Raw genomic sequence first — 115,343 nt, forward strand, 5'->3', positions numbered from 1 at the left:
CGGGCAATCCGGCAGCCACTGAATAGCCAATGCCAATGGGGATCAGAACCGTGGTCAGTACGAGACCGGCCGCCAGGTCATGCCTGAGCCATTGCCTGCGATAGTTAAGCAGTGTGTACAGTCCGGGCATCCACGATAGCAGGCCAGTAGCGTCATCCTTGCGGGAAGGCAGGACGCCTGAGGATGGGGGTGACGGAATGGGGGCTTGATTGTGTTTTGCCATGTTCAATGTGAAAAATCAGTAGGTATATGCCTTAATCATTGGTATTGTAATGAAAATGTTTCATAATTAACTAAATTGTGTTTTGAAGTGTGATGTTGATGCCCGGCATGGTTAGTGTGCCAGGAAGCGTAAAGGAAATCTTGTATGAGTCAAAATGATCGTTTTCAGGCATTGGTCAATACGGCCATCGGCCTTGAAGAAAAGCATGTCTGTGTGGTTGTTCATCCCTGTGATGAAGTTTCATTGTCCAGTGCCGTACAGGCAGGCAAGTTAAATCTGTTTACGCCCGTTCTGGTGGGCCCCGAAGAGCGGATCCGTCAGGTTGCCCGGGAACATGATTTGGATATTGGCGGTTTGCAAATTATTAATACCGAACACAGCCATGCCTCGGCCGATGCCGCGGTTGCCGAGGTGCAGGCAGGCAGGGCAACACTGATGATGAAAGGCAGCCTGCATAGTGATGAGCTACTGCATTCGGTGCTGTGTTATAACGGTGGCTTGCGTACCGAACGCCGTATCAGCCATGTGTTTGTCATGGATGTCCCCCGTTACGACAAACTGCTTTTCATTACTGATGGCGCAATTAATATTTTTCCCACCCTGTGTGAAAAGGCCGATATTATCCGCAATGCCATTGACCTGCATCTGGCACTGGGTCTGGATACCCCACGGGTGGCGATTTTATCGGCTGTCGAACAAATCAATGAAAAAATGCAAAGCACGATTGATGCCGCCGCCCTGTGCAAAATGGCCGATCGCGGGCAAATCAAGGGCGGTATCCTGGATGGTCCGTTGGCCATGGATAATGCCATCAGCCCTGAAGCGGCCGCCATCAAGGGCATCCAGTCTCCGGTGGCCGGACATGCCCAGATTCTGGTGGTGCCCGATCTGGAAGCCGGCAATATGCTGGTCAAGAACTTAACGTTTTTGTCAGGTGCCGATGCGGCCGGTATCGTGCTGGGTGCGCGGGTACCTATTATCCTGACCAGCCGGGCTGACAGCGAGCGAACCCGTTTGGCTTCTTGTGCGGTTGCGGCGGTGTATGCTGACAGCCTGGTTAAAAACAGGGCCATTGGCAAATAAAAAGGCGGGTTGAATATATGCAAGATACAATTTTAGTCATGAATGCGGGAAGTTCAAGTTTGAAGTTCCATGTTTATGAAACCGATGGCATGAATACGCTTGAGTTTTCTTTTGGCGGGCAGGTGTCGGGCATTGGGGGCAGGCAGCCGTCTTTCAAGGTTAAGGACAGGCATCAAAAAGTGCTGGTAGAGCAGACCTTGCTGCCGGAACAGGCACAAAACCTGCAGCTTTCCCAGCGGGTGGTTGGCGATTGGCTGGGTACGGTCATAACCAAAGAACCCTTGGCCGTGGGGCACCGTATCGTGCATGGCGGGCCTGATTACGATCACAGTGTCATGGTTGATGATGAGGTGCTGAAAAAGCTGGATGCCCTGGTCTCGCTGGCTCCCCTGCACCAGCGCAACAACCTTGAGCCGGTTCATGTCATTTTCGAAAACTGGCCGCATATCAGGCAGGTGGCATGCTTTGATACCGCTTTTCACCGCTCCAAGCCCGAGGTGGCAGACCGTTTTGCCTTGCCGCAGTTTTATTATAAAGAAGGCATTCGCCGCTACGGCTTTCATGGTTTGTCTTACGATTACATTGCCGGGAAAATGCGGCAGGACTACCCGGATGTGGTGGCGGGCAGGGTGGTGGTGGCCCATCTGGGCTCGGGTGCATCGGCCTGCGCCATGGTAGATGGCCGCAGTCAGGAGTCAACCATGGGCTTTACCGCATTGGATGGTTTGCCCATGAGTACCCGCTGCGGGCAGATGGATGCAGGGGTGGTATTGTGGATGCTGGAGCAGGGTATGACCCATGATGAAATCCAGCACCTGCTGTATAAAGAGTCAGGCCTGAAGGGGCTTTCAGGCATCAGCTCAGATATACGGGATTTGCAGGACAACCCTGATCCGCGTGCCAGGCTGGCCCTGTCCTATTTTACTTACCATATTGCCAAAGGCATTACCGGATTGCTGACTGCCATCCAAGGGCTGGACGCGCTGGTGTTTACTGCCGGCATTGGGGAAAACAGCGCGCTGGTTCGTCGTGATGTATGCCAGCATTTGGCCTGGCTGGGGGTCAGCATTGACCCGGTTCTTAATGAAAGCAACCAGGCCTGCATCAGTACCCCTGAAAGCAAAATTGGCGTTTATATTATTCCCACCAATGAAGAGCGGGTGATTGCGCAGCAAACCCTGGCCCTGATTCGCGACCCATACTGTGTAACGTGAGATTGGACAGTTTCCTTATAATACGCTAGACTGCCAAGCATCTTGTCGGGGTGCCTTGTTAATGATGGCAAGGCTGAGAAAACACCCGTGAACCTGATCCAGTTCGTACTGGCGGAGGAAATAAGATGCCGGCTACAGACCTGTTCGGGCCGGTGTGGCCTTTATCTTCTTCTTTTGTCCCGTGCGCATTGATCAGAACAATTATTAATTGCCATACAAAAGGAGTCCCTTCCATTCATGTCACCCGGAATCAGCCTGCACGATATTGGCCTGGGCTATGCAGGCAAACCGCTGTTCAGCCAATTGAATGCGCATTTCAAGGGGGCTTGCTGGCATAGTATTCTGGGTCGTTCGGGCGTGGGCAAAAGCAGCCTGCTGCAAAGCATTGCCGGCCTATTAAGCGGCACGGCACTGAGCGGTCATATTAATGCCAGTGATGGACAACCCTTGCAGGGCAGGGTGGCCTGGATGGGTCAGCGCGATGCCTTGTTGCCCTGGCTCACGGTACAGCAAAATGTGTTGCTGGGTGCACGCTTGCGCAAGCAGGTGTCAGTGCCAGATCAGGTGCGTGCCAAGGCCATGCTTGAACGGGTTGGCCTGGGTGCCATGGCACAAAGCATGCCCGAGCATTTATCGGGAGGCCAGCGCCAGCGTGTGGCACTGGCCCGGACCTTGATGGAAGACAAGCCCGTGGTGTTAATGGATGAACCTTTCTCGGCGCTGGATGCCATTACCCGGCTTCAATTGCAAGACCTTGCGGCTACCCTGTTGCAGGGTAAAACCGTGCTGTTGATTACCCATGATCCGCTTGAGGCTTTACGTTTAAGCGGGCAGGTCTGGGTCATGACAGAACGGCCGGTGGTATTGAAAATGATGTTTGCCATTGATACACCGGCACCGCGTGGCCTGGATGATGCGCAAATTTTATCCTGGCAGGGGCAATTACTGGCTTATCTGCAAAAAGACCAGGAGACACCGGTACCATGAATATTCACAAAACTTCACCCGGCTTGCGCCTGTTGCTGATTATCGCCGGCTTGCTGGCTTTGTGGCAGGCCCTTGTATGGCTGACCAATACGCCGCATTTTATTTTGCCGGGCCCGCTTCGGGTCTTGAATGCCCTGTGGGAACAGCGCTCCCTGATTGGCGAGCATGCTTTGGTAACCATGGCGGAAATCATCATGGGCATGGGGCTGGGCTGCCTGCTGGGCTTTGCCAGTGCCATGCTGTTGCAATGGTCCCGTTCATTCAGGACATGGTTATTGCCGGTGCTTATTGTCAGCCAGGCCATTCCCGTTTTTGCCCTTGCACCCATTTTAATGATCTGGTTGGGCTATGGCATGGCCTCCAAAGTGGTGATGGCTGCCCTGGTGATTTTTTTTCCGGTGACATCGGCCTGTTACGACGGCCTGCAGCGCACGTCCCGTGACTGGCTGCAATTGGCGCAAACCATGGGGGCCAGTCCCGCGCAGGTATTGTGGCAAATCCGTTTGCCAGCCGCCCTGCCGTCATTGGCATCGGGCCTGCGGGTGGCCGCAACAGTTGCGCCCATCGGAGCGGTCATTGGCGAATGGGTGGGCTCCAGCAGTGGCCTGGGTTATCTCATGCTGCATGCCAATGCCCGCATGCAGGTCGATACCGTGTTTGCTTCGCTGATTGTGCTGGCCTGTTTGGCATTATTGCTGTATTTCAGTGTGGATTACCTATTACGGAAATTGATTTACTGGACGACATAATTTATTTTGGTTTTCATCAATGGTTGGAAAGATTAATGAGCAAGATCAGGGAGATCAGGAAAATATGAAAAATTCAATTGCAGGAAAAAAATGGCTGGCCGCATGTGCCTTAAGCCTGCTGGTCAGTGCGCAGGCATTGGCTGAAGATAAGGTCACGTTATTGCTGGACTGGTTTGTGAACCCCGACCATGCACCCATCGTGATTGCTGAAAAGAAGGGTTATTTTGCCGAACAGGGTCTGGAAGTTGATATCCAGGAACCGGCAGACCCATCCATGCCCCCCAAGCTGGTGGCGGCTGGCAAGGCGGATATGGCGGTTACTTACCAGCCCCAGTTGCATATGCAAATTGATGAAGGTCTGCCCCTGACACGAGTGGCCACACTGATTGCCACGCCCCTGAATACCCTGGTGACCCTTAAAAGCAGCAATATCAACTCGATTGCCGACCTGAAAGGCAAGAAAGTGGGGTTTTCAGTAGGGGGCTTTGAGGACATTCTGTTAAAAGTCATGCTCAAGGAAAAAGGCCTGACTTTTGATGATGTGGAACTGGTCAATGTGAACTGGTCACTGTCTCCCTCTTTGATTACCGGCAAGGTGGATGCCGTGGTGGGCGCGTTCCGGAATTTCGAGCTGAACCAGCTTGATATTGAAAATCATCCCGGTCATGCGTTTTATGTCGAAGAAGAGGGTGTTCCTGCTTACGATGAGTTGATTATGGTGGTTAACAACAAAGATCGTGACCATGAAAAATACCGCCGTTTTAATGTGGCTTTGGAAAAAGCGGTGCAGTATATCGTGAACCATCCTGATGAGGCCTGGACGGTTTTCAAAGACTATAAGTCAAAGGAATTGGATAATGAACTTAACCGCCGGGCCTGGAAAGATACCTTGCCCCGTTTTGCCTTGCAGCCTGGCGCACTTGGCCAGCGGCGTTATGAGACCTTTGCCCGCTTCATGCAAGAGCAGGGCCTGATTAAAAACCAGGTGCCTACGCTGGCTGATTATGCGATTGAGCCCTGACGGTTTTGATTTTTTATAGTCTTGCTTGGTAATAAACTTTATTTTGTTAGATAACGGGAGTTTTTGGAAATGTCTTTTTTTGAGCAGTTAAAGCAATCTTGTGCCCAAGACTGGCAAGCCTATACCCGGCATGAGTTTGTGCGCCAGCTGGGGGCGGGAACCTTGCCGGCTGAAAGTTTCAGGCATTACCTTAAACAGGACTACCTGTTCCTGATCCAGTTTACCCGTGCCTGGGCGCTGGCCGTATACAAAAGCGACAACTTTGCAGACATGCGTTACGGGCAGGCGGGCATTAACGCCCTGCTTGACCTGGAAATAGGGCTGCATATTGATTATTGCCGGCAGTGGGGCATTAGTGAAGAACAGTTGCTGCAGGAAAAAGAATCCTCGGCCTGTGTGGCGTATACGCGCTTTGTGCTGGATCGTGGCTTAAGTGGCGACCTGGCTGAATTGCATGCGGCATTGGCCCCTTGCATGATGGGCTACGCCGAAATTGGCACCTGGCTGATGCAGCAGCCGTTTACCAAACTGGAAGGCAACCCTTACCGTAACTGGATAGAGATGTATGCAGGACAGGCGTTTCAGGATGCCATTAAAACGGAAAAAGAAGTGTTGGAGCGTTTATGTGCCGACTTGCCTGATGTCTGGTTGGATCGGGTTAAAAAAACCTTTGGCACGGCAACCCGCATGGAGGTCGCTTTTTGGGACATGGGCTTAAAGTGTTTGATGTAAGTGTGCCTGAACGTACGGATAGGTGAGTCAAACCCACAAAAGCAAAGAGGCATGCCAATGCATGCCTCTTTTATTTGACAGTCACAGGTGGCCTTGGGTGGCACACCTGATGTTAAGTTCAGGTTAATTCAGGGTTTTTGATTTGGCCAGGCGATTGGATGACAGGAATGGCATGCCGTTATTGACGCGCTGGTAACTGTGCTGGGTATTTTTTTCAGCATTGTTTTTGCTTTCGTTTGCGTTGTGAGTAGAAAATTCCTCACGAAGTCTGGTTAATAGTTTCATATTTTTTCTCTTTATAAAAATAATTGTTGATAATGCTTTGGTGTGAGCAAACGTCTCGGATTTGCTCTCGATTTTTTACTGCAACACAGGGCAGCACTTATAGAGTAACCTGTTTTTATTGCAGTTTTATGATTGCTGGTTTTTTTTGCAAGCTCGAATGGAGAGATTGCCGGTTTTTAATATAGTTATATAACAAATCGCCATAAGTGCTTGGTTTTATTGACTTATTATTTGGCGATTTAGCCAAGTATATCTCATTTTTGAAAATCAAGCAAGTTATTTTGAATAATGGCTTAGGTTATTGATTTTTAATGATTTTGTTGTTTTTGTTAAAATGTTCAGCTTGAATCTGTCTTGGCCCGCCCCATTCAAGTCTGGGCTTTATTATTTGGCCCAAAAGTTCAAGATGGTGAGCTGTTCTGCAAGATAAAAAAACCGGACAGGACGTCCGGCTAAAGAGGTTGTTGGTATGGGGCGTTGGCTGTTTTTACTTAGTAGCGTGCGTCCTTGGGTTTCTTGCCGTTCGCCCAGTCATTGACCTTGCCCGCAAAGTCGGGGCGGGGCATATGGGTAAAATATTCGGCGATATCAACAGCTTCCTGGTCGCTGAGTACGCCGCCCTGACCCCACGCGCCATGTTGCTGCACCCCCATGGGCATATTGTATTTAATAAAGGCGGCCGCTTTGTAGGTGCGTGCCATACCGGCACCGATATTGAAGGATTCATCTCCCCATAGTGGCGGGAAGACAATATCGCCACGGCTGTCTTTCAGGCCTTCGCCATTGTCTCCATGGCAGCTGGCACATTGCGCGGCATAAAGCACCTTGCCATTCACCGGGTCGGGTACAAGCGCTTCATTGATCTTGCCGGCATTCTGTATTTGCACTTTCTGGTCTTTAGGTACTTTTTGGCCGACCCAATCAATATATGCAATCATGGCTTTCATTTCAGGCGAATCCGGATTCAGTGGCTTGCCATTCATGGAGCGTTGGAAGCAGCCATTAATGCGGCCGGTCAGGTCCACTTCCTTGCCGGCCCGTGGCATGACTTTTGGATAGCTGTTGGTGGTGGTGAAATACGGTGCACCCATGTTGATTTTGCCTTGTGCCACGTGACAGCTGCTGCAGTTCATGGATGCACCGACATGTTCGGGCAACAGGCGTTTGGTTTCATTCATCAGGCGCTTGCCATAAATGATCTCTTGCGCGTTGGGTTCCTGGGCAATGGTGGCGTCGTCAGGAATAAGATACTGCCCGATTACATTTTTGTCTTTGTCCAGAATATCAAAGCTGATGGGGGAGGCTTCAGTCAGTGAAGGTGACTGGGCCATATAAACACCCGCACCGACAGCAATAACGGCGGCTGCAATGACAGACCATTTGACAGCTTTATTCATGTTGATCTCCTGTAGCAGTGATATGGGGGGCTTTGCCAGAAACGAAATGGCGGATTTTTGCAATGTCACCAGCTTCTACTGTGGGTGCCTGGTTGGTCCAGCTGTTGCGGATAAAGTTGATGACTTCAGCCAGGTCCTGGTCACTTAAATGATTGAAAGCGGGCATAGTGAAGGCCATTCTGTCTGCGGGAGTGCCAGGCATTTTTCCGCCCTCAAGGGTAACCTGGATAACCGACTGGGCATTATTGGCGAAGATGGCACTGTTCGCATCCAATGCCGGGAAAATCCGCTCAACCCCTTTGCCATCAGCCCGGTGACAGCTTGTGCAGTGCTCTGTGTATAAAACGGCACCCCGGCTGGTATAGATGCCATTTAGCAGATCGTTGGTCGTGGTATCTTCTTTGGCAGCCAGTGTTATTTCCTTGCCTTTGACTGGTGGCAACTGTTTCAGGTATTTGGCCATGCTGGCAATATCTTCAGGGGTGAAGTATTGGGTACTGTGCTGCACGACATCAGCCATGGCACCGAAAGCGGCAACCTTGTCCGTGCGGCCTGTCGACAGGAACTGTTCCAGTTCTTCCTGGCTCCAGGAGGCAAGTCCGCGGGCTTCACCTCGCAGGCTCTTGGCCCGCCAGCCGTCAATAACCGCACCGGAAAGAAACTCATCGCCATCGCTTAGTTTCAGGGCCAGCTCCTGATAGGCGATGCCGCGCGGGGTATGACAGGCACTGCAGTGGCCCGGGCCTTCGACCAGGTAGGCGCCACGATTGATAAGTTCATCGGCATTGGGGTCGGGTACAAAATCCCGTTGGGGCGCAAACACCAGCTGCCACCAGGCCATGGGCCAGCGCCAGTTTAAAACCGGTGGGATAGTGGAATCGGCATTTTGTTGTTTGACCGGTTTGACATCGGCCATGAAATAGGCGTAAAGAGCTTCCAGGTCCTCGTCGGGCATAATCACATAAGATGGATAAGGCATGGCAGGGTATAAGGCCTGTCCGTCACCACGCACACCGTGCTTGACGGCACCCATGAATTGGGCTAGAGAGTAATTGCCAATGCCGGTTTCTTTGTCGGGGGTAATATTGGTTGAGTAAATGGCGCCTACCGGGGTTTCCATGGCCAGTCCACCGGCATATTCTGCACCGCCTGGGCTGGTATGGCAGGCAACGCAGTCTGCCGTCCGGGCAATATAAGCACCGCGTTTAATCAATTCATCATTGTTTATATCCACTTTGGCCGCTGTATCCGGGACTCTGGTTTGGGGAAGGATAGCTGCCCCACCATAAGCCACGGCAAATAGAACTGCAGCGGCAATCAGGCTTTTATGCAGTGTTCTCATGTTACATTCCTATAAAAATTAGACTGTTCTACAGTAAGACCGGCAAGGCAATGGCCTGATACCAGTGCAAACTGTATGTTGGTTAAGTCATTCTCGGATGTATTCGTAACGGAAGATATTGTGGAACTCCACATAAGCCGGATAGTTTTGATTTAGGACAAATAAATAATGAAATTTTCCTGCAGGCATTTTTACCGGGTTTTGCTGTTCTTATGGCTGGGGGCTTATTCAGGCATGCTTTGCGCCAAAACCTGGTATGTGGGTATTCTGGCGCCACGTGGAGTGCAGGCGGCCCAGCAGGAGTGGCAGCCATGGCTTAATTGGCTGTCCACTCAATGGGAAAATGAAACGTTTATTCTGGTGCCGATGAAACTGGCCGATGCCGAACAGATGATTGCCGATAACCGGGTTAATTTTGTACTTGCGCCACAGGCCCAGTTTTTGTCCATGAAAACGGGGATGGAAATGCGTTGGCTGGCCACGTTGAATCGAGTGGATGATGCGCAGCCAAAGGCTGCCGAATTGGTGGGAAGTGCACTATGGGTACGCAAAGACGGTGGTTTGCATGACATAACGCAGTTGCGCGGCAAAATGATTGCCGCCGTGCAGGAAAATGCGTTTGGCGGTTTTTTGCTGGCCTATAAATTGCTCTATGATGCACAATTGCGTGAAAACCGGGATTACGAACTGGTGTTTACCGGATATCCGATTGACCAGACCCTGTTGCTGCTTGATCGCAAGCAGGTGGATGCCGCGATTGCCCCGTTGTGCCTGATGGAGGAAATGCAGGCCCAGGGTATTTTGGATCGCTCGCAATTTCAACTGTTGCACCCGGTCAATAATCAGAGCGCTTGCGCTGGCAGCACCGAACTGTTCCCGAACTGGTCCCTGGCCGCCTTACCCAATGTTCCTGACGCCTTGGCTACCCGTCTGGGTTCCCTGTTGTTACAGAATCAGCCCGACTCCTTGTTGCCAGGATGGGCTCCTGTGGTGGCTTCAACACGGGTAGAGGAAATCTTGCACAGCATTCGCCGTCATCCTTTTCAGCATTCGGTTTGGGCGGGTATTAAAGATTGGGTGTCCGAGTATAAAACCTGGGTGGGGGTTGCCTTGCTGTTTGTGTTCCTGTCTTTGCTGAATTATGCTTGGGTAAGTTGGCTTGCCTGGCGCCGGCAAAAACAGATAACGCAGGCCTATGAGCAAATGCGTGCCTATGAGCGAATGATGATGCAGGCGGACAGGTTGAATATTCTTGGTGAAATGGCTTCGGGCATCGCCCATGAGATCAATCAGCCGGTTTCAGTGATCAGGCATTATGCCGAAGGAACCCGGTATCGTCTGGATAGGCAGAAAACGAATGCGGAATTGATACCTGTGCTGGACAAAGTGATTGAACAGGTGGAGCGCATTACACAAATTATTGAGAATCTGCGTAAGTGGGTCAAGTCTGATCGCCATTACCAGAGTGTGGCGGTCAATATTTGCCAGGCGGTGGACAAAAGCGTGCAGTTTGTCCGCATGCAAAATAACAGGCACTCCATGAACATCCAGATTAATATTCCGGATGATCTGGTTCTATTTACCGTACCTAGTGTGATTGAGCAGGTATTGGTGAACAGCCTGCTTAATTGCTGGCAACAGCAAGCAACACAGGTTGATATTACGATCCGGTATTTTGATGCCTCGTTTCTTGGCATTACGATCACGGATAATGCAGGCGGCTTCGCCCAGGAACAGCTTGATTTCCCATTCGTTCCCTTTAGAACCAACAAGGATCAGGGACTTGGATTGGGGTTGGTGATTTGTGAACGTTTAATGCGCGTGATAGGGGGCAGTTTGTTATTGGATAACCGCAGTGATGGCGTTGCGGGCGCCATCGTAACGTTAAAATTGCCACTTAAAGAAAATACGATAAGCCAGAAGGAATCAACGCTTCATGATGAAAATTGAGACGCTGCCTATTCATATTGTGGATGATGATGCTTCGGTCAGGGAGGCCTTGCGGTTTTTGCTGCAAAGCCTTGGTTATGATGCCCATACCTGGCCTGATGGGCGGTCATTTCTGGATGAGGCGGAAATTGGCAAAGGAGGCGTTGTTATCCTGGATATTCGTATGCCCCATTTAAGCGGGCAGGAGCTTTACCAGCATTTAATTGAAGCTAAAAGTACCCTGGCCGTTATCATTCTTACCGGTCATGCCGATGTGCCCATGGCCGTTGAAATGTTGAAGAAAGGGGTGGTGGATTTTTTGCAGAAACCGGTTGCCTTGGCCCAGATGGCGACAGCCCTTGAGAATGCGCTGGCACAGGCAGAGCGGAATTTGCTTTGCTGTCGCTTGCGGGGGCTTTATGCGTCTTTGTCGCCACGGGAAAAACAGGTGACCGAACTGGTCTTGCAGGGTAAAACGAACAAGATGATTGCTGATGAACTGTACATTGCCGTGCGTACGGTAGAAGTCCAGCGGGCCAGTGCCATGCAGAAAATGCAGGTGGATAACCTGCCCGAATTTGTGCGGGCAGTTAATCAGGCGTGCATGAATAAATAAAACGTAGGCAAGAAGGGGCATGCCACCTCTTCTTGCCATGATGGGCAGACTTAATACTTGATGCTCAACCTTGCCCAGGCAGTTCGGCCAGGTTCGTTGATACGGGTGTTGGCGGCATAGCCAAATGCGCCGACACCCGCCAGGTTAAGGTGTTCGCTGTAGGTTTTGTCAAACAGGTTGTCGATGCCTACGGTAAGTTTGACCCGGTCATTGAACGCATAGCCGGCATTCAGGGCTAACGTGCCAAAACCGGCACTGGGTCCAAAATCTTTGCTGGCAACGTTACCGTGGTTGGTGGCATATCGTTTTTGCGGTGCCACCAGGCGCCATAAGGCACCGGCCGACCAGATTCCGTCATCATATTGAACACTAAGGCGTGTTTCAAGCGGCGGGATTTGCGCCATGGGGCGGCCGTCATCACTGTTTTTGCCCCAGGCATAGGCTAAAGTGCCGTTTAGCTTGAGATGGTCGGATACCTCATACGAGGCACCCATTTCTGCGCCCATAATGCGGGCATTAACATTACGTACTTGTTTAACGCCGCCACCTAATGAAGCATAGTCAAACAGGATGAAATCCTTCACATAGCCAACATAGCCGGAAAGCCAGGCTTCCAGGTGTTCGCCTTTGTATTGGGCACCAAAATCAAGCTGGCTTGTTTTTTCGGGCTTGATGCCTCTGAAGGCATTGACTGAACCCTCGGGCCCGGCACCGGGAGAGACCAGTTCCCAGAAATCAGGGAAACGCTCGACATGGCCAAGTCCCGCATAAATAGTGGTGGAAATATCGTGAAGGTCATGTTCGTAGCGGATAAAGCCGCTGGTGAGCGTGTCGTCACGTTTATAGTCTTTGCTTGGCGAGTTTGCCCGGTAATCTTTGGCGGTTGCCTGGTCAAGGCGCAGGCCGCCAATCAGCCTGCCTGATTCGGACGTTTGCCAGGTAAGTTCGCCAAATATGCCGGTATTGCTGAATTTGGCATTGTCTTGCCAGGGCATTTCGGTGGCGGAAATCCATGTCATTCCCTGACGGGCAAACTTGCGTAGTTCATGTTTGCTTTTCTGGAAATCAAGACCGGTTACCAGGCTTAAATTGTCATTGAAGCGGAAAGTGCCTGCTAGCCTGCCTCCCCATGTCGTGCGCCTTGGGTTGGATTCCATTTTCATGGTGTAGGGTCTCATGCGGAAATTGTCCATGACATGATCGGCCTGGTTGTAATAAAGCTGTGCTTCAAATTCATCAAGAAAGGTACCTATATTCTGCTTTTTAAAACGCAGCCCATAGCTTGTACGCTTGAATGTTGTACCGTCCATGCTGCGGGTCGCGTAGGCTGCCTTGGCATCACCGGTACCTGCGGTTAATTCAAGAAGGGTGTTTGAATCGGGGGTGATGCCCAGTGAAAGATCGGTATTCCATTTGTCCCAGCGGGAGTGAACCTTGTTGCCATCGCCATCTTTGTAATCTTGGGCGTGTGAGTGGTTGGCGGTCACACGGGCGTAGAATTTGTCATTGCCCGCTTCAAGGTCGGCAGCCTGGTCATTCCTGCCCCATGACCCCCCCACTAAAGATCCTTCAAAATTAATGTTTTTACCTTCTTCAAAAACGGGAGGATTCCGGTCAAAGCGTACGGTTCCTGCCGAAGCGCCTGGCCCCCATATAACGGTTTGAGGGCCTTTTACAACGGTAAGTTCATCAAAGTTCTCGGGCGCAATGTATGAGCCGGGGTTGTCCATGCGGCCACCGCAGGCGCCAGGCATATTGGAGTCATTGGCCAGCATATTGATGCGTGACCCGAACATGCCGCGTAAAACGGGGTCGCCATTGGAGCCGCCATTGCGCAGGGCCGAAAAACCGGGAATGGTTTTGAGGTAGTCGGTGGCGTCACTGGCGGGAATGGGCTGGCGGGGCAGTTTGGGATTGGTGGTATAGGTTAGCGGGAAGTCTGGAGCGACCTGTGTAACCAGGATGGTTTCAAGCTGGGTAACCTTGGCTGTGTTTTGTGCCAAGACCGGTTCAGTTATGGCCAGAAGCAAGGCGGATGAAAGCAGGGTATAGGTAAAAGCGGGGTAATTGTTAAAGGACTTCATGTTTCTGTACTTTTTAATAATTAAACAAACATCGCTTCACGTTGCCAAATAAAGTACACAGCACAAGATACTTGCGCAAAAAAATGGGCAAGATCAGGGCGGATATATATTAAGCAAGGTTATGCAGAATAACGATGGGAAGAATCAGGAAAGTACAGAAGGCGGGGCACGCGGGCCCAAAGGGGAACCGCGGATATTGAAAACTGGATAGTGGATGCTTTTGAATGAAAACGGTCTGGCAGTGGCCGGTTTGGTGATAACCGGATCAGGCACCGTAGGCGGATCAATGAAAAACTGCTGCGCCAGGATGCCATAAGGACATTCGTTGGCAATCGTGGTTTCAGTGTCGGGTGGGCTGGGCTCGCCAATGGGAACCTGAATGGTATAAAAGCCATGTTCAGGATTGCAGATGGTCAGGGTCATGAACCCCGATGCCGCAGCATTGGATGCCGGCATATAACCAATGGGAATGAGACTGCGCAATACCAAGGCAAACAACAGAAAACAGGCGGCCATGCGTGCTTGCTGGTGCGATGTCTTGTTATGTGATTTTAAGGTATTGGGCATCGTTGGATTCTAATAATGCCCATACTTGGCGTCAATTAATGAGCCGGTTTTGAATGATTGCCATGATCTAAATCAAACATGATGTTGTCATTTGTCATCATAGTTGAATTATCAATCATTGAAAACGCTAAATGGCCAGGCAATGCAGTGTGTTCCCTGGCCTTATAATAAAAAATTACATAACCGTGGCTTCGGGTTCTGCCCCGATAATTTCCTTGATGGAATTGTTTTCACCCATGATGGCCACTTTGGGCTGGTGGTTTACGGCTTCATTGGCATCAACATAAACATAAGACATGATAATGACAATATCGCCTTTCTGAACCAGGCGGGCTGCCGCACCATTAAGGCAAATCACGCCACTGCCCCGCTTGCCGGGGATAATATAGGTTTCAAGACGGGCACCGTTATTGTTATTGACAATATGCACCTTTTCATTGGCCAGCATGCCAACGGCGTCCAGGATGTCCTGGTCGATGGTTACAGAGCCGACATAGTCCAAATTCGCCTCGGTCACTTGAGCGCGGTGAATTTTGCTATTCATCATCATTCGAAACATTTGTTTGTTACCTTTATACAAAACACAATACTGCGGTATTTGTTGAAAAATATAGATGCATGGTGCCCCCTGTGGAGGGAAAATCTTAATGATAATGAGGGGAGGGGGAGTGCAAATATAAATTGGACAGGGCTAATTATATGATTTGCTGAGCAATTTTTTGGGTCTGTCAGGCATAATGGCAGAAAATTTTCAGTTAAATTGCGTCAGCTTAAAAAAAACGGGCAAATGAAATTTTCACTTGCCCGGTTTTTATGTTTGACTGTTTGCCTAAAGGCCGGGGGCTGGCTGACTGCCGCCAGACCGGCCTGTTAACTTAAGCTTCGGCGTTGGCACTTGATTTGAGTTTGCGGCTGGCAAAAAATTTGCCCAGCGCAACGATAGTGACTGCACCAATCACTTCAGCAGTCAGTTTCAGCATGCCTGAAGGCTCGCCAATTCTTTCCACGATGAAAATATCGGTCAACAGCATGCCACCGGCAATCCAGCCCAGTAACGCAGCGCCAAAGGTAACGACCCATGGGAATTTGTCGATCAGTTTCAAGACGATCGTGCTGCCCCAGATAATGATAGGTACACTGACGACCAGACCGAAGATGACCAGGCCAATCTGATGGTCGGGGTTGGCGGTTTGGGCGGCACCGGCAATGGCGATAACGTTATCCAGACTCATCACGAAGTCAGCCACGATAATGGTTTTGACGGCAGACATAATCGACGTGCTGCCTTCGATATTGCCATGGGCATCGTCTTCGGGAATCAGCAACTTAACGCCAACCCATACCAGTAACAGGGCACCGACAATTTTCAGGAAAGGAATGCTGAGCAAGGTCAGGGCGAAGGCAATCAGGACAACCCGCAGGCCGATTGCGCCAGCGGTACCCCATAAAATACCTTGCATGCGCTGTTTTTTAGGAAGGTTGCGACAGGCCAGGGCGATAACCACGGCATTGTCGCCACCAAGCAGAATATCAATCAGAATAATCTGAAAGACGGCTGCCCAGCTGAGTGTTTGTAAAAATTCAAGCATCAGTTACCCTTTGAAATAACAGAAATTGGAAAGAGAAACGGATCTGGCTTGAGTCTTTTTGAGCGGTTTCCTTATGAATAAAAGGGGAATGTACCGGACAAAAAAACAAAAAGGCCTGATCCATCAGGACACAGGCCATCTTAAATAGAGAAGACGTACCTTGCCCGTAATGGCAAGGTCTTGCTTGCAACATTTGGTATGTTGCCCGGGCACCGGACGCTTGCGTTATAGACAAACAATCGAAATGACGATGCGGCGGAAGAAAGCTACTCCCCTTGATTTGCGTAATTATATGGGAAGCTTGAGCGAAGTCAAGAAGTAATTGCATAAATCATGGTAAACCCCGTGTCGCTATTAATGAATGTTGCTGAATGGTGAACGCGAAATACATGTTACGATAATTGGCAGTTTAATTGGATCGGGAGTTTGCATGTGGAATGAGCGTTTTTCAGGTGACGAGTACGTATACGGTACTGAACCCAATGATTTCCTGAAAGAGAACCGGGGTTTGTTCAATACGCCGGCAATGCCTCAAAAGATTTTATGTCTTGGCGAGGGGGAAGGGCGCAATGCGGTTTTTCTGGCTCAACAGGGCAATCAGGTCTGGGCACTGGATTATGCGCAGGCCGGCCTTGATAAAACCCGTAAGCTGGCTGAGCTGAAGCAGACCCGGGTGCACACGATTCATGCCGATCTCACGACCCATGAGTTACCCGAGGCCGAATATGATGCGGTTATTATGGTTTTTTGTCATTTGCCTTCGGCAAACCGGCCTTTTTTGTATGAGCAGATCCGTAAAACACTCAAGCCTGAAGGCGTTCTGCTGGCTGAACTGTATACGCCTGAGCAGCTTGAGTACCGAACCGGTGGCCCTGGTAATGTAGACATGCTGGTAAGTAAAGAAGAGCTGGAACAGGCGTTTGCGTCATATTCACTTCTTGTCAGCAAGGAGTGTGTACGGGACATTCATGAAGGTAAGCTTCATACCGGCAAGGGAGCCGTGGTTCAGTTTATTGCCCGCAAGACGTAAACCGGGTTGTATGGATATTGACGGATATTTTTTGTACAGTAGTAAAATAAGGCTTGTATTAAACAGGCCTTATTTTGTGCGTATCCGGAGAAAAAATGCGGCATCAGCTGAAAACCGACATTGGAACTTTACTGGACAAGGTCCGTGCCAGTACCCCACTGGTTCATCATATTACCAATTATGTGACGGTGAATGACTGCGCCAACATGACCCTGGCCATCGGGGCTTCGCCGGTCATGGCGGACAGCATTCATGAAGTCAGGGATATGGTGTCAATTGCCGCTGCCCTGGTCATTAATACGGGCACCTTGAATGAGGCAACGGTGGCTGCCATGCACGCCGCCGCCAAACAGGCCAATGCAAAAGGAATCCCGCTGGTCCTGGATCCGGTGGGGGCGGGGGCCACGCCCTACCGGACAGAAACGGTACGTCAATTGTTGCAGCAGGCCCGCTTTTCTGTCATTCGCGGCAATCTGTCAGAAATACGGGTATTGGCCGGACTGGATGAAAAAACCCGGGGGGTTGATGCTACGGCGGTGTTTGACGGTAATGCGCTTCAACAGGAAACACGGATATTTATTGAAAATACCGCCCGTAAACTGAACACAACGCTTGCGGTGACGGGGGCGGTTGATATTGTTTCTGATGGCAAGCGTACCTGTTTTATAGAAAATGGCCGGCCTGAAATGGCGCGGGTAACCGGGACGGGCTGCATGTGCAGTTCCCTTGTGGGGGCTTTTCTGTCAGTGACCGACGATGCCTTTTTTGCTGCGCTGGCAGGGGTGTTGTGTATGGGTATCGCAGGTGAAATTGCCTACGGGAATTTGCAACCGCAGGAAGGCAATGCCAGCTATCGCAACCGGATCATTGATGCCGCCTATCATTTGACGGCCGCCCGGCTGGCCGGGCGGGCAAGACTGACAGGTTGATGGTTGTGGATAAACAGTCCGTGAATAACTTTAACCTGTTTAAACTATTAATTTCCCATAGCCATTAGTTTTCTATATTCTCGGCCAGCAAGCGTCCCAGCGTGGCTCCTAAAACCAGGTCATCAATCTGGCCGAAATGGTTTAGCCGGACATGCCCCTGTTTATCCAGGATAAGTAGGCTTGGGGTGCCTTGCAAGCCCCATTGCGCCATGGTTTGTGGAATCGGGTTGTGGGTAGAGGGGGCATCTACACCAATGGGAAAGCGCAGGCGGAATTCGTGAATGAAGGCTTCAAGGGCATGTGGCTGCATGGCCTCGTGATGTTCAAAAACCGTGTGCAGGCCAATCACTTTCAAGCCTTCGGCAGCCAGGGCCTGGTGTACTTTTGCCGCTTGTGGAATGGCATGCAGCACGCAACCCGGGCATAGCATCTGGAAGGTGTGAATCATCACGACATGACCGCGCAGGTCGGCCAGTTGCAGTGGTTGCGGTGTATTGAACCACTGCGATACATGCCATTCCTGGATTGGAAAATAACTTTTGTTCATACCGTTGCCCTGTTCAGAAAGCGCCTTCCCTGATGTAGGGCTGGCTCCAGAGGATGACCTGCAATAAAACCGCCTTGACCCAGGCCGCATGCATTTTTTCAACTTCTTCGGCAGAGGCGCCCTTATTACCCAGGAATGGTTTAAGGGTGGTGGTAATGGGGATGGTTAACCCAACCAAATATCTAAAGTGTACCTGTGGAACGCTGCTGGCACCATCGGTTTTGTTTTTCTTGTGGTGGGTATGGCGCAGGCCGATTTCATATTGCCAGTTCAGCCAGTCCTGGTCAAACCGGGCGTCTGCCGTATCCAGAATCCATTGGGCAAAACGCTTGCGCACGGCGGCCAGATAGGCAGGGTCTGCCTGTCCGGTTTTGGCATCACTGAAATAAACCAGCAGCTCCGGGGTGGAGGCCACAAAACCGTACCAGACATCCAGAATGGCATCGGTCTGGTCAGCCAGGATCGCTTTGCTTTGCCGCAATGCCTGAATGTCTTCATCGCTAAAAAGCATGGTTTTTTGCAGTGCTGCCAGATCGCTCGCCGTGTAGGGGGCCTGGGCAAGTGTTGGCTGTCCATAGGCATAACCGGGAATTGCTTCTTGGGCGGCAGCTGTTGATGACTGAATGATGCCGGCGGTGGCACTAAGCAGAATGAATTGAAAGGGTTTCATGACGGTCTCCTGGCGTGTAATTTATACGGCGTTTGAATCACGGTTGCTTGTATGATGCGCCTTTGTTCTGGATAATAGGTGGCATGAAATCCAGAAAAGTTAACTTATCGTCCAGTTTGCAGCATCAGAGCCCAGCGCCTTCTGTTGATCGCCTGTCGGGATTGCTGGCGCACTTCAGGGTGCAGGCCAGCTTGTTCCATTCGGGTCTCTTGTGTGGCACCAATACGTTTGATGCGATACCCGGGAGAGCGTTTCTGCATGTCCTGCGCAGGGGAAGCATGCAGGTAAGGCATCCTGCCATGCAGGGGGTGGAGCCCGTATTGGCGCTGAATGAGCCGTCCTTGCTGCTGTATACGCGGCCCCTGGCTCATGTGTTTGTCAATCCGCCCGAAGAAGGGTCTGATTTCACTTGCGCCACTTTGGATTTTGATGGCGGAGAGCGAAATCCGTTTGTGGCTGCCTTACCGCCTGTAGTCTGGGTGCCCTTGCGGGAAGTGGCCGGTTTACAGCCTGCCCTTGATTTGCTGTTCGCTGAAACTGAAAAAATGCATTGTGGTTCCCGCTTGATTGCCAATCGTCTTTTTGAGGTGGTTTTGATCCAGTTATTGCGCTGGATCCTCGACCACCCCCATAAAGTAGGGGTTTCCCATGGATTGATTCTGGGGCTGGCTGATGCCCGGCTGGCAAAAACATTGGTCGCCTTGCATCAGTCACCCGGCAAGCCTTGGTCACTGGCGTCTATGGCGCAAACGGCCGCCATGTCACGCAGCGCATTCGCCGCTGCTTTCAGGCAGGTAACTGGTATGACGCCCGCTGCTTATCTGGCCGATTGGCGGCTGACGCTGGCGAGCGCCATGATTCGGGACAAGCGTCCGCTTAAGCTGATAGCGATGGAACTGGGATTTTCCAGCGCTTCAGCGCTATCAAGGGCTTTTAGCCAGCGTTTTGGCATGTCGCCGCGCCAATGGGCCCAAATGCAGTCTGCACCTGCTGTGTTTATGCCCGGGTATTAAGGGCTGTTTATCGGATTTGCATAACCGTGTCCAGCGGTATCATGTTGACGGGCGGGTTTTGCAGCAATGTTTCCAGTGCATTCAAAAGCGCATCGGGTGAAGCACTGGCATCAAGTACCGGTATTTTTCCCTGTTCAACCGCTGGCGGTTTTTTTAATGACTGAATATAGGCTTCCCAATTTTGCAGCTTCCAATGGTCACGCGGGTCTGCCCGCTGAATGATGCGTGCTTGACGAACCGGGTGGGGCAGGTCAAGCCAGACATGACGCAGGCTTGTATTGGCCGGCAGGCCCAAGGCTTGCGCGGAAAACAGGGCACCTGAAGCCAGTTCCCGGCTCCAGGGCCCGGGAAATACCACATTTAGGCCCAGTTCCAGTTGTTCTTTGCCAATCAGCAGGGTGCTTTTATATTGCAGGTCACGTATTTTTTCCTTGAAAAAAGGGCTGTCCCGGTCATTCGGGTCCTGGCCGAAAGCCTCCAGGAAAGGGCCAGTCCAGTATTCGCCGACGGTATCTTTGTCAAGAACGCACCATGTGCGTTGTTGTTGCAGCTGTCGCTGGATAAAACGAGTGGTCAGTACCGATTTTCCGGTACCGGCATGACCCAGAATGAAAAGCGCGCAAGGGGCAGACATGAGTCTCCTTTAAACAAGAGAGTGTAAAGATTCAATAATCCGGCAATTTGTACCGGACAATTGCAATTATAAGTCTTGCGGTTTGATATGCGGATGAATTTACCAATATGGCCAAGGCTAGCCGGCCTGCGTCATGATTGCCGTGCCACAATCGGGCAAAAGCTGCAAGGGCAGTTGCTGTCTGTTCAGCCAGGTTTGCAGGTTTGCCGCAGCAGGCGTTGGCTGCTGTTCTGCGCGGACGGGGTGGGCATAATCTGCCCACATTAACATGGCAAGAGCCTGCAGCAACACGCCTGGCTCTTCTTTGAAGGGGGCAAGCTGGCGTAAGGCATGGAAAGATTGCGGGCCTTTTTTTAATAAAGTCAGCAGGGGTGAAAATAAATCCGCAGGCCCGGGAATGATGCCAATCGGGGTTTTGAATTCAAGTGAACCCGGTGCAGGCATGTTGGGCAGTGCCTTGAAAACGGTTTTGTCCATCAGGTCGAGGTGTTTTTCAACATCCAGTGTCTGGGGGCTTGATTGAAAAACATCCTGCCGCTGGTGCTGGTTGCGAGCCATATCCTTGACGGTTTCCCGCAGTGCCTGGCCGGGCAGGTTTTTCAGGATTGGTTGGAGATTGCCAGGGATAGACAGGGTATCCATATTCTCAAAGCCATTGGCGCTGCCGATGAAGCTGACTCCTGTCTGGCTGATAATACGGTGCAGGTCGGCAGAATGTTGGGGGTGCCAGTAATCAGTCAGGAACTCGTGTGCCAGATAGGCAGGCAATTCTTTTTCAAGTGCTTGCAATTCTTTTTGGATTTCGGGGTTGTCCACGAACAGGCCTGCCCCTTTGTTGGCCAATGTGCGCAGCAGTGTCATGCCGTTCTGGATGCCTTGTACCGAATCGCCCTTGGTTATTTTGGCGGCCTCATAAAGCACTTTTTGCAGGGCAGTCAGGCGGGCGGCACCGGGGTAACACATGTAGTGCAGGTACACCAGGCCTTGCGGCTCAAGTGATTGGTAAATCAGTTGAAGAATGCCGGCCTGGGCCTTGGGTGGCAGCCATGACCATGTGCCGTGGCTGACGATAAAATCAAATTTTCCGCTATTGTTTGCGGCAAAATCATCGAAACTGGCTTCAATAAAACGGATGTTTTCAATGTTCAGCGTTTTTGCCAATGCCTGGGCGCTGGCAATATGCTTTTTGTTGAAATCAATGCCGGTGAATTGTCCGGCAGGGTTGCAGGCCGCGGCAACCAGCAGGTTGAGGCCAGGCCCACAGCCCAACTCGCAATAGCGGTAAGGTTTACTGATATCCGGAACGGCACAGCCTAATGTCTGTATGGTGTGGCATAGCCATATCGGCTGCATTTCCTTGTGAAAATGAAGAGGATAGGAAACATCAATGATATAACCGTCACGGTGTTGCATTATTGGCTTCTTGATGGGTTGTGAAGTAGGAAAACATATCGCTAAAAACAAGGGGAACCTCGGGGGCATATCCGAAGTTCCCGGTTGTAAAAGCGGTTTTAAGGTTAGAAGCGGGCAGTCACACCCATGTAGTAGGTACGACCATTTCCGTCACCGTAATCGTCATCGGTTCTGGCGATATTATTGGTCAGGTTTTGAATGCCGGCACGCAAAGTCAGGTTTTTGTTAACGGCATAGTTAACGCCGATATCAAGTGTGGTGTTTGCATAGGCAAAATGGTTGCTCCCTGTATAGTCTACGGGTGGGGTATAAAGTTGTTTGCCAATATACTGTACCGATGCATAGGTGGACAGTTTTTCTGTGGCTTGCCAGTCAAGCAGGGCATTGGCGGTCCATTTGGGTGTCATGTTCAGCCAGCTACCGGTGGTTTTGTTTTTGGACTTGATCATGTAAGTGGCATTGCCGCTCAGTCTTAAGCCGTCTGTAATGGGAAGGCCAAATGAGGCTTCCAGGCCGGCGGTTTCTCCTTCTTCAATATTGAATTGCTGGGTGTACCAGGTGCCGTTGATATTACCCAGAAAGCCATTTTGGATCATATCTTTGATTTTGCTGTGGAAGTAGGTCAGGTCAAACGAGTAACCGGCTTGGTCAAAAGCAATACCCAGCTCATAGTTGGTGCTGACTTCAGGTTTCAGGTCTGGATTGCCAATCATGTAGCACTGGCCGCCGGTATAGCCCAAAGGACGCAGTGAAGTACAACCCATGCCCATGGAAGAGGTGCCAGAGGTGAGAGAACGCTCTTTCAGGTTGGGGGCACGAAAGCCTTTTGAAACGCCACCTTTGATGGTCCATGACTCGGTAGGATGATAAACCAGGTATCCGCGCGGGCTGACATGCAAATCAAATTCGTCTGACTTGTCACCACGTACCCCCAAGGTCAGGATCAGGTCGTCCCGCAGGAAAATCTGGTCTTCAACAAACAGTGACCATGCCCAGCCTTTGGGGTGTTTATCGGCGGTGATGGTATCACCACCCGGCAGCAGGACGCTAAGGATATTGCCAATATTGCTGGGGTTTTCAACTTCTTCCCGTTTGTATTGGGCACCTACGGTTAGCCAGTGTTCCACGCCAGCCGTGCTAAAGGGCATGTCAACCTTGAAATCGGCAACATGTTCTTTGGATTTTGCGCCCAATTGATCGCCTTCGCCCTTGTTCTCATAGCTGTTGGCGTACAGATCCAGTTTAGTGCGGATTTCACCGAAACGGCCTTCGTGCCCAATGCCAAAATAGGTGTGGCGCATGTCAGAGCCAAAAATTTCACTGGTAACGCCGTCTTGGGCTTCACGTTGCGTCAGGTCGGGGAATGCTTCAGCCTTGTTGCGTCCAACGGAGCCATCCAGATAGAAGCTGTGATTTTCGTTCAGTTGCCAGTTGAGTTTGGCATTCATATTCTGGTTGGCAGAGCCACTGGAACCGCGCGAGCCTGTATCGGGTTCGCGGTTGGTATAGCTGCCACCCAACCGTATGCCCAGGCTTTCTGTAATCGGGCCGCCAATATTAAAGCTGTGAGAGTTGGTGTCGCCGGATTTGCCAGAGTCGGGCACGCTCAGGCTGTTCGTGAGTGAACCGCTCCAGACGTTATCGATTTTGCGGGTAATAATGTTAATGACCCCGCCCATGGCTTCAGAACCGTACAGGGTGGACATGGCGCCGCGCACGACTTCGATTCTGTCAATGGCATCGGGCGACAGCCAGTCAAGGTCCTGGGGAATGGTGTCAGGGCGATGTCCAAGCAGGTTGGAGCCGCCGATACGTTTGCCGTCAACCAGAATCAGGGTGTATTTGTCGGGCATGCCGCGAAAAGCGATTTTTGAACCTGCACCGGCAGGGGCAAAACCACCGGTTACACCGGGAATCGTGCCAAGCACTTCGGCAATACTGGCAGTGGGTTTACGGTCCAGTTCCTTACGGGTAATCACACTGACGCTGGCAGGCGCATCACGAATTTCGCTTTCAACACTGCTGGCAGAGGCGAAGATGGTCTCAAGCTCAACAGCAGCCATGTCATCAATGGTGCTGTTGTCCTGTGCGTAAGAAGAGGTGGCGGCCGTTGCCAACAAAATGGCACTGGCCAAACGGTTCAGTTTGAAAGAGGCGGACAGCCTGGAGTTTTGTGTATGACTCATGTTATGAATGCGGAAGCTCAATGTATTTAAGATTAATATTGATAATGATTATCATTAATTATATAACATAGTAATTAAAAAAGTGTAAAGATTTATCTGGAAAATGGTTTGCAGGATGTTGTTATTAGCCAAGGATGATGAGTGGCCCGGCCTGTTAAAATTTGTTTTGGCTGAACAGAAAGATCGTATTGTGCAAGCAGTTTTGCTACACTTGATGGCAGTCTAACCAGTTGAAAGGCATTTCATGAAACTAGCGTTGTTGCTAACGGTTCCCGTTCTGTTTGTGGCGGCAGGTTGCGCCAATCCGGTTAAAATTGTTCCTGCACTTACTGAAGATGAAAAACAAACCCTGACGTGCAAGGAAATAGGCAGGGAGTCCGACCGCCTGAATATTTTGCTGAATCAATTGCGTCATGGCAATGAGCCGCTGTTTGGTAATGATCCAGCCCAAATTCAACAGGCAGAACAGGCTGCGCAATGGCGCCTGAACCAGATTCGTGAGTTAAGTGTCCAAAAACTGTGTGTTTTTGGTTAAAGTTAAACCCGTTCGGATTAATTAATCCATTTGCCTTTTAAGGTTAAGTTAATGAAAAAAATGATTCTTCTTCCATGCCTGTTGTTGGCAGCCTGTGCCAATGGTCCGGTTGATGACAGTAAGGCTGCAGAATGTGCGCAGGTCCAGTCCCGGATTATCCAGCAGCCTGGTATTCCTGGGACCAGCAATTTCCTGTCACGAGCCCATGACAATGTCCGTGCGGATGCCGAGCGTGAACGTGCCCGACGCATGGGATGCCTTAAATAGGCCGGTGTCTGTTCAAAATCACTCTGCGGAGTGATTTTTTTTGGCCATCAGGACGCCCTCATTGGCCAGTTGGTCTGCGCGTTCATTGCCCGGGTCACCGGCATGGCCTTTGACCCATTTCCAGGTAATGTCATGCCGGGCCACCAGTTCGTTCAGTTCAAGCCATAAATCCATGTTTTTTACTGGTTTTTTATCGGCAGTTTTCCAGTCACGCCTGATCCAGCCGTCCATCCATTCGGTAATGCCTTTTTGCACATATTGTGAATCAATGTGAAGCAGGACCTTGCAGGGGCGCTTCAGTGCTTTAAGTGCCTGGATGACTGCGGTCATTTCCATTCGGTTATTGGTGGTTTCGGATTCTCCTCCGCAAAGTGTTTTTTCATGGTGTCCCTGTTTTAGCAATACGCCCCACCCACCAATGCCGGGATTGCCCTTGCAGGCACCGTCAGTCCATATTTCAACTATTTTTTTATCCATTTTCCGTATTGAACAATTGAGTGATATCTCTTTGGGTAATAATGGCAGGACGTCTGCTGGCCAGACTTTTTCTGCGTTGCTTTTTCTTGAGCAAGGGCCCGACAAGGTGCATGCCGCGAGCCCGTTTTTCGGCTGAAAGCACGTAGACGCCTCCGGTCACGGGCCACCAGCGGTCACCGGCCCTGTTCATGAAATCCCAGCGCTTAAGCCACTTCTCGGTTTGACAGGCAGGAGTATAGCAGCCGAAATGACCCCGATCGATGTCGAGGGATAATAATTTGAACCAGTCTTTCAGGCGACGGACCGAGACCATGTTGCGGTTGGGAATGGGGATCCATGGATTCATGAATGGCATGCCATTGCGAAGGCCCCACAGGCTGTTGGGATTGAAGCCGGAAATAACCACCCGGCCCTCGTAAACCAGTACCCGCTCCACTTCCCGTAGAATTTGATGCGGGTCTTGCGAGCACTCTAGAATATGTGGAAGAATAACCAGATCCAGGCTGCAGTTGGGGAAAGGCAGTTGGTCCAGGCGGCCGTGAATGATTTTTGGCTGATCGGTCGATGTTACATTTTTTTTGGATTCATCCGTTAAAATCGCTTTTGACCTGATCCGGTTGTTTCGCAGAAAATCCCATGCCGGCAAGCCAATTTGCAATGCATGGAAGCCAAATGCGTTGGCAACGATCTGATCAAATTTATCTGTTTCCCAGCGGATAACAGTTTGACCGGGATCAGTATTGAGCCATTGCGTAAGGTTTAAAATCTGCGGGTTGGTTTGTGTCACGCCTGCCTCGGGGTAAGTGTAGATATTTCTTGGAGCATTTAAGTATTGGATATGACCTGTAAAATTCAGCCCATCAGTGCCTTTAACGATAATTATATCTGGATAATTGTACAGGGGAACAATGCCGTGGTGATTGATCCCGGTCAGGCCGAACCGGTGCTGGAAGTGCTGCGGGCTCAAAACCTGGACTTGCGGGCCATTCTGGTCACCCATCACCATGCCGATCATGTGGGAGGAATTGCCGGTTTGCGTGAACACACGGGAGCCAAAGTGTTTGGTCCTGCCACAGAGTCCATTCCTTTTTGCGATGTGCCCTTGCAGGAAGGCGACAGGGTCGGCATAGACGGTTTTTCCTGGTCGCTCTCTGTCCTTGAGGTGCCCGGTCATACATTGGGTCATATTGCCTATTATGGCGATATCAATCCCAACGAACCCGTGCTTTTTTGTGGTGATACCCTGTTTGCGACCGGTTGCGGAAGAATTTTTGAAGGGAATCCCACGCAAATGTACCAGAGCATTGATAAATTCAGAAAACTGCCGCAAAATACGCGGGTATTTTGCGCTCATGAGTATACATTGAGCAATATTGAATGGGCGCTTGCAGTAGAGGGGAGTAATCCTGATTTGCAGCAGTGGTCACAAGAAGCACGCTTGATCAGGAACCAGCAAAAACCAACCGTTCCCACTACGGTCGGTCACGAACTTAAGACCAATCCGTTTATGCGGGTTGAGTGCGAGTCTGTTATTAATGCCGCACAGGACAAAGCCGGGCGCAGTTTGAATGCCCCCGATGAGGTATTTGCCGTGTTGCGCGATTGGAAGAATTCATTCTAGGGATACTCATGAAATTAGTTAAGCTTGCCGTTATAGCTTCAGTTGTTGTTTTAACCGGGTGTGCATCCTCCGGCAATTCTTCCAAAAATTATTCTTCCTCAAATGGGCAGCAAAAAGATGTTTGGGAAAGAATCCGCAAAGGGCTCAAGATGCCCGATCTGCAAGATGACAGGGTTGAATACTGGACCAATTATTATGCGGCCCGTCCTGCGTCCGTGCAAATAATGGCGCAGCGCTCAAGCAAGTATATTCACTATATTACCCAGGAACTGGAAAGACGCAATATGCCCACTGAACTGGCTTTGTTGCCGTTTGTTGAAAGTGCCTATAATGCGAAAGCGGTTTCCAGTGCCAAAGCGGCCGGTCTGTGGCAATTCATTCCAAGTACGGGCACGCATTACAACTTGACGCAAGACTGGTGGAAAGATGAAAGACGGGATCCTGTCCAGTCTACCCATGCCGCGCTTAATTATCTGTCATATCTGCACGGTTTTCAGGATAATGACTGGCATTTGGCTCTCGCCTCTTACAACTGGGGAGAGGGTGCGGTTAAGCGTGCCCGTGAGCGTAATGCCAGTACGGGGCTCGGTACCGATTACCTGTCCCTTAATATGCCCAAGGAAACACGTGATTATGTTCCCAAGTTACAGGCTTTCGAAAACATCATAAGGAATCCCGCCCGTTATGGCATTAAACTGCCTCATGTGCCAGACCAGCCTTATTTCGAGAAAGTCAGCAACACGCATGACATTGATCTGGACGTTGCGGCCCGATTGGCCGAGATTTCCGTTGAGGAATTTCGTGAACTGAATCCATCGTTCCAGAGAAGTGTATTGCTGGGTGAGCACGCTTCGCAAATTCTGCTGCCCAAGCATAAAGTGACTGCCTTCAAGCGTAACCTTAAAAATTACCAGGGAGAACTCTCGGCGTGGGAAGGCTATACCCCTGCTCCGGGCGAGTCCCTGGCAAGTATTGCAGACAAACACGGCATTTCCCTGGACAAGTTGAAGTCGCTGAATGGTTATGGATCAAAGCAGTCGGTTGCCCTGTCTTCCAGAACCCTGATGGTGCCACGCAATTCGGGTGCATCGGCGGGTATTGCACCTAATGACATCATGGCGCCTGCCATTAACACGGCGGCACCGGCCATGCTGGCCAGCAACGATAATGTGGCAAGGCCCTCAGCCATGTCCCCAACGGTACCCGCCCGGGCTTCGGCACCCGTTCCTTCAGCCGTTTATACCAAAAAACCCGGTGTGGCAGCGGCTTTGGCAGCAAGAAATATAGATCCTTTGGTTGATATTATCAATTCAGGTAATCATGCCAGCTTAACGGCGGGTGTACGTGCCGTACCCGTAGCCGCTTCAAAGGCCGCCATTCCTGCCACCGTTTCACGGCCGGCCGTGTATACACGACCTGCGGTGGCCGCTGTCGCCCAAACCCCTGCCAAGCCTGCCGTGCGTACGGCTTCTTTAACCAAGCCGGCTCCAAAAGCCGAGGCGAAGAAAAAGGTATCGGCTCATAAAGTGGTCAAGGGAGACACACTTTACTCTTTGGCAAAACGTTATAATACGTCGGTTCAAGATTTGAAAGCGTTGAATAACATGAGTAACACAGACCTGAAACCAGGGGCATCGTTACGTATTCCCGGAGCCGGAAGCCGCGGTTAGGTCCGGCCGAACCGCTAAATTTTCAAGATGAAAATTGCGTAATACTTTCAGGTTACGCAATTTTTTTATAATGATTCCATTTTGCAAAATAGGATAAGAAACAATGGGTTTTCTTGCAAATAAAAGAGTCCTGGTCACAGGCGTCATTTCCAATCGTTCCATTGCTTATGGCATTGCACGTGCCTGTCATCAGCAAGGTGCCGAGTTGGCATTCACCTACGTCGGCGACCGCTTCAAAGACCGTGTCACGGAATTTGCCGCTGATTTTGGCAGCAATATCGTGATTCCCTGCGATGTTTCCTCTGATGAAAACATTGATGCCGCGTTTGCCGAGCTGGCAAAGCACTGGGACGGCCTGGATGGCCTTGTGCACTCCATTGGTTTTGCACCCCGGGAAGCCATTGCCGGCAATTTCCTGGATGGCGTTACCCGTGAGAATTTCCGTATTGCCCATGATATTTCGGCTTACAGTTTTCCAGCCATGGCAAAGGCGGCATTGCCGTTGCTGCAGGCACGCAAAGGCTCTGTCCTTACCATGACTTACCTGGGTGCAGAAAAATCCATCCCCAATTACAATACCATGGGCCTGGCTAAAGCTTCTCTTGAAGCCAGTGTCCGTTATCTGGCCAGCGCACTGGGCGAGCAGGGTATCCGTTCTAATGCGATTTCCGCAGGCCCCATCAAGACATTGGCAGCCAGTGGCATCAAGGATTTTTCGGTTATTCTGAATTTTGTTGAAAAACATGCTCCCTTGCGTCGTAATGTGACTATTGATGACGTGGGCAATACTGCAGCCTTCCTGTTGTCAGAGTTGGCGGCAGGAATTACCGGCCAGGTGGTGCATGTCGATGCCGGCTTCTCGGCTGTTGTGCCAGGTATGGCTTAATTGTTTTTTCCGGGGTTGTATAAATAATGCGTCAGATTATTCTTGATACCGAAACTACAGGCCTTGATCCGGATCAGGGCGACCGGGTTATTGAGCTGGGGTGTGTCGAGGTCATTAATCGGGAGTTAACCGGGAATAACCTGCATCTTTATTTCAACCCCGACCGGGACAGCTCCCCCGAGGCTTTGGCGGTTCATGGCCTGACCACCGAGTTTCTGTCCCAACACAATCGATTCAGCGATGAGGCGCAACGCATTGCCGCTTATCTGGAAGGCGCTGAAATTATCATTCATAATGCCGCGTTCGATACTAAATTCCTGAATGCCGAGTTTGCCCGGGTAGGCATGCCTACGCTTAACAGCATTGCCGGTCTTATTACCGATACCCTGGCCATGGCGCGGGAACGATTCCCTGGCAAGCGCAATAACCTTGACGTGCTTTGCGAGCGTTTTGATATTTCCAACAAGCATCGTGTCTTGCATGGCGCCTTGCTGGACGCCGAGCTGCTGGCTGAAGTCTGGTTGGCCATGACACGAGGTCAGTTTGGTCTGCTGATAGATGAAACGGGTGAGCAGGGTACACAAAAAAAAATGACAGACATATTGGCACTGGATACCTTGATATTGCCGGTTATCAGGCCGTCAGATCCAGAGCTGCAGGCGCACCAGGAGTACCTGGATGCCCTGGATAAAGTAGCCGGAAAAACCTGTTTATGGCGTGAGCTCGCCTAATTCTCCTGTTGGGGCAGTGTGTGGCTGCCCTCGCCAATTTCACGTTGCATCAAGACTGTATCAATCCATCTGTTATGTTTGAAACCCGTGTTGGGCTGTATGCCTGTCAGGGTGAAGCCGTGACGCTTGTGCAGATTGATGGATGCCAGGTTTTCGGTGCCACCAATCACCGCGATCATCTGGCGCCAGGGGCCTAGTTCACAATGTCTGATGAGCGCCGCTAACAGTTGGCTGCCAATCCCTTTTTGTCCCATGTCATGGCGCAGATAAATGCTGTTTTCTACCGTAAAGCGATAGGCAATGCGCGGGCGGTATGCGGAGGCATAACAATAGCCAACCACTTCATTGTTGTAAAGGGCAACCAGATAGGGGTATCCGGCCGTAATGACTTTGTCATAACGCTGGCGCATTTCATTCACATCGGGAACTGTTTCTTCGAAGGTGGCCATGCCGTAAAGGACGTGATGTGCATAAATGGATTGAATGGCGGTTATGTCACTGGGCTGTGCGGGACGGATATGGCAGGTATCGGCTTGCATGATGAATCTGGCGGGAAAAGTGAAAAATAATTGTTTACAATCAAATAAACTAGCATAAAATCAGATAACCGGAAAGGATAAAGAGTACGATACTTCTATATCCTTCAAATAGTTGATTGAAGAGGAATTCATGTCTACACCATTTACACCGTTAAGTGATACCGTTGCCGTTGCACCCCAATTAAGCGCGAGTGATATGGCTGCCGTCAAGGCGGCCGGTTTCAATAGTGTTATTATCAATCGTCCCGATCTGGAAGGTGGCGACACCCAGCCGCTTTCAGCCGAGATCATCAAGGCCGGGCAAGAGGTCGGTCTTACCGTGGTGTACCAGCCTGTGGTGAGTGGTGCAATGACACAGGAAAACGTCAATCAGTTTCAAGAGTATCTGAAAACCTTGCCAACACCTATTTTGGCTTTTTGTCGTACCGGAACCCGTTGTACGCATCTGTACAATGCCGCCAAACAAACATCCTAGTTCAAAGGAGCTCACTTTATGTATAAAAAAATATTGCTGCCTATCGATGGTTCAGAAATTTCTGCTCAAGCTGCCAATTCCGGTATTTGTTTTGCCCGCCAAATTGGCGCTGAGATCGTTACCATTAATGTCACCCAGCCTTTTTCAACATTGATTGGTTTTGATGGTATGGCGGCTTCATATGCCATTTCCGATGGCGATTACGAAGAGGCTGCCAAAAAAGAAGCACAGGAGTATCTGAAGCCGGTCCTGGAGCGGGCTGAAACGGCAGGGGTTAAGGCAACATCAGTCATTACCTCCAATTACAGTGTGGCCGATGGCATTGTAGAGGCTGCCAAAGAGCATAATTGTGACCTCATATATATAGCCAGTCATGGCCGCAGCGGTTTGTCCCGGCTGTTGCTGGGTAGCGTAACGATCAAGGTGCTGTCTTTGGCGCATACCTCGGTTCTGGTCTATCGTGTCAAGGAAAGCAGCTAGTCCTTAAGTGGTCTTTTTGCAAATAAAACCGCCTTAAACCCTTAACCGGGATAAGGCGGTTTTTGTTTTCAGGGGCATTTGTTTTTTTTCAAGGCAGGTAGTGATACACTTTCCTTTCATATAGACTTTATTTCAAGGAGAAGTCATGATGATTAAAATTGGCGATAAAGTGCCAGACGGTACATTAACAGAGTTTATTGAAACCGCTTCCGAAGGTTGTTCTTTGGGGCCCAATGCATTTCAAGTATCGGACCTGGTCAAAGGCAAAAAAATTGCCCTGTTTGCAGTACCCGGTGCCTTTACGCCAACCTGCTCTGCCCAGCATCTGCCAGGATATATTGAACTGGAAAGCCAGCTCAAAGCCAAGGGGGTTGATGAAATCTGGTGTGTTGCCGTCAATGATGCTTTTGTGATGGGTGCCTGGGGTCGGGAACAGAATGCACAGGGTAAAGTACGCATGCTTGCTGATGGATCGGCAACATGGACCAAAGCCATGGGTCTTGAGCTTGATTTGACTGCCCGGGGTATGGGCGTGCGTTCACGCCGCTATTCCGCTGTATTGGAGGATGGTGTGGTTACGCTTCTGAACCTTGAGGAAGGCGGTGCTTATGAAGTGAGTGATGCAAAGACATTATTGTCCCAGTTAGGCTAGTTTATTGGTAATTTTTTAAGGTCCCTGCGTTGGCAGGGACCTTTTACTGTTCTGGATTGCGGATTGCAGGTGTCTGGGTATGATTTCACTGTTTTTGTCCTTTTTGTCGCTTTACACTGCAATTCTTTTCTTGTCTCTTGGTACGGGTTTATTCAACACGTACATTGCGCTCTTTCTTACGCAGAACAATGTCAGTGAGGTTTGGGTAGGCCTGCTGATGGCGGCCTATTATACGGGACTTGTTCTGGGGGCCCGCACCGGGCACCGGCTGATTGTTTATGTGGGACATATCCGGGCTTATGCCATTGCCGCTGCCATTGTGACAGTGATGGTTTTATTGCAGACCATTGTGTCAAATATTACGTTGTGGCTGCTTTTTCGGGTCATCGTGGGTATGGCCATGGTCACACAGTACATGATTCTTGAGAGCTGGCTGAGCGATCAGTCTGACTCGACAACGCGTGGCAGTATTTTTGCTTTTTACATGATTATGTCCAGTTCCGGGCTGGTATTGGGTCAGGCTTCAATTTCCATTTTTCCGTCATTGGATCATACGCCACTTATTGTGGTTGCCATTGCAATGGCTCTTTGCCTGATTCCTGTGGCCATGACACGCCGGGTTCATCCGGTTATTCAGTCGCAGGCACCTATCAAGTTGCCGGTGTTTATCAGATTGGTGCCCATATCCTTGTTTATTCTATTCATGGCGGGTTGTATTACCGGTACGTTTTACAGTCTGGCACCGGTATATGGTATTAAATTGGGCCTGGATACCGACCAGATTGCCTTGTACCTGTCTGTCTGTGTAATGGCGGGCGTGTTGTTCCAGTGGCCAATGGGATGGCTGTCTGACCGGATTGATCGGGTCAAACTGATTGGCATTAATGTTTTCCTGCTAACCCTGGTGACGATTCCCCTGTATGGATATTGGTCGATACCCTTTCCGTTGCTACTGCTGTTGGCGGCTATTGTGGGGGTTTTGCAATTTACCATTTATCCACTGGCTACCGCTTTTGCCAATGATCATGTGGAGCCTGGTCTGCGGGTGGGCTTAAGTGGCGTCCTGTTGATGGTCTACGGGGTTGGTGCGGGTCTGGGGCCTGTTGTGGCCGGTAAGCTGATGGATGAAATGGGCTCGGGGATGTTCTACATTTTCACCTCCATTTGTGCATTTATCCTGACATTATTTATCAGTCGTCAAAAAGTATCCGGGAAATACCGGGTGCAGCCAGAGCCTTTTGTGCCCATGCCGGTTGATATTCAGCCTGCCCCGGCCGTCTTGGAACTTGATCCACGCGTCGATCTCAGTATTGATATTTCCGCTGATAAAGAGAAAATGGAAGAAGTTATCGAGCAGCTAAAAGCCGATGAGGAGCAGGAAAAGCTTGAGCAGGAACGACTTGAACAGGAACGACTTGAACAGGAACGACTTGAACAGGAACGACTTGAACAGGAACGACTTGAGCAGGAACGACTTGAGGCGCTTGATTAAAAAAGTAAATCCCGCGGGTTGGCGGGGTTTGCCGGATTGTGTGAGAAGCCTTGCCGTTCAGGGCGGGAGATGCACGGTTAGCCTGTGCAGATCCCTGGCCTGTTGGTGGGGCGTCGGGCCAAGAACCTACTGAAGCGACTCAGGCAATAATCCAGTAATAAAGGCAGAATACGGCCAGGATGGCCAGCACAATGCCGATGGCATTGACCAGGCTGATCTTTTCCCTGAAAACCAGGGCGCCAACCAGCGTACCCAGGCTGATGACACCAATGTTCATGGTGGTAAAAACCAGGGTGGGGTTTTCGCTGAAGTGTTGGTGGGCCTTGATATAAAAAAGGATATTCCCAAAATTCAGGCAACCCAGCACCAGACCGCCAACAGCATGGCGCAGGTGCCATTGTGCCTTGCTGGCGAATAAGTAAAAAAACATAAGTAAGCCCGCCATGGCAAAGGCAATAAACAGTCCGGTAGGGAACGCAGTACCGGTTTTAGCCATTTGCTTGAACAGGATATCAATTACGCCGTAACCGAGCCACACCATTAACAGATACAGGACACTGCTGCGGGTTTGCCGCGCGGAGGCACCTGAGGCAGGTTTCCAGAGCAGACAAAACAGGGCAATGAAGGCGATGACCAGGCTGACGCCCCGTGGCAGCGACAGCGTTTCTCCAAAAATCGTGAATGAAGCGATAATCGGCAGGAACAGGGAAAGCCTTTGTGCGGCATCGGCACGTACAATGCCGGCAAATTCAACAGCCTTGAACATGGCCAGGAAAATCAGTGGCAACAATACGCCCAAGATGGCAAACAGCCCCCAGGGTAATGCTTGTATGCTGTCGCCCGAGAGCTTGGGTTGTAAAAGCAGCCAGCATAACGTAATGGCGGTTACATAGTTGAAGGCAATGGCCTGTTTGATGTCAACCGCGTGTTGGCGGGCTATTTTCAACAGGACGGATACCGTCACGCTGCATAAAATGCTTAGAAGTAGATAAATCATAATGTTTTCTGCTTGGGTGTGGCTTAATCTTAATGATGGTTTTGGGCGCCTGTCGCTTTCAGATTAAGCCGTTCCAGTAACTGTTGATCGTCCAGTGCCTGGGGGTTGCCACTGGTCAGCAGTTTTTCGCCGTAGAAAATAGAATTTGCACCAGCCAGAAAACAAAGTGCCTGAATGCCGTCACTCATTTGCTCGCGCCCGGCAGACAGGCGAACATAGGCTTTAGGCATGGTAATGCGGGCCACGGCAATCGTGCGGATGAATTCAAACGGGTCCAGGTCTTCATTATCAAATAATGGCGTGCCCTTGATTTTGACCAGGTTGTTCACGGGCACCGATTCCGGGTAAGGATCCAGGTTGGCCAGTTGGGCAATCAGGCCTGCGCGTTCCCGGCGGGATTCTCCCAGCCCCACAATACCACCGCAGCACACATTGAGTCCGGCATTACGTACTCTTTCCAGGGTTTCCAGGCGGTCTTCATAAGTGCGGGTGGTAATGATTTCACCATAGAACTCGGGGGAAGTGTCAAGGTTATGGTTGTAATAGTCCAGACCTGCGTCACGTAATTGTTCTGCCTGACCTTCCTGCAGCATGCCCAGAGTGACACAGGTTTCCATACCCAGTTCCTTGACGGCCGTGATCATTTTGGCGATTTCGTCCAGTTGGTGGGGTTTGGGATTGCGCCATGCCGCACCCATGCAAAAGCGCTGGGCACCATTATCACGGGCCGATTTTGCTGCATTGACGACCTCTTCAAGTGGCATCAGTTTTTCAGCCTTCACTTCCGTGTTGTAACGCGCCGACTGGGGGCAGTAGGAGCAGTCTTCGGCACAGCCACCGGTTTTGATGGACAGCAGACTGGATAACTGGATCTCATTGGGCTTGTGGTGAGCGCGATGAATTTGCTGGGCCTGAAATAACAGGTCCATGAAAGGCAGTTCAAATAAACCGACAATTGATGTGACATTCCATACGGTATTTTGATGGGATGTGCCTGGTTGTGTTAATGTATCCATTTGCAGTTTTTCGCTTAAGTAATGATTCAAATTTACTTATCGTAAAGTCGCAAAGATAAATAAGCAATAATGTTAAATGGGTGTTGTTTTTGATTTTTAACGTAAATTAGCTGCTTTATTATGTGTTTTGTCGTGTTTTAGTGTAATTTTGCGGTCTGGGCAAGACACGGTCAATATTTTTCAGTTTGTTTTTAAAAATTGTGTTTGTGGAACATGTCGTTCAAAGACTATTCGCGTCGTTTAAGTGGAAAAATAAGAACTAAAGATGCAAATTCATCACTTGCTTATTATTTGACATTTATTGCCGGGGCAATCAATGCTGGGGGTTTTTTGGCGATCGGGCAGTATACGTCGCATATGTCGGGTATTGTCTCGGGCATGGCAGACTCCCTGGCTTTGTGGAACTGGACGATCGTGCTCTCTGGCCTGGGGGCGTTCATGGCTTTTACGGCCGGAGCGGGTACGACGGCAATCATTATTAACTGGGCTCGGCATTCTTATTTGCGAAGCGAATATGCGCTGCCGATTTTGCTGGAAGCCATGATGCTGATCCTGTTTGGTGCCCTTGATGGCATGCAGTGGTATTACGATTGGCTCTGGACCTCGGTAACCGTTGCCGTGTTGTGTTATATCATGGGGCTTCAAAATGCCATCATTACCAAAATGTCCCACTCTGAATTCAGAACCACGCATGTGACCGGCATGGTGACCGATATTGGCATTGAATTGGGCAAGCTGTTTTATTGGAATCCCAATAAGAATGATCCCAAAAAACCCATTGTCAGGGGAGACCGGGCCAAGCTCAAATTGTTAAGCAAGCTGGTGTTTCTGTTTTTTCTGGGAGGGGTAACCGGTGCTTTCGGTTTCAAGCATTTGGGATTTACATTTACAGTGGTGTTGGCGTCCATCCTGGTTCTGATTGCCAGTGCGCCCATACTGGATGATCTTCATGCGGCAAGGGTTTTGCTGATGCGCAGGCGGCGTACAGAGCATGAATCGGATAAAGGTGAAAGGCGTTCTGAATGAACCGCATGTGGCTTAATGGGTATGGACCAGAGGGCTTGATTGGATTATTCTGACCTTTGCGCATGCGGGCGCAGTCGTCATTGACTGTTAAACAAAGGAAAGCGGGAGGCAGTATCGGGTGGCCATCATAAAGGTGTCTAAGTGTCTTTGATTCCTCAGGAATTTCATGCTTTGATATACACGGTCTGGACCTTGTATATTGTCGCCATGGGCGGCTGGATTCTATTGCAGAAAAGGTCTCCGATCTCCACGCTGACCTGGATTCTTACCCTTAGCCTTATTCCCGTGTTGGGGTTCTTTATTTATTATCTGTTTGGCCCTAAAAAAATAATCCGGCACCGGCTCAGCCGCCGCCGAAGCAAGCAGATTGTCGAGCGTAACTATGCCATCTGGTCTTCTTTTATCCAGACCGAAGACTTTCCTGATGCCTATAAATCAATGGCTCGGCTTATTTTCAATACCACGAATATCCCCTTGTGCCATTCCATGGATTACCGCCTGTTATCCGGGGGGGAAAAAACCTATGATGCGATTTTTGAGGCCATTCGCAAGGCTGAAAAATATATTCTGCTTGAGTACTATATTTTTGAAAACGACCAAACGGGTCAGGCCTTGCGGGATTTGCTGACGGAAAAAGTCAAAAAAGGTGTAAAGGTGTATTTGCTGGTGGATGCCCTGGGTTCTTCCCGCCTTACCCGTCGTTTCATGCGTGATTTTACCCAGGCAGGCGGTGAGCTGGGGTTTTTTCATAACATCACCTGGCGTCGCCTGTTTTCTCTGATCAATTTTCGCAATCACCGGAAAATCGTGATTTGTGATGGCCTGACCGGTTTTACCGGTGGAGTCAATATTACCGATGCGCAGGACTTAAGAAAAAAACCCGATGCCTATCATGATGTGCATATCCAGGTGGAGGGGCCGGTTATTGCCTGGCTTGAAAGCGTTTTTATTGAAGACTGGCATTACTCAACCGGGGATCTTTCTTTGGTCAGGATCTTAAGAAAAACCGGGGAGAACGAGCCTGATGTAGAACGTGTGGTGACAGAACCATCCCAGGCTTATCGCATGCAGGTCATACCTTCGGGGCCCGACTCTGATTTTGCCCCCATTTTGCGGGTGATGCTGTCAGCCATGTACCGGGCCCGCAAACGGATTTATTTAACCACTCCTTATTTTGTGCCCGATGAAGCCTCGCTGTTTGCCCTGACATCCGCGGCCCTTAAAGGGGTGGATGTGCGTTTGCTGGTGCCTCGCAAAAGTGATAATCTGGTGGTCACACTGGCAACCCGATCCTGGTATGATGATCTTGTCAGGGCGGGGGTCCGGATATACGAATACACGCCGCGCATGCTGCATACCAAAACCCTGGTCATTGATGATGACCTGTCTTTTATTGGCAGCGCCAATTTTGATTATCGCAGTTTTTACCTTAACTTTGAGGTTTCGGTATTGTGTTATGAACCCAAGGCCAATGAGTTGCTGGCCCGTGAGTTTCATGAGTCCCTGCAGTCTTCAGAGGAAGTGGTGCTCAGGAAACAAAGTGTTGCCTATCGCCTTTTGATCTCTACCGCCCGTTTATTTTCTCCCTTGCTTTAATTTGAATTGAAAGAGTATTTTTTATGTCTGATATTGGTCTTGTGGAAACCCTGAAAGAAAGTCGTCCGGTATTTTCCGGGGCGGTGGTCAAGCTGTCGGTTGACACCGTTGAGTTGCCCAATGGCAAGCAGGCCACCCGTGAGGTGGTGCGTCATTGCGGTGCCGTGTGCGTACTGGCGGTGACTGCGCAAGATCAAGTGGTATTGGTCAGGCAATTCCGGCATCCTGTTGGTGATGTGCTGCTGGAAATTCCGGCCGGCAAGCTGGACATGGACGGTGAAAGCCCCGAACAATGCGCCTATCGGGAACTGGCCGAAGAAACGCCTTATACGGCACAATCCATGACCCTGATCCATAAGTTCTATACCGCACCCGGGTTTTGTGATGAGTTGATGTACCTGTACGAAGCCAGGAGTCTTACTGAAAACAGTGAATTGAAAGCGGATGAGGATGAGTTTGTGCAAACCGTTTTGTTAGGCCGGGAACAAATCAAGCAGGCTATTAAAGACAGGAGCATTCAGGATGCCAAAACCCTGATTGCCCTGCAAAGCTGGTTGCTGGGGGGCGAATAGTGAATACACAGGAACTCCGTTCATTTATCCGGGATCTGCCCAAGGCGGAATTGCATTTGCATATAGAAGGCACGCTTGAGGCCGACATGATTTTTGCCCTCGCCGAGCGTAACAAGGTTCGTTTGCCTTATGCGGATATCGACTCATTAAAAAAGGCCTACCAGTTTACCGATCTGCAGTCTTTTCTGGATCTGTATTATGCCGGTGCCGCTGTTCTTCAAACCGAACAGGATTTTCATGACATGACCTGGGCTTATTTGCAGCGTGCCGCGGCCGATGGGGTGGTGCATGCGGAAATCATGTTTGACCCGCAAACCCATACAAGCAGGGGGGTGGCCATTGAAACGGTGTTTGCCGGCTTGGCCAGCGCCTTGCGGCAGGGGCAAAAAGAACTGGGTATCAACAGCAGCCTGATCTTCAGCTTCCTGCGTCATTTAAGCCAGGCTGATGCTTTTGCCGCACTGGAGCAGGCTTTGCCCTTGCGTGAGCAATACGCTGATCTGTGGGTATCGGTGGGGCTTGATTCTTCTGAAGTTGGCAATCCGCCAGAAAAATTCCAGGAGGTTTTTGCCCACTGTAAAGCGCTGGGTTTCAGGTCGGTGGCGCATGCCGGTGAAGAGGGGCCGGCCTCTTATGTGCGCGACGCCCTTGACCTGTTGCAGGCCGAGCGTATTGATCATGGCGTGCGCAGTGAAGAAGACCCGATTCTGATGCAGCGCTTGCGGCAAGAACAGGTTCCCTTGACCGTATGCCCACTGTCCAATCTAAAGCTCTGTGTGGTGGATGACTTGAAAGAGCATAACCTGAAACGCCTGCTTGAACAGGGCCTTTGTGTCACTATCAATTCAGATGATCCGGCCTATTTTGGCGGTTATATACTGGATAACTACGTTGCCACGGCCCAAGCTCTTGATTTGTCTAAAGAGCAGCTGGTACAGCTTGCCGCCAATAGCATGGCAGCGCGTTTTTGAGTGGTGGATATGTGCTTCTAATATGCATTCCCACGTTAAATGGACTGAGTCCGGTACAATACCGGACTCAGGTTTTAGCTGCCTGGTTTTTAATTGTCCAACATTTGGGGGGCACTTCACTTGTGCTTTATTGTTATGTGAACCGAGCGTGCTACTGAGATAGTGAAGAATTATTGCCGGACATGAAAAAAGCCCTTAACTTTGATTAAGCTAAGGGCTTTTTGAAATTTTGTGGCGGAGCGGACGGGACTCGAACCCGCGACCCCCGGCGTGACAGGCCGGTATTCTAACCAACTGAACTACCGCTCCGCAGCGGTATGTGTAAAGTCAACATCAAACTAAAAAGTTTGGCGTCCCCTAGGGGATTCGAACCCCTGTACCCACCGTGAAAGGGTGGTGTCCTAGGCCTCTAGACGAAGGGGACAGGACTTTAACTTAAAACTTACTACATTTTGATTGTGAGCGATAAAAACTGTTTCACAACCTGCTTCGCTAAACCTTTCCAAAGAAAGTTGGTGGAGATAAGCGGGATCGAACCGCTGACCTCTTGCATGCCATGCAAGCGCTCTCCCAGCTGAGCTATACCCCCAATTGAGTGACTAGCGAAGAATTAGAATTATGCCTATGTTTCTATCTTTGTGCAAGACCTTTTTGTTGCTTATGTACAAAAAAGCCACATTTTAATGATTGGCCTCTGAAAATGATGTTTTTTTGCCAAAAAATATTGTTTTTGTGCTTGCCAGAAAAATTTTTTGAGAAAAAATCAGGCTTTTTTTCTGATAAGCACACCCAAGGCAATGCAAAGCAGTGACAGAATAATAACCAGGCTATTGCCGGTACGAGCATAAAGCGTATAGCCTTGCGTTCCCTGTACCTGTACATCCAACACACCTGGAATGGCGGTAGGCAGCGCGGCAATCAAGTTGCCGTTGGCATCTATGGCTGCGGTGGTACCCGTATTGGTCGCGCGTACCATGGGACGCGCGGTTTCCATGCTGCGCATGCGTGCTATTTGCAAATGTTGTCCCAGGGCAAAGGTATTGCCAAACCAGGCCAGGTTACTGACGTTAAACATAATGCTGGCACCCGGGGAGCCGTCGGGCCGTGCAAACAGGGCGGGCAACAGCTCTTCGCCAAAAACGTCTTCATAGCAGATATTGGGTGCAAAAACCTGCTCTTCTACCACGAAGTTGTGTTGAAAAGCGGTGCCTCGGTCAAAATCGCCAAGCGGTATGCCAAGGGCGTGAACAAACCAGCGAAATCCGTAGGGGATGAATTCACCAAAAGGAACCAGGTGTTGTTTATCATAAACCGGCAGCTCCAGGCCGGACATCAAGGCCTCGGTGCTGGTGTTGCCATCAAGGGCGATGACACTATTGGTGAAGCGTTCACCGCGATGATCCAGGGTGCGCAAAGGAACGCCCATGAAAAAAACGCTTTGGGTGTGTTCGGCTATTTGGGTGACTGATTGCCAGAATTCCGGGCTCATCCGGTTTTGGAAGCCGGGGATGATGGTTTCCGGGAAAATGATGACTTTGGCGGGCGCTTCAGGGTCGGCGGGTTCCAGCAAGGCCAGGTCAAAATTTTCATACATGCTTTCCATCATCGTGTCGGGATGGAATTTGCGGTCTTGGGAAATATTCCCCTGGACCAGCCTGATTGAAATGGGGTTGCCATGAGGCTGGTGCCAGGATAGTTGTTTCAGTCCAACGCTGAGCATGAACAACCCGACGATAAATGCCAGGCAAAGAATTGATTTTTTTTGTTGCTGTTTGTGCAGGTAAACAAGGCCGGCAGCCAAGAGTGCGGATACCAGTGCTGCCATGAAACCGACACCGTAAACACCCAGGACGGGGGCCCAGCCGGACAGGGCACCGTCGGTGTGAGCATAACCCGTGCTGTTCCAGGGAAAGCCGGTAAAAATAAAACTGCGCAGCCATTCGGATAAGGCCTGGCAACCGGCCCAGACAAGTATGAAACTGGACAGATTACGGTTTGACAGGTAGCGGGTGACGCTGGCGGCCAGTATGGGATACAGGCTTAAATAGGCGGACAGCAGGAAGACGGCGGCAGCGGCCAGTGGCGCTGCCAGCGCGCCGTAGGTGTTCATGCTGATGAACAGCCAGTAAATACCCACGCAGAAATTGCTGATGCTGAACCAGGCGGCGGAGCCGGCCGCCTGACGTACGTTAGCCGCCCTGAAGACATGCCAGGCCAGCAGGGCCAGGGTGATGATTTGTATTGATGACAGGCTCCATGCAGGAAGCGGGGAGGCGGAAAAGCTCAGGGCATGCAAGGCGCCCGCGGCAAGCAATAAAAGCCGGTGCATCATGGTTTAGTTGTCTTTGTTGGTAACAGCGGAGGAGGTGGAGCGCCTGACATGCAGCCACAAGGCGCGTCGCGCATCGGCCCGCAAGACCCGGAACCTCAGGTTTTCGTAGTCGTGCGTGTCGCCACGTTGGGGAATGTGATCCAGTTCTGCTGCCAGCCAGCCACCAATGGTGTCATAGTCATCTTCGGGGATATGGCTGTGGATGGTTTGGTTGAAGTCGCTGATATCGGTGATGGCCATGACCCGCCAGGCATTTTCCGATTCAGGGAAAATGGTTTGCTCGGCTTCTTCATCGTATTCATCTTCAATATCACCCACAATTTGTTCAAGGACATCTTCCATGGTGATAAGGCCGGTAATGCTGCCATATTCATCGATGGCGATGGCAAGATGATTGCGGTTTTCCTTGAAGTCGCGCAACAGTTGATTGAGTTTTTTGGTTTCGGGCACAAAATAGGCAGGCCTGATCAGGTTGCGGATTTTAAGCTCGGGGTCATTGAAAAAGCGCAGTAAATCTTTGGCCAGCAAAATGCCAATGATATTGTCACGCTCATTTTCGTAGACGGGAAAGCGAGAGTGAGCCGTGTCGATAATGATGGGCAGCAGTTCCTGCACGGATAGCGAGGCATCAAGCATATCCATGCGTGAGCGGGGAACCATGATGTCGCTGACATTTTTTTCGGTGACCGAAATGGAGCCCAGAATCATCGTGTAAGAGTCATCGTCCAGGATTTCCCTGTCATGTGCGGCGCACAGGATTTCCTGGATATCTTCACGGTCTTCAGGCTCGTTTTGGCCAATGAAAGTTTTAAAACGCTGCAATAAAGAGCGTGCGGTTGATTTTTTGGCTGACTTCGATTCCGAGTCAGCCTCGCTGGAAGGATATGGATCTGTTGACATCTCTGGACGTCTAGTTAATGGGAATTTAAGCATAACTCAAAATGAAGATTTTTTGATGAAATTTCATCTTGTTCATTGAAAATGCCGGGATTCTCTTTTAAACGTCTTGTTTTTTGCCCCTTATCAACGTTCCAGATAAGGGTTTTCGATATGTAAACGCGTCAGGATGGCAACTTCCATGGCCTCCATGTGTTCGGCCTCATCGTGGTTGAGATGGTCGTAACCCAGCGCGTGAAGGGTGCCGTGAATCACCAGGTGGGCGGCATGGTGTTTGAATGGTTTGCCCTGTTCTTCAGCTTCTTTTTTCAATACATCAAGGCACAGGATAATGTCTCCGCGTGCCGTGCCTTCCGGGTCAACGCCGTATTCAAAAGTCAGGACGTTGGTGGCATAATCTTTGTCGCGGTAGCTGGCATTCAGGGATCGGCCTTCAGCGGTGTTTACCAGGCGCAGGGTCAGTTCGGCACGCTGGAATGCATCAGGGCAATCCTGGTTGGCGGCCTGGACGGCCTTCAGGGCCCAGGCACGCAGTTGCTGGCGTGACAGTTCCGGCGCATCCACGGCGTATTGGACGGTAAAGCTGAGAACGGGTTCTGGCATGATGGCTTTTAACGGTAAGAGGATTAACGGAGAGTGTGGCCGGAGAGCGCCTCTGATTCATCATAGGCATCAATAATGCGAGCCACCAGCGGATGACGGACCACGTCTTTACTGGAAAAGCGTGAAAAAGCAATACCTTCGACCGATTGCAAAACCTGCAGGGCATGGGACAGGCCGCTTTTTTGCCCTTTGGGCAGGTCAACCTGTGTCGGGTCACCGGTAATAATGGCCTTGCTGCCAAAACCAATGCGGGTCAGAAACATTTTCATCTGTTCCGGTGTGGTGTTCTGGGCTTCGTCAAGGATGACAAAGGCATGGTTCAGGGTGCGACCGCGCATATAGGCCAGCGGTGCGATTTCAATCGTTTGTTTTTCGAACAGGCGCTGTACTTTTTCAAAGCCCATCAGGTCGTAAAGCGCGTCATACAAGGGGCGCAGGTATGGATCCACTTTCTGGGCCAGATCGCCGGGCAGAAAACCCAAACGCTCGCCAGCCTCTACCGCGGGACGCGTCAGGATGATGCGTTGGACGTTTTCACGTTCCAGGGCATCAATCGCGCAGGCCACGGCCAGCCAGGTCTTGCCCGTGCCGGCAGGGCCGGTGCCAAAGGTAATGTCATTGCGCAGGACATTATTCAGGTACTGGCGCTGGCTGGGCGTTCTGGGACGCAGGTCACTGCGTCGCGTGCGCAGGATAATGGTGTCGCTTTCATCATCCAGTGGTGGCAGATCGTCTTCTTCTTTGGCTCGGGTTGATGAAGCGGGGGCCGCTTTGTGTGGAGAGGCTTTCTGTTCTACCAGGCCCAGCTGGATATCATCAATGGAGAGGTCTTTATGGCGGGCCCGCCGATGAAAAATCTCGATGCTATTGCCCGCCTTCAGGGCCTGCTCGCCTTCCAGGGTAATACGGTTGCCGTTACGGCCCAGTTTGACCCCCCATGCCTGGGCGATTTGCCGCAGGTTTTCATCCAGGGGGCCACATAGGTTGGCCAGTTGCATATTGTCACCATCAAGGGTGATGATGACCGGTTGGTTGCGTTTGACAGCCATTAGCTAACCTGCTCGCTGGTTACCACCTCGCCACGCAGTGAGTTGGTGTAGACATCGGTGATGCGTACATTGACGATTTGGCCAATGAGGCGTTTGGGTGCGGAAAAATTGACGATCCGGTTGTTTTCGGTACGTCCGGTCAGTTCATTTTTATCGCGGCGCGATTCGCCTTCGACCAGGACGGGCTGAATCGTGTTGAGCATGGCATGGCTGATGGCCTTGGCCTGTTTGTTGATTTGGGCCTGCAGGCGTTGCAGGCGCTTGAGTTTGACATCGTAAGGGGTGTCATCATGCAGGTCGGCGGCTGGCGTGCCGGGACGACGCGAATAGATGAAAGAAAATGAAGTGTCAAAATTGACATCTTCAATCAGTTTCATGGTGGTTTCGAAGTCGGCATCGGTTTCACCGGGAAAACCCACGATGAAATCGGAAGACAGGGTCAGGCCGGGACGTGCCGCATACAGTTTGCGGGCAATGGCCTTGAACTCAAGCCCGGTATAGCCGCGCTTCATGGCGGCCAGGATGCGGTCGCTGCCAGTCTGGATGGGCAGGTGCAGGAAAGGCACCAGCTTGGGCAGGGCGCCGTGCGCTTCAATTAAGCGGTTGGTCATTTCCTTGGGGTGGGAAGTGGTATAGCGAATGCGTTCAATGCCCGGGATTTCATGAACATACTCAAGCAGCATGGCAAAGTCGGCAATTTCACCACTGTCACCCATGGTACCGCGATAGGCATTGACGTTCTGGCCCAGCAGGTTGACTTCTTTTACCCCTTGGTCTGCCAGGTCGGCCACTTCCTGCAGGACGTCTTCAAACGGACGGGAAATTTCTTCGCCACGGGTATAGGGAACCACGCAAAAACTGCAGTATTTGCTACAGCCTTCCATAATGGAGACGAATGCCGATGGGCCTTCGACGCGGGCGGGTGGCAAGGCATCGAATTTTTCAATTTCGGGGAAGCTGATATCGACTTGCGAGCGGCCGGTTTCGTGGCGTTTATTGATCAGGTCTGGCAGACGGTGCAGGGTCTGGGGACCAAAAACGACGTCAACGTAAGGGGCGCGGCGAATGATGGTGGCGCCTTCCTGGCTGGCCACGCAACCGCCTACGCCAATGACCAGATTGGGTTTTTTCTGTTTAAGCTGATTGGCGCGTCCCAGGTCGGAAAAAACTTTTTCCTGGGCTTTTTCACGGATTGAACAGGTGTTGAACAGGATGACGTCGGCATCTTCCGGATCGTTAGTCAATTCCAGACCCTGGTTTTCACGCAGGACATCGGCCATTTTGTCTGAGTCATATTCATTCATCTGGCAGCCGAACGTCTTGATGTAAAGCTTGCGGGTGCTGCCATCGGGGGCGGCCAGGGAAGACAGGGGGGATTCAACAGGCTTAACCGTTTCGGAGTTAAGGCCGGAGCGTTTGATATTGGTTTCTTGCATAGTTGGATACCGGTGCGGGTTTGAGCCCGGGGGCAAAAAAAGGAAAAGCAGATTGTACTCTTATTGTCGCCCTTTTTTCTATCTGTTTGTTTTTGCATTGAAAAATGAGCGCTAATTAAATTGCCCCCAAGAAACCGGTGATATGCGGTTGTTGGGGGCAATTTAACGGCTAAGTCTTTAGCTAACCCTTTTATTGAAGGGCAACTTAATGAAGCCTGGGCTTAGCCTTCCATGATTTCGGCAGCCGGGTCTTCTTTTTTGGGTACTTTCAGCATGTCTTCACGTTTGACGCCCAACCACATGGCAATGGAAGCGGCCACAAAGACTGAGGAATAAATGCCAAACCAGATGCCAATGGTTAAGGCCAGTGAGAAGTAATGCAGGGTGGGGCCGCCAAAAAAGAACATGGACAGCACCATCATTTGGGTAGAGCCGTGGGTAATAATGGTCCGGGAGATGGTTTGGGTAATGGAACTGTCAATGACTTCGCGAACGCTGGTTTTGCGCTGTTTGCGGAAGTTTTCACGGATCCGGTCCATGATAACCACCGATTCGTTGACCGAATAGCCCAGTACCGCCAGCACGCCGGCCAGTACGGGTAAAGAGAACTCCCATTGGAAAAAGGCAAAAAAGCCCAGAATGATCACCACGTCGTGCAGGTTGGCAATCATGCCGGCGATGGCGAATTTCCACTCAAAGCGGAAACCCAGGTACACAATAATGCCCAGGACCACAAAGAAAAACGCCTTCAGGCCATTGCTGAACAATTCACTGCCCACCTGTGGCCCGACGAACTCAACCCGGCGCAATTCGACACCGGGGTCAACCTGTTGGAGGGCTTGCATGACTTTTTCACTTTGTGCAGCTGAAGTGACACCTTCCTGAATGGGAAGACGGATCATGACGTCTTGTGACGTGCCAAAGTTTTGTACCTGGAAGTCGGTATAGCCCAGGGACGCGACCGATTGGCGGATCGAATCCAGTTCGGCGGGTTGCTGGTAATTGACTTCCATGACGGTTCCACCGGTAAATTCGATTGACAGGTGAAAACCGCGGGTAACGATGAAAAATACCGCCAGTATGAAAGTAATGGCACTGATCACGTTAAGGATCAGGGCATACTTCATGAACGGTATGGTTTTACGGATTCTGAATAATTCCATTTTAATTCCTGGTACCCGAACCGCCAGGGTTCAGGTACATTGTTTTCGTGTTAAACCTTGCTTGTGGATGAAAGCGTTTTATTTCTCTGCATCCGGTTTCCAGACAGTACCGATGGCCAGGGTTTTGAGCTTTTTACGACCGCCATACCAAAGGTTGACCAATGCCCGGACACCCACGACGGAAGAGAACATGGAGGTCAGGATGCCAAGGGTATGCACCACGGCAAAGCCACGGATGGGACCACTGCCGAAGGCCAGCAATGCCAGGCCAACAATCAGGGAGGTCAGGTTTGAGTCAAGAATGGTTCCCCATGCCCGGTCAAAACCGGTATTGATGGCCTGTTGCGGCGAGGCACCGCCTCGCAGCTCCTCGCGGATCCGTTCGTTGATCAGCACGTTCGCGTCAATCGCCATACCCAGGGTAAGGGCCAGCGCTGCAATACCTGGCAGGGTAAGCGTGGCCTGCAGCATGGAGAGCAGCGCCAGCAGCAGCAAGACGTTGAAGATCAGGCCCAGGGTGGAGAAAATACCAAAGAGGTGATAGTAAATAATCATGAACACGGCAATCATGATGAAGCCGTACAGGGTGGAATCAAACCCTTTCTTGATGTTTTCCGCACCCAGGCTTGGACCAATTGTGCGTTCCTCGATAATGCTCATGGGGGCGGCCAGTGAGCCGGCACGAAGCAACAGGGATACGTCAGCGGCCTGCTGGGCAGTCATGCTGCCTGAAATCTCAACCTGTCCGTTGGGAATTTCACTGCGGATAACCGGAGCAGTCACAACTTGTCCACGATTGTTTTCAAACAGGATAATGGCCAGTCGTTTACCTATGTTGTCACGGGTGGTGTCGCGGAAAATACGGGCACCCTTATTGTCCAGGGTCAGGTTGACGGTGGGCTCCTGGGTTTGCTGGTTGCGGCCGGCCTGGGCGTTTTCCAGGTTTTCACCGGTCAGCAGAACCTGGCGACGAACCAGAATGGGACGGCCATCGCTATCCTTGAAAGACTCCAGTCCGAATGGCACTGTGCCACTGGCCAGGGCAGACAAGGCCGCGGGGGAATCGTCGACCATACGCAATTGCAGGGTGGCGGTGCGGCCAAGGATTTCCTTGGCCTTGGCCACATCCTGAATGCCGGGCAACTGGACAACAATACGGTCGTTGCCCTGCTGCTGGATAACCGGTTCGGCAACGCCCAATTCATTAATGCGGTTATGCAGGGTAAGAATGTTTTGTTTGAGGGCGGTTTGTTCTACCCGGGTGATCTCGCTTGGGCTGATTTGTCCGGTCAGGATGAATTTGCCATTGTCGACAGATTCGGTAAAGGTCAGTTCATTGATGCGGCTACGGAACGCGCCGATGGCTTTGTTGCGGTCGTTCTCGGATGCAAAAGTGGAGACAATGCTGGCGCCTGCCTTGTTGACGGACTCAACCTCTATTTTCTGGTCGCGCAGAATGCTGCGGATGTCGGTGGTCAGGGTATCGTAGCGCGATTCCAGTGCGCCTTTCATGTCAACCTGCAGCAGGAAGTGAACGCCACCGCGCAAGTCAAGACCCAGGTACATGGGGTTTGCGCCAAGGCTGGTCAGCCAGTCGGGTGACCCGGACAGCAGGTTCAGGGCAACCGTATAATCGGGCTCTTGTGTATTGGTATTCAGACTGCGCTCAAGGATGTCTTTGGCCTTGAGTTGGTTGTCGGTGGAATCAAAGCGGATGCGGATGGTGCCAACCGGACCATTTTGCTGAAAATAAGAGCCCGTGTAAGGAATGTTATTCTGTTTGAGGATGCTGTCAACGCGGCTTAACAGCTGTTGATCGACCTTGAGTGTAACGTTTGCGCTAGAAACCTGGACAGCAGGTGATTCCCCGAAAAAATTCGGGATGGTGTAAATAATACCGATTACCAATGCAACCAGTACCATTAGGTATTTCCAGAGAGGATAGCGGTTCATGCCGTAGCCGTATAAATAGGTTGATTAAAAAAAGAAAGCCCTTAAAAAATTAAGGGCAGGGCAGCCTTACAGGGATTTGATGGTGCCTTTGGGCAGAATATTGGTAACGGCTCCGCGTTGCAGCAGGACTTCAACGGGTTTCTCGGCCAGTTCAGCCACTTCAATGGTAATGTAGTTATCGGTGACTTTGCTGACTTTACCCAGCAGACCACCCGAAGTAATGACCTCATCGCCTTTGGTCAGTGCTTCGACCATGGCTTTATGTTCTTTCTGACGCTTCATTTGTGGACGGATCATCATGAAATAAAGCACCACAAACATGAGGATGATTGGCAGAAAACTTGCCAATCCACCTGCAGCACCCTCGGGGGCGGCTTGAGCAATAATGAGTTGTGATAAATCTGTTGCCAGCATGGGGTAACTCCAAAAAAATAATTATATTAACGGGATATTGTAGCGGAACTTGATTATTCGATGCCTCTTGCGCGATCTTTTGCGAATTGTTCTTTCCATTGTGTAAACGTGCCGTTTTCCAGTGCCGTGCGTATTTCTTTCATCAGGTTAAGATAGTAATGCAGGTTGTGAAGGGTGTTCAGGCGGGCGCCGGTAATTTCATTGGCTTTTTGCATGTGGTGCAAATAGGCGCGGGAAAAATGGCTGCAGGTGTGGCAGTGGCAGCCCGGATCCAGTGGACGGGTATCATCCTTGTAACGGGCGTTACGGATCTTGATGTCGCCAAAGCGGGTAAACAGCCAGCCATTGCGGGCATTGCGTGAAGGCATGACGCAATCGAACATGTCCACGCCGTTGGCAACACCGTCAACCAGGTCTTCGGGGGTACCTACGCCCATCAGGTAACGGGGGGCATTTTCAGGCAGTTTGTGGGTGATGTGCTGCAAAATGCGCAGCATGTCTTCCTTGGGTTCACCCACCGACAGGCCTCCAATCGCATAGCCATGGAAACCGATATCGGTCAGGCCGGCCAGGGATTCGTCACGCAGGGATTCATACATGCCGCCCTGGACAATGCCAAACAGGGCATTGGGGTTTTCCAGTTGATTGAAGGTGTCTTTGGAGCGCTTGGCCCAGCGCAGTGACATGCGCATTGAGCGGGCCGCCTCTTCCAGGGTGGCCGGGCGGCCATCAATCATGTAGGGCGTACACTCATCAAACACCATGACGATATCCGAGTTCAGGGAACGCTGGATGCGCATGGACTCTTCGGGCGTCAGCAGCAGTTTGGCGCCATCAATGGGCGAAGAGAATTTGACGCCTTCTTCGGTGATTTTACTGCGCAGATCGCTGAGGCTGAATACCTGAAAACCACCCGAATCGGTCAGAATGGGCTTGTTCCATTGCATGAACTGATGCAGTCCGCCATGCTTTTCAATGACTTCAGTGCCCGGACGCAGCCAAAGGTGGAAGGTGTTGCCCAGAATAACCTGGGAACCGATTTCCTCCAGTTCATGCGGCAACATGGCCTTGACGCTGCCGTAGGTGCCAACCGGCATGAACATGGGTGTTTGCACGGTACCATGATTCAGTGTAATGCTGGCGCGGCGGGCCTTGCCTTCGGTTTTTAACAGTTCAAACTTGAGTCCTGACATATCTTTTCAATATAAATAATTTTGATCGGGGTGGTGGGTGGGCCTTGGCTTCAGGCGCGGGGCGCAATGAACATGGCGTCGCCATAGCTGAAGAAACGGTATTGTTGAGCGATGGCATGTTGATAGGCCTGGCGCATGGTGTCAAGGCCGCACAGCGCTGAAACCAGCATAAGCAGGGTGGATTGGGGCAGGTGGAAATTGGTGAGGAGCCCGTCGATGACCTGGAATTCGTAGCCAGGGGTAATGAACAGACGGGTATCCGCCGAGTGGGCGATTGGGCATTTGGTCCCCGCGAGACCGCCCTGATGGGCGGCCGATTCCAGTGCCCGCACGCTGGTGGTGCCCACCGCAATCACACGCCCGCCCCTGGCCCGGGTTTGTAATATGGCATCAACGGTTTCCTGCCCGACGGTATACCATTCGGCATGCATGGTGTGGTCTTTTAATTGTTCAACCCGTACGGGCTGAAAGGTGCCGGCACCCACATGGAGGGTGACAAAGGAACAATTAATACCTGCGGCTTTTATTTGCTGTAATAGGGTATCGTCAAAATGCAGGCCGGCGGTTGGAGCGGCAACGGCCCCAGGTTCCCGGGCATATACGGTTTGATAGCGCTGCTCATCGGATGAGTCGGCCTCGTGCTGGATATAGGGGGGCAAGGGTGTTGCACCGTATTGATCCAGCAGGTCCAGCACATTGCCCGGAAAACGAATGTCAAACAGCTCACCCTCGCGGCCCAGCACCTCTGCCTCAAAGGCGTTCTCAAAGACCAGACGGGCTCCTGCCTTGGGGGATTTACTGGATTTGAGATGCGCCAGGGCACGGGTGGGTTCGGTAATACGCTCGATCAGGGCCTCGACTTTTCCTCCGCTTTGTTTTTGGCCATACAGGCGGGCCTTGATGACCTTGGTGTTGTTGAAAACAAGCAGGTCATCGGGTTTTAGCAGATTCACGATATCGGGAAAGGCAAGGTCGTGTAACCGGTCTTGCGGATCGATGTGCAACAGGCGGCTTTGTCCGCGGGAGGCTGGAGGTGTCTGGGCGATAAGCGCTTGTGGCAACTCATAATTGAAGTCGGCAACGGTAAGCGTATTGTTGATCTGATACATGAAAACAGCGAAGGTAGTTGGAAAAATATCGAAGGGCGTATTATCATTTCGGCATGGTTGCTGCCGGGTAAGGGGTTATTATAAAGCGAGTTTAACCCTGCGCCATTGAAATGAATGACCCGGCAAAGTTATGCCCTTTTTCAATACTGGCAGACTGAATATATTGTATTGTGAATCCATCGGAGAAATTATGGCCATCCACGAGATCCGGCACCCCCTTATCAGACATAAACTGGGCATTATGCGCAGTGCAGATCTGAGTACAAAAAGTTTTCGCGAACTGGCCCAGGAAATTTCAGCGTTGCTTACTTATGAGGCCACCAAAGACTTCCCGCTTGAAAACACCACCATCCATGGGTGGTGCGGTCAGGTTGTGGTAGAAAAAATTGCCGGCAAGAAAGTGACCGTCGTACCCATCTTGCGTGTCGGTATTGGCATGCTGGAAGGCGTTCTTTCTTTGATCCCGGGCGCCAAGGTCAGCGCGGTAGGCATTGCCCGCAATGAAGAAACCCTTGAGGCCGCCACCTATCTTAAAAAGCTGGTGGATGATCTGGATCAGCGGATTGCCCTGATTATCGACCCGATGCTGGCGACCGGTGGTTCCATGGTGGCTACCATCGACATGCTGAAGGCGGCCGGTTGCCGCGAGATTCGGGCGCTGGTGCTGGTGGCGGCTCCGGTGGGGATTGAGAAAGTGCTTGGCAAGCATCCTGATGTGGATATTTACACTGCCTCGGTGGATGAGGGCCTGAATGAAAATGGTTATATCATTCCCGGGTTGGGTGATGCCGGTGACCGTATTTTCGGTACCCGGCAGAAAGATTAAGGCCTCATCGGGCAAGCGGCTTTTATGGCGGGACGATGCGCCTGTTGCCTTGTTATTATTACAATGAAGCAATAAGTTGACACTTTTTTAAGTATTTTATATAGGGTGATGCCCAAAAATCATATATGATGTTCCGAACCCCTTAACTTTTTGGAGAAAGCAAATGGCCGTACGAAAAAGTCTGGAGCAAACCGAAGAGCAATTGCTGGAAAGCTTGCGTAAAAGTATTGAAGATGCCGAATCCTTGCTGAAGGAGGCTGCAGGTGCCGGTGAAGAAAAAGCGCATGAGTTACGCGCAAGGGCGATGAATGCCATTCACAGGGCTACTGACAGTTTCAGGGAAACCCAGGAAAAAGCGATTGTCCAAAGCAAGGAAGCCGTACGGGTGACCGATGAGTACGTGCATGAAAATCCATGGCGCTCAATCGGCATGGTGGGTCTGGCCGGCTTGTTGTTGGGTGTTATCATTGGTCGTCGTTAAGCATTATTGAAGGGTATCGCCTTTATGACCGTCAGGCATGATCTGAAAAATGCGGTTGGCAGCCTGTTTAAAATCGCCGCCACCCGCATGGAGTTGTTTGGGCTTGAAGTGGCCGAGGAAAAAGAGCGTATGCTGGGCATGCTGTGGTTGAGCATGTTTGGTTTCGTTTTTTTTATCTTGGCCCTCATGAGCGCAACCGTATTGGTTGGCCTGTATTTTTGGGGTACCGAATACCGTTTTGTCGTGTTGCTGGGCTTGGTATTGTTTCATACCATGGCGTCACTGGCCTGCTTTTTCTATGTCCGTTCCCGTCTCATCAGGAAACACCTGCCATTTTCCGCAACGGTCAAGGCCTTGCAAGATGATGCGCAGTGTATGCGGGGCAGCACGGCAGTGGCCACAGAGGATCGTCCATGAACCGAAAAGAACGGGAATTGCACAAACAGTTGCTGGTTGCCCGGATAGACGTCGAGCGGGAAATTGCCAGCTTGAGTTTCAGGAAACTGAGCCTTTCGGCTTCTCCACGTGCGCTGAGGCAGCAATTGTTGCAAAGCGGCAGCCTGGGCTTATCCCGCATGACGGGCATTCCTTCTGGTTTGTTTGCTTACCTGGAAAAGAATCCACGTCTTAGCCTGTTGGTGGGTCGGTTTTTGTTGCGTTCCAGCAAAACCCGTTCAAAAGTGCTTAAGCCGGTGGTGCTGGCAGCGGTTTCCTGGTTTGTGTACCATAAATTCCAGAGTCGGGAAAGCAGGGCGCCTTCCCGTCAACCGGCTTCTACAAGCCCAGATCCTTCCATAGAGAATCCACCCGGGTTTTGATATCCTCATCCATCTTGATGGGCGTGCCCCATTCGCGCTGGGTTTCACCAGGCCATTTATTGGTGGCATCCAGCCCCATCTTGCCACCCAGACCTGATACCGGAGAGGCAAAGTCCAGGTAATCAATGGGGGTGTTTTCCACCAGTAAGGTATCCCGGACCGGATCCATCCGGGTGGTTATGGCCCAGACGACCTCTTTCCAGTCGCGGGTGTCCACATCATCATCCACTACGATAATGAATTTGGTGTACATGAACTGACGCAGAATGCTCCAGACGCCAAACATGACGCGTTTGGCATGGCCAGCGTATTGCTTGCGGATGGAAACCACCGCCAAGCGATAACTGCAGCCTTCGGGGGGCAGATAAAAGTCGACGATTTCAGGCAGTTGTTTTTTGAGCAGGGGAACAAATACCTCGTTCAGGGCCACCCCCAATACAGCAGGTTCATCGGGTGGTTTTCCGGTATAGGTGGAGTGGTAAATGGGGTTCTTGCGCATGGTAATGCGTTCAACCGTAAAGACCGGGAACCAGTCCTGCTCGTTGTAGTAACCGGTGTGGTCGCCATAGGGGCCTTCCAATGCCATTTCATAAGCGGATTGTTTGGGGGGCGTCATGCCTTCGGGTACCGTGGGAGCCAGAACCCGTGGGTCGGATGAAGGAAGGATATGCCCTTCAAGCACGATTTCCGCTGAGGCGGGAATGGATAAATCGCTGCCAATGGCCTTGACCAGCTCGGTGCGTGAACCACGTAGCAGGCCGGCAAACTGGTATTCGGACAGGCTGTCGGGAACGGGGGTTACGGCCCCCAGGATGGTAGCCGGATCTGCACCCAGGGCTACGGCAATCGGAAACGGTTTGCCCGGATTGGCCAGGGCGAAATCACGGAAATCAAGAGCGCCACCACGATGGGACAGCCAGCGCATGATGAGTTTGTTGCGGCCGATAAGTTGCTGGCGGTAAATGCCCAGGTTCTGGCGTTTGGCCAGCGGGCCTTTGGTAATGACCAGGCCCCAGGTAATCAGGGGGGCTACATCGCCAGGCCAGCAGGTCTGGATGGGCAGGCGGTTAAGGTCAACGTCATCGCCCTCAAGAATGATTTCCTGGCAGGGGGCGTGACGATGCATTTTCGGAGCCATGTCCCAAAGTGCGGATTTCAGCATGGAGACCTTGCCAAAAGCATCTTTCAGGCTTTTGGGTGCCTCGGGCTCACGCAGGGTGGCCAGTAGTTCACCAATCTCCCTCAGGGCACTGGTGCTGTCGGCCCCCATGCCCCAGGCAACCCGCTGGGGCGTGCCAAACAGATTGGTCAGCACCGGGATGTCCGATTTCTGGCCATTGTGCAGGGCATGATTGAAAAGCAGGGCGGGCCCTTCCTTGCGTAATACGCGATCGCTGATTTCCGTCATTTCAAGATGGGTGGAAACCGGTGTTTGAATGGCTTTCAGGTTGTTCAGTTTTTCGAGCTGACTGAGGAAGTCACGCAGGTCACGGTATTTCAATTTATTCGGCCTATCAGAATTTGGAAGACTTTTCATTATAGGATATCCGACGACGGTCGGTATGGGTGTTTGTCGGGTTTGGGATGCCGTGATATGGATATTTCATGAATGAATGAATTTTCGGGTTATATTTGGGGTTTTTCCCACTTGTTGGAAATGAAAGATGGCTTTGTTTGATCTCAGTCCTGAAACCCGCTCGGTTCGTCAGGGCATCGTTTCTTTTTTTCATGATTTTTTTCGCTTAATGGTCATGTATCTGGGCATTGCCGCAACGGTGCTGGTTGCGGCCATATTCATTTTGCCGTCAGCGCAAGACCGTTTTCAGCAGGTGCGGCTGGCGGTGCTGGCTGCACTTGAACCGGATAACTCCATGGTGTCCGAGCAGGATTTCCGGAATTTGTTTGCGGTCAATGATCAATATGAACGCTCCAGGAAAGAGGTTTCTTCGGCTGTCGTCAGTGGAGAAGAGGCTGCCACCGAGAAGGGCTTTTTTGCCAATTTGACCATTGACCAGCCGCAGTTCAGCCTGCCGGGCGTGTCGGCCGAGCAGGCGCAGTTGTTAAGGGATTACATCGCCCGCAAATTCAAGGTGGCCCGTAACGTGACCGGTTCGCTGATCCTGACTGTTTATGAGGCGGCCCGGGAAAAAGACCTTGACCCCCTGCTGGTGCTGGGTGTCATCGCGGTAGAGTCACGATATAACCCTTTTGCCGAGAGTCATGTGGGCGCACAGGGGCTGATGCAGGTGCTGACACGGGTGCATGCCGAAAAATTCGATGAGTTTTACGGTGGCAGGCTGTCAGCCTTGAACCCGGTGGCCAATGTCCGGGTGGGTACCCGGATCTTGCGTGACTGTATCAAGCGTCGGGGCTCGGTAGATGGGGGGCTGGCCTGTTACGTTGGGGCAACCGGTCCGAATGGGGGGAGCGGTTATGCCGCCAGGGTGCAGGACGAGCGTAAACGGATAGCGCTTGAGTCCGGGATTCCCTTAGGAAAGAACCTGGGTCAGTTCTATTGATGCGCGATTGATTTTCTTGCCGCCAGTTTCTGCAGGAAAGGCGCCATGCGGGCAATCGCCTCTTTCAGTCGATCCAGCCCCGTGGCATAAGAGATCCGAATCATGCGGCGGGCGTGTTCCGGCCCGAAATCCAGGCCTGGAACAACCGCTACACCGGTTTCATTCAGCAGATCCCGGGCAAATGTCTCGCTGTCGTGCGCGTAATGACTGATATCGGCATAAATATAGAAGGCGCCATCGGGGACGACCGGCACTTGCAGATTCAGCCGTTCAAGTTCGGGAAGCAGATAATCCCTGCGCTCTTTAAAGGCCAGCCTGCGTTTTTCATAGATGGCCATAGCTTCGTCGGTAAAGCAGGTAATCGCGGCATGCTGGGCCAGGGTTGATGGGCAAATGCACAGGCTGCTGGCCAGTTTTTCCACGGCGGGTACGATGTCTTCAGGGGCGATCATCCAGCCCAGGCGCCAGCCTGTCATATGAAAATACTTTGAAAAGCTGTTAATAACGATGATGTCAGGGTCAATGGTCAGGGCTGAAACCGGATCATGATCATAGCTCAGGCCAAGGTAAATTTCATCCATGATGACCAGGCCATTGCGCGCTTTGACCGCCTGGATGATTTTTTTCAACTCCTGGTTGTCGACGGACGTGCCGGTGGGGTTGCTGGGTGAGGCAATCAGGACGCCACGGGTATTAGGGGTCCAGTTGGCCATGATTTTTTCAGCAGATAGCTGGAACCGTTCTTCTGCGGTACAGGGAATCAGGCGGGGGATGGCGCCGGCACAGATAATAAAGTTGCTGTTGGCCGGGTAAGCCGGATCTGGCATGAGTATTTCATCGCCGGGATTCAACGTGCTTAAACAGGCCAACGAAAGGGCGCCCGAAGCCCCAGACGTGATAATGACTTGTTCGGGTTTAACGCTGGCACCAAAACTTTTTTTGTAATAGTTGGCGATTTCCGCCCGCAATGGCGCAATGCCCAGTGCCGGGCTGTAACCGCTTAAACCGGCCTCTGCTGCATGGTTAAGGGTTTCCACAACGATGGCGGGGGCGGTGAAGTCGGGCTCACCGATTCCAAGACTGATAATGTCTTTTCCCTGTTCCTTCAGGGTTTGGGCTATTTTGGTGACTTCCATCGCCTGAAAAGTCAGGGCTTTTTCAACTCGTTTGGCAATACGTGACATGGCAAGCTCGGGGGTAAAAATAAAACTGCAGACACAAGCCGAAAAAGCGTGATTCGGCTGAATATAATAGTGGATTGTAGTTTGTGGGCGGCATTCCGTCATTCGTATCGATGGAATGGCACTTAAAATGTACGGGTTTATTTAATTGTTTTCAGGTGGCAATATCATTATGACCATGAATCGTCGTGCGTTTTTGAGTTTTGGCAAAAGGGCGGTCAGCCAGAGTCCGTGGCAGAATTTCTGTCAACGGGTTGCCCGTTCAGTCAAAGGGTCAATCCGGGATGAGGGGCAAGTGGATGGTTACGGGGCCGCTTCGGTCACCATCACCCGGTTGGCTGATGCGCTCCATTTGCAGGCCTTGTGTGCCGAGTATGATGTGGCCATGGTGCTTGATGGTATTGCCGTGCGGGAGAACGTGATTGGCCGTTCCTGCCTAAGCGTCAGGATTGATCCATCTCTGTCCCGGGTGGAGCCATTGGGTGATAACGCCTGCCTGGCTCAGCCGGCTGCCACCGCCGGCCAACTGCTGTCGTTGGGTTACCGGCAGTTTGAACAGGTGCCGGCTGATGTGACACTGGTACACTGGCTGGCAAGTCCCGAATATCATGATGTCAGGCCTGGTTATACTCATACCTCGGGGCTGGAGCGGATGCATGTCATGTTTGCGGACGGAAAAACGGCTGTTTTGGGTGGTTTTGGCGTCAATGATGAGTCCCCGCTGGCCATCCCGGTCTTGCAAAGAATTATTCCCAACCTGTTTGAGCTGTTGCGTGAAGATGATGTTGAGTGGAGTCTGGGTCTGGCAAGCTGGCCTTTCTCGTACAGGCTGGATGCGCTCAAGGCCTTGCATGCGGATATCAACCTGGCCCGTCTGTTTTTGGGGCATCGGGCAACGCTGGTTTGGGCCCAGGAAATGGTCCTTCGTAAAATGCCCGGGCCACCGGCAGTCATGCCGGGTAGCGTAATGTTAAGTGAGCCAGAGCGTGAGCGGTTGGTTCACTCGATTACCCATGTGGAGGGCAGGGTCAAGGGATTATTTGATCCATCCGGTGTGTTTTTGTATTTGGACGAGTGTCTTTGAACGAGCCAGAACCCGGCAGACGGGCATCTTTGGAGAATAGGCGCACAAATTGTATGATTCATCGTGCAATTCAGGCGTATTTTTCGTATGATAGAGTGCTCAATACTCATACACTAAGTCAGTACAGGATTCAAACATGGATGAAAGATTACGCGCGGCTGCTTTGGAATATCACAAAAAAGGCCGTCCGGGCAAGGTTTCCGTAACGCCAACCAAACAATTGTCAAACCAGCGTGATTTGGCGTTGGCATATTCGCCAGGCGTGGCGGCTGCTTGCGATGAAATCGTCAGCAATCCGGTCAATGCCATTCAATATACGGCCCGTGGCAATCTGGTTGGTGTTATCACGAATGGAACCGCCGTGCTGGGCTTGGGTAACATCGGCCCCCTGGCCTCCAAACCTGTCATGGAAGGCAAGGCTGTACTTTTCAAGAAATTTGCCGGTATCGATGTCTTTGATATTGAAATCAACGAGAATGACCCGGAAAAACTGGTCGAGATCATTGCCGGTCTGGAGCCCACTTTTGGGGGTATCAACCTCGAGGACATCAAGGCCCCTGAATGTTTTCTGGTAGAGAAAAAACTGCGTGAACGCCTGAAAATCCCGGTTTTTCATGATGACCAGCATGGCACTGCCATTACGGTAGTCTCGGCTTTTTTGAATGGCCTGAAGGTGGTTGGCAAGGATATCAAGAAGATTAAACTGGTTACGTCAGGCGCCGGAGCTGCAGCGCTTGCCTGCCTTGATTTGCTGGTTGATATGGGCTTGCCGGTTGAAAATATCTGGGTCTCGGACATTGAGGGCGTGGTTTACAAGGGACGCAAGGAGTTGATGGATCCTGCCAAGGAACGCTTTGCGCAAGAGACGCCATTGCGGACATTGGCTGAAATCATTGACGGTGCGGATGCTTTCCTGGGGCTGTCCGCCGGTGGTGTACTCAAGCCCGAAATGCTGTTGAAAATGAAAGAAAATCCGCTGATTCTGGCTTTGGCTAACCCCAACCCCGAAATCCTGCCCGAAGACGCGCATGCCGTCCGTGATGATGTGGTGATGGCAACCGGTCGTTCCGATTATCCCAATCAGGTCAATAACGTGCTTTGTTTCCCCTATATTTTCAGGGGAGCCCTTGATGTGGGGGCCACCACGATTACCCGTGGCATGGAAAAGGCAGTGGTGCAGGCCATTTGCAAACTGGCCCAGGAAGAGCCCAACGATGTTGTGGCTGCTGCCTATGGGGGTAACCAGCTTGACTTTGGTCCCGGCTACCTCATTCCCAAGCCTTTTGATCCCCGTCTGATCGTCAGGATTGCGCCTGCCGTGGCCAAGGCGGCCATGGAAGATGGCGTTGCCACCCGTCCCATTGAGGATCTCGAGGCCTACGCTGAACAGTTGCAGCAGTTTGTTTATCATTCCGGCTCTTTCATGAAGCCCATGTTCTCGCTGGCACGCTCCTATGTCCGTGACGGCGGTAAATCCCGTATCGTATTTACCGAGGGTGAAGATGAGCGGGTTTTGCGGGCGGTACAGGTTCTGATCGACGAAAAAATCTGCCGACCCATTCTGGTTGGCCGTCCTGCCGTGCTTGAACATCGCATCCGTCAATTTGGCCTGCGTATTCGTCTTGGTGAAGATGTTGATGTCACCAACTCTGAAAATGATCCCCGTTTCAAACAGTACTGGACAACTTACTGGGAAATGATGAATCGCAAAGGGGTCACCCAGGAATTTGCCCGGGTTGAAATGCGTCGCCGTTTGACCTTGATTGGTGCCATGATGGTCAAGCTGGGCGATGCCGATGGCATGATATGCGGTACGGTCGGTACTTATGCCAACCACCTGCGCCTGGTTGATCAGGTCATTGGCAAGGCACCGGGTGTCACGACTTACGGTGCCATGAATATCCTGCTGATGTCAGAGCGCACGGTAGCGGTGGCCGATACTCACGTTAATGCAGATCCTTCTGCGGCTGAAGTGGCTGAAATCACACGGATGGCGGCTGAAGAAATGCGTCATTTGCAAATCGAGCCCAAGGTTGCCTTGCTGTCCAGTTCCAACTTTGGCACCGATAACCCGATGTCCGGCTCCAAGATGCGTGAAGCCCTTGATATTATTCGTGAGCAGGAGCCCGGGTTGGAAATCGATGGTGAAATGCATGCGGATGCGGCGTTGGATGAAGACGTACGCAAGCGTCTGCTGCCTTCAAGCACTCTGTCGGGCAGTGCCAACCTGTTGATTTGTCCGAATTTGGATGCCGGCAATATTGCCTATAACCTGCTTAAGACATGTGCCGGTGGTAACGTGGCTGTGGGGCCGTTCCTGTTGGGGGTTAACGCGCCTATCCATATTCTGACCGCCAGCTCAACAGTGCGTCGTATTGTCAACATGGCGGCGCTAACGGTTGTTGATGCCAATACTCCCGGAAATAAATTCTCCAGCCTCTGATCATGCCGCCTCACCTCGGAAAATGCCGGTTGGACTGGTGTTTACCGGTGGCGGGGCCAAGGCAGCTTATCAAATAGGGGTGCTTTGGGCTTTGCTTGATATTCTTGATCCCCATCGCAGTCCCGGTTTCCGTAATCCGTTCCAGATCATCTGCGGCTCTTCTGCTGGCGCCATCAATGCCACTGGGTATGCCTGTCGGGCTGCTTTTCCGCACGCCTCAGTCAGGCGCCTGCGTCATATCTGGAGCAATATCAAAACCAGTCAGGTATACCGTTCCGACCCGGTGGGGGTTTTTGGGAATGCAAGCCGCTGGCTGTCTCTCTTGATGTTTGGCTGGGCCAGCCCGTTTATCAGGGCGCAAAGCCCCAAGTCTTTGCTTGATAACCGGCCTTTGGCGCATTTGCTGGGCCGGTTCATGCACTTTGACAATCTCAGGCATAATCTGCGCAATCATGACCTGTCGGCGCTGGCGATTACCGCAACCAGTTACACCACGGGGACTCATTTAACGTTTTACCAGTCCAAGCATACCATGCAGGAATGGCAGGGCTTCAGGCGAAAATCGGTTGCCTGTGAAATTGAGTTGCGTCATTTGATGGCCTCCAGCGCCATTCCGTTTGTGTTTCCGGCGCAATGCCTGTCTGTTCAGGCGCATACCGAGTGGTGTGGCGATGGTTCCATGCGACAGCTGGCTCCCATCAGCCCGGCCATTCATCTTGGGGCGGAAAAAGTGGTGGTCATCAGCACGACGGATCACAATATACAGGAAGCGGTTTCTTTTGAGCATTGCTCGGAGAACTATCCAACCCTGGCCCAATTGGGTGGGCATGCCCTGTCGGATATTTTTGTGGATGGGCTTTCGATTGATCTGGAACGCATTCACCGTATAAACTCCCTGTTAAAGGTGATTCCCGAACAGACCGAGCTTAGCCCGGCCCTGAAAACCATTGACGTTCTCACGCTGAGCCCGAGCAAATCTATTGACGAAATCGCCATGATGCATTTAAAGTGCATGCCACAGACCGTACGTGCGTTTTTGCGCGTTTTGGGGGTTTCTTCCAAGGGTGGCGTTCATACAGGTAGTATAGTTGCCTCTCATTTATTATTTGAGGCGGAATTTACAACAGAGTTGATAAATCTCGCTTATGTGGATACGATGCAGCGAATAGATGAAATTAAGGCGTTTTTTAATGAGGGCGCATCATGAGTAAAAAATCAGAAACGATATTAACGAAGATCCTGTCTTCCGGCGGGGAAATCAAGGCTGAGTCCCAGAAGCAGGAAGAAGTTGCCGCTTTGGCAGAAGAGCTGGGTCTGACATTTTTTTCCGCTGATTGTGACAAGGCCAGGAATCGCTCCGCCATTTTAAGGGCATTGGCCAAAGCTGTCGATTATCCGGTTTTCTTTGGCAACAATATGGATGCCTTGTTGGACTGCCTGGGAGAAACCCTGCTGGACCAGAAAAAAGGTATGGTGCTCTGGATTAAAAACCTGCATTCGGGTGATCCAACTCTGGCTGAAGATGCCCGGGATATTCAGGGTATTCTGAATGATACGCTTGAGTTTGCCGCTGACAAGGACCGGATTTTTGTGTATTCAATAGAACATGTGGGCAAGCATTCCGACCCCGAGCCTGGTGTGGCGCCTGCACCCTATGCCGAGAGTCAGGGCGCTGAAAGCCAGAGCAAATAAATACTCATCAAATGTGCAGAAAACGGCCTGTTCCCGGTGTGGCCGTTCTTTACTTCAAACCCAGTTCATTAATGCCGAGCAGGCTGCCGTGAGTGCCAGGCCTGCCGTTTCGGTACGCAAAACCCTTGATCCATACGTAATTTGACAGGCGCCATTTTTCTTGAGTAAATCCAGCTCCCGGTCAGACCATCCTCCTTCAGGGCCAACAATCAGGCAGATTTCTTTGGCATCGGCTTGTGCTTTCAGGTAAGTGGCCAGATCGGTACCGCCTTCAGGGTGACACAGTAGATTGTGATCCAGTTGGGGATGATTTGATACAAACCGGGCCAGTGTTTGCAGGGGTTCTATTTGCAATATCCGGTTTCTGCCGCATTGTTCACCGGCTGATATGGCTACTTTTTCCCAATGATCCTGGCGCTTTTCAAGACGGTTGCCGGTTAGATTCAAGACGCTGCGCTCTGCCTGTATGGGTATCAGGTGCTGTACGCCCAGTTCGCTGGCTTTTTCGATGATCCAGTCCATTTTATCGCCTGAAGGCAAGCCCTGGACCAGAGTGATTTTGCCTTTGAGTTCATGCTCTTGTGCATTGAAATACTTGATGGCAGCCATGGCCTTGCCGTTCATGAAGCGCAGTTCGGCATGGTATTGCCCCTGTTTTCCGTCAAACAGGACGATCTCATCCCCTTCACGCAGGCGCAGCGCGCGCGAGGCGTGGTGGGCGACATTATCGGGCAGGGCGATGGTTTCGTTAAGGGGCAGTGGAATGGGACAATAAAACCGGGGAGTAGCCATTGAAAATAAACAATATGAATAAACAGGTTAATCCTGATTGACAGGGGCAGGGCAAAAGCCTGCAGGTAAATTTTCCCTTGCGGACAAGGCAAATCACATGGATAAATTTTACTTTATACAGGCAGTCGACAAAGAGCAAGGTTTAGAGTGCTAAAATTATAGGTTATTGAAAAAATTTGTTCGCAAGATTGTATATATATCGCAAGATAGGACACACATGAAGAATACTGCCACAAGCAATAATCCGCCACTTCTTTCAAATGCAATCCGTGCGCTCGCCATGGATGCCGTTCAAAAGGCAAATTCCGGTCATCCCGGTGCCCCTATGGGGATGGCGGAAATTGCACAGGCTTTATGGACACGGCATTTGCGTCATAATCCGCAAAATCCGGCCTGGTTCGACCGTGACCGCTTCGTGCTGTCCAATGGTCATGGCTCCATGCTCTTGTATGCTTTACTGCACCTTACCGGCTATGATCTTTCCATCGAGGAACTGAAAAACTTCCGCCAGCTGCACTCCAAAACACCGGGGCACCCCGAGGTGGGTATTACCGCTGGCGTCGAAACCACCACCGGTCCCCTCGGACAGGGTATTGCCAATGCGGTCGGTTTTGCCCTGGCAGAGCGCTTGCTGGCGTTGGAATTCAACAAGCCTGGCCTGCCTGTCATTGATCATTTCACCTACGCGTTTGTCGGCGATGGTTGCCTGATGGAAGGCATTTCCCACGAAGTGGCTTCATTGGCCGGCACACTCAGACTTTCCCGTTTAATTGTACTGTACGATGACAATGGCATTTCCATCGACGGCCAGGTACAAAACTGGTTTGCCGATGATACCCCCAAACGCTTTGAGGCCTATGGCTGGAATGTGATTCGCGATGTGGACGGCCACGACGTAAACGCTGTTGATCGTGCCATTGCCCAGGCCAAAGAAGCGGCGCTTGGTGACAATGCCGGTCCTACCCTTATTTGCTGCAAAACGGTAATCGGTAAAGGCGCGCCCAATATGGCCGGCTCTGAAAAAGTGCACGGTTCACCCCTGGGTGCCGTCGAGATCGAGGCAACCCGTGCCGCGATTGGCTGGGATCTGCCCGCCTTTGAAATTTCCAGCGAAATTTACCAGGGCTGGAACCAGGTAGAGCGTGGCATTCAGCTGCAAGACGAATGGCAAGCCCGCTTTGACCGATACGCACAAGAATTCCCCGAGCAGGCCAAGGAACTGGCCCGTCGCATGAATGGCGAACTGCCTGCCGATTTTGCCGCTCAGTTCAATGCTTACCTGCAAGAAACCGTGAATAAAGCTGAAACGGTTGCCTCACGTAAGGCTTCCCAGTTTGCCATTGCTGCTTTGGCTGAAATCCTGCCCGAGTTTTTGGGTGGTTCGGCCGACTTGACCGGCTCCAACTTTACTGACTGGAAAGGGGTTGCTCCGGTTCGTGCCACTGGCAATGGCCTGCAGTTTGGCCGTCACATCAACTATGGTGTACGTGAATTCGGTATGGCCGGCATCATGAATGGTATTGCCCTGCATGGCGGTTACCTGCCATTTGGCGGCACCTTCCTGACCTTTTCCGATTATTCCCGCAATGCGATTCGCATGGCCGCGCTCATGAAGCAGCGTGTGGTGCATGTTTTTACCCATGATTCCATCGGTTTGGGTGAAGACGGCCCTACTCACCAGTCTGTCGAGCATGCTGCCAGCTTGCGTCTGATTCCCAACCTGGATGTCTGGCGTCCCTGCGATACAGTGGAAACCGCCATTGCCTGGAAATCAGCCGTCAGCCGTCCGGCCAGCCTGGGTACAAACGTACAGCAGGGTGGTCCCAGTGCCTTGCTGTTGTCGCGTCAAAACCTGCCTTTTGTCGAGCGCAGCCCTGAAGCTGTCGCCAATATTGAAAAGGGTGGTTACGTATTGCGTGATGCCGAGCAGGCCAAGGCCATTATTATCGCCACGGGTTCTGAAATTGAAATCGCCCTGAAAGCCCAGGAAGCCCTTGCCAGTGAAAATATTCCGGTGCGTGTGGTTTCCATGCCAAGCACCAATGTATTTGACCGTCAGTCAAAAGAATGGAAAGATTCTGTTTTGCCAAAAGAATTGCCTTGTGTGGCCGTCGAGGCAGGCGTGTCTTCCATCTGGTATAAATACACCGGACGTGACGGTGTTGTGGTGGGCCTTGATACCTACGGTGAATCAGCACCCGCTGGTGTTTTATTCAAGCATTTTGGCCTGACTTCAGAAAAAGTGGCCGACGCAGTCAAGCAAGTTTTATAAACCAGGAGAGAATGTAATGACCATTCGTGTTGCAATCAATGGATACGGTCGTATCGGCCGCAATGTATTACGTGCCCACTACGAAAGTGGCAAATCCCATGATATCGAAATTGTCGCTATCAATGACTTGGGCGACCCTAAAACCAACGCTCATTTAACCCAATACGATACTGCCCACGGCAAGTTCCCCGGTACGGTAACGGTTGATGGCGATTACATGGTGGTTAACGGTGATAGGATCCGTGTGCTGGCCAACCGTAATCCGGCAGAATTGCCATGGGGTGAACTCAATGTTGACGTCGTGCTGGAATGTACCGGCTTTTTCACCAGCAAGGAAAAAGCCAGCGCCCACCTGAAAGGCGGTGCCAAAAAAGTCATTATTTCCGCACCCGGCGGTAAAGACGTTGACGCAACCATCGTATACGGTGTTAACCACCAGGTTCTGAAAGCAAGCGACACCGTTATTTCCAACGCATCCTGCACCACCAACTGTCTGGCTCCGCTGGTTCAGCCCCTGCACGAAGCCCTGGGCGTTGAAACCGGTTTGATGACTACCGTTCATGCGTACACCAATGACCAGGTATTGACCGACGTCTACCACGAAGACCTGCGTCGTGCACGTTCTGCCACCATGAGCATGATCCCGACCAAAACCGGTGCTGCAGCGGCTGTTGGCCTGGTATTACCCGAATTGAATGGCAAACTCGATGGCTACGCGATCCGTGTTCCGACCATCAATGTTTCCATGGTTGATCTGTCTTTCATCGCCAGCCGTGAAACAACCGTTGAGGAAGTGAACGCCATCCTGAAAACCGCGTCTGAAGGTTCCCTGAAAGGTATTCTGGATTACAACGAAGCACCGCTGGTTTCCATCGACTTCAACCATAACCCGGCCTCCAGCTCATTTGACGCTACCTTAACCAAAGTTTCTGGCAAACTGGTTAAAGTGGCATCCTGGTACGACAACGAGTGGGGCTTCTCCAATCGTATGCTTGATACCACTGTTGCCTTGATGAACGCCAAATAATCAGTTCATTTCGCAATTCACGAAAAACGGCATCCTGTTACTTAAGATGCCGTTTTTCCTTATTACAATCAATATTGTCAAATCACCATGAATGGATGCGCGGTCTGCATGAAATGGCCTGCTCCATGCAGTCGATAATCATACATTAAGGACATGCAAAAATAATGTTAAACGTTCAAACGCTTTCTGCACTGGCCAAGGCGGATCAACTCAAGGGTAAACGTGTGTTTATCCGTTCCGATTTAAATGTCCCCCTGAATGATCAGGGAATTATTACCGAAGACACCCGTGTACGGGCTTCGGTGCCAGCCATTAAAATGGCACTTCAGGCAGGCGCTGCCGTCCTGCTTACGTCTCATCTGGGGCGTCCCACCGAAGGCACCCTGACCGACAAAGACAGTCTGGCACCCGTGGCCGCCCGTTTGTCCGAATTGCTGGGCCAGCCGGTTGAGCTGGTGCAGAACTGGGTGGATGGCGGCTTTGAGGTAGCGCCCGGCCAGGTTGTATTGCTGGAAAATTGCCGCGTGAATGTGGGCGAGAAAAAAAATGATGAAGCGCTGTCCCGTAAAATGGCCGCGCTTTGTGATGTTTATGTGAACGATGCATTCGGTACAGCGCACCGTGCCGAAGCCACCACGCATGGTATGGCCCGGTTTGCACCGATTGTTTGTGCCGGACCGCTTCTTGAGGCAGAACTGGCCGCTTTGGGCCGTGTATTGCAAAATCCCAAGCGTCCAATGGTGGCGATTGTAGGCGGCTCCAAGGTCTCCAGCAAACTGTCCATTTTGCAGGCCCTGGCTGAACGCGTCGACCAGCTTGTTGTGGGCGGTGGTATTGCGAACACCTTCATGCTGGCCAGTGGCCTGAATATTGGCAAGTCCCTGGCAGAACCCGATCAGGTAGAACAGGCCAAAACCGTGATTGATATCATGGCCAAGCGGGGTGCCGGTGTGCCCATTCCTGTTGATGTGGTTTGTGGCAAGTCCTTTTCTGCCGATACACCGGCTACTGAAAAAGCCGCGACTGAAGTGGCCGATGACGATATGATTTTTGATATTGGTGAACAAACTGCCAATACCCTGGCCGAAATTCTGAAAAAAGCCGGAACCATCGTCTGGAACGGTCCGGTGGGTGTGTTCGAGTTCGACGCATTTGCCAATGGCACGAAAAAAATTGCCGAAGCGATTGCCGAGTCCGAAGGCTTTTCCATTGCCGGTGGTGGCGATACCCTGGCTGCAATTGCCAAGTTTGGCATTGCCGACAAGGTTGGCTATATCTCTACCGGCGGCGGTGCTTTCCTGGAGTTCCTCGAAGGCAAGACATTGCCTGCCGTCGATATCCTGCAACAACGTTTTGCCCAATAATTTTATATCATATAAGTAAAACTTTATTACATTTCAAAGTGATGCCATAATAAGCGTTCAGAATAGAACGTAAAATTATGGCATCAGCCGATGCCCTTCAGGAAAAATAGGGGTAGGGGAAATGTATAAAAGACATTTTGTGTCCTTGGGGTTTGTGTTGCTGGCGGGTACGGCTTCTGTCGTACAGGCGGCACAAATAGCGTCGCTGATACCCACCGGGCGCATTAACGAGGTCAGCAGCGTCAAGGCTCGTTTCAGTGAGCCGGTAATTCGTCTTGGACGTGCCGACAGTCCCGATCCCCTCTTGGTTAAATGCGATCACCCTACGCTGACAGGCCATGGGAAATGGAGTGATGTTTCCAACTGGTCTTATGATTTTGAAGGCAGGGTGCCCTCTGGTGTGACATGCACCGTTTCCCCCAATCCCGCGTTTCGTGACCTGCAGGGCAAGGTCGTGCAGTCAGAACCTCAATACACCTTCAATACGGGCGGTCCCCGGGTGGATTATGTCGTGCCCTACGGTGACCAGGTCGATGAAGACCAGGCCTTTGTGATTAATTTCACGGCACCGGTCAATCCCCAATCCCTGGCCCAGAAAGCCGTTTGCACGGTGACCGGCTATGGTGAGCAAATCCCGGTGCGGGTATTGGGGCAGCAGGAAAAACTTGAGCTGTTAAGTCAGTCTTTGGACTATCTGTCAGACCGTGCCGGGCAGGTTGAAGTCGTGCAATGCAGCCGACGCCTTCCTGCCAGTGGCAAAATGCAGCTGTTTATTAACAAAGGTCTTGAAGGTGCCGGCGGTTTGTTGTCTGAACTGCCCTATGAACGAAATTATGAGGTCAGGGAGCCCTTCAAGGTCAGTTTCAGCTGTCTGCGTGAAAACCAGAATGCCGCCTGCATGCCCGTCAAGCCCATTACCTTAAACTTTAGCGCCCCGGTTTCGCTTGAACTGGCCAAGGCGATTACCCTGGAAGTGGATGGCAAAACGTATTCCCCTTCCTGGGCGGATGAGTCGCCTGATAATCTGGTTGAAAGTGTCAGGTTTGCGGCTCCATTTCCGGAAAATGCGGAAATGCGGGTGGTGTTGCCCGCTGATTTTCGGGATGACGCGGGCAGGCAGTTATCCAATGCCAGTCAGTTTCCGTTAAAGAGTGCTTTCGGGCGTACTCCACCGTTGGTGAAATTTGCCTCATCCACTTTCGGCATTATAGAAAAACACGCCGAAACCGAGCCGGGCAAAACATTGAAAGAGCAACCTGCCCTGGTCCCCCTGACGGTACGCAATGTGGAAAGCCATTTGCAGGCGGGTGATCACTTCATTTCTCCGGGACAGGTCAGTGATTTTGTACCGCAAACCGACCAGGATGTACTTAACTGGTTTCACCGGGTGCGTCGTCTTGATGACGTTCGTTACAGTCCTGCCAATATCCGTGCCATCATGAATGACCTGGCCATTGACTGGGACCGGGAAGACCCGAAAACAGAGGTGGATAGCCGCTCGGTGTCCATCCTGGCCAATAATGAAAAAATCTCCAAAATCAATTTGCCTGCTTCAGGTGGCAATAACGAGCGTGATTTTGAAGTGATCGGCTTGCCATTGCAGCAAACCGGCTTTCATGTACTTGAAGTCAAGTCTGCCCATTTGGGACAGTCCTTGCTGAAAGACCGTAACCCCATGTATGTGCGAACGGCAGTATTGGTAACCAACCTGGGCGTGCACGTTAAAAAGGGCAAGGATGATTTTCTGGTTTGGGTTACTACCCTGGATGATGCCAAGCCGGTGCCTGATGCGCAGGTGAATGTCTTGGCTTGCGATGGTCAGGTGGTGGCGGGCGGCCAAACCGGTGAACACGGTATCTGGCATTTGAAAAAGCCCGTCAGTGGCAAGGATTATTGCGAAAACAATGGCATGAGCGGTTATTTTGTCTCTGTGCGTATTCCCGAAACCCATCCCATGGCCAACGGGATGTCGGATTATTCATTTGCCTTGACCAGCTGGGACCGGGGTATCGAACCCTGGCGCTTTAACGTGCCCATGGGGTACAGCAGTGATCAGCTTGACCTGAAAACCCACACGGTGTTTGATCGCAGCCTGTTCCGTGCCGGTGAAACCGTGTCCATGAAGCACTTTATCCGTACTGAAACCCGTGATGGTTTTGGTTTGCCTGATGCCGGGCGACGGCCCGTGCAATTGACCATTTCGCATATGGGCTCTTCTGACACATACGAAATTCCCGTCGAGTGGCAGCCAAGTCCCAGTGGTGGCCTCAGTGCCATCACGAACTGGACGATTCCGAAATCGGCCAAGCTTGGTGAATATGAAGCACGGTTTGACAGTGTGGGCAGTGATTATTTTGGCAGCGCTTCTTTCAGGGTCGAGGCTTTCAAATTGCCACTGCTCACGGGTAGCCTGAAAATTGCCCAGCCCGGGCAGGAAGGGGGGGCCATTGTTGCACCGCATGCGCTTGATCTGGATTTGCAACTTAATTACATAGCCGGTGGTGCGGCGGGTCAGTTGCCTGTGACCATTTCGGCCATGGCACGGGACCGCTCAGTGTCTTTTGCCGATTACAGCGATTTTTCTTTTGAGCCGCCTCGCACGATAAAGGATGAAGATGACTATGAGCAGTCTGATTCTGCGACACGACTGTTTGTGGATAAAAAACGGTTGGAGCTGGATGACAAAGGAGGGGCACGGCTGGAAATTACCCCTGTTCCAGAGGTTAAACAAGCCAAAACCTTTACCTTTGAAGCCAGCTTCCTGGATCCGAACGGTGAAATCCAAACCCTGAGCCAGCAGGTTACGGCCTGGCCGGCCAATATCGTGGCAGGCATTCGTACCGGTTACTATCTTGAAAAGGGTAAAAATGCCAAAATCACCGCGCTGGCCCTGACGCCGTCTGGCAAACCGCTTGGGCAAACCCCCATTCAGGTTCAGGCCGTCAAATACACCTCTCATACCGTACGCAAACGTTTGGTAGGCGGTTTTTACAGTTATGACACGCAGCGCGTGAGTCAGGATATGGGTACGGTTTGTGAGGGTCGTACCGATCATGACGGCCGGCTTGAATGCGATGTTTCCCTGACGGAAACCGGGCGTGTCAGCCTGGTAGCCCAAGTCCGGGATGAGCAGGGGAACCTGTCCCGGGCGGAATCTTCTGTCTGGGTTGTCGGGCAGGAAGAACTCTGGTTTGCCGGTGAGAATAATGACCGCATCGATATCATCCCTGAGCGTAAGGAATATGCGGCCGGTGAACAGGCCCGTTTCCAGGTGAGAATGCCGTTTCGGCAGGCAACCGCACTGCTGGCTGTCGAGCGTGAAGGGGTGCTGGAAGCCAGAGTGGTGGATATCGATGGCAAAGATCCAACCGTCAGTCTTGACATCAAACCCGAATGGGGGCCCAATGTGTATGTATCCGTATTGGCTGTGCGTGGACGGGTCCGTCAGTCACCTGGCCTGTCCCTGTTCAACTGGGGCAAAGATAGCGAAGAAGTGGCAGCGCCCACGGCCATGATCGACCTGGCCAAGCCCGCTTTCCGTTTTGGCCTGACCGATATCCGGGTACAAAGTCCGGCGCATAAAATCAATATACAGTTAACACCCGACAAGGAACAGTACAAAATCCGGGAAACCGCCAAGGCTACCATTAAGGCCGTCTTACCCGATGGCAGGCCGGCCGCCGGGGCTACCGTGGCGGTTGCCGTGGTGGATCAGGCACTGCTTGAACTGGCCGATAACCCCAGCTGGAAACTGCTTGAGGGCATGATGGGCGTGCGTCCTTACAGTGTTGAAACGGCCACGGCACAATTGGAAATAATCGGGCGTCGGCATTATGGCCGTAAAGCCTTGCCACCGGGCGGTGGGGGCGGCATTGGCGCGCCCACCCGCGAGTTGCTCGATACGCTCTTGTTGTGGAAGCCCAATGTGGAGCTGGACGGGCAGGGGCAGGCCACCATTGATATCCCGCTTAACGATGTGATTTCCCGCTTTAAAGTGCTGGTGGCGGCCGATCATGGTACGCAGCTGTTTGGTGACGGGGCTGTTTTCATTCATACCACGCAGGACCTGCAAATTATTCCGGGCTTGCCACAGGTGGTGCGTGAAGGCGACCGTTATCAGGCCATGGTCACCGTACGCAATGCCAGTGCCCGAGCCATGAAAACACGGGTACAGGCCAGCTTTACCGGTACAGCGGTGGCACCACAGTCATTGCCGGCGCAAGAGCTTGAACTGGCAGCGGGGTCTTCAGGGCAATTGAGCTGGGATGTCCAGGTGCCCGTTTCGGGTTCGATCCTTGACCGTCAAACGCTCAACTGGACGTTGCGGGTTGCCGAGACTGGCTCCGGTGATGCGCAGGATCAACTGCGCTTCATCCAGGAAGTATCACCGGCAACGCCCGTCACGGTGCGCCAGGCTGCCCTGTTATCGGTCAGCCCTGAAACGCCGGTCAGTGATTTTCCTTTGCAGGTGCCCCCCGAGTCGCTGCAGAAAGCGGGGCGGTTTGTGGGGGGCGTGCAGGTCCAGTTGCAGCCTACGTTGGCTGGCGGGCTGCAGAATGTGCGTAAATGGTTCAACAACTATCCTTATACCTGCCTTGAACAGGTCTCTTCCATTGCGGTTGGCTTGAGCAGCCCCGAAAAATGGAATGCCATCATGGAGCAATTGCCCGCTTATCTGGATCAGGATGGTCTGGCCATGTATTTTCCCAGTGCTGTCCTGAATGGTGATGTGGTATTGACGGCCTACCTGATTTCCATGGCCGATGAGGCGCAAAAACAGGGAGTGGTTGATGGCATTCCTGCAGCCTACCGGGATCGTATGCTTGATGGCTTGCACAATTATGTATTGGGCAAGTTGCGGCGCAATACCTGGGCACCCGTCAATGACAATGTTGAGCGTCGTGTGATTGCCCTTGAAGCGCTTTCCCGTTATGGCCGGGTCACGCCTTCCCTGTTGTCATCGGTCAAGCTGGATACCCAGAACTGGTCAACTGCTGCGCTCATTGACTGGATGAATATTGTTACCCGGGTCAAGGGCATCCCGAACCGCAGCCAGATGCTGGAACGGATTCGTCATGCCTTGGTCGCGCGCATGGACCGTCAGGGTACGGCGATGGTTTTTGCCGATACCGGTCGCAACTCGTCCTGGTGGCTCATGCTTAATCCAGAGGCGAATATGGGCAAGCTGTTGCTGGCTGCCATGAATCAGAAAGCATGGGAAAACGATATCCCCTATATGTTGCAGGGTCTGCTGCAGATGCAGCAGAAAGGGGCGTGGTCGACCACCACTGCCAACTTGTGGGGAACCCTGGCCGTGGGTCAGTTTGCCCGGCAGTTTGAAAAAACACCGGCCAAGGGTAGTGTCAATATGATACTGATGCCACCCAATGGTGAAGCCCAGACCTGGGAGAATATGAGCCTTAACCAGAAAGTCTTGTCCCCTTGGGCAGGTACCGACAGGGAATCGCTGTCTCTGAGCAAACAGGGACCGGGCAGGGTGTGGGCGACTGTCAGTGCGCTGGCAGCCGTGCCGGTTACCCGGCCCGCTTATGCCGGTTATGTGATAGAGAAAACCATTGAGCCGGTCAGTCGGGCTTCAGACACCCAATGGACCCAGGGTGATGTGTACCGGGTCAGGTTGCTGGTCAAGGCCAAGTCGGCCATGAACTGGGTGATTGTTTCGGATCCGGTGCCTGCGGGTGCCACCATTCTTGGCAGTGGGCTGGGCCGTGATTCGCTAATCAGCACGGCTGGTGAACAAAATGATGGCTGGGATGGCCCCAGTTTTGTTGAACGCTACCCCGATGTTTACCGTGCTTACTACCAATATCTGCCAGCCGGTGAATCGGTGGTCGAGTATACCGTTCGTTTGAATACACCTGGTCAGTATGTGTTGCCACCCACACGAGTGGAGGCCATGTATGCACCCAATGTTTATGGGGAGTTGCCGAATACGGCCGGCTTCGAGGTGAAAGGGCCATAAGGCATGGGTTTGCAATCGGGGCGGTGTGGCTGGCGCATTCTGGGCTGGTGCGCCATGAGCGCAGTAGGGGTGATGGCGCTGGCCTTTTTCCTGATGCGCCTTATGGTGGCGCAGCAGGAAGTGCCTTCTTTTGAAACGGTCAAGGCCGCTTATCGCTCGTCGTATGTAGCGTTGCTGGATGCTCAGGGTCATCTGTTGCAGCAGCAGCGACAAGATTTTCAGGAACGGCGGGGTGAATGGACCGTCATTGATGATGTTTCCCCAGCCATGCTGGATGCCTTGCTGGTTTCTGAAGACAAGCGGTTTTATGCGCATCACGGGGTAGATCCCCAGGCCTTGTTGGGGGCGGCTTATAAACGCCTGTTTGAAGGTCATAGTGGTGGGGCTTCAACATTAAGCATGCAGCTGGTGGGTCTTCTGGATGAACGTCTTTCCCGGCAAAAACGAACCCGTACCTATCGGCAAAAAGCCCGGCAGATCATCATGGCCCAGGCACTTGAACTAAGCTGGAGCAAAGCCCAGATACTTGAAGCTTATCTGAATCTGGTTTCATTTCGTGGAGAACTGACGGGTATTGACAGCGCGTCCCGTGCCTTGTTGCAGAAATATCCTGCGGGTATCGATTACCGTGAAGGTGCCATGCTGGCTGCCCTTTTGCGGGCGCCCAATGCATCGGCTAAAACGGTTGCCTTGCGTGCCTGTGGCATTTTGCAGCGGCAGGCTTTCACGCGGGATTGTGATCATTTGGATCGTTTTGTTGGATATTACCTGGCCAATCAACAACATGCCCATCTGGATGATCCAGTGCTGGCTCCGCATTATGCCAGCCATTTACTGAGCCTGCATAAAGAAAGTGGACAAGCGGTTGCGGACACGATTACCAGTACGTTAAATCGCGATTTGCAGGTGTATGCCTTGCAAAGCATCCGGCGCAATCTCAAGCCTTTGCAAAAGCAGAATGCCAATGATGCCGCAGTTGTCGTGCTGGACAACCGTACGGGTCACATACTGAGCTATATTGGTTCTTCCGCGGACCTGGCCAGTGCGGCCCATGTGGATCATGTACGTGCCCTGCGTCAGGCGGGCTCAACCCTCAAACCGTTTCTGTATGCGCAGGCTATCGACCAGGGCCGTCTGACCGCCGCTTCCCTGCTTGATGACCGCCCGGTCAATCTGGCTACCGGTTCGGGCCTGTATGTGCCGCAAAATTATGATCGGCAGTATTCCGGTTGGGTCAGTGTCAGGGTGGCCCTGGCTTCTTCCCTGAATATTCCTGCCGTGCGCACGTTGACCATGGTGACGCCGGACGCCTTCCAGCATTTGTTAAGCCGTCTGGGCCTGCCGCTGGCGCAGTCGGGTGATTATTATGGCTACAGTCTTGCATTGGGTAGCGCAGAGGTGTCTTTGTTGAGTCTGACCAATGCGTTCCGGGCCTTGGCCAATGGTGGGCGGTACAGTGACGTAAACTGGGCCGTACCGGGGGAGGAGTACTTGCCGCCTGCTTCAGGTGAGCCGCTTATTTCCGCTTCAACGGCCTGGATTGTGGGGCATATGCTGTCGGATCGCCAGGCGCGGGCCCGCACCTTTGGGTTGGATAGCGCCCTGAGTACGCCTTTCTGGAGCGCCGTTAAAACGGGTACCAGCAAAGACATGCGTGACAATTGGACGATTGGCTGGTCGCAGGATTATACCGTTGGGGTTTGGGTGGGCAATAGCAGTGGTGCCAGCATGTATGACATCACCGGTGTTTCAGGTGCAGGGCCGATTTGGCATGATGTGATGGGATATTTGCATCAGAACCGGCCTGGCAAGGCGCCGGCCATGCCGGCGGGAGTGGTGGCCGAACAGGTGGTGTTTGAACAGGATCTGGAGCCTTCACGTACCGAATACTTTCTGCCGGGTACCGAACTCTCCCGGGTTGCCCTGGCGGCCTCATTGCCGGCAGCGCAGGATCAGTCCCTGTTTATCAGCCATCCGGCCCATGGCACCATTATTGCCCTTGATCCTGACATTCCGGCCGATAGCCAGCGCCTGTTGCTGCGTGTCGGTAATACGGCCGGACGGGTCACGCAAACGGTGAACTGGTATGTGAATGGCCAGTATCTGGGCAGTGCCAATCCTTATGCCTGGTTACCCTTGCCGGGCCGTCATCGGCTGGAAATCAGGGACGGGCAAAACCGGGTGCTTGATACGGTTGTCATACAGGTACGAGGTGCCCGCCTTGTCAAATAAGAAACCCGGCCTGGCTGAATTATTTTAAAGTAATACCGGTTTTAACTTTAATATTAATTTAAATTTTAAATTTAAACTTATTGTTCATTTAACCCTTGTTCATTTAACAAGGCAGCGTAGCCCTGTTTGGTATCGGGCCAGCGCAAGCGAAAGCCGCTTCCCAGCAGTAATGCATTGCTGAGCCTTTTGTTGCCAATGCCAGCCGGTGGAGCGCCCTCTGGCGGGCAAGGAACCTGCATGGCGTTTGCCAGCCAGTCGTACAGTTCGTCAATGGGCAGGGGGGTGTTGTCATTAACCAGGTAACAGGGGGCTGGTGTTGGCAAGGCCAGGCAATGAACAATGGCAGCGGCAGCGTCTTCAATGTGAATCCGGTTGGCATAATGCGTTTCATGGCGGGGAACCCGGGTCTGGCTGGCCCGAATCCTGGCCAGAAGCTGTTGCTTTTCAGGGCCATAAAGACCGGACAGCCGCAAGACGATAGTTTCATAAGGTAGTGCATGTACATGCTGTTCCGCTGCTTGCAAAACCTGGCCATTCACCCCCAGCGGCAACAGGGGCGTGTTCTCATCCACCCAATTGCCGTGATGTTCACCATAAACCGCGCTGGAAGAAATGAAAACAAGGCGTTTAAGCCAGGTGGTGTCCAATGCGCCCAGCAAATTATTCAGACCCTGGATAAAAATGGCCCGATAGGCGGTTTCGGTTCTTTGCGGGGGCGTGGGGCAATAAACAATATCGCTGATTTTGTCAGGCAATGCTTGCATGCTGTCTGGCTGGCACAGGTCTGCCTGGATCCATTGTATTTGTGGGGCCGTTGTTTGAGCATCCCTGGGCTGCCCGGGAGGGTTTCTTCTTAAACCGTAAACCACATGCCCTTGTTGCAGTAGCAGATGTGCGGCACGCAGGCCAAGATCACCGCATCCGGCAATTAAAATGTGTTTGGTGGTATTCAATGCATGTATTCCGTTAAGAGGGCGGTTCAAGGGGGAAGTTGGCTTCATTTTAGGTATTCTGGGGCATAATTAGTGCATTGATATCTGACTATTTGTGAGAAATATGAATTTAGCGTCTGATTTTTCCCGCCTGAAAGTGGCGGTGGCCCAATTTCCTGCCGTGAATGATATTGCGGCGAATAAAAAATACATTCATGACTTGACACTGCAGGCGGTTGCGGAGGGTGTTGAGCTGCTGGTGTTTCCCGAGGCGGCCATGTGTTCATTTGGGTCTGATTTGCCAACCTTAAGGGAAATTGCCCAACAGCATTCTCCGGCATTTATTGAGTATATGCAGGGCCTGGCACGCAGCCACCAAATGAATATTATTGTGGGCGTGCTCAGCTTAAGCGATGATCCGGCAGAAGAGCGGGTTACCAACCGGTTACTGGTGATGAATGCCCAGGGTGAAGTGATTGTCCGCTATACCAAATTACATGTGTATGATGCTTTCAACTTCAAGGAATCTGACAAGGTCAAGCCGGGAGACATTAAAGCGGACGGCTCAGAACTTGGTTTATTCAAGATTAAAGATTTTATGATTGGCCTGGTCAATTGCTATGACCTTCGTTTTCCCGAGCTGTCCCGTGCCCTGGCGGTCAAGGGGGCGGATGTCATTTCAGTGAGCGCGGCCTGGATTGCCGGGCCTTACAAGGAAAATCACTGGGAAATCCTGCTTAGGGCACGGGCTATTGAAAATACCAGTTATGTGCTGGCTTCAGGGCAGACAGCGCCGCGTTGTGCCGGAAACAGCATGATTATTGACCCAATGGGCAGTATTGTTGCCGGCTGTGCCGACCAGCCGGGGCTGGCGGTAAAGGTATTGGAAAAAGAAAGAATACAACAGGTCAGAAATATTCTGCCTTGTCTTGAAAACAGGCGCTATTAAAAACAGCCTCAACTTTAGTTGAAATTGAAAATGGCCGGTCTTGAACCGGCCATTTTTCTGGCAGAGGCCTTATCGGCCTGGCCTGCTAGGGCTTATTTAACTTTCCTGTTTGCTTTTCAGGCGTTCGGGTTCGTATTCACCCCAAAGCACATTCAGGATGGCCAGGGCGATGGCAAACCCAAGGCCTAATGTCCAGGCAAAATACCACATAGTAAACTCCAGTAAAAATATGATTTAGTAAACGGAATGTTTATTTTCACGGATATAGGCCGTGGTTACTTTTCCTCTCATGATGCTGTAGGCCCAACGGGTATACAAAATAATGATGGGCATGAAGATGACAACCGCAATCAGCATGACGAACAGGGTGAAATGGCTGGATGAGCTGTCCCAGACGGTAAGGCTGGATGCCAGATGGCTTGATGAGGGCATCATGAACGGGAACATGGAAACGCCGGCGGTACCGATAATGCCGGTAATGCCAAGCGCGGAAACAAAGAACGCGGCAAAAGTTTTCCCGCTTTTGGCCAGCCACAGGGCGCCCAGGATACCCACATAACCCAGGACAGGCACCAGGATGGTTAACGGCCAGCGCTGGTAATTGGCCAGCCATGCGCCGGCTTCACGCACCACTTCCTTGGTTAAGGGGTCGGGGCTGGCAGCCAGGTTGATGGCCGATGTAATACGGTAGCCGTCAATGCCAAATGCGACCCAGATTCCGGCCAGGGTAAAACCGATCACCGTTACCAGGCCACTGATGGTCATCCATGTCTTGGCCCGGGATTGGATCGGGTCTTCGGTGCGGTGCATCAGGTAAATGGCGCCGTGGAAGGTGACCATGCCGCTGGCAACCACACCGCAAAGCAGGGCGAAGGGATTGAGCAAGGCCCAGAAACTGCCTGAATAGGTGGGGTTAAGGATGCTGTCATATTGGAAAGGCACGCCAAGCAGCAGATTGCCAAAGGCCACGCCAAAAATGACCGGTGGAACGAAGCTGCCCACAAACAGGCCCCAGTCCCAGGTTTTGCGCCAGGTGGTATTGTTGATTTTGCTGCGATAGTCAAAGCCGACAGGACGGAAGAACAGCGCCCATAATACGGCCATCATGGCCCAGTAAAAGCCCGAGAATGCGGTGGCATAAATCATGGGCCAGGCAGCAAAAATGGCACCGCCAGCCGTAATGAACCAGACCTGGTTGCCATCCCAGTGAGGAGCAACCGTGTTGATGACGACACGGCGTTCTTCATCGTTTTTGCCGACAAAGGGAAGCAGCGTGGCGACACCCATGTCATGGCCGTCCATGACGGTAAACCCGATCAGCAGGACGCCTATCAGCAGCCACCAGATGAATTTCAGTATTTCATAATCAATGATGTTTTCCATAATCTGGCTCCTTAGTGTTTGGGCTCATGAACATAGCGACCGGTACCCAGGCTGCCGGGGCCCTGCCTGGAGAAACGGATCATGAGATACATTTCCACAACGAACAAAATGGTGTAGAAAGCGATGAATCCGGCCAGCGAACCCCATAAGGAGCTGGTGCTAAGTGTGGAAACGGACAGATGGGTAGGCAGAACGCCATACACGGTCCAGGGTTGGCGTCCGAATTCGGCCACGAACCAGCCCACTTCGCAGGCAATCCAGGGCAATGGCAGAGAGTACAGGGCCAGTTTCAGCAACCATTTTTTTTCGGTAAAGTTGCCTTTGATGGAAGCCCAGAAAGAGGCCGTAAAGAGAAACAACATGAAGAAACCAAGACCCACCATGGCACGGAATGACCAGAACAGCGGTTTGACGGCAGGAATGGTATCTCTGGCAGCCTGGGCAATCATTTCAGGCGTGGCCTGGCCGACATCGGCGCTGTAGCGTTTAAGCAGCAGGCCAAAACCCAGGTCTTCCTTGTGTTTCAGGAAAGTATCCATGGCTTGCTGGTCATTGCGGTTTGCACGCAGTTTGTCAAGGGCGACTACCGCTTGCTGGCCAGACTCGATACGGGCATGGTTTTCCTTGATGATATCGTGAATGCCGGGTATGACTTCGGTGGTGGAACGGGTGCCGATCAGGCCCATGAGCCATGGGATCTTGACTTCCCAGTTGTTTTTCATTTCCGCGTCATTGACCGAGGCAATCAGGGTGAAGGGCGCAGGGGCCGGTTCGGTTTCCCACATGCCTTCAATCGCGGCAAGCTTGGTTTTTTGAGCCTTGCCAATGGAATAGCCTGACTCGTCACCCAGAACAATCACGGACAGAATGGAGGCAATGCCAAAAGCTGCGGCAATGCGAAAACTGCGTTTGGCAAATTCAACGTCCTGTTTTTTCAGCAGATACCAGCTGGAAATCGAAAGGACGAACATGGCGGCTGTTACATAACCGGCAGAAACCGTATGCACGAATTTGTTCTGGGCTTCGGGGTTGAGAACAACAGTCCAGAAATTGTCCATTTCCATCCGCATGCTTTCAAAGTTGAATTCGGCTCCGATGGGATTTTGCATCCAGCCATTGGCCACCAGAATCCACAAAGCGGACAGGTTGGTGCCGACAGCCATTAAAATGGTCACGACCAGATGCTGCCTGCGTGACATGCGTTCCCAGCCAAAAAAGAACAGGCCGACAAAGGTGGACTCGAGAAAGAAAGCCATTAAGCCCTCAATCGCCAGTGGGGCACCGAAAATGTCCCCCATGTAGTGGGAATAATAGGCCCAGTTGGTACCAAACTGGAACTCTAGCGTGATGCCCGTTGTGACGCCAAGGGCGAAGTTGATGCCAAAGAGCTTGCCCCAGAATTGGGTCATGTCTTTATAAATAACCTTGCCTGTCATGACATAGGCGGATTCCATGATAACAAGAATCCAGACCATGCCAAGTGTGAGAGGCACGAACAGGAAATGGTATAGGGCTGTCAAACCAAATTGCAGCCGGGATAGGTCAACTAATTCATCCATGCGGATTTACTCCTTGAAACTTTTCTGGAATGAGGAGGGGGGCGTATGTCAGCAGACGTGACATTCACCTTGATAAATGCAATGAAAAATTTTCTGGTTAGGAAAACAGGGGAAACTGAGGAGGAGCCTGGCTGCGGTTAGGTCGCCAGCGGATAGTGCGAATGAGCAGTTGCCATTCGTGGTAAACAATCGTGATGACTTGACGGGCGATAAATCCGAGGAGCAGGATACAGGCCAGCGTGACAATGGCTGCCTGGGATTCGGAAAGAATGCAGAGCAGGCAGTGGATATCGGAGGTGTGGGCGGCAGAGTCCGGACCGAGTGATGCATTGCTGCTGATGGTTAAGGTTTTACTGTTGCCGGATGAATCGCAGATTTCGAGGGTGAAGGGTAAGGGTGTGATGGAGTCTGTGCCCAAAAGCGATGAGACGGAAGGTGAAACCGCAGCCAGGGTCATCACAATGAGGATGACCCATAAAGTACAGTGGAGAGAGCGGTTTTTATAACGGTTCACAATATTGAGTACTAGAATAGATTAAACAAATTGTAAGTCCGATGTGCAAAAATTACTTTGCTAAATCTCAAAAGTTTCTTGATTTGGATTGATTTTGTTCATCGTGCGTTTTCAGTTGATCAGAGGCGTGGCAAACCTGGCCTTTCAGGCATGATTCATATTACAAAAAACGTACTCGTTTGCAAAATTTGCCGGTAGGGGGGAAACTTGGGTAAAAAAACACAAACCCACGTAAAATATGGGCAATTCGGAAATTTGACATAGATCCTCTAGGAGAATATCACATGGCATTAGTTTCAATGCGTCAGTTGCTCGACCATGCGGCCGAAAACGGTTACGGCATTCCTGCTTTTAACGTTAACAATCTTGAGCAGGTCCAGGCCATCATGGAAGCGGCCAAGGAAACCAATAGTCCGGTTATCATGCAAGCCTCTGCCGGTGCCCGCAAATATGCAGGCGAAGGCTTTCTGAAGTATTTGATCCAGGCTGCGGTTGAAAGCTACCCTGAAATTCCGGTCGTTATGCACCAGGACCACGGGCAGTCTCCCGAAATTTGCCAGGGCGCCATTAATCTGGGTTTTTCCAGCGTCATGATGGACGGCTCCTTAATGTCAGACGGTAAAACCATTGCCGATTATGAATACAATGTGGAAGTGACCAAAAAAGTGGTGGACATGGCCCATAAACTGGGTGTGACCGTTGAAGGTGAACTGGGCTGCCTGGGTTCACTGGAAACCATGGAAGGTGACAAGGAAGACGGCCACGGTGCCGACGGTAAACTCACGATTGACCAGTTGCTGACCGATCCCGAGCAGGCTGCCGATTTTGTGCGTAAAACCCAGCTTGACGCCCTGGCGATTGCGATTGGCACCAGCCATGGTGCGTATAAATTTACCCGCAAGCCAACAGGCGATATCCTGTCTATCCAGCGCATCAAGGAAATTCACGCTCGCCTGCCCAATACCCACCTGGTCATGCATGGCAGCTCAAGCGTGCCACAAGAGTTGTTGGCTGAAATTCGCGAATTTGGTGGCGACATGAAAGAAACCTATGGTGTACCGGTTGAAGAAATCCAGGAAGCCATTAAATATGGTGTGCGCAAAATCAATATCGATACCGATATCCGTCTTGCCATGACGGGCGCGATTCGTCGCTTTTTGGCTGAAAATCCGTCCAAATTCGATCCGCGTGAATACAACAAACCTGCCCGTGAAGCAGCGAAAAAAATCTGTATTGCCCGTTACGAAGCCTTTGGTACGGCAGGTAATGCCAGCAAAATCAAACCGGTCAGCCTGTCTGAAATGGCTTCCCTGTATGCGGCCGGCAAGCTCGACCAGCAGGTTAAATAAATTCCTGTTTGTATAAAAGGCAAATGCCGGTATTAAAAATCCCGTCTTCTATTCATTTGGGGCGGGATTTTTTATTTAAAGCGTTAAAATATCGGGTTTGATCCGTTATGGTTTTTGTCATAACGCACATATCCATTCCAACCAAACTTAAGGGTTACAAGTGGCTACTGCACTTCATCAATCAACCATCAAATCATTACCATTGCTGGCACGCGGTAAAGTACGTGACATGTATGCCGTGGGTGATGATAAGCTGCTTATCATTGCCAGCGACCGCATTTCCGCGTTTGACGTCATTCTTGATGATCCGATTCCGGGCAAAGGCAAGGTACTTACCGAATTAACCGGGTTCTGGCTGAAAAAACTGGCGCACATTATTCCCAATCACTCGACCAATATGAGGCCTGAAGATGTGGTGGCCCCTGATGAGGTTGATCAGGTTATAGGCCGTGCTGTCGTTGTCAAACGCTTAAAGCCTGTGTTGGTTGAAGCGGTGGCCCGTGGTTATCTTATTGGTTCCGGTTGGAAGGATTACCAGGAAACCGGTACGGTTTGCGGCGTGAAGTTACCGGAAGGCTTGAAACTGGCCAGCAAACTGCCTGAACCTCTTTTCACGCCAGCTGCCAAGGCCGAGTTCGGCTCACACGATGAAAACGTGGATTTTTCCCATGTGGTGAAAGAAGTGGGGCAGGAACTGGCAGAGAAAATCCGTGACATTACCCTGAAATTGTATGCGGAAGCGGCCAGTTTTGCCGCGGAAAAAGGTATTATCATCGCCGACACCAAGTTCGAGTTTGGTCTGGATGAAAATAATCAGCTGTATTTGATGGATGAAGTGCTAACCCCCGACTCCTCCCGTTTCTGGCCAGCTGACAGCTATCAGGAAGGTATCAGTCCTCCTTCATTTGACAAGCAGTTTGTGCGTGACTGGCTTGAAACCCAGCCTTGGGACAAAACCCCGCCAGCTCCCCGTCTGCCACAAGATGTACTTGAAAAAACAGCCGCCAAATATCGTGAGGCGGTAGACCGTCTGCTGGCATAAGAAAAGGAATATCATGAGCGACAATATCAAGCCGGTTGTGGGCGTTATAATGGGCTCCTCCAGTGACTGGGAGGTCATGCAGCATGCAACCCGGATGCTGGAAGAGTTTGGTGTGCCTTACCAGGCGCAGGTTATTTCAGCGCATCGCATGCCACACGATATGGTGGCTTACGGTGCCCGTGCTTACAATGACGGTATTCGTGCGATTATTGCCGGTGCCGGGGGCGCTGCCCACCTGCCGGGCATGATGGCGGCCTTGACTGAAGTTCCGGTGTTTGGGGTGCCGGTTCCTTCCCGTTACCTGAAAGGTGAGGATTCCCTGCTTTCCATTGTGCAAATGCCCAAGGGTGTGCCGGTAGCGACGTTTGCCATTGGCGAGGCCGGTGCGGCCAATGCGGCCATGCATGCGATTGCCACCCTGGCGATGACCAATCCTCAATTGCGTGAAAAATTGCTCGCCTTTCGTGAAAAACAAACGGCCGCCGCACGCGCCATGACCTTGCCGCCTTCAGCTTAGTATTTTTGCAAATCAAAATTTTTATCTCTTATGAATAATACTGTATCGACGTCCGCTGTTGTTTATCCTGGCCAGTGGCTTGGCATGTTGGGTGGGGGGCAACTGGGTCGTATGTTTTGTCATGCAGCGCAAAGCATGGGGTATAAAGTCGTGGTGCTTGATCCGGCCCAGGACAGTCCCGCCGGCACCGTTGCCGAAAAGCAGGTGTACGCGACTTATGATGATGTAAAAGGGCTGGCTGAGTTAGCCGCCCTGACGCGGGTGGTTACCACTGAATTTGAAAACGTGCCTGCTGCCAGCCTGAAACAGTTGTCAGAAAATTGCCGGGTCAGTCCTGGTGCGGCGGCAGTTGCCGTGGTACAGGACCGTATTGCGGAAAAGGCCTTTATTGCCTCGCAAGGCATCCCGGTTGCCCCTTATGCCGAAGTCCGCTCGGCTGCCGATCTGGAAAAGGCCGGGCAACATCTGTTCCCGGGCATTCTCAAGGCTGCCCGGTTGGGTTATGACGGCAAAGGACAGGCGCGTGTTGCCAATGTCCAGGAAGCGCTTGCCGCTTTTGAGTCCTTCGGTAATGTGCCTTGTGTACTGGAAGCGATGCTGCCCCTGAAAGAAGAAATTTCGGTGGTGATGGCGCGTGGTTTCGATGGAGAGGTGGCGGTTTTCCCGATTGGTCAAAATACCCATGTCAATGGCATTCTGGCTACTACCGTGGTGAATCCGGGGCTTATCGCTGAAAGTATCCAGCATCAGGCCAAACAGGCGGCCATTAAGATTGCCGAAGGCCTGAATTATTTTGGTGTGCTGTGCATCGAGTTTTTCATTCTGGACGATAACAGCCTGGTGGCCAATGAGGTGGCACCGCGTCCGCATAACAGTGGTCACTACACCATGAATGCCTGTGCCAGCAGCCAGTTCGAGCAGCAGGTACGTGTCATGGCCGGCATGCCACTGGGTTCCACTCAATTACGGGCACCCGCCATCATGCTTAATATTTTGGGTGACAGCTGGTTCCACCCCGAGACGGGGGCGTTTGCCGAACCGGTCTGGGAAAAGGTATTGGCTTTGCCGGGCGTGTCCCTGCATCTGTATGGCAAAAGCGAAGCCCGCAAGGGGCGTAAGATGGGGCATGTAAACGTGGTTCACGAAAATTTTGATACTGCACTTGCCCATGCCCGTCAGATCAGTAAGATCCTTAATTTAAGCCAGGTACTGTAAATGCAAGCAGACCAGGAGCAGGAAATTCTCAGGGCAGCCAGGCGTTTGGCACAGGGTGAGCTGGTGGCCTTCCCTACCGAAACGGTTTACGGTTTGGGAGCCGATGCCGAAAACCCGCAGGCCGTTGAAAAAATCTATCAGGCCAAGGGTCGGCCTTCCAATCATCCGGTTATTGTACATGTGGCTCCCGAGGCCGATTTGTCTTATTGGGCGACCGATATTCCCGAAGAAGCACATCAGTTGATCAAGGCATTCTGGCCAGGCCCGCTAACCCTTATCCTGCAACGGGCTAGTCATATACCCGATACTGTCAGTGGTGGTCAGGATAGTGTGGGCATTCGTTGCCCGTCCCATCCCGTGGCCCAGGCCCTGCTGCAGCAGTTTGCCCGGCTCAAGCCTTCGGGACAAGGCGGCGTTGCCGCGCCATCGGCCAATAAATTTGGCCAGGTATCACCCACTTTGGCAGAACATGTCATAAGCGAATTTCCTGAAGAGGTGGCCAAGGGGATGCCGGTCCTTGAAGGAGGAGCAGCCGATATTGGTATTGAATCCACGATTGTTGACTTGTCTCGGATCCGTCAGGGTGTAGGGGCCGTTTTGCTGCGGCCAGGGCATATCAGTGCCAGCCAGATAGCTAAGGTACTGGGTTATGCACCGCAGTTGCCCGATCATCATGCGCCACGGGCATCGGGCACGCTCAAGGCGCATTATGCGCCACGTACTCCCCTGATGTTGTTGACGGCCCAAGAGTTGGTGCAAGGCAAGCTGCAGGATCGGGTGCCGGCAGGAGAAAAATGGGCGGTTTGTGTCTTTGATGCGGGTCGACAAGCTGACATTGAAGGGATAGATTGGTTTGAGGTTTCCAATGAACCGGTGCAATATGCGCATGATTTATACGCTTTTTTGCGTCGGGTAGACCAGCTGGGCTATCAGCGCATCTGCATCCAGGCCTTGCCTGAAGACCAGCGCTGGGAAGCGGTCAATGACCGTCTTCAAAGGGCGGCTGCGGCTTTCCCTAGGTGACATTTTTACCAAACGAGACTATGATTGTCCGGTTACGAATCACCGGAAATTCTTATGATCAAGTTTACCGGCATTGATGAAATCATCGCTATCCGGCGAGACATCCATGCGCATCCCGAACTGTGTTATGAAGAGCACCGTACCGCCGCACTGGTAGAGCAAAAATTAAAAAAGTGGGGCATCGCGTGCACAACAGGTATCGGGAAAACCGGTGTGGTGGGCAGCATCAAGGCGGGAACTTCAAATAAATCCATTGGTTTGCGGGCAGATATGGATGCCTTGCCCATTCAGGAAGAAAACAATTTTGCCCACCGGTCCCTACATGACGGAAAAATGCATGGCTGCGGGCATGACGGGCATACGGCCATCTTGCTGGCCGCTGCGAAATATTTAAGTGAAAATCGCAATTTTGACGGTACGGTCCGGTTTATTTTTCAACCAGCCGAAGAAGGGGGGGCCGGAGCCAAAGCCATGATCGAAGACGGTCTGTTTGAGCGCTTTCCCTGCGATGCCGTATTTGGCCTGCATAACTGGCCCGGCATGCCTGAAGGTAGTTTTGGCTATCGTGCCGGGCCGTTAATGGCATCCAGCAATATTTTTCGGATCAATATACGGGGCAAGGGTGGACATGCCGCAGCACCGCAAGACAGTGCCGATCCGGTTCCGGTCATTGCGCAACTGGTGCAGGCTTTGCAAACTGTGGTGTCACGAAATATCCGTCCCATTGATGCCGCGGTGCTGTCCATTACCCAAATCCATGCCGGTACGGCAAGCAATGTGATTCCCGATCATGGCTGGATTGGCGGGGCAGTACGTGCCTTTTCCGATGAAGTGGTTGATTTGATTGAGGCCCGCATGAAACAGCTTGCCGCACAAATTGCCAATGCGTTTGGTTGTACCAGCGAAGTCACCTTCGAGCGGCGTTATCCGGCTTTGGTTAACAGTGAGGCGGAAACTGAACTGTGTGCCGAGGTCATGCGAGAGCTGTATGGGGCAGAAAAAAGTGTGGAATATGTTTTCGAGCACGAGCCGGTCATGCCCTCGGAGGACTTTGCCTTTATGCTGCAGAAAAGGCCTGGCAGTTATATCTTCCTGGGTAATGGCGATGGTTCCCACCGACAACCTGACCATGGCCTGGGTCCTTGCCTGTTGCATAATCCCAGTTATGATTTCAATGACAATCTGCTTGGCATAGGCGCTTCTTTTTGGGTCAGGCTGACGGAAAAATATTTGAGTAAATAAAATATCCGGACAAATAAACCATACGACTGTAAAGGGTATAAATTGAATATTGTTCTGGCTTCCGAGTCACACGAATATACCGATAACTGGTTGAAAATCATCAAGGCGCATTATCCTCATTGGCATGCTATTGTATACCAGCCAGGCATCAGTCAACCCGATGCGGGGGTTAGCAGGGCCATCGTCTGGAAGCCACCCGTTTCGTTGTTTGAAGATTATCCTGCTCTTCAATACCTGTTCAATATGGGCGCCGGGGTGGATGCCATTTTGCGTCAACCGGGTTTACCGGATCAGGTCCAGATTGTCCGGCTTGAGGATGCGGGCCTGGCTGATAAAATGCTGGAGTATGTCATTCACTACCTGTCAAAAATAACCCGTCCGTTTGACCGGTATGCCTTGTTTCAGCAACAGCAGCAATGGAAGCCCTTGCCCGAGCCGTCAGCCAGTCAGATTGCCGTGGGCGTGATGGGGTTGGGGGTGATTGGACAAAAAATTGCACAGGCTCTGACAGGGTTGGGATATACAGTACATGGCTGGTCGCGCACCGAACGCAAACTGCAGGGTGTACACACTTATGCAGGAGAAAACGGCTTGCCCGATTTTTTGCGAAGCACACAGGTTTTGATTAATGTCTTGCCACTTACGCAGCAAACCAGGGCTATCCTTAACCAACAAACCCTGTCTCAATTGCAGGCACCGGCCAGCCTTATTAATATTGGCCGTGGTGAACATCTTCAAGAAGATGATCTGCTTGAACTGATGAAATCGGGTCATATTGGCAAGGCGGTGCTGGATGTTTTCTGTACCGAACCTTTGCCCCAGGGACATCCTTTCTGGATACATCCCAATATTATCGTGACACCGCATATTTCCGGTCCTACCAATGACGAGCTTGCCCTGGCACAGATCAATCAGAAAATCACCGATCTGGAAAATGGCCGGGATATTGGCGGCATTGTTTCACGGGAAGTGGGTTATTAAGCTGGGTGTATCCGCTATTATGCCGACAACACATTATTGTATTTGCCGTGGATGAGCTCAGGTTAGCGCAAAGTAGGCGGCAAAAATAATCAGCAAAATAACAATGAACCGGAATACTGAAACATTGTTTTTGGGACCGCTTGTGTCGGGGATCTGTTCGGGAATATTGGCAACAGGCTCAGTGCTGACAGGCTCTTCTGCCGGGGCTTTATGAGGGCTGGCTGAAGCGGCTTCGGGGGCTGGTGTTTCGTCAGCTTCGGGTACCAGTTTTTCCAGATACTGCTTTTGGTTGGTCTTGATGGTGGCTTCCAGATCAGGCAGGGGCCAGATATTTGTGGCCCGTCCGCTCAAGATCGGGAAAGGGTCGACATTGGGTGCCTCAAGTTCCTCCAGAAGACCTTTGATTTCGAATTTCAGGTCGCTGTCGGCACCCAGTTTATTCAGCGGCATGCCATCCTTGAGTTTTTGCCAGTCGCGGGCGCGGCTTCTTAGCATGAAGCGCCAGTCTTCACCCGTGGCATTGGTAATGTCAGGTAAATAAGTGGTTCGTATGATCATAAAAGCCCCGGTCATCTTTTCTTTCAGTAAAGTATCAAAGGCTTTCAGAATGGGTTGCCAGGGCTCGGGCAGGATTTTTTCAAGTGCTTCGAAGCGGTTGGCCCAGTGCTTGAGCGCTTCGGCAGTGGGGGCACTGAGATAAGGGTAAACAACTTTTGGGTCATCGCCAAGACGGGCAGTACGGATATGGGTATCGTCAAACAGGGCCCACCAGAACAGCGCAGGCCAATGACGGGCCTGAAGCTCCAGGATGACATCTTGTTGAAAAACATTGTGCAATTCAACATTCTTTCCATCAGGAATGGAGTCCTGGCTTAACAGGTTGGAAAGATAGACAACGTCCTGCATATTGGGTTCCTTTCGCTTTTAGAGTTCGGTGTATTTTTTTGCATTACCCCGCGCTTTATCAAGCGGGTATTTAATTTCATTAAGTGCCAGCTTTTCTGCCGCAGCTTCAAGGATATCAATATTCAGCACACGACTAATTGTTAATAAATACAGGAAAACATCGGCTATTTCATGCTTTGCCGCCTGTAATTTCTGCTTGTTGAGCTGCAAGGACTCTTCCTCTGTCATCCATTGGAAAATTTCCTGCAATTCGGCCGCTTCCACGGTAAGGGCCATGGCGATGTTTTTGGGAGAGTGGTAGTTGTCCCATTTTCTGTCATGGGCAAACTGCGCCAGCTTTTGCTTGATATGGTCAAGATCGGCAGCCATTTCTTTCCTTGAATACCAATAATTACATAGCCATAAAAGCCGCAGGGAGTTGCCAGGCGGTTTTTATGGCTTGAAGGCAGAGATGTTATGGTTTGATGGCGATTTTCAGAACGCCATCACGCTGGTTGGCAAAAAGATCGTAAGCCTCGACAATGTCGTCCAGTTTGTATTCGTGAGTCACCAGCGCTTCCAGGTTGACCCGGCCTGATTCGACGATTTTGAGCAGGCGACGCATTCTTTCCTTGCCACCGGGACACAGGGCGGTCACGATTTTATGATCGCCAAGACCTGCTGCAAAGGCATTGACCGGAATGGTCAGATCTTCCGAGTAGACGCCCAGGCTGGACAGCGTACCACCCGGTTTCAATACGCGCAGGGCCTGTTCAAAGGTGGTTTGGGTACCCAGGGCTTCGATGCTGACATCGACCCCGCGACCGCCTGTCAGCTTCATGATTTCGTCAACCACATCGACTTTTTTGAAGTTCAGGGTGACATCAGCGCCCATTTGGCGGGAAATTTCCAAGCGTTCGTCAACGCCATCGACGGCGATGATGGTGGCTGCACCGCGCAGTTTGGCACCAGCGGTGGCACACAGGCCAATGGGCCCCTGGGCAAAGATGACTACGGTATCGCCAATTTTGATATTGCCATTTTCGGCACCCACAAAGCCGGTGGACATGATGTCGGGACACATGAGCACCTGTTCGTCTGTCAGTGCATCGGGAACGGGTGCCAGGTTGGCCTGGGCATCGGGAACCAGCACGTATTCGGCCTGGGTGCCATCAATAATGTTGCCAAAGCGCCAGCCACCGGTTGCCTTGTAACCATGGCAGGAACAAGTGCCGTTGGCCGTCAGATAACCGCCATCCTGGGAAGGGAAGCCATCCTGGCAGGCGTAAGAGGTAAAGCTGGGGCAAATGGCGCCGGCAATGACCCGCTGGCCTTCCTGATAGCCGGTGACGTTACTGCCCAGTTTTTCGATAATGCCTACTGGTTCGTGGCCAACGGTCAGTCCTGGTGCGACCGGGTATTCACCTTTCAGGATATGCACGTCGGTGCCGCAGATGGTGGTGGTGGTAATGCGCAAAAGTGCGTCGTTGGGACCCACATCGGGGATACGTTTTTCCTGGATTTCGATACGACCGGGAGCAACAAAAACAGCAGCTTTCATGGTAGACATGGCAGATCTCCTGAGTAAGATGACGAATGGGAAAGGGGAAAGGGCAATATGCTTAATTCCACTGTGTATAACTATACATCCATACAATTTCAAAATGACAGGATTTTTAGCAATTGTAATGTTTTGTTGTGAGAGCATGGGTTGATTCGGCTCAACAGAAGGGTGCAAGCAAGTTAGAATACGGTATTATCAATTCAAGTAGATGCTGGCGTGGTTTATTCAGTCAAGGAAATATTCAAGACATTGCAGGGTGAAGGGTCGCAGGCCGGGCGTACGGCCGTATTCTGCCGCTTCTCGGGCTGCAATTTGTGGTCGGGTCGCGAACAGGACCGTGCCGGTGCGCAATGCACTTTCTGTGATACCGATTTTGTCGGTACCAACGGCACCGATGGTGGCAAGTATGCCTCGGCACAGGCGCTGGCAGCAACGCTGGCCAGGGTTTGGGGGCCAGGTAAGGAAAACCGCTTTGTGGTTTTTACGGGGGGAGAACCCCTGTTGCAACTGGATGCTGCCCTGGTGAGCGCGGTTCACGAACAGGGCTTTGAAATCGCCCTGGAAACCAACGGCACCCTGCCTGCGCCTGAAGGCATAGACTGGATCTGCGTCAGTCCCAAAGCGGGTAACACATTGGTCCAGACCCGGGGTAACGAGCTTAAACTGGTGTACCCGCAACCGGGTATTCATCCTTCCCAATTCGAACACCTTGATTTCCAGCAATTCTGGCTGCAGCCCATGGATAACCCATTGCAACGCGCCAATACGGAACAGGCGATCGCTTATTGCCTTGAACACCCACGCTGGCGGCTAAGCACACAAACCCATAAAATGATAGGAATACGATAGTGGCAAGCAATGCACTTGTGCTTTTTTCCGGTGGACAGGATTCAACGGCCTGTCTGGCCTGGGCCTTAAACTGTTTTGACCGTGTGGAAACGATTGGTTTTGATTATGGCCAGCGTCATCATGTAGAGCTGGCATGCCGGCAAAATGTGATTGAGCAAATTCGTCGGCAGTTCCCTGAATGGGATAAAAAACTGGGTCAGGACCATTTGCTGGATTTGGGCTTGCTGGGGCAGATCTCGGATTGCGCCTTAACCGGTGAAACTGAAATCCTGTTTGCGGAAAGTGGTTTGCCCAATACCTTTGTGCCGGGCCGCAACCTTATTTTTCTGACCTTTGCCGCCACGCTGGCTTATCGTCGTCATCTTGATGTATTGGTAACCGGTGTGTGTGAAACCGATTACTCCGGATATCCGGACTGCCGCAGCAATACCATGCAGGCACTTCAATTGGCCCTGAATCTGGGTATGGAACAACAATTCCGGATAGAAACACCCTTAATGTGGCTGGACAAGGCCCAAACCTGGCAACTCGCCCGTGATCTGGGGGGCGAGGCCTTGCTGGATATTACCCGTGAACACAGCCATACCTGCTATTTGGGCGAGCGCAAGCAGCGCTTTGATTGGGGCTATGGTTGCGGCACTTGCCCGGCCTGTGAGCTTAGGGCAAAAGGATACGAAGCATTCATGAAAACACAGCAGGATGGGGCTCAGTGATGATACGCATTACACGAAAAATGGAATTTGACGCGGGTCATCGCATTCCTGATCACCGTAGCCAGTGCCGCAATTTGCACGGCCATCGTTATGTGCTTGAAATTACGCTTGAAGGTGAAGTCCATGACGCGCCAGGACAGTCTGATAATGGCATGGTGCTGGATTTTTCGGATATCAAGGCGATTGCCAGGGAAAAAATCGTGGACCCATGGGACCATGCTTTCCTGGTTTGCCAAAGTGATACGGCAGTCCTGGAGTTTCTCAAGTCAATGCCCGGACATAAAACGGTTGTCACCACTAAAGTACCCACGGCAGAAAACCTGGCACAACTGGCTTTTGATGTGCTGGCCCCCGCTTTTACCCAGCGCTATGGCAAAGACCTGGTCCTGCATCGGGTGCGTCTATATGAAACCCCCAACTGCTGGGCCGATGCGACCCGGGAGACAGAAAGCTGTTAATTCGGGTTCTTCAAGGGGATGTGCTGCTGGATGCATGTGCAGGGCGGTTTGAAAGTGGAATCAAAAATGAAAATCAGGTCTTTTTTACAGCAAGATGAAGGTGCTGTCATTCGTTTATGGAATGAGTGCGGTCTGGTCAGGCCATGGAATGATCCCAAAAAAGATATTGCGCGTAAACTGACAATTCAGCCAGAACTGTTTTTAGTGGTTGAGAAAGAGGATCGTGTGGTTGGGTCGGCGATGATTGGTTATGAAGGGCATCGGGGCTGGGTATATTATCTGGCCGTCGATCCTTCCTGTCAGGGGCAGGGCATTGGGCAGGCCCTTATGCGAGAAGCCGAGCATTTGTTGATCGAAAGAGGTTGCCCCAAGATTCAGTTGCTGGTACGCAGCAATAATGTCCAGGTGCTGGATTTCTACGCAAAACTGGGCTATGAAACAGGCGATGTGCTTATGCTGGGTAAACGTTTGATTCCCGATGCATAGGCTTGCAAATTGGCAGCCGGTTTAAAGTGCAGAGAATAAGCTTGTATATTAAACTGATGGGGATATGATCAACATTCAGGAGAGATAACATGGCTTATAAGCTGCAGTCCCCATCAGAAACCCATAGCGTCATTGTGGGTGGCGGCACGATGGGTACCGATATTGCGACTGTTTTATTGCGTGCCCGGTCCCGTTGCGTTGTTGTCGAACCGGATTCATCGTTGCATGAAGGCATATTCAAACGGATTGCACAAAACCTGCAGGCCATTGGGCGGCAAGAGAATCATGTTCTGCTGAAGGTGGTCAGTGCCCTTGAAGAGATTGATTGGTCTGTTGTCCATCTTGTCATTGAGGCCATTCCGGAAAACCTTGAGTTGAAGCAGGCCTTATTCAAGGATCTTGAACAATTGGCGGGTGCAGAAACCATTTTATGCAGTAACAGCTCAAGTTTTCCAATCAGTGATATTTCTGAAGGCCTGCAAACGGCTGAAAGAATGGCAGGCCTGCATTTTTTCATGCCGGCGCATATTGTGCCACTGGTTGAGGTGGTGTTGGGTAAGCGAACCGATCCCGAAGTGGGGGAGAGTCTGGTTGTCTTGATGAAGCGCTGTGGCTCGGTACCTGTGTTGATTCGCAAGGATGTGCCCGGTTTTCTGGCCAATCGTTTGCAGCATGCCATTGGCCGTGAGGCTTATTCGCTCATCCAGTCGGGTATTGTGACACCGGAAGACGTGGATGCTGCCGTGCGTTTTGGGTTCGGGTTCCGTTACCTGGCGGCGGGTCCCATCATGCAAAAGGAAATTGCCGGGTGGGATGTGCATGCCGCAGCGGCAGCAACCATATACCCTGATCTGTCAAATGCGGCAATACCGCCCGATATCCTGACTGAAAAAATAAAAAATGGCAAATACGGCATGAAAACCGGTGAAGGTTTCTATCAATGGACGCCTGAAACCATGCAAGAAGAAAAACAGCGTTATGACAGGGCATTAAGGCAAGGGCTTGAAATCCTGTCGGAAGATCTCCCTGATATTGAGCCTTGAACGGATATTTTGGAGTGAATGAGCCTTTGTTTTTGCCTGTTTGATGGCAATTAGAGGGATAATAGGCATTTTTAGAGTGAATCGTTGCTTGAAAGGGCAGGGATTTGCGGTTTTTTTTCCAATAAATATCTGTTTTTGCTGACAATAATTTGGATTTTCAGATTGTTTGCCATTATCCGAATTAAATTGCCTCAAAATGAATGTGTTGTGTCTGTAAAAGGTGTAACATTCAGCTTGATATTTTATCTTTAGAGGAGTGTAAAATGAAAAAACCAAATTCTGGCAGTCGCCTTAAATTTGGGTTTATTGCGTTAATGGCACTTACGGTTGCAGGATGTTCGTCAATCAGTAACGTCAGTCCAGACGGGGTAACTGAAGATCCGATCTGGCCAAATGTGGAAAGCGTCACATTAAATAACAAGCAAGGTACTTACCCCAACTTTTATAATCTGACACAGGTCCGTTCTGGCGTAACCAAAGACCAACTGTATTATTTATTGGGTCGTCCTCACTTCAGTGAAGGGATCAATGCCAAGGAATGGGACTACCTGTTTCACTTCCATACCCCTGATATGGGTGTTGATAATGTAACCACCTGCCAGTTTAAAATTCTTTTCGATACTGACAGTATTGCCAGCAGTTTTTACTGGCGTAGTGTAGGCGAAGGTGCCGGTTGCCCGCCAGGAAGCGCCAAAGAATCATATACACTCAGTGCCGATGCCCTGTTTGAATTTGACAAATCAACCTTAAGTTCGATTACTACCGGTCGTCAGGAATTGGACAATCTTGCACAAAGCCTTAACAATGCCAAAAATATCGCAGGTATTACCATTGTTGGTCATACGGATATGTTGGGTAACAGTGCTTACAATATGCGCCTGTCGCAGGCTCGTGCAGAAACCGTTGGCAATTATCTGGTCAGCCAGGGCGTTCCTGCAAATCTGATCCAGGCATATGGTGTAGGCGAAACACAACCTGTCGTGCAATGTTCGGGCAGAGGCCAAGAGCTGATCAACTGTCTGGCACCTAACCGTCGAGTGGTCATTACCGTCGATAATAAAGAATAAAGCGGACTGTTATTTAAAAAATTACAGTCTGAACCATATTTACACCCGGGCCGTATAATCGTGAGGTTATACGGTTTTTTTGTAACGAAAGTTTTGTAAAATATAAGTAAATTATGTTGTTTATTAAAAACATCAACTTAATAGTTTATTGCGATTAAATTTGATTTATAACAATATTGTCTATGTAATCTGCAGTTACCATAGGATTAAGCTTTAAATTAATTTATTAAAAACTCAATACGGGGAATTAATAAGTATCTTCTTGAAAAGATTTTTAAAAAAGATACTTATATTTTTTAGAGAGGTTGTATTATGGTGAAAATGAAAAAATCCATTGGTAGCTACGCGCTGGCATCACTATTATGTCTGGCCGGTAGTGCAAGTGTCATGGCCCAAGACAAAGCGGCAGAGGCCACCAAAACAGAACGCTACAAACCCAATAATGAATTGATTGTTGCCATCGAACCTGCAAGTGGTCAGAATCCTGCAGAAGTCGAGCTGGGTAAAAAACTGTTCTTTGATCCCCGTTTGTCGCGGTCGGGTTTCATTTCCTGTAACTCTTGCCATAACCTGGGCATGGGCGGCAGCGATAACCTGCCAACCTCAATTGGTCACAACTGGCAAGAAGGACCCATCAACTCACCAACCGTATTGAACTCCAGCCTGAACTTTGTCCAGTTCTGGGACGGTCGTGCGGCAGACTTGCGTGAGCAGGCTGGTGGTCCCATTGCCAACCCGCTGGAAATGGCTTCCTCACATGACCTGGTGGTGAATATTCTTGAGTCCATTCCTCAATACAAGGAAGAGTTCAAAAAAGTATATGGTACCGACACCATCACGATTAATGAAGTGACCAAAGCACTGGCAGTGTTTGAAGAAACCCTGGTAACGCCTAACGCACCTTTTGACCGTTGGTTGAAAGGTGATGAAAATGCGATTAATGATCAGGAACTGCGTGGTTATCTGACCTTTAAGGAAAGCGGTTGCGTTGCCTGTCATAATGGTGCCAACGCTGGCGGATCCTCATTCCAGAAAATGGGTCTGGTCGAGCCGTACGTCACCGATAACGAAGCAGCCGGCCGTGCCGGTGTGACCGGTAAAGACGTTGACCGTATGATGTTCAAGGTGCCTACCCTGCGCAACGTGGAACTAACCTATCCGTACTTCCACGATGGTGCGGCCAACACATTGGCTGAAGCGGTGGACATTATGGGAAGACTGCAGTTGGGCCGCAAGTTTACAGACAATGAAATTGAAGATATTGTCGCCTTCCTGAAAACCCTGACCGGTGATCAGCCACGGTTTGAAATGCCTATTCTGCCACCTTCCAGTGATTTGACACCACGCGCCAAACCCTTTGAATAAGGTATAACGCAATAACAGGTTTTGCATGGCAGTGTTGTGAAAGATGGCCATGCAAAGGCCTGGTTCAAAAACACCTGTATCGCATTTGCGGACAGGTGTTTTTTTTGATGCGGGGGAAGACGTGAGTCGAAGGGTTTGCAGAGAGCGGTAACAACTTGTGACGGTTTTGATACAACTGCTTTTTGTTTTTAAGACAAGACAATCATTCTGTCAGCATATTCACTTACAATCATTGGTAATACAACTGGAAATGATCAAGATCTATTTGGAGAATATGAATGAAGCTTTATTATTCAACATCATCACCTTTTGTTCGTAAAGTGATGATGGTGGCAGAAGAGCTGGGCTTGCTGGATCAAATTGAAAAAGAACCGGTTCAGGTTCACCCGGTTAACCGCTTGCAAACACTGATAGCGCTTAATCCTTTGGGACAGGTTCCCACCCTGGTGACTGATGATGGCCAGGTGCTTTATGACAGTCGTGTCATTTGCGAGTATTTGAATGAAAAAGCCAATGGTACTCTGTTTGGCGATAAGGACAGCCGCTGGGGTATTTTGTCTGAACTGACGGCCCTGGATGGTTCGCTCAGTGCATTGGTGGCTACCCGTTATGAAATCAGTGTGCGTCCTGTAGAGTTGCAGTGGCTGGCCTGGGTGGATGCGCAAATGGATAAGGCGCGCACCACGCTGGATTATTTTGAAGGCAAGGCAGAATCCCTGGAAGGTCGCGAGGATATTGCCCTGTTGGGGCTGGCCTGCTTGTTGGGTTATCTTGATTTTCGTTTTGCCCACTTCGACTGGCGCAAGTCATATCCCAAGCTGGATGCCTGGCATGCGAAATTTTCTCAAAGGCCTTCCGTGTTAAATACGGTGCCAGTCTGATTTTGAATTTATCCAGGTTTGATCCTCATTCCCTGCGTGTTTTCCTGCTGGCTGCCCAACACTCCAGTCTTACCAAAGCGGCCCAGGGGGCACACCTTACTTTGTCGGCCGCCAGCAAGCGGGTTTCCGAGCTTGAAAAACAGCTTAATTGCACGCTTTTCATCCGGCAGCCCAGGGGGGTGACGCTAACGCCTGCCGGGCACGCACTGGTGGAGCATGCCCAACAGGTCATCAGCACGATTAACCGTATGGCTGCCGATATGGGTGATTATGCCGCAGGCCTGCGTGGTCAGGTCCGGATGTGGGCCAATACCTCTGCGGTGATTCAGTTTTTGCCCGGTGATCTGGCCCGGTTTTCCAGCCAGAATCCGGCGATTCGCTTGAGCCTTGAAGAAAAGTTGAGTCATGAGATTATTTCGGCATTGACCCAGGAAAAAATTGATATTGGCATTTTTGCCGATAATATTCCCAGTGGGCAAGTGCAGAAAAGTCTGTATCGCTTTGATCAGCTGGTGTTGCTGGTACCTTCTTCCCATGCGTTGCGGGGTTCGCCACCGGTATATTTCAGGGATGTGCTGCATTACGATTTTGTGGGCTTGTCCGATGGCAGCTCTTTGCTGGTTCGTATGCAGGAAGCCGCTTTGGCTGCTGAAAAATCATTGCGCCTGCGGGTACAGGTAAGCAGTTTTGATGCCATTTGTCGCATGATAGAGGCCGGGCTGGGTATTGGACTTTTGCCTCGAGCCTCGGTCCGCCCCGAAATTCTGGGTACCGGCCTGCATGCGGTTGATCTGCTGGACAGCTGGGCAGAGCGCACTTTATGGATTGGGGTACGTAATGAACATAGCCTGACCCCCGATGCCTTGCGTCTGTATGCTTTTCTGAAACGGGCCCGGCATGCCAGCCAAAATAACGAGTCTGCGCCGCTGCCTTGAATTTCAGGAAAGGGTGGTTTAGAAAAAATTGATTTTCAAAAAGCCGATTTGCTTTCATCATAGTGTCTTATTGAAAGCAATAAGAGGCAACAGGAATGACAAAACCACTGGACGGCGTCAAGGTACTAGAACTGGGACAACTCATTGCAGGACCTTTTGCCTGCAAAATGCTGGCAGAATTTGGTGCCGAGGTCATAAAGATAGAACCTCCGGAAACCGGAGACCCCTTACGAAAATGGCGTTTGTTGCATGAGGGCACATCGGTCTGGTGGGCTTCGCAGTCCAGGAACAAACAGTCGGTTACCCTGGATTTGCGCCAGAAAGAAGGGCAGGATGTCATTCGCCTTTTAATTAAAGAAGTGGATGTGCTGGTGGAAAACTTCCGTCCCGGAACCCTTGAGAAATGGGGGCTGGGTTGGGAAGAATTGAAGGCCATCAATCCGCGCCTGATTATGCTTCGGGTCTCGGGTTATGGACAAACCGGCCCCTATAAAGATCTTCCCGGCTTTGGTGTGGTGGGTGAGGCCATGGGGGGATTAAGGCACCTGAGCGGTGAGCCGGGCCGTCCACCGGTACGGGTGGGTATCTCGATTGGCGATTCCCTGTCTGCCTTGCATGGCGTGATTGGTGTTTTGCTGGCTTTGCGTCATCGTGACCAGAATGGGGGCGATGGGCAAGTCATTGATGTGGCGCTTTACGAGTCCGTGTTCAATATGATGGAAAGCATGGTCGCCGAGTATTCGGCTTTCAATGAAATCCGGCAACCCGCGGGCAGCAGCTTGCCAGGGATTACTCCCAGTAATGCGTATCGCTGCGCGGATGGCAAATATGCCCTGATTGCCGGTAACGGAGACAGTATTTTCAAGCGTCTGATGAGCTTGATCGGGCGTGATGATATTGGCAATGATCCCGAGTTTGCGCATAATGATGGTCGCTCCAGACAGGCTGAATATATTGATGGGGTCATTGGACAATGGGCCGCCCAGCATTCTTTGGAGGATGTGTTGCAGGCCCTGCACGAGTCACGTATCCCGGCCGGAAAAATTTATGACGTGGCCGATATCGTTAATGACCCGCATTATAAAGAGCGGGAAATGCTGTTGCAAGGTGAGCTTGAAGATGGCACGCCAGTTATCCTGCCGGGTATTGTGCCCAAATTAAGCGGCACACCGGGCGAGGTGCATCGCAGGGCACCCACGTTGGGTCAGGATACGGCAAGCGTATTGAGTGCATTGGGGATAGATGAACAAACGCAGCAGCAATGGCGCGAACAGGGAATCATTTAGGTGGGGACGAAAGCAATGACGAGCAATAAAATTTATATGCAGGAAGTGGCGTGTCGTGACGGGTTTCAGAACGAGGCCGTTTTTATCCCGACCGAAGAAAAGATTGCAATCGTGGACCGGTTAAGTGAATGTGGCTATGCCAAAATTGAAGTCACGTCATTTACGTCACCCAAAGCCATTCCCGCGTTGCGTGATGCTGAAGAGGTCATGCACCGTATTCGACGCAACCCCGATGTGTTGTATACCGTGCTGGTGCCCAATTTGCGTGGCGCGGAAAGAGCCATGTCGTGTGGGGTGGATGAAATCAACTTGGTGATGTCCGTCAGTGAGCAGCATAATCAGTCCAATTTGCGCATGACGCGTGAGCGTTCTTTTGAACAGTTGGCCGGTATTATCGGTGAAGTCAAATCAACGCCGGTACAGATCAATGTTTCCCTTTCCTGCGCTTTTGGTTGTCCCATGGAAGGGGATGTGGCTCAAGATGAGGTCTTGTCCTGGACAGATCGCTTTGCCGGGTTGGGTGTGCATGGCATCACATTATGCGATACCACCGGCATGGCATATCCCACGCAGGTTGGTGCGCTGTTTGAACGCGTTAAGTCGCAATTTCCCGGGCTTGAGCTAACCGCGCATTTTCACAATACACGCGGGATGGCCCTGGCCAATGCCAATGCGGCAATCGCGGTGGGCATAAACCGTTTTGACGCTTCTCTGGGAGGATTGGGCGGATGTCCTTATGCACCGGGCGCTTCGGGTAATGTATGTACGGAAGATATGGTGCATATGTTTGAGTTGATGGGGCTGGATACCGGTGTTGATTTGCCGGGGATTTTAGCGGTGGCGTCGCTGTTGCCCAAGCTGATCGGTCATGATGTGCCCGGCCAGATCCTGAAAGCGGGTCCACGTTTGAAATTGCATCCGGTCCTGGATTGTGTAGCCAGTACGGTTTGAAAAACTTTAATATTTAACGGAGACGAGTAGTGAAAAAATACATAACATTAAAGCCATTGTGCCAAGCCATCTTATTGGCAGGTCTGGTTAGTAATGCTAACGCCCAGGAAGCATCTTACCCAGACCGTCCAATCTCCCTGATCGTTTCAGCAGCACCGGGTGGAACAACCGATCTTGCTGCCCGCATGATTGCAGAGCCGTTAAGCAAGGCTTTGGGGCAATCAGTTGTCGTGGAAAACAAACCGGGGGCATCGGGGGGGATCGCTGCCTCACAGGTTTTAAGGGCAAAACCGGATGGCTATACTTTATTACTGCAATATTCAGGTTTTCAGGTAATCACGCCGAATATTGATAAGGTCAGTTGGGATCCGGTTAAGTCTTTTGCGCCGGTCGCCAATGTTTTGTCGGCACCACAAGTGCTGGTGGTCAAGAAAGACCTGCCTGTTAATAACCTGAAAGAGTTTGTGGATTATGCAATGAAGAATCCGGGCAAACTCAATTATGCCTCTTCAGGTAACGGCTCACTTCAGCAAGTGGCTACCGAACAGCTGAATCAAATGGCGAATATCGAAACCACTCATGTGCCTTATAAGGGAACAGGCCCTGCCTTGACCGATTTACTTGGAGGGGTGGTGGATTTAACCATTACGACACCGCCTCCTTTGTTGCCTCATATAAAGTCGGGAGCCTTGAAAGCACTGGTGGTGACTGGCAAAGAGCGTCTGGATTCGGCACCTGAGGTACCTACGGCGGCAGAGGCGGGTTATCCTGATTTGCAGGTTTCCTCCTGGTTCGCCATGTATGCGCCAGCAGGGACTCCTAATACGGTTGTACAGAAACTGGCTGGTGAAATTGAAAAAATCATGGCGACCGATGCCTATCGTGAAAAAGCTGAAACATTGGGGGCAATGGCAGAGTTCATGGGGCCTGAAGCACTGGGCAAGTATACGGAAGAAGAGTTGGTACGCTGGAAAAAAGTCATTGATACTGCTGGTATAAAAGGCAATCAATAATACAAAAAGAGATACGCAATAGCGTATCTCTTTTTGCTAGGTTTTTATCTGCCTGCCATTTCTGGCAGACCCGCAAAGCAGATTTTATTCCATTTTAATGGTGGTGTTGACGCCTTGGGCGTGATGAGTCCAGCGCGCCGTGATGGATTTGGTTTGGGTCCAGAAGCTGACAGCCTGTTTGCCGTTCGGTCCCAGGTCGCCCAGTTTTGAGCCGCGTGAGCCGGTGAAACTGAACCAGGCCACGGGTACGGGGATGGGAATATTGATACCAATCTGACCAACATCGACATTGTTCTGGAAATAACGGGCATCGCCACCACTTTGGGTGAAGATGGCCACGCCATTGCCATTGGGGTTGGCATTAATGAAGTCTATCGCTTCGTCCAGGGTGTCCACGCAAACGACACACAATACCGGGCCAAAAATTTCCTCACGGTAAATGCGCATGTCTGCTTTTACATTGGAAAAAATGGTGGGGCCAACGAAGTTGCCGTTTTCATAACCCTCAACGGTAATGTCACGGCCATCCAGCAGGAGGCTGGCGCCTTCATCAATACCGGACTGAATCAGTCCGCGTACCCGTTCACGAGCGGCCGGAGAGACCAGTGGCCCCAGGTCTGCCGCACGGTCGGTACCGACATTGACCTTGAGTTTTTTGCTGCGCTCAACAAAATCATCCAGCCATTCTTTGGTCTTGCCCACCATGACCGCGACGGACGTGGCCATGCAGCGTTGGCCGGCAGCGCCAAAAGCGGCACCCACCAGTTGGTTCAGTGCCACTTCCTTGTCGGCATCCGGCAGAATGACGCAATGGTTTTTGGCACCCATCATGGCCTGGCAGCGTTTGCCGGCATTGGAAGAGCGCCGATAGATTTCCGTGCCCACGCGGGTGGATCCAATAAAAGACACTGCCTTGATGTCCGGGTGCTCGCACAAGCGGTTGGCCACTTCAGGGCCGCCATGCACCACGTTCAGGACACCCGGAGGCAAGCCTGCCTCAAGGGCCAGTTCGGCCAGAAACAAGGATGAACTGGGATCTTGCTCGGAGGGTTTAAGCACAAAGGTATTGCCGCACGCAACGGCAATCGGGAACATGAAGCAGGGCAGCATGATGGGGAAGTTGAAAGCGGTTATACCGGCACAAACGCCCAAAGGTTGGTTCAAAGTATAGACATCAATACCCGATGCCGCATTTTCGGCATATTCACCCAGCTGCAGGCTGACAATCGAGCAGGCGTGTTCAATGACCTCAAGACCCCTGCCCACCTCACCTTCGGCATCGGGCAGGGTCTTGCCATGTTCCAGGGTAATCAGTTCGGCCAGCTTGGTGGCGTTTTCACGCACCAGTTGCTGCAGTTTCAGCATGACCCGCATGCGGGTACCCTGACCGCTATTGCGCCAGGTCTTGAAGGCTTCCTTGGCACTGGCAACGGCCTGATCCACTTCGTCAAGGGTGGCAAAGGGAACCCGAGCAACCACTTCCTGGTTGGCCGGATTCACCACATCTTGCCAGACATCGGACTTGGAACGGATTTTTTCACCATTGATAATCAGGGGAACTTCTGGGATGGAACGCATTATGTAATCCTTTTACTTATTTAAGAAGAGAGCAGCTTGATTCGGAAAGGGGCTGGAAAGCTTCTGCGGCCGGAATGGTGGCCAGCAGTTTCGAGTAATCCCATTCGCTTTGTTTTTCAGACGGCTTTTTGACTTCATACAGATACATGTCGTGAATCACACGGCCATTGGGCTGAATGGAAGCGTTGTGCATGATGGGGTCTTCAATGGGTATCTCGCGCATTTTGGCGGCTACTTTATCTCCTTCGGTAGACTTGGCGGCAGCGACTGCTTTCAGGTAATGCAAGACACTTGAATACACGCCGGCCTGGGTCATGGTGGGCTTCAGATTGTTGAATTCCTTGGCAAAACGGTTGGACCAGTCACGGGTATTATCATCAAAATCCCAGTAAAAACCGTCAACATAACTGAGCCCCTGGGCGCTTTCATTGCCCAGTGCGCGCAGGTCAGAGAGGAAAATCAGCAGGGATACCAGTCGCTGGCCGCCCTCGCTAACCCCAAATTCCTTGGCCTGCTTGACCGCATTGACCGTATCCTGGCCACCATTGGCCAGCGCGACCACATCGGCTTTGGAGCTTTGTGCCTGCAGCATGAAAGAGGCATAATCGGAGTTGTTCAGAGGGTGACGAACCGCACCATTTACCTTGCCACCCAGCGATTCCACCATTTTTGATGTATCGGCTTCAAGTGAGTGTCCAAAAGCGTAGTCAACCGTGAGGAAGAACCATGATTTGCCACCGGTGGCAATGGTGGCCTTGGCGCCCCCCACTGATTGTGAATAGGTGTCAAACATCCAGTGAAAGCCCACCGGAGAGCATTCTTTATTGGTCAGGGCCGTTGTGGCCGGGCCGGAAAAAAGTACCACCTTGTTTTTGTCACGGGCAATGTTCTGGACGGCCAGCGCCACCGCCGAGTTGGTCAGGTCGGCAATGGCGGTCACGCCATCACGGTCAAACCATTCCCTGGCCTTGGCGGCACCCACGTCAGCTTTGTTCTGGTTGTCAGCGGACACCAGATCGATTTGCATACCCTTGCATTCGGCAGCCAGGCAATCATTAATCGCCATTCTGGCGGCTGCCACGGATCCGGGGCCACCCATGGAAGCATAGGTGCCGGACATGTCGGTGAGGACACCGATTTTGACGGGGGGGATGTCACTGGCGCCAGCCGTTGAGCTGAACGCCAATGCGCAACTCAGGGCGAGTGCGTGCACTGGAAATTTCATAATTTGTCTCCGGGTTTTTTCTTGCATTTTCATAAGTCTCTTTGGACCCGATACAGTTTGATGTGTACAAATTAAAATTGCAATATAAAATATGCACATCTATTGTTTAAAAATGCACATATGAAAACACTTGACTGGGATGGGCTGAGATATTTTCTTGAGGTGGCAAGAACCCAGCGTGTCAGCGCAGCCGCCCTGCGTCTGGGTGTTGAGCACACCACCGTGGCAAGAAGGATCCGTCAGCTGGAAACGCAAATGGATACTTTGCTGTTTGACAAGTCCCGTTCCTCAGGGTTTGTCCTGACGGCAGCCGGTCATGAACTGTTGGCCCATGTTGAGCAAATGGAAAGCCATTTGTTTAATGCCCGCGAGAAGGTTACCGGGGTGGGAGAGTCCTTGTCGGGGCATATCAGGGTGGCGGCTACCGAGGGTTTTGGCAGTTACATCATTACCCCCCTGTCCATGCGGTTTCAGCAACAATATCCTGATATCACCCTTGATGTCTTGCCGGTGCCCCGCTTTGTCAGCCTGACCCGGCGTGAGGCCGATATCGCCATTACGATTGAACGTCCTTTGCGCGGACCTTATGTGTGCAGGAAACTGTGTGATTATTCCCTGAAGCTATATGGAACACGCGAATATTTGCAAAACCATCCTCCCATCCGGCATCAGGATGACCTGAGGCTTCATCCCGGGATCAGTTATGTGGAAGAGCTGATTTACAGCGACCAGCTGCGTTACCTGGAAGATGTGCTGCCTTTGAGCAACGTTGTCTTCAAAAGTACCAGTATCATTGCACAATATTTTGCCTGTTTGCAGGGACAGGCACTGGCTATCCTGCCTTGCTTCATGGCAGCCCAGAATCCGCAGCTGGTCGTCATTTTGCCCGAAGAAATCCATATTCAGCGCAGTTTCTGGATGTATTTTCATGAGGACCTGAAGCGTCTTAAACGCATTACCGCCTTTTGTGATTTTGTAAGAAGTATGGTAGAAAGGAATGCAGGATTAATGAAAGGAACAAGCGGGGCTTTGTTCATATTTTAACGATAACGGAGAATGCTTATGTACATGACTTTGCGGGCGCAAGATGGCCACGTTTTTGATGCTTATGTGGCTGGAGCGGAGACTGCCCGTGCAGGTATTGTGGTTATTCAGGAAATTTTTGGTGTGAATAGCCATATACGTGATGTTGCCGATTTTTTTGCCGGTCAGGGCTATCGTGTGATCGCACCCGCACTGTTTGACAGGGTTCAGGCAAAGGTGGAACTGGGCTATACCCCGAAAGATATACAAAAGGGCCTTGATCTGCGCAGTGAAATCAGCCAGGAACAGGTTTTGCAGGATATTGCCGCTGCCGTTCAGGCATTGGACAAGCAGACCAGTGTGGGTGTTGTGGGCTATTGCTGGGGGGGTACGCTGGCATGGTTGGCTGCGTGTCAAATACCTGGTGTCAAGGCCGCTTCATGCTGGTATGGCGGTGGTTTGGCACAGGTCGCCAATGAGCAAACCACGGTGCCGGTGCAAATGCATTTCGGTGAGCTGGATAAATCCATTCCTGCCAGCGATATCGAACTTATCCGCAGGGCTCAGCCGGGTGTTGAGATGTTTGTGTATGCTGGGGTTGATCACGGTTTTGGCTGCGACCAGCGCGGTTCTTACGATAAAGCGGCAACCGAATTGGCACGCCTTAGAACAATTTCGTTTTTTGCGAAACATTTATAAAAAACAGATTCAGGAGGTGGCTATGAAAATCCATAAAATCTTGTTGGCAGCCTTATTGGCTGCAGGTGCAAGCACTCATGTAGCAGCCAATGTGCCTGTGCTTGCCGTACCCGAAGAGCCCGTGCTTTTTCTGGAGCAGCCGCCGGTTTTTGGCAAGGTGCCTGAAAGTGCCGTGGCCATCTCTGCGCAAACACCATTGTTCTGGTTTTCTGGCAGCCAGCCGCTTAAACAGACACAGCAAGCCATTGTATTGTTAGAGCAAGCAGGGCTACAGGGACTGAATCCGGCCGATTACCCCATAGAAAGCCTGAAACAGTCACTGGCCCAGGCCAATAACGGGCAATTAAGTACCGAACAGGTGGCTCAACTGAATCATCGCATTAGCCAGGTCATGCGGATGTATGTCAAAGATCTGAAGAATGGACGAATTGATCCGGACACTGTGAAACAGAAATTCAACCGGACGCCCATTACCGATGCGCAGGCGGATGTTTTCCTGCAAAATGCCCTGCAACAGGAAGACCTGGCCAGTCTGCCTCAAACCCTTACCAGCCCCATACCTATGTATAACAGCCTGCTCAAGGTGCTGGCCCACTATAAAACCCTGCTGGATAGCCCGGCATGGCAAACACCGTTGCCTGCTCTTAAGGGGGGGAGCCTTAAACCCGGACAACCATATGCGGGCCTGGCGGGAGTCCAGGCGCGACTCGAGGCTTTGGGAGACCTTGCTCCTGGTACTGCGGTGCCGGCTGTGTATGATGCCAGACTGGTGCAAGGCGTGAAAAATTTCCAGGAACGGCACGGACTGGAGCCCGATGGCGTGCTTGGCAAGGGTACGTTGGCCCAGTTGTCAGTCACGCCAGCAGAACGCGTCAGGCAAATTGAAATTAGTCTCGAACGTTTGCGCTGGACACCCTTAACCACACATCCACGCATGATTGTGGTGAATGTGCCCGAGTTCATTTTGCGGGGTTATACCGTTAATAATGGTCAGGTAGATCCAGAAATTGAAATGAAAGTCATTGTGGGCAAGGCCTTTAATACCAGTACCCCTTTGTTTGACGGTGAAATGAAGCACATCGAATTCAGCCCCTACTGGAATATCCCTTATTCCATTGCCCGCAGTGAAACGATTCCGCGCTTGCGCAGGGATCCTGGCTATTTAAGCCGTCAGGGAATGGAGTTTGTGGTGGGCAACAGTGTTTCAACAGCTGTCACCGAAGCAAACATGAATGCGGTATTGGCAGGCCAGGCACGCATTCGCCAGCGTCCCGGCCCACAAAACGCCTTGGGTGACATCAAATTCATCTTTCCCAATAATATGAGTATTTTCCTGCATCATACTCCTTCAGTCGGGCTGTTTGACCGGACCCGTCGCGATTTCAGTCACGGCTGTATTCGTGTAGAGGAACCCGTCGAGCTGGCACAGTTTGTTCTGGTCAACCAGCCCGAATGGACGGCGAAACGCATTAAATCGGCAATGGAATCCCGAAAATCGAATACAATGACACTTAGCGAGCCAATTCCTGTTGTTCTGGCATACAGTACCGTCGTCGTGAAAAATAATAAAACGTACTTCTTCCCCGATATATACGGGCAGGACAAACTGCTGAACCAGGCTCTTCTGCGTCATGCGCAGCAACGGGCCTCACGGCCCTTGTTTGCGTCCAATCCTTAAAATCATCAGGAGAATGTATAGCATGTCGTTGCGTACACCTCATACACGACGCCAGTTTTTGCGAACAACCCATAAACTGGCGCTAACAGGTGCTGTGTTTTCAATCGCCCCATCTGTCAATGCCAGTTTGTCACTAGGCTCCACCAATCATCTTCTCGCCCTTGATCACACCCATACCAATGAAAAACTGTCTTTGGTTTATCGCTTGGGCAATCAATATGTCAATTCGGCACTTACCCGTTTAAACCGTTTTTTACGAGACCATTACTCCGGTACGGTAGGGATCATGGATCCCGCGCTTTATGACATTCTTGATGGCATCAAGGTGGCCTTGCGTGTTGACATGCCTTATCAGATTATTTCCGGTTACCGTGATCCTCATACTAACGAACGTTTGCGTAAAACCCGTGGGGGTGGCGTGGCCAAGAAAAGCCTGCATATGCAGGGGCGGGCGCTGGATATTCGCATGCCCGGCGTACCTCTTGACGAGTTGCGTGACGCTGCGCTGTCGTTAAAAGCCGGTGGTGTTGGTTATTATCCAGACAGCCGGTTTGTACATGTGGATACCGGCGGTATTCGCAGCTGGTAATTCATTTTCAAGAAAATGGTAAATGTGCCCACACCGGTTTTGGTGCGGGCACAGGCTTCCATTCGTAAAAAAATAGCATCAATGTTTTCCTATTCCCTTCGTAAATTATTGCTCCCTGATATTGATGCCATTCTGGATATTCAGCGCCAGGCCTATGTGGCTGAGTTATGTGAAAGAAAAGAGGTGCTGGAAAGCAAGGTGATGGCTGCATCGGTCCCCGGCACCAGCTGGGGTATATTCAGGGAGGCTGAATTATGTGCTTATGCGATTGCTTATCCATGGAGCAATGAGCGGATACCGGTTTGGGATCATCCACATGTTGCCCTGTCGGAACCCTGCAACAGTATTTATATTCATGATATAGCCGTTGCCACTCCTCACCTTCGTCGTGGTCTTGCTGAAAAAATGCTGCTGTGTCTGTTTGATCGGGCCGCTTTTTTGGGCTTGGACAAGGCCTTGCTGATTGCCGTGCAAGGTGCCCATCAGTATTGGCAACGGTTTGGTTTTGAGGTTTGCCCGCAGGTTTCTGCATCAAGTTTTGGTGACGATGCATTATGCATGCAGCGAGATATCCGCGTCCTATGCAGTGAAACCTGAATAAGTCCCGCTGTATCCCCCCTGAACGCCTGGCGTTAGGTGGTGGTAGTTCATAAATACGGTCTATGATTGCCCATTATTTATTTGATAAATTTTTGTGCAGTGCGGTAAAATGAGTGCCTTGAAGATGAAACATTATTTCCATCAAAAGATATTTTGTTGTCCGGGTTATTAAATTTCACAATGGTTTATGTGGGCGTTCATTTAAAAAATGCTTAAAAGTATTTGATTTTTAACATTTTTCCAAAAACAATGATTGTGAGTGACATTTTTTATTAAATCGGATATAACTATCGGTTTATTGGAAATAATAATTGTTTCCAATCGCACAATAAACAATTAGGGTTGATGAAATGAAATTCGCAGATTTCAAGCCGGGACAGGTCTTTGAACAGGGTCCAAGGCGTGTAACTCAGGAAGAAATCCTTGCCTTTGCCAAAACGTATGATCCGCAATGGTTTCATATTAATCCTGAAAAAGCGGCAGATAGTCATTGGGGGGGGTTAATTGCCAGTGGCTGGCATACCTGTGGCATGGCCATGAAAATGGCGGTCGATGCCGTATTGGGAGAGTCTGAATCATTTGCTTCTCCGGGCCTGGATTACGTGAAGTGGTTAAAACCGGTGCGCCCTGGTGATGATCTGTTCTGGAAAGGCATTATCAAGGCAAAGCGTGAGTCCAACTCACGTCCCGGTATTGGCATTATTCTCTGGAGTTGGGAAGTAACCAATCAGAAAGGAGAAACCGTGCTTGAGCTGGATGCCACCAATTTGTTTGATATTTCGAAGCAGGAAAAAGACGAAGCCTGATACCTGAGGGTGAAGAACGCAGGTCAGTGCTTTGAGGCAGTAAGGAGCAAAGAGCGTGGCACGGCATAAGCAAAAAAAGACTGAACCGGGTATTACACCCGCTTCAGTCTTTTTTATTGGGGATTATTGCCACTCGCCACATGCGAGCCTGTTTTCCGGGCCCGCATGCGGATGTCAGGATCAATAAAAAGCTTGCAGGCCGGTTTGTGCACGGCCCAGAATCAGGGCGTGAATGTCGTGGGTACCTTCGTAGGTATTAACCACTTCCAGGTTGACCAGGTGGCGGGCCACACCAAACTCGTCGGAAATGCCGTTACCGCCCAGCATGTCACGGGCCATGCGGGCAATGTCCAATGCCTTGCCGCATGAGTTGCGTTTCATGATAGAGGTGATTTCAACGGCAGCGGTACCTTCGTCTTTCATGCGACCCAAACGCAGGCAGCCTTGCAGGCCCATGGTGATTTCGGTCTGCATGTCGGCCAGTTTTTTCTGGATCAGCTGGTTTTGGGCCAGAGGACGGCCAAATTGTTTGCGATCCAGTGTGTACTGGCGAGCTGTATGCCAGCAGGCTTCAGCCGCACCCAGTGCACCCCAGGCAATACCAAAGCGGGCGGAGTTCAGGCAAGTGAAAGGACCACGCAGGCCGCTTACGCCTGGCAGCATCTGGTCGTCAGGCACTTCCACTTCGTCCATCACGATTTCACCGGTAATGGATGAGCGCAGACCCACTTTGCCATGAATGGCGGGGGCGCTTAAGCCTTTCATGCCTTTTTCAAGAATGAAACCACGGATCTTGCCATCGAACTCGCCGCCTACGCAACGGGCCCATACCACGAACACATCGGCAATGGGAGAGTTGGTGATCCACATTTTATTGCCGGTCAGGCTGTAGCCGTTTTCGGTTTTCCTGGCGCGGGTTTCCATACCGTCGGGGTCGGAACCGTGGTTGGGTTCGGTCAAGCCAAAGCAGCCAATCCACTCACCGGTGGCCAGCTTGGGCAGGTATTTCTTTTTCTGGACCTCACTGCCGAATTCATTGATGGGCACCATAACAAGTGAAGACTGCACGCTCATCATGGAGCGGTAGCCGGAGTCAATACGTTCCACTTCACGCGCAACCAGTCCATAGGAAACATAGTTCAGGCCTGAACCACCGTATTCAACCGGAATGGTAACGCCCAGCAGACCCAGTTCACCCATTTCCCTGAAAATGGAAGGATCGGTTTTTTCATGACGGAAAGCTTCCAGCACGCGCGGTGCCAGTTTGTCCTGGCAGTAGGCGTGGGCAGCGTCGCGAATCATGCGCTCTTCATCGGTTAACTGTTCGTTAAGCAATAAAGGATCATCCCAGTGGAAAGAAGGATTTGAAGACATGGTATTGACTCCTGAAAATGAATGATTTTATGGTTTTGCAATGTAATGAGACATATTCTATGTGCCATTTTCTCACAAGGCAATTGATAAAAATGCACAATATGGTGCAATATATTCACTTCAACCCGTTGAAAAGGAAAAAAACATGCGTAAAGGAGTGCCCAATCTGGGGGCCTTGCAGGCCTTTGAAGCCTCTGCACGGCTGGGATCGTTCTCCCGCGCTGCCGAGGAATTGTCCCTGACTCACAGTGCGGTGTTCAGACAGGTAGCCGGGCTGGAAGAGCGTCTGGGCGTGGAATTGTTTACCCGGGTGCGGCGCCGGATTGTGCTAACCGACCATGGTGCGGAATATGCGGCCAGGGTCCGGCATCATCTGGAGCAATTGCAAAAAGACACGTTTGGACTGATCAGTCGTGCCGGTATTGGCCGCAGCCTGCATCTTGGCACTGTTCCCACCCTGGCCACCACCTGGCTGATACCCCGTCTGGCCGGTTTTCAGCGGCTGTATCCTGATATTGCCATCAGTCTTTCCATCAAGACGACCCCCTTTTTATTCAAGGATTTTCCGGTGGATGCCGCCATTTATCATGCGGAGCAGCCCTGGAACAATACCCGCAGTATTCGTCTGTTTTACGAACAGGAACTGATTCCGGTGTGTTCATCGCAGCTGTTGGCACGGGTTAAACACAAAGGGGTGAAGGCTTTGGCGGAAATGACTCACCTGCATATGATGACGCGGCCCGATGCCTGGATGCAATGGTACGAACACAACCATTATGAGTATGAGCCACATATACTGGCGGGTCCCCGGTACGAGGTTTTCAGCATGTTGCTGGCTGCGGTGGATGCCGGTCTGGGCATGGGACTGTTTCCGGCCTTTATTGCCAGGGAACATATCAAGAGCGGGCGTTTTGTGATGCCGGTGCAGGCCGTCTTGCCGGTGGATAAATCCTATTATTTTGGTTATCCCGATGACCGTAAGGTTTCGGAGGCACTGGACCTGTTTGAGCAATGGCTGGTAACGCAGGCACAGCAGCCAGCCTGAGGAAAGCCGGCTGGGTAAGGTTTTATTTGAAAATAACGGTTTTGTGGCCGTTTAGTAAAATGCGGTGTTCAACATGGAGTTTCACTGCCCGTGACAAGACCAGCGATTCCGTGTCACTGCCCACCTGGGTCAGGTCCTCGGCGGTCATGGTGTGATCCACGTACTGGATATCCTGTTCGATAATCGGACCTTCATCAAGGTCGGCTGTCACATAATGGGCGGTGGCACCAATGATTTTTACGCCGCGGGCATGGGCCTGGTGATAAGGGCGTGCACCTTTGAAGCTGGGCAGGAAGCTGTGGTGAATATTGATGGCACGACCCTGCAGGGCCTGGCACAAATCGTTGGACAGGATCTGCATGTAACGGGCCAGAACCACCAGGTCCACGTTCAGGTCTTCCACCAGCTGGATGATTTGCCGTTCTTGCTCGGATTTGGTCTCGGGCGTAATGGGCAGGTAATGGAAGGGGATGCCGTAAGAGGCCGCCAGGGATTCGTAATCCCGGTGGTTGGAACCAATGCCAACGATATCCACCGGCAAAGAACCGTGATGCGCGCGGAACAGCAGGTCATTCAGGCAATGTCCCTGTTTGCTGACCATGATCAGGACACGGGATTTTTGATGGGCGTTATACAGCTGCCAGTTCATGTTGAACTGTTTACCCAGTGGTGCGAATTTTTGCTTAAGGCTTTCAATGTCCTGTGCGGTTTGCAGGGAAAAATGAACGCGCAGGAAAAACTGGCGGGTCTCTACATCGCCAAATTGCTGCGAATCCAGAATATTGCCATTCAATTCAAGCAGGAGGCCGGAAATGGCATGGACAATGCCGGTACGGTCAGGACAGGAAACGGTAAGGATGTAATCTTTTTGCATGTTAATGGGATGTTGGGTTAAGTGCTTGCCAGACTTCATCGGCCAATGCCAGGCAGGAAGTCAGGCCGGGTGATTCGATGCCAAACAGGTTAACCAGATTGGCAATCCCGTGTTGGGCGGGGGACGAGATCATGAAATCGGCAGCGGCTTCATCGCGCGAAACAATTTTCGGGCGGATGCCGGCATAACCGGGCTCAAGGCTGCCATCGGCCAGTTCGGGCCAGTAGCTGCGTACGGCTGCATAGAATTGTTGGGCCCGGGCGGGATTGACGATATAGTCTTCTTCAGTGACCCACTCGGTATCAGGGCCAAATTTGGCCTGTCCACCCAAATCCAGTGTTAAGTGGACGCCCAGGCCGGATTCGTTGGGCATGGGGTAAATGAGATGGGAAAAAGGCGCCTTGCCGCTTAAGGTAAAGTAATTGCCTTTGCAGTAGTACTCGGGGGGGATAGATGCCGGGTTCAATCCCTTGAACTGGTGTGCCAGGCGGGGGGCGTGCAGGCCGGCCGCATTCACCAGAATGCTGCATCGCAGGCTCATGGC

The 115,343-nt window shown here is 51.4% G+C and carries 110 protein-coding genes, 3 tRNA genes and 1 riboswitch (2 of these 114 cut by a window edge); of the genes, 66 read left to right on the forward strand and 47 right to left on the reverse strand.

The genetic code is table 11. The features are described 5' to 3' along the window. Positions 1-130, reverse strand: the start of a protein-coding gene (locus HCX92_RS04370) for a SulP family inorganic anion transporter (protein WP_248290002.1). It extends 1,562 nt beyond the left edge of the window; only the first 130 of its 1,692 coding nucleotides appear in the window; the start codon lies at positions 128-130; its stop codon lies off the left edge, out of view. 237 nt (positions 131-367) lie between these two features. Between HCX92_RS04370 and HCX92_RS04375 the strand changes: the two genes are divergently transcribed. The 6 genes from HCX92_RS04375 (at position 368) to tenA (ending at position 6,009) form a co-directional block, all read left to right on the forward strand. Beyond that, the gene (locus tag HCX92_RS04375) at positions 368-1,306 is read left to right on the forward strand and encodes a phosphate acetyltransferase (protein ID WP_169293717.1); all 939 of its coding nucleotides are present in this window, start codon (positions 368-370) and stop codon (positions 1,304-1,306) included. A gap of 17 nt (positions 1,307-1,323) precedes the next feature. Next, positions 1,324-2,520 carry an acetate/propionate family kinase gene (locus HCX92_RS04380; protein ID WP_169293719.1) on the forward strand — a complete coding sequence of 399 codons (1,197 nt, stop codon included), beginning with the start codon at positions 1,324-1,326 and terminating at the stop codon, positions 2,518-2,520. Between the two features lie 36 nt (positions 2,521-2,556). Next, positions 2,557-2,657, forward strand: a riboswitch (TPP riboswitch). A 100-nt stretch (positions 2,658-2,757) separates the two neighbouring features. Then, a complete protein-coding gene (locus HCX92_RS04385; RefSeq protein WP_169293721.1) occupies positions 2,758-3,507 on the forward strand; it encodes an ABC transporter ATP-binding protein in 750 nt (249 codons plus the stop codon). Then, on the forward strand, positions 3,504-4,256 hold the full coding sequence (locus HCX92_RS04390) for an ABC transporter permease (protein ID WP_169293723.1): 753 nt from the start codon (positions 3,504-3,506) through the stop codon (positions 4,254-4,256). Before HCX92_RS04385 ends, HCX92_RS04390 begins: the two co-directional genes overlap by 4 nt. A gap of 64 nt (positions 4,257-4,320) precedes the next feature. Beyond that, entirely contained in the window at positions 4,321-5,277 is a 957-nt protein-coding gene (locus HCX92_RS04395) for an ABC transporter substrate-binding protein (RefSeq protein ID WP_169293725.1), read from the forward strand. Between the two features lie 69 nt (positions 5,278-5,346). Next, positions 5,347-6,009, forward strand: a complete 663-nt coding sequence (gene tenA / locus HCX92_RS04400) for a thiaminase II (RefSeq protein ID WP_169293726.1) — start codon at positions 5,347-5,349, stop codon at positions 6,007-6,009. Positions 6,010-6,132: 123 nt separating this feature from the next. On the opposite strand, the gene HCX92_RS04405 is transcribed toward tenA, so the two are convergent. From HCX92_RS04405 to HCX92_RS04415, 3 genes are all read right to left on the reverse strand, one after another. Next, complete coding sequence (locus tag HCX92_RS04405) at positions 6,133-6,294, reverse strand: hypothetical protein (RefSeq protein ID WP_169293727.1); 162 nt, start codon at positions 6,292-6,294, stop codon at positions 6,133-6,135. A gap of 491 nt (positions 6,295-6,785) precedes the next feature. After that, positions 6,786-7,691, reverse strand: coding sequence for a c-type cytochrome (locus HCX92_RS04410; protein ID WP_169293728.1), 906 nt, complete (start codon positions 7,689-7,691; stop codon positions 6,786-6,788). Then, positions 7,684-9,033 carry a cytochrome c gene (locus HCX92_RS04415; RefSeq protein WP_211182273.1) on the reverse strand — a complete coding sequence of 450 codons (1,350 nt, stop codon included), beginning with the start codon at positions 9,031-9,033 and terminating at the stop codon, positions 7,684-7,686. The genes HCX92_RS04410 and HCX92_RS04415 overlap by 8 nt, the downstream gene beginning before the upstream one ends. A 168-nt stretch (positions 9,034-9,201) precedes the next feature. Between HCX92_RS04415 and HCX92_RS04420 the strand changes: the two genes are divergently transcribed. Together HCX92_RS04420 and HCX92_RS04425 are read left to right on the forward strand one after the other, a co-directional pair. Further along, positions 9,202-10,983, forward strand: a complete 1,782-nt coding sequence (locus tag HCX92_RS04420; RefSeq protein ID WP_169293729.1) for a PhnD/SsuA/transferrin family substrate-binding protein — start codon at positions 9,202-9,204, stop codon at positions 10,981-10,983. Then, positions 10,970-11,578 (forward strand): response regulator transcription factor, encoded by a 609-nt coding sequence (locus HCX92_RS04425; protein WP_248289995.1) that lies wholly within the window; start codon positions 10,970-10,972, stop codon positions 11,576-11,578. Before HCX92_RS04420 ends, HCX92_RS04425 begins: the two co-directional genes overlap by 14 nt. Positions 11,579-11,628: 50 nt before the next feature. Here HCX92_RS04425 and HCX92_RS04430 read toward each other — a convergent pair whose 3' ends face one another. From HCX92_RS04430 to HCX92_RS04445, 4 genes are all read right to left on the reverse strand, one after another. Beyond that, positions 11,629-13,662: a TonB-dependent copper receptor gene (locus HCX92_RS04430; protein WP_169293730.1), complete on the reverse strand. Its 2,034-nt coding sequence runs from the start codon at positions 13,660-13,662 to the stop codon at positions 11,629-11,631. Between the two features lie 144 nt (positions 13,663-13,806). Continuing rightward, positions 13,807-14,229, reverse strand: a complete 423-nt coding sequence (locus tag HCX92_RS04435) for a DUF2946 domain-containing protein (RefSeq protein ID WP_169293731.1) — start codon at positions 14,227-14,229, stop codon at positions 13,807-13,809. A gap of 175 nt (positions 14,230-14,404) precedes the next feature. Beyond that, the gene (gene panD, locus HCX92_RS04440) at positions 14,405-14,788 is read right to left on the reverse strand and encodes an aspartate 1-decarboxylase (RefSeq protein ID WP_169293732.1); all 384 of its coding nucleotides are present in this window, start codon (positions 14,786-14,788) and stop codon (positions 14,405-14,407) included. 316 nt (positions 14,789-15,104) lie between these two features. Then, positions 15,105-15,818: a TerC family protein gene (locus HCX92_RS04445; RefSeq protein WP_169293733.1), complete on the reverse strand. Its 714-nt coding sequence runs from the start codon at positions 15,816-15,818 to the stop codon at positions 15,105-15,107. 430 nt (positions 15,819-16,248) lie between these two features. Between HCX92_RS04445 and HCX92_RS04450 the strand changes: the two genes are divergently transcribed. Further along, positions 16,249-16,848: a bifunctional 2-polyprenyl-6-hydroxyphenol methylase/3-demethylubiquinol 3-O-methyltransferase UbiG gene (locus HCX92_RS04450; RefSeq protein ID WP_169293734.1), complete on the forward strand. Its 600-nt coding sequence runs from the start codon at positions 16,249-16,251 to the stop codon at positions 16,846-16,848. A 95-nt stretch (positions 16,849-16,943) separates the two neighbouring features. Continuing rightward, the gene (thiM, locus tag HCX92_RS04455; protein ID WP_169293735.1) at positions 16,944-17,777 is read left to right on the forward strand and encodes a hydroxyethylthiazole kinase; all 834 of its coding nucleotides are present in this window, start codon (positions 16,944-16,946) and stop codon (positions 17,775-17,777) included. Between the two features lie 64 nt (positions 17,778-17,841). On the opposite strand, the gene HCX92_RS04460 is transcribed toward thiM, so the two are convergent. Further along, positions 17,842-18,324: a redoxin domain-containing protein gene (locus tag HCX92_RS04460; protein WP_169293736.1), complete on the reverse strand. Its 483-nt coding sequence runs from the start codon at positions 18,322-18,324 to the stop codon at positions 17,842-17,844. 13 nt (positions 18,325-18,337) lie between these two features. Then, positions 18,338-18,994, reverse strand: coding sequence for a protoglobin domain-containing protein (locus HCX92_RS04465; protein WP_169293737.1), 657 nt, complete (start codon positions 18,992-18,994; stop codon positions 18,338-18,340). An 83-nt stretch (positions 18,995-19,077) separates the two neighbouring features. Between HCX92_RS04465 and HCX92_RS04470 the strand changes: the two genes are divergently transcribed. Continuing rightward, entirely contained in the window at positions 19,078-20,007 is a 930-nt protein-coding gene (locus HCX92_RS04470; protein WP_169293738.1) for an AraC family transcriptional regulator, read from the forward strand. A 7-nt stretch (positions 20,008-20,014) separates the two neighbouring features. On the opposite strand, the gene HCX92_RS04475 is transcribed toward HCX92_RS04470, so the two are convergent. From HCX92_RS04475 to HCX92_RS04485, 3 genes are all read right to left on the reverse strand, one after another. After that, positions 20,015-20,641 carry an AAA family ATPase gene (locus HCX92_RS04475; protein ID WP_169293739.1) on the reverse strand — a complete coding sequence of 209 codons (627 nt, stop codon included), beginning with the start codon at positions 20,639-20,641 and terminating at the stop codon, positions 20,015-20,017. A 117-nt stretch (positions 20,642-20,758) separates the two neighbouring features. Then, on the reverse strand, positions 20,759-22,054 hold the full coding sequence (locus HCX92_RS04480; RefSeq protein WP_169293740.1) for a class I SAM-dependent methyltransferase: 1,296 nt from the start codon (positions 22,052-22,054) through the stop codon (positions 20,759-20,761). Between the two features lie 104 nt (positions 22,055-22,158). Beyond that, entirely contained in the window at positions 22,159-24,240 is a 2,082-nt protein-coding gene (locus HCX92_RS04485) for a TonB-dependent receptor domain-containing protein (protein WP_169293741.1), read from the reverse strand. Between the two features lie 244 nt (positions 24,241-24,484). Between HCX92_RS04485 and HCX92_RS04490 the strand changes: the two genes are divergently transcribed. Both HCX92_RS04490 and HCX92_RS04495 read left to right on the forward strand, forming a co-directional pair. After that, complete coding sequence (locus HCX92_RS04490) at positions 24,485-24,775, forward strand: hypothetical protein (protein WP_169293742.1); 291 nt, start codon at positions 24,485-24,487, stop codon at positions 24,773-24,775. Between the two features lie 51 nt (positions 24,776-24,826). Next, complete coding sequence (locus HCX92_RS04495; protein WP_169293743.1) at positions 24,827-25,042, forward strand: hypothetical protein; 216 nt, start codon at positions 24,827-24,829, stop codon at positions 25,040-25,042. An 18-nt stretch (positions 25,043-25,060) separates the two neighbouring features. On the opposite strand, the gene rnhA is transcribed toward HCX92_RS04495, so the two are convergent. Together rnhA and HCX92_RS04505 are read right to left on the reverse strand one after the other, a co-directional pair. Then, positions 25,061-25,519, reverse strand: a complete 459-nt coding sequence (rnhA, locus tag HCX92_RS04500) for a ribonuclease HI (protein WP_169293744.1) — start codon at positions 25,517-25,519, stop codon at positions 25,061-25,063. Further along, positions 25,512-26,306 (reverse strand): class I SAM-dependent methyltransferase, encoded by a 795-nt coding sequence (locus HCX92_RS04505; protein ID WP_169293745.1) that lies wholly within the window; start codon positions 26,304-26,306, stop codon positions 25,512-25,514. Before HCX92_RS04505 ends, rnhA begins: the two co-directional genes overlap by 8 nt. Positions 26,307-26,357: 51 nt before the next feature. Here HCX92_RS04505 and gloB point away from each other — a divergent pair, with 51 nt between their 5' ends. The 4 genes from gloB (at position 26,358) to dnaQ (ending at position 30,427) form a co-directional block, all read left to right on the forward strand. Continuing rightward, positions 26,358-27,140, forward strand: a complete 783-nt coding sequence (gene gloB / locus HCX92_RS04510) for a hydroxyacylglutathione hydrolase (RefSeq protein WP_169293746.1) — start codon at positions 26,358-26,360, stop codon at positions 27,138-27,140. Positions 27,141-27,148: 8 nt separating this feature from the next. Further along, positions 27,149-28,810 carry a transglycosylase SLT domain-containing protein gene (locus HCX92_RS04515; protein WP_248289996.1) on the forward strand — a complete coding sequence of 554 codons (1,662 nt, stop codon included), beginning with the start codon at positions 27,149-27,151 and terminating at the stop codon, positions 28,808-28,810. A gap of 103 nt (positions 28,811-28,913) precedes the next feature. Continuing rightward, positions 28,914-29,696, forward strand: coding sequence for an enoyl-ACP reductase FabI (gene fabI, locus HCX92_RS04520; RefSeq protein WP_169293747.1), 783 nt, complete (start codon positions 28,914-28,916; stop codon positions 29,694-29,696). A 26-nt stretch (positions 29,697-29,722) separates the two neighbouring features. After that, on the forward strand, positions 29,723-30,427 hold the full coding sequence (gene dnaQ, locus HCX92_RS04525) for a DNA polymerase III subunit epsilon (protein WP_169293748.1): 705 nt from the start codon (positions 29,723-29,725) through the stop codon (positions 30,425-30,427). On the opposite strand, the gene HCX92_RS04530 is transcribed toward dnaQ, so the two are convergent. Continuing rightward, positions 30,424-30,966 (reverse strand): GNAT family N-acetyltransferase, encoded by a 543-nt coding sequence (locus HCX92_RS04530; RefSeq protein WP_169293749.1) that lies wholly within the window; start codon positions 30,964-30,966, stop codon positions 30,424-30,426. The genes dnaQ and HCX92_RS04530 overlap by 4 nt on opposite strands. Positions 30,967-31,096: 130 nt before the next feature. Here HCX92_RS04530 and HCX92_RS04535 point away from each other — a divergent pair, with 130 nt between their 5' ends. The 4 genes from HCX92_RS04535 to HCX92_RS04550 all read left to right on the forward strand — a co-directional run bounded on the left by HCX92_RS04535 (position 31,097) and on the right by HCX92_RS04550 (position 34,065). Continuing rightward, positions 31,097-31,441 carry a TIGR01244 family sulfur transferase gene (locus tag HCX92_RS04535; protein WP_169293750.1) on the forward strand — a complete coding sequence of 115 codons (345 nt, stop codon included), beginning with the start codon at positions 31,097-31,099 and terminating at the stop codon, positions 31,439-31,441. 18 nt (positions 31,442-31,459) lie between these two features. Continuing rightward, complete coding sequence (locus tag HCX92_RS04540) at positions 31,460-31,921, forward strand: universal stress protein (protein WP_169293751.1); 462 nt, start codon at positions 31,460-31,462, stop codon at positions 31,919-31,921. Between the two features lie 145 nt (positions 31,922-32,066). Further along, the gene (locus HCX92_RS04545; protein ID WP_169293752.1) at positions 32,067-32,573 is read left to right on the forward strand and encodes a peroxiredoxin; all 507 of its coding nucleotides are present in this window, start codon (positions 32,067-32,069) and stop codon (positions 32,571-32,573) included. A 79-nt stretch (positions 32,574-32,652) separates the two neighbouring features. Then, positions 32,653-34,065, forward strand: coding sequence for an MFS transporter (locus HCX92_RS04550; protein WP_169293753.1), 1,413 nt, complete (start codon positions 32,653-32,655; stop codon positions 34,063-34,065). Between the two features lie 139 nt (positions 34,066-34,204). Here HCX92_RS04550 and HCX92_RS04555 read toward each other — a convergent pair whose 3' ends face one another. Then, positions 34,205-35,062: a DMT family transporter gene (locus HCX92_RS04555; protein WP_169293754.1), complete on the reverse strand. Its 858-nt coding sequence runs from the start codon at positions 35,060-35,062 to the stop codon at positions 34,205-34,207. Positions 35,063-35,091: 29 nt separating this feature from the next. Then, entirely contained in the window at positions 35,092-36,078 is a 987-nt protein-coding gene (gene bioB / locus HCX92_RS04560; protein WP_169293755.1) for a biotin synthase BioB, read from the reverse strand. 213 nt (positions 36,079-36,291) lie between these two features. Here bioB and HCX92_RS04565 point away from each other — a divergent pair, with 213 nt between their 5' ends. The 4 genes from HCX92_RS04565 to HCX92_RS04580 all read left to right on the forward strand — a co-directional run bounded on the left by HCX92_RS04565 (position 36,292) and on the right by HCX92_RS04580 (position 40,243). Beyond that, positions 36,292-37,104, forward strand: coding sequence for a YoaK family protein (locus HCX92_RS04565; RefSeq protein ID WP_169293756.1), 813 nt, complete (start codon positions 36,292-36,294; stop codon positions 37,102-37,104). A gap of 141 nt (positions 37,105-37,245) precedes the next feature. Further along, positions 37,246-38,700 (forward strand): cardiolipin synthase, encoded by a 1,455-nt coding sequence (gene cls, locus HCX92_RS04570; protein ID WP_371808390.1) that lies wholly within the window; start codon positions 37,246-37,248, stop codon positions 38,698-38,700. Positions 38,701-38,723: 23 nt separating this feature from the next. Further along, the gene (locus HCX92_RS04575) at positions 38,724-39,272 is read left to right on the forward strand and encodes an NUDIX hydrolase (RefSeq protein ID WP_169293757.1); all 549 of its coding nucleotides are present in this window, start codon (positions 38,724-38,726) and stop codon (positions 39,270-39,272) included. After that, entirely contained in the window at positions 39,272-40,243 is a 972-nt protein-coding gene (locus tag HCX92_RS04580) for an adenosine deaminase (RefSeq protein WP_169293758.1), read from the forward strand. Before HCX92_RS04575 ends, HCX92_RS04580 begins: the two co-directional genes overlap by 1 nt. Before the next feature lie 232 nt (positions 40,244-40,475). Here HCX92_RS04580 and HCX92_RS04585 read toward each other — a convergent pair. The 13 genes from HCX92_RS04585 to queA all read right to left on the reverse strand — a co-directional run bounded on the left by HCX92_RS04585 (position 40,476) and on the right by queA (position 52,392). After that, positions 40,476-40,552: transfer RNA gene (locus HCX92_RS04585), tRNA-Asp, on the reverse strand. Positions 40,553-40,591: 39 nt separating this feature from the next. Beyond that, a tRNA-Glu gene (locus HCX92_RS04590) sits at positions 40,592-40,667 on the reverse strand. Positions 40,668-40,756: 89 nt separating this feature from the next. Further along, positions 40,757-40,832: transfer RNA gene (locus HCX92_RS04595), tRNA-Ala, on the reverse strand. Positions 40,833-41,006: 174 nt separating this feature from the next. After that, complete coding sequence (gene lnt / locus HCX92_RS04600; protein WP_169293759.1) at positions 41,007-42,575, reverse strand: apolipoprotein N-acyltransferase; 1,569 nt, start codon at positions 42,573-42,575, stop codon at positions 41,007-41,009. Positions 42,576-42,578: 3 nt separating this feature from the next. Then, positions 42,579-43,475, reverse strand: a complete 897-nt coding sequence (locus HCX92_RS04605; RefSeq protein ID WP_169293760.1) for an HlyC/CorC family transporter — start codon at positions 43,473-43,475, stop codon at positions 42,579-42,581. A 123-nt stretch (positions 43,476-43,598) separates the two neighbouring features. After that, positions 43,599-44,075: an rRNA maturation RNase YbeY gene (gene ybeY / locus HCX92_RS04610; RefSeq protein ID WP_169293761.1), complete on the reverse strand. Its 477-nt coding sequence runs from the start codon at positions 44,073-44,075 to the stop codon at positions 43,599-43,601. A 23-nt stretch (positions 44,076-44,098) separates the two neighbouring features. Continuing rightward, a complete protein-coding gene (locus HCX92_RS04615) occupies positions 44,099-45,124 on the reverse strand; it encodes a PhoH family protein (protein ID WP_169293762.1) in 1,026 nt (341 codons plus the stop codon). Continuing rightward, a complete protein-coding gene (gene miaB, locus HCX92_RS04620) occupies positions 45,124-46,560 on the reverse strand; it encodes a tRNA (N6-isopentenyl adenosine(37)-C2)-methylthiotransferase MiaB (RefSeq protein WP_169293763.1) in 1,437 nt (478 codons plus the stop codon). Before miaB ends, HCX92_RS04615 begins: the two co-directional genes overlap by 1 nt. 221 nt (positions 46,561-46,781) lie before the next feature. Then, a complete protein-coding gene (gene secF / locus HCX92_RS04625; protein WP_169293764.1) occupies positions 46,782-47,723 on the reverse strand; it encodes a protein translocase subunit SecF in 942 nt (313 codons plus the stop codon). Between the two features lie 78 nt (positions 47,724-47,801). Continuing rightward, positions 47,802-49,676: a protein translocase subunit SecD gene (gene secD, locus HCX92_RS04630; RefSeq protein ID WP_169293765.1), complete on the reverse strand. Its 1,875-nt coding sequence runs from the start codon at positions 49,674-49,676 to the stop codon at positions 47,802-47,804. A 66-nt stretch (positions 49,677-49,742) separates the two neighbouring features. Continuing rightward, entirely contained in the window at positions 49,743-50,090 is a 348-nt protein-coding gene (gene yajC, locus HCX92_RS04635; RefSeq protein WP_169293766.1) for a preprotein translocase subunit YajC, read from the reverse strand. Between the two features lie 53 nt (positions 50,091-50,143). Then, positions 50,144-51,283, reverse strand: coding sequence for a tRNA guanosine(34) transglycosylase Tgt (gene tgt / locus HCX92_RS04640; protein ID WP_169293767.1), 1,140 nt, complete (start codon positions 51,281-51,283; stop codon positions 50,144-50,146). Between the two features lie 50 nt (positions 51,284-51,333). Beyond that, positions 51,334-52,392, reverse strand: coding sequence for a tRNA preQ1(34) S-adenosylmethionine ribosyltransferase-isomerase QueA (gene queA / locus HCX92_RS04645; RefSeq protein ID WP_169293768.1), 1,059 nt, complete (start codon positions 52,390-52,392; stop codon positions 51,334-51,336). A gap of 190 nt (positions 52,393-52,582) precedes the next feature. Here queA and upp point away from each other — a divergent pair, with 190 nt between their 5' ends. The 4 genes from upp (at position 52,583) to HCX92_RS04665 (ending at position 54,517) form a co-directional block, all read left to right on the forward strand. Then, entirely contained in the window at positions 52,583-53,218 is a 636-nt protein-coding gene (gene upp, locus HCX92_RS04650; protein ID WP_169293769.1) for a uracil phosphoribosyltransferase, read from the forward strand. A 163-nt stretch (positions 53,219-53,381) separates the two neighbouring features. Further along, on the forward strand, positions 53,382-53,699 hold the full coding sequence (locus tag HCX92_RS04655) for a YqjD family protein (RefSeq protein ID WP_169293770.1): 318 nt from the start codon (positions 53,382-53,384) through the stop codon (positions 53,697-53,699). 24 nt (positions 53,700-53,723) lie between these two features. Next, a complete protein-coding gene (locus HCX92_RS04660; protein WP_169293771.1) occupies positions 53,724-54,116 on the forward strand; it encodes a phage holin family protein in 393 nt (130 codons plus the stop codon). Next, complete coding sequence (locus HCX92_RS04665; protein WP_169293772.1) at positions 54,113-54,517, forward strand: hypothetical protein; 405 nt, start codon at positions 54,113-54,115, stop codon at positions 54,515-54,517. Before HCX92_RS04660 ends, HCX92_RS04665 begins: the two co-directional genes overlap by 4 nt. On the opposite strand, the gene ubiD is transcribed toward HCX92_RS04665, so the two are convergent. After that, positions 54,474-56,018: a 4-hydroxy-3-polyprenylbenzoate decarboxylase gene (ubiD, locus tag HCX92_RS04670; RefSeq protein WP_169293952.1), complete on the reverse strand. Its 1,545-nt coding sequence runs from the start codon at positions 56,016-56,018 to the stop codon at positions 54,474-54,476. The two genes, HCX92_RS04665 and ubiD, sit on opposite strands and share 44 nt — an antisense overlap. Before the next feature lie 163 nt (positions 56,019-56,181). Between ubiD and HCX92_RS04675 the strand changes: the two genes are divergently transcribed. Then, positions 56,182-57,036, forward strand: coding sequence for a lytic transglycosylase domain-containing protein (locus HCX92_RS04675; RefSeq protein WP_169293773.1), 855 nt, complete (start codon positions 56,182-56,184; stop codon positions 57,034-57,036). Here HCX92_RS04675 and HCX92_RS04680 read toward each other — a convergent pair. Then, complete coding sequence (locus HCX92_RS04680; protein WP_169293774.1) at positions 57,030-58,220, reverse strand: pyridoxal phosphate-dependent aminotransferase; 1,191 nt, start codon at positions 58,218-58,220, stop codon at positions 57,030-57,032. The genes HCX92_RS04675 and HCX92_RS04680 overlap by 7 nt on opposite strands. Before the next feature lie 169 nt (positions 58,221-58,389). On the opposite strand from HCX92_RS04680, the gene HCX92_RS04685 reads away from it, so the two are divergent. From HCX92_RS04685 to HCX92_RS04700, 4 genes are all read left to right on the forward strand, one after another. Further along, on the forward strand, positions 58,390-59,301 hold the full coding sequence (locus HCX92_RS04685; RefSeq protein WP_169293775.1) for a hypothetical protein: 912 nt from the start codon (positions 58,390-58,392) through the stop codon (positions 59,299-59,301). A gap of 136 nt (positions 59,302-59,437) precedes the next feature. Then, complete coding sequence (locus HCX92_RS04690; protein ID WP_169293776.1) at positions 59,438-61,744, forward strand: NADP-dependent malic enzyme; 2,307 nt, start codon at positions 59,438-59,440, stop codon at positions 61,742-61,744. A 22-nt stretch (positions 61,745-61,766) separates the two neighbouring features. Further along, positions 61,767-62,951, forward strand: coding sequence for a patatin-like phospholipase family protein (locus tag HCX92_RS04695; RefSeq protein ID WP_169293777.1), 1,185 nt, complete (start codon positions 61,767-61,769; stop codon positions 62,949-62,951). Beyond that, entirely contained in the window at positions 62,948-63,436 is a 489-nt protein-coding gene (locus HCX92_RS04700) for a barstar family protein (RefSeq protein WP_169293778.1), read from the forward strand. Before HCX92_RS04695 ends, HCX92_RS04700 begins: the two co-directional genes overlap by 4 nt. Before the next feature lie 54 nt (positions 63,437-63,490). Here the strand turns inward: HCX92_RS04700 and HCX92_RS04705 are convergent, their stop codons facing one another. Continuing rightward, the gene (locus HCX92_RS04705) at positions 63,491-64,228 is read right to left on the reverse strand and encodes a 16S rRNA (uracil(1498)-N(3))-methyltransferase (protein WP_169293779.1); all 738 of its coding nucleotides are present in this window, start codon (positions 64,226-64,228) and stop codon (positions 63,491-63,493) included. A gap of 217 nt (positions 64,229-64,445) precedes the next feature. Between HCX92_RS04705 and tkt the strand changes: the two genes are divergently transcribed. The 5 genes from tkt to pbpC all read left to right on the forward strand — a co-directional run bounded on the left by tkt (position 64,446) and on the right by pbpC (position 77,106). After that, positions 64,446-66,500 carry a transketolase gene (gene tkt, locus HCX92_RS04710; RefSeq protein ID WP_169293780.1) on the forward strand — a complete coding sequence of 685 codons (2,055 nt, stop codon included), beginning with the start codon at positions 64,446-64,448 and terminating at the stop codon, positions 66,498-66,500. Positions 66,501-66,516: 16 nt separating this feature from the next. Beyond that, entirely contained in the window at positions 66,517-67,527 is a 1,011-nt protein-coding gene (gene gap / locus HCX92_RS04715; protein WP_169293781.1) for a type I glyceraldehyde-3-phosphate dehydrogenase, read from the forward strand. A 164-nt stretch (positions 67,528-67,691) separates the two neighbouring features. After that, complete coding sequence (locus HCX92_RS04720) at positions 67,692-68,891, forward strand: phosphoglycerate kinase (RefSeq protein ID WP_169293782.1); 1,200 nt, start codon at positions 67,692-67,694, stop codon at positions 68,889-68,891. Positions 68,892-69,012: 121 nt separating this feature from the next. Beyond that, entirely contained in the window at positions 69,013-74,874 is a 5,862-nt protein-coding gene (locus HCX92_RS04725; protein ID WP_169293783.1) for an alpha-2-macroglobulin, read from the forward strand. 3 nt (positions 74,875-74,877) lie between these two features. After that, entirely contained in the window at positions 74,878-77,106 is a 2,229-nt protein-coding gene (gene pbpC, locus HCX92_RS04730; protein WP_248289997.1) for a penicillin-binding protein 1C, read from the forward strand. Between the two features lie 77 nt (positions 77,107-77,183). On the opposite strand, the gene HCX92_RS04735 is transcribed toward pbpC, so the two are convergent. After that, positions 77,184-78,059 carry an SDR family oxidoreductase gene (locus HCX92_RS04735; RefSeq protein ID WP_248289998.1) on the reverse strand — a complete coding sequence of 292 codons (876 nt, stop codon included), beginning with the start codon at positions 78,057-78,059 and terminating at the stop codon, positions 77,184-77,186. A 103-nt stretch (positions 78,060-78,162) separates the two neighbouring features. On the opposite strand from HCX92_RS04735, the gene HCX92_RS04740 reads away from it, so the two are divergent. Continuing rightward, positions 78,163-78,987, forward strand: coding sequence for a carbon-nitrogen hydrolase family protein (locus HCX92_RS04740; protein ID WP_169293785.1), 825 nt, complete (start codon positions 78,163-78,165; stop codon positions 78,985-78,987). Between the two features lie 96 nt (positions 78,988-79,083). Here the strand turns inward: HCX92_RS04740 and cydX are convergent, their stop codons facing one another. From cydX to HCX92_RS04760, 4 genes are all read right to left on the reverse strand, one after another. Beyond that, on the reverse strand, positions 79,084-79,197 hold the full coding sequence (cydX, locus tag HCX92_RS04745) for a cytochrome bd-I oxidase subunit CydX (RefSeq protein ID WP_169293786.1): 114 nt from the start codon (positions 79,195-79,197) through the stop codon (positions 79,084-79,086). Positions 79,198-79,221: 24 nt separating this feature from the next. Beyond that, a complete protein-coding gene (cydB, locus tag HCX92_RS04750) occupies positions 79,222-80,358 on the reverse strand; it encodes a cytochrome d ubiquinol oxidase subunit II (protein ID WP_371808395.1) in 1,137 nt (378 codons plus the stop codon). 23 nt (positions 80,359-80,381) lie between these two features. After that, the gene (locus tag HCX92_RS04755) at positions 80,382-81,935 is read right to left on the reverse strand and encodes a cytochrome ubiquinol oxidase subunit I (RefSeq protein WP_169293954.1); all 1,554 of its coding nucleotides are present in this window, start codon (positions 81,933-81,935) and stop codon (positions 80,382-80,384) included. Positions 81,936-82,026: 91 nt separating this feature from the next. After that, the gene (locus tag HCX92_RS04760) at positions 82,027-82,443 is read right to left on the reverse strand and encodes a DUF2946 family protein (RefSeq protein ID WP_302890966.1); all 417 of its coding nucleotides are present in this window, start codon (positions 82,441-82,443) and stop codon (positions 82,027-82,029) included. Between the two features lie 284 nt (positions 82,444-82,727). Here HCX92_RS04760 and fba point away from each other — a divergent pair, with 284 nt between their 5' ends. From fba to HCX92_RS04795, 7 genes are all read left to right on the forward strand, one after another. Beyond that, a complete protein-coding gene (gene fba, locus HCX92_RS04765) occupies positions 82,728-83,792 on the forward strand; it encodes a class II fructose-bisphosphate aldolase (RefSeq protein WP_169293789.1) in 1,065 nt (354 codons plus the stop codon). A gap of 160 nt (positions 83,793-83,952) precedes the next feature. Beyond that, positions 83,953-84,834 (forward strand): phosphoribosylaminoimidazolesuccinocarboxamide synthase, encoded by an 882-nt coding sequence (locus HCX92_RS04770; RefSeq protein ID WP_169293790.1) that lies wholly within the window; start codon positions 83,953-83,955, stop codon positions 84,832-84,834. A 13-nt stretch (positions 84,835-84,847) separates the two neighbouring features. Beyond that, entirely contained in the window at positions 84,848-85,351 is a 504-nt protein-coding gene (purE, locus tag HCX92_RS04775; RefSeq protein ID WP_169293791.1) for a 5-(carboxyamino)imidazole ribonucleotide mutase, read from the forward strand. A 30-nt stretch (positions 85,352-85,381) separates the two neighbouring features. Further along, positions 85,382-86,566: a 5-(carboxyamino)imidazole ribonucleotide synthase gene (locus tag HCX92_RS04780; RefSeq protein ID WP_169293792.1), complete on the forward strand. Its 1,185-nt coding sequence runs from the start codon at positions 85,382-85,384 to the stop codon at positions 86,564-86,566. After that, positions 86,567-87,589: an L-threonylcarbamoyladenylate synthase gene (locus HCX92_RS04785; protein WP_169293793.1), complete on the forward strand. Its 1,023-nt coding sequence runs from the start codon at positions 86,567-86,569 to the stop codon at positions 87,587-87,589. A gap of 54 nt (positions 87,590-87,643) precedes the next feature. Further along, positions 87,644-88,831, forward strand: a complete 1,188-nt coding sequence (locus HCX92_RS04790) for a M20 aminoacylase family protein (protein WP_169293794.1) — start codon at positions 87,644-87,646, stop codon at positions 88,829-88,831. A gap of 42 nt (positions 88,832-88,873) precedes the next feature. Next, positions 88,874-89,812: a glyoxylate/hydroxypyruvate reductase A gene (locus HCX92_RS04795; protein WP_169293795.1), complete on the forward strand. Its 939-nt coding sequence runs from the start codon at positions 88,874-88,876 to the stop codon at positions 89,810-89,812. 57 nt (positions 89,813-89,869) lie between these two features. On the opposite strand, the gene HCX92_RS04800 is transcribed toward HCX92_RS04795, so the two are convergent. The 3 genes from HCX92_RS04800 to HCX92_RS04810 all read right to left on the reverse strand — a co-directional run bounded on the left by HCX92_RS04800 (position 89,870) and on the right by HCX92_RS04810 (position 92,267). Continuing rightward, the gene (locus tag HCX92_RS04800) at positions 89,870-90,718 is read right to left on the reverse strand and encodes a hypothetical protein (protein ID WP_169293796.1); all 849 of its coding nucleotides are present in this window, start codon (positions 90,716-90,718) and stop codon (positions 89,870-89,872) included. A gap of 18 nt (positions 90,719-90,736) precedes the next feature. Further along, positions 90,737-91,087: a nucleotide pyrophosphohydrolase gene (locus HCX92_RS04805; protein ID WP_169293797.1), complete on the reverse strand. Its 351-nt coding sequence runs from the start codon at positions 91,085-91,087 to the stop codon at positions 90,737-90,739. 85 nt (positions 91,088-91,172) lie between these two features. Continuing rightward, the gene (locus tag HCX92_RS04810; RefSeq protein WP_169293798.1) at positions 91,173-92,267 is read right to left on the reverse strand and encodes an NAD(P)-dependent alcohol dehydrogenase; all 1,095 of its coding nucleotides are present in this window, start codon (positions 92,265-92,267) and stop codon (positions 91,173-91,175) included. 210 nt (positions 92,268-92,477) lie between these two features. Here HCX92_RS04810 and queE point away from each other — a divergent pair, with 210 nt between their 5' ends. The 12 genes from queE (at position 92,478) to HCX92_RS04870 (ending at position 103,308) form a co-directional block, all read left to right on the forward strand. Beyond that, on the forward strand, positions 92,478-93,110 hold the full coding sequence (queE, locus tag HCX92_RS04815; protein ID WP_169293799.1) for a 7-carboxy-7-deazaguanine synthase: 633 nt from the start codon (positions 92,478-92,480) through the stop codon (positions 93,108-93,110). Beyond that, positions 93,110-93,823: a 7-cyano-7-deazaguanine synthase QueC gene (gene queC / locus HCX92_RS04820; RefSeq protein WP_169293800.1), complete on the forward strand. Its 714-nt coding sequence runs from the start codon at positions 93,110-93,112 to the stop codon at positions 93,821-93,823. Before queE ends, queC begins: the two co-directional genes overlap by 1 nt. After that, a complete protein-coding gene (queD, locus tag HCX92_RS04825; protein WP_169293801.1) occupies positions 93,823-94,281 on the forward strand; it encodes a 6-carboxytetrahydropterin synthase QueD in 459 nt (152 codons plus the stop codon). The genes queC and queD overlap by 1 nt, the downstream gene beginning before the upstream one ends. A 66-nt stretch (positions 94,282-94,347) precedes the next feature. Then, entirely contained in the window at positions 94,348-94,767 is a 420-nt protein-coding gene (locus HCX92_RS04830) for a GNAT family acetyltransferase (protein WP_169293802.1), read from the forward strand. 89 nt (positions 94,768-94,856) lie between these two features. Further along, positions 94,857-95,810 (forward strand): 3-hydroxyacyl-CoA dehydrogenase family protein, encoded by a 954-nt coding sequence (locus HCX92_RS04835; protein WP_169293803.1) that lies wholly within the window; start codon positions 94,857-94,859, stop codon positions 95,808-95,810. Positions 95,811-96,073: 263 nt separating this feature from the next. Continuing rightward, positions 96,074-96,877, forward strand: a complete 804-nt coding sequence (locus HCX92_RS04840) for an OmpA family protein (protein ID WP_169293804.1) — start codon at positions 96,074-96,076, stop codon at positions 96,875-96,877. Between the two features lie 387 nt (positions 96,878-97,264). Continuing rightward, a complete protein-coding gene (locus HCX92_RS04845) occupies positions 97,265-98,242 on the forward strand; it encodes a cytochrome-c peroxidase (RefSeq protein ID WP_169293955.1) in 978 nt (325 codons plus the stop codon). A gap of 278 nt (positions 98,243-98,520) precedes the next feature. Further along, positions 98,521-99,123, forward strand: a complete 603-nt coding sequence (locus HCX92_RS04850; protein ID WP_169293805.1) for a glutathione S-transferase — start codon at positions 98,521-98,523, stop codon at positions 99,121-99,123. Continuing rightward, positions 99,123-100,058 (forward strand): LysR family transcriptional regulator, encoded by a 936-nt coding sequence (locus HCX92_RS04855; RefSeq protein WP_169293956.1) that lies wholly within the window; start codon positions 99,123-99,125, stop codon positions 100,056-100,058. Before HCX92_RS04850 ends, HCX92_RS04855 begins: the two co-directional genes overlap by 1 nt. A 95-nt stretch (positions 100,059-100,153) precedes the next feature. Beyond that, positions 100,154-101,344, forward strand: a complete 1,191-nt coding sequence (locus HCX92_RS04860; protein ID WP_169293806.1) for a CaiB/BaiF CoA-transferase family protein — start codon at positions 100,154-100,156, stop codon at positions 101,342-101,344. 15 nt (positions 101,345-101,359) lie between these two features. Beyond that, positions 101,360-102,295 (forward strand): hydroxymethylglutaryl-CoA lyase, encoded by a 936-nt coding sequence (locus tag HCX92_RS04865; RefSeq protein WP_169293807.1) that lies wholly within the window; start codon positions 101,360-101,362, stop codon positions 102,293-102,295. A 29-nt stretch (positions 102,296-102,324) separates the two neighbouring features. Continuing rightward, positions 102,325-103,308 carry a Bug family tripartite tricarboxylate transporter substrate binding protein gene (locus tag HCX92_RS04870; protein ID WP_371808391.1) on the forward strand — a complete coding sequence of 328 codons (984 nt, stop codon included), beginning with the start codon at positions 102,325-102,327 and terminating at the stop codon, positions 103,306-103,308. A gap of 84 nt (positions 103,309-103,392) precedes the next feature. Here the strand turns inward: HCX92_RS04870 and HCX92_RS04875 are convergent, their stop codons facing one another. Both HCX92_RS04875 and HCX92_RS04880 read right to left on the reverse strand, forming a co-directional pair. Beyond that, on the reverse strand, positions 103,393-104,886 hold the full coding sequence (locus tag HCX92_RS04875) for a CoA-acylating methylmalonate-semialdehyde dehydrogenase (protein ID WP_169293808.1): 1,494 nt from the start codon (positions 104,884-104,886) through the stop codon (positions 103,393-103,395). A gap of 16 nt (positions 104,887-104,902) precedes the next feature. Further along, a complete protein-coding gene (locus HCX92_RS04880) occupies positions 104,903-106,111 on the reverse strand; it encodes an ABC transporter substrate-binding protein (protein ID WP_169293809.1) in 1,209 nt (402 codons plus the stop codon). A gap of 120 nt (positions 106,112-106,231) precedes the next feature. Between HCX92_RS04880 and HCX92_RS04885 the strand changes: the two genes are divergently transcribed. The 6 genes from HCX92_RS04885 to HCX92_RS04910 all read left to right on the forward strand — a co-directional run bounded on the left by HCX92_RS04885 (position 106,232) and on the right by HCX92_RS04910 (position 111,506). Further along, complete coding sequence (locus tag HCX92_RS04885; protein WP_169293810.1) at positions 106,232-107,155, forward strand: LysR family transcriptional regulator; 924 nt, start codon at positions 106,232-106,234, stop codon at positions 107,153-107,155. An 18-nt stretch (positions 107,156-107,173) separates the two neighbouring features. Continuing rightward, the gene (locus tag HCX92_RS04890; protein WP_169293811.1) at positions 107,174-107,833 is read left to right on the forward strand and encodes a dienelactone hydrolase family protein; all 660 of its coding nucleotides are present in this window, start codon (positions 107,174-107,176) and stop codon (positions 107,831-107,833) included. 22 nt (positions 107,834-107,855) lie between these two features. Next, positions 107,856-109,511 carry a murein L,D-transpeptidase gene (locus HCX92_RS04895; RefSeq protein WP_211182276.1) on the forward strand — a complete coding sequence of 552 codons (1,656 nt, stop codon included), beginning with the start codon at positions 107,856-107,858 and terminating at the stop codon, positions 109,509-109,511. Positions 109,512-109,533: 22 nt separating this feature from the next. Next, complete coding sequence (locus HCX92_RS04900) at positions 109,534-110,100, forward strand: DUF882 domain-containing protein (protein ID WP_169293812.1); 567 nt, start codon at positions 109,534-109,536, stop codon at positions 110,098-110,100. Between the two features lie 24 nt (positions 110,101-110,124). Further along, a complete protein-coding gene (locus tag HCX92_RS04905) occupies positions 110,125-110,697 on the forward strand; it encodes a GNAT family N-acetyltransferase (protein WP_169293813.1) in 573 nt (190 codons plus the stop codon). 353 nt (positions 110,698-111,050) lie between these two features. Then, complete coding sequence (locus HCX92_RS04910; RefSeq protein ID WP_169293814.1) at positions 111,051-111,506, forward strand: MaoC family dehydratase; 456 nt, start codon at positions 111,051-111,053, stop codon at positions 111,504-111,506. A gap of 180 nt (positions 111,507-111,686) precedes the next feature. Here HCX92_RS04910 and HCX92_RS04915 read toward each other — a convergent pair whose 3' ends face one another. After that, positions 111,687-112,880 (reverse strand): acyl-CoA dehydrogenase, encoded by a 1,194-nt coding sequence (locus tag HCX92_RS04915; protein ID WP_169293815.1) that lies wholly within the window; start codon positions 112,878-112,880, stop codon positions 111,687-111,689. A 145-nt stretch (positions 112,881-113,025) separates the two neighbouring features. Here HCX92_RS04915 and HCX92_RS04920 point away from each other — a divergent pair, with 145 nt between their 5' ends. Next, positions 113,026-113,925, forward strand: coding sequence for a LysR substrate-binding domain-containing protein (locus HCX92_RS04920; RefSeq protein WP_169293816.1), 900 nt, complete (start codon positions 113,026-113,028; stop codon positions 113,923-113,925). Positions 113,926-113,947: 22 nt separating this feature from the next. On the opposite strand, the gene purU is transcribed toward HCX92_RS04920, so the two are convergent. Beyond that, the gene (purU, locus tag HCX92_RS04925) at positions 113,948-114,799 is read right to left on the reverse strand and encodes a formyltetrahydrofolate deformylase (RefSeq protein WP_169293817.1); all 852 of its coding nucleotides are present in this window, start codon (positions 114,797-114,799) and stop codon (positions 113,948-113,950) included. Between the two features lies 1 nt (position 114,800). After that, a protein-coding gene (locus tag HCX92_RS04930; RefSeq protein ID WP_169293818.1) for an NAD(P)/FAD-dependent oxidoreductase crosses the window boundary here: on the reverse strand, positions 114,801-115,343 show its end. 576 nt of this gene lie beyond the right edge of the window; only the last 543 of its 1,119 coding nucleotides appear in the window; the start codon falls outside the window, past its right edge; it ends in the stop codon at positions 114,801-114,803.

The sequence above is a fragment of the Advenella sp. EE-W14 genome (assembly GCF_012923605.1).
GTDB lineage: Bacteria > Pseudomonadota > Gammaproteobacteria > Burkholderiales > Burkholderiaceae_B > Advenella > Advenella alkanexedens.

Coding starts and splice junctions, on each gene's coding strand:
- upp (WP_169293769.1), top strand. CDS start 52,583: ATGGCCATCCACGAGATCCGGCACCCCCTTATCAGACATAAACTGGGC.
- HCX92_RS04420 (WP_169293729.1), top strand. CDS start 9,202: ATGAAATTTTCCTGCAGGCATTTTTACCGGGTTTTGCTGTTCTTATGG.
- fabI (WP_169293747.1), top strand. CDS start 28,914: ATGGGTTTTCTTGCAAATAAAAGAGTCCTGGTCACAGGCGTCATTTCC.
- bioB (WP_169293755.1), bottom strand. CDS start 36,078: ATGGATACATTAACACAACCAGGCACATCCCATCAAAATACCGTATGG.
- HCX92_RS04725 (WP_169293783.1), top strand. CDS start 69,013: ATGTATAAAAGACATTTTGTGTCCTTGGGGTTTGTGTTGCTGGCGGGT.
- HCX92_RS04425 (WP_248289995.1), top strand. CDS start 10,970: ATGATGAAAATTGAGACGCTGCCTATTCATATTGTGGATGATGATGCT.
- HCX92_RS04880 (WP_169293809.1), bottom strand. CDS start 106,111: ATGAAATTTCCAGTGCACGCACTCGCCCTGAGTTGCGCATTGGCGTTC.
- HCX92_RS04445 (WP_169293733.1), bottom strand. CDS start 15,818: ATGCTTGAATTTTTACAAACACTCAGCTGGGCAGCCGTCTTTCAGATT.
- HCX92_RS04430 (WP_169293730.1), bottom strand. CDS start 13,662: ATGAAGTCCTTTAACAATTACCCCGCTTTTACCTATACCCTGCTTTCA.
- HCX92_RS04720 (WP_169293782.1), top strand. CDS start 67,692: ATGTTAAACGTTCAAACGCTTTCTGCACTGGCCAAGGCGGATCAACTC.
- fba (WP_169293789.1), top strand. CDS start 82,728: ATGGCATTAGTTTCAATGCGTCAGTTGCTCGACCATGCGGCCGAAAAC.
- HCX92_RS04660 (WP_169293771.1), top strand. CDS start 53,724: ATGACCGTCAGGCATGATCTGAAAAATGCGGTTGGCAGCCTGTTTAAA.
- HCX92_RS04605 (WP_169293760.1), bottom strand. CDS start 43,475: ATGTCAACAGATCCATATCCTTCCAGCGAGGCTGACTCGGAATCGAAG.
- ybeY (WP_169293761.1), bottom strand. CDS start 44,075: ATGCCAGAACCCGTTCTCAGCTTTACCGTCCAATACGCCGTGGATGCG.
- HCX92_RS04655 (WP_169293770.1), top strand. CDS start 53,382: ATGGCCGTACGAAAAAGTCTGGAGCAAACCGAAGAGCAATTGCTGGAA.
- HCX92_RS04895 (WP_211182276.1), top strand. CDS start 107,856: ATGAAAATCCATAAAATCTTGTTGGCAGCCTTATTGGCTGCAGGTGCA.
- HCX92_RS04800 (WP_169293796.1), bottom strand. CDS start 90,718: ATGCAGGACGTTGTCTATCTTTCCAACCTGTTAAGCCAGGACTCCATT.
- HCX92_RS04495 (WP_169293743.1), top strand. CDS start 24,827: ATGAAAAAAATGATTCTTCTTCCATGCCTGTTGTTGGCAGCCTGTGCC.
- HCX92_RS04920 (WP_169293816.1), top strand. CDS start 113,026: ATGCGTAAAGGAGTGCCCAATCTGGGGGCCTTGCAGGCCTTTGAAGCC.
- HCX92_RS04860 (WP_169293806.1), top strand. CDS start 100,154: ATGACAAAACCACTGGACGGCGTCAAGGTACTAGAACTGGGACAACTC.
- HCX92_RS04435 (WP_169293731.1), bottom strand. CDS start 14,229: ATGCCCAATACCTTAAAATCACATAACAAGACATCGCACCAGCAAGCA.
- HCX92_RS04550 (WP_169293753.1), top strand. CDS start 32,653: ATGATTTCACTGTTTTTGTCCTTTTTGTCGCTTTACACTGCAATTCTT.
- HCX92_RS04890 (WP_169293811.1), top strand. CDS start 107,174: ATGTACATGACTTTGCGGGCGCAAGATGGCCACGTTTTTGATGCTTAT.
- miaB (WP_169293763.1), bottom strand. CDS start 46,560: ATGCAAGAAACCAATATCAAACGCTCCGGCCTTAACTCCGAAACGGTT.
- lnt (WP_169293759.1), bottom strand. CDS start 42,575: ATGATGCACCGGCTTTTATTGCTTGCCGCGGGCGCCTTGCATGCCCTG.
- secF (WP_169293764.1), bottom strand. CDS start 47,723: ATGGAATTATTCAGAATCCGTAAAACCATACCGTTCATGAAGTATGCC.
- HCX92_RS04835 (WP_169293803.1), top strand. CDS start 94,857: ATGGCTTATAAGCTGCAGTCCCCATCAGAAACCCATAGCGTCATTGTG.
- HCX92_RS04805 (WP_169293797.1), bottom strand. CDS start 91,087: ATGGCTGCCGATCTTGACCATATCAAGCAAAAGCTGGCGCAGTTTGCC.
- HCX92_RS04915 (WP_169293815.1), bottom strand. CDS start 112,880: ATGTCTTCAAATCCTTCTTTCCACTGGGATGATCCTTTATTGCTTAAC.
- HCX92_RS04555 (WP_169293754.1), bottom strand. CDS start 35,062: ATGATTTATCTACTTCTAAGCATTTTATGCAGCGTGACGGTATCCGTC.
- HCX92_RS04575 (WP_169293757.1), top strand. CDS start 38,724: ATGTCTGATATTGGTCTTGTGGAAACCCTGAAAGAAAGTCGTCCGGTA.
- queA (WP_169293768.1), bottom strand. CDS start 52,392: ATGTATCAGATCAACAATACGCTTACCGTTGCCGACTTCAATTATGAG.
- HCX92_RS04460 (WP_169293736.1), bottom strand. CDS start 18,324: ATGAACAAAAGTTATTTTCCAATCCAGGAATGGCATGTATCGCAGTGG.
- HCX92_RS04375 (WP_169293717.1), top strand. CDS start 368: ATGAGTCAAAATGATCGTTTTCAGGCATTGGTCAATACGGCCATCGGC.
- HCX92_RS04380 (WP_169293719.1), top strand. CDS start 1,324: ATGCAAGATACAATTTTAGTCATGAATGCGGGAAGTTCAAGTTTGAAG.
- HCX92_RS04565 (WP_169293756.1), top strand. CDS start 36,292: ATGTCGTTCAAAGACTATTCGCGTCGTTTAAGTGGAAAAATAAGAACT.
- HCX92_RS04480 (WP_169293740.1), bottom strand. CDS start 22,054: ATGCAACACCGTGACGGTTATATCATTGATGTTTCCTATCCTCTTCAT.
- HCX92_RS04840 (WP_169293804.1), top strand. CDS start 96,074: ATGAAAAAACCAAATTCTGGCAGTCGCCTTAAATTTGGGTTTATTGCG.
- panD (WP_169293732.1), bottom strand. CDS start 14,788: ATGTTTCGAATGATGATGAATAGCAAAATTCACCGCGCTCAAGTGACC.
- HCX92_RS04535 (WP_169293750.1), top strand. CDS start 31,097: ATGTCTACACCATTTACACCGTTAAGTGATACCGTTGCCGTTGCACCC.
- HCX92_RS04410 (WP_169293728.1), bottom strand. CDS start 7,691: ATGAATAAAGCTGTCAAATGGTCTGTCATTGCAGCCGCCGTTATTGCT.
- HCX92_RS04845 (WP_169293955.1), top strand. CDS start 97,265: ATGGCCCAAGACAAAGCGGCAGAGGCCACCAAAACAGAACGCTACAAA.
- HCX92_RS04780 (WP_169293792.1), top strand. CDS start 85,382: ATGAATAATACTGTATCGACGTCCGCTGTTGTTTATCCTGGCCAGTGG.
- queD (WP_169293801.1), top strand. CDS start 93,823: ATGATACGCATTACACGAAAAATGGAATTTGACGCGGGTCATCGCATT.
- HCX92_RS04910 (WP_169293814.1), top strand. CDS start 111,051: ATGAAATTCGCAGATTTCAAGCCGGGACAGGTCTTTGAACAGGGTCCA.
- HCX92_RS04865 (WP_169293807.1), top strand. CDS start 101,360: ATGACGAGCAATAAAATTTATATGCAGGAAGTGGCGTGTCGTGACGGG.
- HCX92_RS04790 (WP_169293794.1), top strand. CDS start 87,644: ATGATCAAGTTTACCGGCATTGATGAAATCATCGCTATCCGGCGAGAC.
- HCX92_RS04830 (WP_169293802.1), top strand. CDS start 94,348: ATGAAAATCAGGTCTTTTTTACAGCAAGATGAAGGTGCTGTCATTCGT.
- HCX92_RS04900 (WP_169293812.1), top strand. CDS start 109,534: ATGTCGTTGCGTACACCTCATACACGACGCCAGTTTTTGCGAACAACC.
- HCX92_RS04540 (WP_169293751.1), top strand. CDS start 31,460: ATGTATAAAAAAATATTGCTGCCTATCGATGGTTCAGAAATTTCTGCT.
- secD (WP_169293765.1), bottom strand. CDS start 49,676: ATGAACCGCTATCCTCTCTGGAAATACCTAATGGTACTGGTTGCATTG.
- pbpC (WP_248289997.1), top strand. CDS start 74,878: ATGGGTTTGCAATCGGGGCGGTGTGGCTGGCGCATTCTGGGCTGGTGC.
- gloB (WP_169293746.1), top strand. CDS start 26,358: ATGACCTGTAAAATTCAGCCCATCAGTGCCTTTAACGATAATTATATC.
- HCX92_RS04515 (WP_248289996.1), top strand. CDS start 27,149: ATGAAATTAGTTAAGCTTGCCGTTATAGCTTCAGTTGTTGTTTTAACC.
- HCX92_RS04450 (WP_169293734.1), top strand. CDS start 16,249: ATGTGGAATGAGCGTTTTTCAGGTGACGAGTACGTATACGGTACTGAA.
- HCX92_RS04405 (WP_169293727.1), bottom strand. CDS start 6,294: ATGAAACTATTAACCAGACTTCGTGAGGAATTTTCTACTCACAACGCA.
- tgt (WP_169293767.1), bottom strand. CDS start 51,283: ATGTCAGGACTCAAGTTTGAACTGTTAAAAACCGAAGGCAAGGCCCGC.
- HCX92_RS04475 (WP_169293739.1), bottom strand. CDS start 20,641: ATGTCTGCCCCTTGCGCGCTTTTCATTCTGGGTCATGCCGGTACCGGA.
- HCX92_RS04700 (WP_169293778.1), top strand. CDS start 62,948: ATGAGTAAAAAATCAGAAACGATATTAACGAAGATCCTGTCTTCCGGC.
- cydX (WP_169293786.1), bottom strand. CDS start 79,197: ATGTGGTATTTTGCCTGGACATTAGGCCTTGGGTTTGCCATCGCCCTG.
- HCX92_RS04530 (WP_169293749.1), bottom strand. CDS start 30,966: ATGCAAGCCGATACCTGCCATATCCGTCCCGCACAGCCCAGTGACATA.
- HCX92_RS04690 (WP_169293776.1), top strand. CDS start 59,438: ATGGATGAAAGATTACGCGCGGCTGCTTTGGAATATCACAAAAAAGGC.
- purU (WP_169293817.1), bottom strand. CDS start 114,799: ATGCAAAAAGATTACATCCTTACCGTTTCCTGTCCTGACCGTACCGGC.
- rnhA (WP_169293744.1), bottom strand. CDS start 25,519: ATGGATAAAAAAATAGTTGAAATATGGACTGACGGTGCCTGCAAGGGC.
- HCX92_RS04545 (WP_169293752.1), top strand. CDS start 32,067: ATGATGATTAAAATTGGCGATAAAGTGCCAGACGGTACATTAACAGAG.
- yajC (WP_169293766.1), bottom strand. CDS start 50,090: ATGCTGGCAACAGATTTATCACAACTCATTATTGCTCAAGCCGCCCCC.
- HCX92_RS04850 (WP_169293805.1), top strand. CDS start 98,521: ATGAAGCTTTATTATTCAACATCATCACCTTTTGTTCGTAAAGTGATG.
- HCX92_RS04390 (WP_169293723.1), top strand. CDS start 3,504: ATGAATATTCACAAAACTTCACCCGGCTTGCGCCTGTTGCTGATTATC.
- HCX92_RS04685 (WP_169293775.1), top strand. CDS start 58,390: ATGACCATGAATCGTCGTGCGTTTTTGAGTTTTGGCAAAAGGGCGGTC.
- tenA (WP_169293726.1), top strand. CDS start 5,347: ATGTCTTTTTTTGAGCAGTTAAAGCAATCTTGTGCCCAAGACTGGCAA.
- tkt (WP_169293780.1), top strand. CDS start 64,446: ATGAAGAATACTGCCACAAGCAATAATCCGCCACTTCTTTCAAATGCA.
- gap (WP_169293781.1), top strand. CDS start 66,517: ATGACCATTCGTGTTGCAATCAATGGATACGGTCGTATCGGCCGCAAT.
- HCX92_RS04885 (WP_169293810.1), top strand. CDS start 106,232: ATGAAAACACTTGACTGGGATGGGCTGAGATATTTTCTTGAGGTGGCA.
- HCX92_RS04680 (WP_169293774.1), bottom strand. CDS start 58,220: ATGTCACGTATTGCCAAACGAGTTGAAAAAGCCCTGACTTTTCAGGCG.
- HCX92_RS04665 (WP_169293772.1), top strand. CDS start 54,113: ATGAACCGAAAAGAACGGGAATTGCACAAACAGTTGCTGGTTGCCCGG.
- HCX92_RS04395 (WP_169293725.1), top strand. CDS start 4,321: ATGAAAAATTCAATTGCAGGAAAAAAATGGCTGGCCGCATGTGCCTTA.
- HCX92_RS04470 (WP_169293738.1), top strand. CDS start 19,078: ATGAAATCCAGAAAAGTTAACTTATCGTCCAGTTTGCAGCATCAGAGC.
- HCX92_RS04695 (WP_169293777.1), top strand. CDS start 61,767: ATGCCGGTTGGACTGGTGTTTACCGGTGGCGGGGCCAAGGCAGCTTAT.
- HCX92_RS04615 (WP_169293762.1), bottom strand. CDS start 45,124: ATGGCTGTCAAACGCAACCAACCGGTCATCATCACCCTTGATGGTGAC.
- dnaQ (WP_169293748.1), top strand. CDS start 29,723: ATGCGTCAGATTATTCTTGATACCGAAACTACAGGCCTTGATCCGGAT.
- HCX92_RS04705 (WP_169293779.1), bottom strand. CDS start 64,228: ATGGCTACTCCCCGGTTTTATTGTCCCATTCCACTGCCCCTTAACGAA.
- HCX92_RS04740 (WP_169293785.1), top strand. CDS start 78,163: ATGAATTTAGCGTCTGATTTTTCCCGCCTGAAAGTGGCGGTGGCCCAA.
- HCX92_RS04875 (WP_169293808.1), bottom strand. CDS start 104,886: ATGCGTTCCATCCCAGAAGTTCCCCTGATTATCAATGGTGAAAAAATC.
- HCX92_RS04465 (WP_169293737.1), bottom strand. CDS start 18,994: ATGAAACCCTTTCAATTCATTCTGCTTAGTGCCACCGCCGGCATCATT.
- purE (WP_169293791.1), top strand. CDS start 84,848: ATGAGCGACAATATCAAGCCGGTTGTGGGCGTTATAATGGGCTCCTCC.
- HCX92_RS04675 (WP_169293773.1), top strand. CDS start 56,182: ATGGCTTTGTTTGATCTCAGTCCTGAAACCCGCTCGGTTCGTCAGGGC.
- HCX92_RS04385 (WP_169293721.1), top strand. CDS start 2,758: ATGTCACCCGGAATCAGCCTGCACGATATTGGCCTGGGCTATGCAGGC.
- HCX92_RS04810 (WP_169293798.1), bottom strand. CDS start 92,267: ATGTCTACCATGAAAGCTGCTGTTTTTGTTGCTCCCGGTCGTATCGAA.
- HCX92_RS04485 (WP_169293741.1), bottom strand. CDS start 24,240: ATGAGTCATACACAAAACTCCAGGCTGTCCGCCTCTTTCAAACTGAAC.
- thiM (WP_169293735.1), top strand. CDS start 16,944: ATGCGGCATCAGCTGAAAACCGACATTGGAACTTTACTGGACAAGGTC.
- HCX92_RS04785 (WP_169293793.1), top strand. CDS start 86,567: ATGCAAGCAGACCAGGAGCAGGAAATTCTCAGGGCAGCCAGGCGTTTG.
- HCX92_RS04415 (WP_211182273.1), bottom strand. CDS start 9,033: ATGAGAACACTGCATAAAAGCCTGATTGCCGCTGCAGTTCTATTTGCC.
- HCX92_RS04490 (WP_169293742.1), top strand. CDS start 24,485: ATGAAACTAGCGTTGTTGCTAACGGTTCCCGTTCTGTTTGTGGCGGCA.